Here is a 115,343-nt window from a genome sequence, read left to right as displayed (position 1 = left end):
ATGCGTGCCGCTGAACTCGAAGGTGAGTTCGCGGAAATGAACGGGTGGGAAGCAGAGTCGGAAGCGGCGATGCTTTTACAAGGTCTCGGAATCAAAGAAAACCTGCATACGAAAACAATGGCTGAATTGACGGGTGGCGAAAAGGTCAAAGTCTTGCTTGCACAAGCTTTGTTCGGTAAGCCGGATATCCTGTTACTCGATGAGCCGACCAATGGTCTTGACTTGAAAGCCGTTAAATGGCTCGAAGAATTCTTGATCGGATTTGAGAACACGGTCATCGTCATTTCCCACGACCGTCACTTCCTCAACAACGTCTGTACGCACATGGCCGATCTCGACTACGGAAAAATCCAACTCTACATCGGAAACTATGATTTCTGGTATGAGTCAAGTCAGCTCGCTTCACGTATGGCCGGCGACCAAAACAAGAAAAAAGAAGAGAAAATTAAAGAACTTCAAGCCTTTATCGCCCGTTTCAGCTCGAACGCCTCAAAAGCGAAACAAGCGACATCACGGAAGAAATTGCTTGATAAGATCACACTCGACGACATCCGTCCGTCTTCACGCCGTTATCCGTTCGTCGGCTTCACACCGGAACGTGAAATCGGAAACGATCTGTTGATTGTCGATGGCATTTCGAAGACAATCGATGGCGTCAAAGTACTGGATAATGTTCGTTTCTCATTAAACAAAACGGATAAAGTCGTCTTTATCAGCCAAAATGACATTGCCATCACGACACTCTTTAAAATCCTCATGGGTGAAATCGAAGCAGACAGCGGGACTTTCAAATGGGGCGTTACGACGTCACAATCGTACTTGCCAAAAGATAACTCGGCCTTCTTCGAAGGATCGGACAAAACAATCCTCGACTGGTTACGTCAGTATTCGCCAGCCGATGAGAGCGACACGTTCCTCCGTGGTTTCCTCGGTCGGATGCTCTTCTCAGGCGAAGAAGTCATGAAAAAAGCGTCTGTTTTATCCGGGGGAGAGAAAGTCCGTTGTATGTTATCAAAAGCGATGCTCAGCGGCTCAAACGTGCTTGTTCTCGACGATCCGACGAATCACTTGGATCTTGAATCGATCACAGCCCTCAACGATGGCTTGATCGCTTATAAAGGCGCAATGCTCTTCAGCTCGCATGACCATCAGTTTGTTGAAACAATCGCAAACCGGATCATCGAATTGACGCCAAACGGTATCGTCGACAAAGAAACGACGTATGATGAATACCTCAACAATGACTCTGTCCAACAACAATTATCAACGTTGTATGCGACGAACTAAGTAATGAAACAAGAGACCTGTCCTAGCGGATGAGGTCTCTTTTTTGTAGACTGAAGACATCATATCCATCAGAGGAGGAAAAATGTTGCGCCATCGTGCCTGTGCAGCCTTAATCGAGAACGGTCGGATTTTAATGGTTCGTCTTGAGACAAACGATCGAAGTTTCTGGACATTACCCGGAGGGGGTCTCGAGGAACATGAATCCTTCGAACAAGCGGTCATCCGGGAAGTCCAAGAGGAGGTAAATCTCCGAGTCTCTATCCGTCACCGCCTCTATACGAATCACACGCCATCCGGACAGGAGGTTTGCTTTTTGGTCGAGCGGCTTGATGCATCCAAACCGGTTCTCGGACGTGATCCGGAACGGTCAACAGAAAAACAAATCTTGTCGGAAGTGAAGTGGTGTTCTCTCGTTGAACTGGAGGAAGATGTACAGATCTCAAAAATTTTAAGGGCTCTGAAGAAAATATCCCACCCCTTTTGTTAATAAAAGATTAACCAAGTGAAATAGAACTGTTCTGTTATGTTTACACATCCTTCACAATCAATTGATTAAATGAGGAAGTAGCAAGATAACAAACAACTTGGGGGAAATCATCATGAAACGTACACTGATCGTCGGTTTATCTGCAGCTGTTCTGTCGTCTGGTCTGATTCCAACATCTGCTGATGCGTATGCAACGCGTGACATCAAAAAGGTTGAATTTCTATCGATGGATGCACCAAGCACCATTAATCAAATGGTCAAAACATATACGGAAGCTAAGGTTAAAGTGACTTATCAAAACGGCAAGACGGAAATCAAACCGCTCGACTACAACCAATTGTTCTTATCACAAGATAAGATTGTTGAGAATAAAGGCGATAGGATCGCTGCCGGAACACCGATTGACGTCAACGGCGATCCAATCATCGATCGGAGTGTACCGGATAAACCGGAAGCATTCGTCTCTGACGCACCCGACTCCAATAGTCTGCTTGAAGTCCACGGCAAAAAATACATGGTCTCACACTTCGAATACGACTCGATTGATAACGCCGGAAATGAGGTCAAGGGACTTCCTGCCTCGATGACTTTGACAGAAGTGGTTCAAGATAAAAAAACAGGAAAATTGGCCGTCAAGAAGGCAAGTAAAATCGACTTCAAAAACGTCAACGGTCTGTGGACACCATGCAACGGCTCAACGACACCATGGGGCACACACCTCGGTTCGGAAGAATACGAACCGGACGCCCGTGCCTTTGAGTCGGATCCGGCTTCCTCTGCTTTCAAAGAAGTCAACGCTTTCGCCGAACGTTACTTCGGAACGAAAGCGAAAGCCAATCCTTATTTCTACGGCTTCACACCGGAAATCTCGGTGGACCGTAAAGGGAAATCATCGGTCGTCAAACATTACAGTACCGGACGCTTCTCACACGAAATGATGCAAATCCTCCCGGATCAGAAGACAGCCATCTTCGGTGATGACGGGAACAATACGATGATGTTCATGTATGTCGCGGATAAAAAGAAAGACTTCTCAAAAGGAACGCTCTATGCCGCAAAATTCAAACAGACCCAAGCAACGGACGGTGGAGCCGGGGATCTTGAATGGATCAAGCTCGGGCATGCATCCGATAAAGAAGTCAAACGTTTAATCGACAAAGGAACGAAGTTTAGTGACATCTTTGAGACAGCTGATGCACCCACACCTGGATTTAAAGCGGTTAAGACAGCTGCCAGCAAAAAGGTCGAGTATCTGAAGCTTAAATCAGGCAAAGAGAAGGAAGCGGCCTTCCTTGAATCCCGCCGTTATGGTGCGATGCTCGGTGCCACGTCTGAGTTCAACAAGATGGAAGGCATCACGGTCAATGAAGAAGATAAGAAAGCGTACATCGCCCTGTCTTATGTCTCCGGCAGTACAGAAAAACAAGAAGGTGCCGTCCAAGACGACATCCAGCTTGAAAAACGGGAATCCGGTGCCACTTTTGAAATCGATCTCGGTCGTGCCAAAGGCATCGACAGTCGTTATGTCCCGACTAACATGCAGGCACTTGTCATCGGAGAAGATTTAGCAAAACCGGACGCGTACGGCAATACGGCGAATCCGAACCTCGTCGCTAATCCGGATAATCTGGCATATTCGGCCGCATCAAAAACGCTCTTCATCGGTGAAGACAGCTCGCTCCACACCAACAATTTCGTCTGGGCCTATAACCTGAAGACGAAGAAGCTCTCACGGATTCTTTCCGTCCCGGTCGGTGCTGAAGCGACAGGACTCCGATCGCTCGATCACGTCGGTGGTTACAGTTACTTGCTCAGTAACTATCAGCATCCGGGTGAAGGATTGGATGGTAAACAAATCACAGCCGTCGATTCAAAAAAACTGGAGCAAGCGATGCAAGATGGCATCGGTATCCAAAAAACAGGCGGTGTCGGTTACCTATCCGGTCTGCCGACAGGTCAAAAATCATATTCTCACCGTTGAGACAACACAAGGGGCTGATTCAAAAAATCAGCTTCAGACGAAAGAGAGAGGTGGACTTCAAAGTCCGCCTCTCTCTTTCTGTTTTTTTAGACTCCTATGTTGCACGAGACTCCTTTAGGAAGATGATTGCTTGCAAACCGCTTTTGAATCACGCACGCAGTTGACTGGCCTCTTCTTCCACACGACGGAGTAATCCTTGCACGATTTTTTCCGTCTCCCGTTCACCTCCGAGTGACAACAGGCTCCGGCCGACAAAGTTGGCGCCTTCGTTTTTGCCGGTATAAATCAGCTGACAGCTCGTTTCGTCGAGCCGTTTCAGTGTAAACGTCATCTCGAGTTGAAAGATTTTAGCAAGAGTAAAGCCAATCGTGTTTTGCTTAAAGTCCGGTTCGCTTGTATACGCAAGATCCGTCACGATGTACGTCTCTAACCGGTTCCCCTGCATGTACGTTTGCCGATACGTCGAACCGACGACACCCGGTTTGCGTTCAATCACTTCGTGCTGGACGACACCCGGAATTAACCGTTGCAACCGATCGTGATCAAATAAATGCCAAGCCTGCTCGATTGGAACGTCGAGGACTTTTTCTTCGTGCCATGTCACCATCCGAACACCTCCCTTACTAAAAAATACCCTGATGTGTGCAGTTCTAACTTCAGACTACACACAGACAGGGTATTTGGCTTATTTTAATCGGCAATCACGATTTACTTTACCGTTTGACGTTCCAACGCATTCCCAAGGAACTTCGCGAGCTCCAGCATCCCGAACTTACCGGCGGCCGCTTCCGCATCCGAGTTGTAGTTCGTATTCGTGTTGACATCATACGTATAGATCGTTCCGTCCGCATCCTTGATGAATTCAATCCCGGCGACAGCAATCTGATTCGCTTGCAGGAAGGCTTCGTATTGCTGGATGATCGGATCATCGAATCCATCAACGACTTTAAACTTCATCGGAGTTTGTGGTGCTTCTTCCCCGACCGGGCAGAACAAGTCATCAATCACACACGCATCCGCCGGGCACAGTTCAAAGCCTTCTGATGTATCAACTTGTACGGCGTAAACGAATTTTCCGCCGACGAATTCACAACGCGTGATATACGGTTCAGGCGCTTGGATATACTCTTGGATCAGGGTGATGCCGTCGACCGGCTCATCAAAGGTCGGGCCATCGAGATACGTTTCAAGTGCTTCAATCGAATGGAACAACTGGACACCGAGTCCTTTTCCGGCACGATTGTGTTTCGTGATGAACGACGACACCCCGATGTTTTTCGCCGCTTCAGCAATCTGATCACGTCCGACGGCAGCCGTCGTTTTCGGAACACGGATACCGGCTTTTCGAAGAGCCGTATATTGATTGATTTTACTGACTTCCAGTCGCAACGCACGTGTTCCGTTGAAGACGGTCCGGTCGTGTTCCTCGAGCCATGCGAGCACCCCTTCCGTCAGTTCCGGCGCGTAGCGGTGCCCGCGCGTATGCGAAGACGCACTCATCCGGCTGTAGAAGACGCCTTCTGGCGGGATTTCATCAAGCGGGACCTGTCCTTCATCGAGATGCCACTGTTCATACGGCAACTCCAGTTCTTCGAGTCGTTTAATTAAATGGTCCGTCCATTCCTGGTTTTCGTGTAAGATATGAATTTTTGTCATTTGGTTTGACCTACCTTTCGTTTTTCTTCGACAAGCGGCATGACGTCGCGCGCGAAGCGTTCCATCTCTTCAAGTTGTGGTGAGAATTGAAGTAATAATAAGGAGACACCCACCTGCTCAAACGCAAGAATCCGTTCGGCAATCTGTTCTGGTGTTCCAATCAAATCAGGACGGAGTCCACGGTTGGAGACCGAATAATCGTTCCGTTTCACCTGTTGTTCGAGTTGCGATTTGCTGACGAAATCGTCGTACCCGACGTACCCGGCACCGTCTTCCTTGACGTCCGTGATCCGCTGCCACTCTTGAACAGCCTCTTCTTCCGTATCGCGGCAGATGATATACGCAGCCAGTCCAAAACTTTCAAGCGGCGGTTGCCCGGTCGCTTGTCGACGCGCCTTCATATCCTCAATCTTGACGGATACTTCTTCCACCGTTCCGCCGTGCATGACATAGGCATCACAATGATTGACGATGGTTTGTTTGCCGGCTTCACTTTCCCCGCCTGCGTACAACTTGATGCCCGGTCGTTGAACCGGCTTCGGATGCAGTTGTGTCTTCTCGAGCGTATAGTAGTTCCCGTCGAAGCTGTACGGTGAAGCGTCTGCCCATAATCCTTTCATGATTGTGACAAACTCTTCCGTCCGCGCATACCGTTCGTCATGCGCCGTGAAGATCCCGTTGTATTGCCGCGCTTCTTCTTCCCACCAGGCAGAGACGACGTTCAGTGTAAAGCGTCCGTTGCTGAGTTGATCGATGTTTGCTGCCATCTTCGCGGTCGTCGCCGGGTTATGGAACCCCGGACGGACAGCTGTCATGATTTCCAGCCGTTCCGTCGTCGCAGCAATCGCCGCTGCTGTCGTCCAGGCTTCAAGACTTGGTGCTTCCAGCCCTTTGATATCATTTAAGTTCAATTCCGCAATCAGCGTCGTCGAAAATCCGATTTGTTCTGCTGTTTGCGCCACCTGCTTGGCATAATCGAACGTCGCCGGCATCTGTTCGTCCTCGACGTTTCGTAACCACCCTCCAAAAATCGGTAACCAAAATCCATACTCCATCCGTTATGTCCCCCTTATTAAAAAAATCGCTCTTCTCGAAAATCGAAAAGAGCGACGGATTAATCGTGTCTGCTCTTATCTGTAAAGGGGTTGATCCCTTTAGGAAGTAGCACCTTCCGCTTATGATGCGGGGTTGCTGAAGTGTCTTCGGGCCATTCCCTCGACTTCTCTTGATAAGAATTATTGGAATTATCGTACACTTTTTAGCAGAGTAAAGCAACCACTAAACCTTGTTTTCCAATCGGAATTAAAAACAGTATCAAAAAAGGACGAGAGCTGGGCTCTCATCCTCCTTGTCTTAATATGGGGCAACAAATGTCGACTCTTCGACAGGTGCTTCTTCACCGCGGATGCGGTCATAAAACTTGGCGAGGGTGACGCTGAAGTAAGGTCCGACCCAGAGGAAGGCAATTCCAATCGTAATCAAACCGAGCAGGAACCAACCAATAAAGGAGAGGACAAGCATAAAGGCTTCCATCTTGTGACCATCCATCATTTGGCGTGAACGCGTAATGGCATCCAAAATACCGATTGACGGCTCGTCACGTAAAATGTAATAAGTCAGCATATACGAAAATGACTTGATGATTCCCGGAACGATCAACAGCAAGAACCACAATCCAAGAAGAATACCTTGAACAAGCGACAGACCAACTGCTTTCAAGAACAGCTTATACGGCTCGAATAAATCGACAATTTTTGCCTCTTCTTTACGGGCGACAGACAGCGCAAGCCATGCCCAACCGATCGCAAGCGGCAGGAACAGGATATTCAACACAAATCCAATCAAATCGATGAACTGAAAGTCTTCGTTCGGATCAGAAGAAAACGTTGCTGGAATCCCTTGAATGATGAGAAACAGTAAAAACATGAGTGCCATGAAGACCCAGCGACCGTTAAGTGACTCACGTGCCGATAGTTTTAATTCTTTAATCATAAAGATCCTCCTTAAAATAAGTTCTACTCCTATTTACGGCTTAAGCAGTAAGGAGTTTCAGTTATTTTCAGGATTTTCCTGTTTTTAGCTTGTGCAGGCGTGCTTTTTCGAGTTGACGTTGGCAAGCCGTATACAGCGAACGCCGACCATCGAGACGTTCCATCGCAAATGGGATAGCATGTTTTTTGGCTTGTGCGATGACATGGGCTGACGCCGCATGCGAAACACGACTTGTGATAACGACGATGGCATCCGTCTTTTGCGCGAGACAGGCAATTTTCTTCGCCGACTGGGCATCCCCTGCTAAATGAATCAGCTCGATTCCGGTCTCAGCAAAAAATGTCCGGTAGACCGGTGCCTGCTGTTCGTTTCCGACGATGACGAGCCGCATTCCTTTAAATGCTGCAAACTCAAGCGGCTCCTTGTCGACGTAATCGATGGGTTGTCCCGGCAGCGACGTCGTGACGAGCGGTGTAATCGGTTGTTGTTTCTTTTGGCGAATCCGGCGTGGTTGCCGGACCTTTTTCACGGTCGGTTTTCGCTTTATCTGCTTGGCATATCGCCCGGTCGATTTTTTTGAAACGATTGTCACGGCTATTTCTGCCGTCGCGTCTGTCGGTTTAGATTCTGTTGACGGATCGAACGGTTGAACAATCGGTTCTTCATATTGGAAAGCATACTTCCAGGCAATCGTCAGTGTTTCCGGATGACCTTTCCACATGACCAAGTCGACAAGTTGTCCTTCCTTCAATTGAAAGAATCGCATATCTTCGACCGGAGTAGCGTAGTAAAACGGTTTTCCCGTCTCATCCTTCAACGGACCGTTGACCGTCGACTCGATGATACCGTGATTTTTGACGATACATTTTTCAAAGACGATTCGTTGCTCCAGCGTCTTCATTTGATCGGTTGCGACGACGGCGAGTACTTCCAGTGACGTCCGCCGGTGGTCTTGATGGATAATCTGGACGCGGACTTCCATGCCGTGCTCGAGATTCCATTGGCGGATTTCCTTTTCCGAGATATGGCTGTTCGGCCATTCCTGCAACGATCCGCCTTTTAATTCCCGGACAAATGTATACGCATACCGTTGTTCGACGATCGGTTCGTCCGATTTTGGCAGTTCTGTCAGCGGACCGGGTGACGTCGGCTGCTCTTCTTTCGTCGGTTGAAGCACCTCTTTCGGATGCACACGTGGTGTATAGTAACGCGACAATTGAACCCATTCATCGATTCCCCGGATTTCCTCAAGCAACAACTCCCAATCTTCCGCCGTTTCAACGATCTGTAATTTACCGGCGACCAACGCTTTCGCCCGTTCCATGATTTGTTGCATCATCTCAAACAACCCCTTTGCTTTTTTTCAACTATAGCAAGGGGGTTTCGTGTAGGTTGGTCTAAAAATAACCAGGTATTTTTTTGTTAATGGTTAGGTTTTAATTTCGATTGACGGATCACCCAACCGGTATTTTTCGACGGCCACAATTAAAATCGTGATGATCACAAGCAAAAACCAAGACGACAGTTTTCCGAAGTCGACCAGTTCCCAGCCCTCCTCTTGATTCGGGTAGACCCATCCTTTAAAAAACGTCACGATATTTTCAGCGAGCCAGATGAACCAGGCGATCAGACCAAATGATAAAACCAGCGGCATCCGGTAGACGGTCTCATCCAACCGGTAATAGACCCAGGATCTTAAGAAAACAACGGCAACAAGTCCCATTAACAGCCAACGGAAATCAAATAACCAGTGATGGGTAAAAAAGTTTAAGTAGACTAACAGCCCTAACAAGGAGGCGAGAAGCGGACGGGGAAATTCTGTGATCCGGAGATCAAACCGGCGAAAGGCCTGGCAGATGTAGCTCGCGACACTCGCATACATGAAACCGGCATAAAGCGGCACACCAAACACCTTGCTCCAGGCGTCTTCCGGATAACTCCAGGAACCGACCTGGACTTTAAACAACTCCAGTCCCAAGCCAATCGCATGAAAGATTAAAATCAATTTGAACTCTTCTTTTGTTTCGTAACGTGTTACAAGCAACATGATTTGAACAAAAAGACACCATACTAAAAGCAAGTCATAGCGCGCGATCGGTTCCGACGGAAGGTACCGGGATACCGCAAGCGCCAAGAAAATCGCAACCGGAAAGACACAACAGATGGCCTCGAGATATGTAAAACGGATGAAATGGCGGATTTTTTGCATGAGGTGACCTCCTTTTCATTAGTATACGCATCCGGAGAAGTGATTCCCTCCACCTCAAGATGGAAAATATCGGATTCACTTCAATTTTCTCCATCAAACATGGTACAGTTAATGAATCAATTTTACTCCGAAACGAGGTGTCCTCCATAAATGAGACAGACAATTCAAACGTCCTGGCTGTTACGCTCCGTCCTGAAATGGACATTGTTCTTATTTGGTCTGTTTTTACTCGCCGTCGGTTCATCGATGATGATTACGGCACAACTTGGCGTCTCGACATGGGACGTCCTTCATTTGGGTCTTCAAAACAAAACGCCCTTTTCCGTCGGGACGATCATTCTCCTCGTCGGACTGTTGCTTGTGTTCGTCAAGTATTTGCTCGACCGGGTCACACCCCAAATCGGTACGCTCGTCAATGCGATTTTTGTCGGGGTGTTCATGAACCTCGTCCTCAGTTCAGGTCTTTTGCCGTCGTTTTCTTCCGTATGGCAAAACACGCTGTGGCTGATTGCGGGAATTTTTATCATCGGAATGGGCGCCGGCCTTTATGTCGCCGTCGGTTACGGTGCCGGACCGCGTGATGGACTAACACTGACACTGGCGGAACGATTCGGAACGTCGATCCGGATGATGCGGACATTCATGGAAATCACCGCCTGCGGAATCGGTTGGCTGCTCGGCGGACCGGTGTTCTTCGGAACGATTTTATCGATTTTCTTGATTGGTCCGTTCCTGCAGTTTTGGTTGGGTCATTTCCGCCGGATGATTGCTGCCATCGATGCCGGAACGATTCCCCGGAAACAACAGAAAATTAGTTAAGTCGTTTGACTCGATACCTTTTCATCCGAAATGGTATCTTTTTTTGTGGATGAAGCATATTAGTTGCAGCATGAAAACAGACACGTTATATTCGTTTACATATCAATCTTTGATACGTCAAGGATTTTTCGAACGAAGGGAAGGATGTGATGACTTGAGTATTTCTTGTACTGAAAAAGGACGATTGATTTATGCGCTCGTCTCCGTCAATAAGACAATCGCTCAAAAATTTGATCTTTGTACGGACGGTTTCAGCCAAACCCGGATGGATCTGCTCGCTCAACTCGAGGTGGATACGACGATCAGCCAAAAAGAACTGCAACAACGCGTCAACGTCGATAATGCTGCCGTGACACGCCACTTGAAGCATCTCGAAACGAACGGGATGATTGAACGTGTCCGTTCAGCAACGGATAACCGCGTCATTCTCGTTTCATTGACGCAAGAAGGTGCCACCCGCATTACACGACTACGTGAGCAAAAAGATGAATTCCTCGAGCAATTGCTTGAAGGATTCACGGCAGACGAACAACATCAGCTGGCTCAAATGATGCAACGAATTGAAACGAATGCCCTCACTTTACCTAAAACAACGGTTAATTAAAAAGGAGAATGTCAGATGACTACACAAACTACAACTGATTTCATGGAAATCGTTAAAGGACGCCGCTCGATTCGTAACTACGACACAAACGTCAAGATTTCTAAAGAAGAAATGACACAAATTCTCGAAGAAGCAACACTTGCTCCCTCTTCTGTGAACATGCAACCGTGGCGTTTCCTCGTCATCGACAGTGCTGAAGGGAAAGCGACACTCGCACCACTCGCTAAATTCAACCAAGTCCAAGTCGAGACATCATCCGCTGTCATCGCTGTCTTCGGTGACATGAACGCGATCGATCAACTCGAAAACATTTATGATACAGCAGTCGCACAAGGGCTCATGCCGCAAGAAGTCCGCGATCGTCAAGTACCTGCGATTCAAGGCATGTACGAAAGCGTTCCGGCGAGTGCTCTCAAAGACAGCATCTTGATTGATTCAGGTCTCGTCTCGATGCAATTGATGCTCGTTGCCCGTGCGCACGGCTATGACACTAACCCGATCGGCGGCTATGAAAAAGATCAAATCGCCGAAGCCTTCGGTATGGAGAAAGACCGTTACGTTCCGGTCATGCTTCTGTCCATCGGAAAAGCCGTCGACGCTGGATACCCATCCGTTCGTCTGCCGATCAACGACATCACAGACTGGAAATAAGCAGTACCCGTACTAACCAAAAATAGAGAACAAACAAAAAGGGAGATTATTACTATGACAACTCAAACAACTACAGACTTTATGGAAATCGTTAAAGGACGCCGTTCAATCCGGAACTACGACACGAACGTCAAAATTTCTAAAGAAGAAATGACACAAATTCTTGAAGAAGCAACACTTGCTCCCTCTTCAGTCAACATGCAGCCGTGGCGTTTCCTCGTCATCGACAGTGCTGAAGGGAAAGCGACACTTGCACCACTCGCTAAATTCAACCAAGTGCAAGTCGAGACATCATCTGCTGTCATCGCTGTCTTCGGTGATATGAATGCAGTCGACAGCATCGATACAATCTATGATATGGCTGTCGAAAAAGGCTTGATGCCGCAAGAAGTCCGTGACCGCCAAGTTCCTGCCATCAAAGGCTTCTACAGCCCGGAAGATACAGAGACACTTCGCGACAGCATCTTGATCGATTCAGGTCTCGTTTCAATGCAATTGATGCTTGTGGCACGTGCGCACGGTTATGATACAAACCCAATCGGCGGCTACGAAAAAGATCAAATCGCTGAAGCCTTCGGTATGGAGAAAGACCGTTACCTTCCTGTCATGCTCCTTTCGATCGGAAAAGCAGTTGACGCTGGTTACCCATCGGTTCGTCTGCCGATCAACGACATCACAGACTGGAAATAATCACAAACAACCAACCGGATTCCTCAACAGGAATCCGGTTTTTTTGTATACTGACCAAAAGGAGCTGGTCAAATGATGTATGATGTCACGATTATCGGTGCCGGGATCGCCGGAATCTTTTTAGCCCATGAACTGATGGAACAGGGACAGACGGTTCTGTTGATCGATGCCGGAAAACCACTTGCGCAACGGACGAAACAGGAAGCCTACCTCGGTTTTGGTGGACTCGGTAAATCAGAAGGAAAATACAACTATTCTGCCGGATTCGGAGGTGAACTCGCCGAGAAACTTGGAGCAGAGACGACGCTCCGCTTGATGCACCAAGTCGATGCGCTCCTTTGCCGCTACGGAGCAGATCAAGTCGAGTCGTACTCCACGTCCAATCCCGTTTTAGCTGATCGGGCCAAAGTGGCCGGTCTTGAGACAATCGAAACGACGGTCCGGCATTTAGGGACCGCACTATCGGAACGGATTTTAAGACGGCTCGAAGCCGCACTTCACGAACACGTCATCTTTCGTTTTGAGACGGCTGTTGCGACAATCGAACGGCAAACAGACGGATTTCTGCTCACAACTGAACACGAAACATTTTCGAGTCAACGCGTCGTCTTCGCGACCGGACGCTCCGGTACTGCCTGGATGCAGGAGCAACTTCAGTTGTTAGGTCTGGCTCAAAGCAAAACCCGTCTCGACCTCGGCATCCGGATCGAGATGGAAGAAACGGCATTCCGGACGTTGTTACAGGACACGTTCGAAACAAAACTGGCCTATGCGTCAGCAGCAGGGACCGCCGTTACATATTGCATGAATCCGAAAGGACGGATCATCCGCAAACATCAGGAAGGTCTCGTCATGCCGGACGGGCAAAACTTCCGCGAACAGCATTCCGGCACGACCAACTTGAACTTCACGCTGTTTTTACCCCGCTACTTTGCGACACTCGAAGAAGCGAATCATTATGCCGCTTCCGTCATCGGACAGATCAATCAAGGGACAGACCGGATTGTCGTGCAACGACTCGGGGATTTGCGGACCGGTCGTTCGACGCAGTCAGGTGCTCTCGCCGAAAACAAAGTGCGCCCGACACTTGAAGCGACAACGGGGAATCTGATCGAGGAAGTCCCGGGCACGGACATCACGGTCTTGTTGGAATTTCTGGAACGACTTGAGCAGTTACTCGATACGCCGCTCTCAAACGACACACTGCTGTACGGCATGGACGGAAAATTTTATGCTCCGATGCTGTCGACGTCTGTCACCTTTGAAACGGACATCCCGGGACTGTATGCCATCGGCGATTGTTCCGGTGTGACGCATTCGTTGTCGCAAGCCGCTGCGAGCGGACTGTATCTTGGACAACACCTGACACAAAAACAGCCGTCCTAAGAGATAAGTTCCCTTAAGACGGCTGGTTGAACGTGCAGTGCACTTTATTTTTTAAACGCTTCATACACCTTCAGCTGTTTGCCTTTGACTTTTGTCGTCTTCATTGCCCGCAAGACGAGTGGACCTTTTCCGTTCAGGATTTCCACATACGTGACGGTATCCTGAATCGTGATGATCCCGATGTCTTGAGCGGTCATGCCTTCAATTTTCGCAATCGTTCCGACAAAATCAACGGCACGCAGTTTCTTTTTCTTCCCGCCGTTAAAATACAGCTTCATGATATCCGCGTTAAGTTGCTCCGTTTTCGAGGCCCGGACGTCTGCCGTCGTAATTTTCTCTTCAAACGCATCCGCCGTCCGAATCAATTCCCGCTCAGTCGGTGCCTGACGTTTTTCAATCGCCTCACCGCGGTACTGTTCGACTTCACGCAGACGACGCATGTCCGACTCCGTTACTAAGCTGATCGCTTTTCCGAGTGCTCCGGCGCGCCCAGTCCGGCCCGTCCGGTGGACATAACTCTCTTTTTCGACCGGCATGTCGTACTGGATGACGTGCGTGATGTTCTCGATATCGATTCCCCGTGCTGCAACATCCGTCGCGACGAGATAGCGGAACTCACCGGCCCGGAATGCTTTCATGACGGCGAGGCGTTCATCCTGCTCCATCCCGCCGTGAATTTTTTCGACCGGATAATCCATCGAGGCCAACCCTTTGGCAACGAAATCGACGTGTTCTTTTGTCCGGCAGAAAATCATGCAGCGATCCGGATTTTCGACGACCGTGACGTCTTTCAGAATCGCAAACTTCGTTTTGTCGGTTACTGTGATATAACTGTGTTCGATTTCGGCGATTTCCGTTGCCTTCGTCGTAATTTCAACTTCTTTCGGTGACTGCATGTACCGGTCACTTAACTGATGGATGTCTTGCGGGAATGTTGCTGAGAACAACATCGTCGTCCGTTGTTTGGGCAACTGTTTGAGAATCGTATCGACTTGATCAAGGAAGCCCATGTTGAGCATCTCGTCCGCTTCGTCAAGGACAAGGTACTTGACCTTTTCAAGCGATAACGTGCCCCGCTCCAAGTGATCGAGCACACGACCCGGTGTCCCGACAACGATATGCGTCTTTTGTTTCAGTTCCGCCACTTGTCCGCGGAATGGCTGTTTTCCGAAGACGGCTGTCGCTTTAATCCGCTTGTAGCGTCCGATGTTCATGACATCTTCCGTGACTTGCAGTGCAAGTTCGCGTGTCGGCGTCAAGATCAGGGCTTGCGGTTTGTTTTCTTCCCACTCGACGAGCTCACAGAGCGGAATCCCGAAAGATGCCGTCTTTCCGCTGCCGGTGCGGGATTTGACGATGATATCTTTTTCTGACAAAGCGACCGGTATGACCGCTTGTTGGACATCCGTCGGCGTATGGTAACCAAGTTGTTCAATCGCTTCTAGAATCGGTGCACTGAGTTGAAAATCCGTAAATGGTTTTTTAGACATAAGAATACCTCATTTATTTTATAGTTTATTGTAAAGTGTGATTAGTGAATCAGACGTGACCTCTCATTATGCGCTACTTTCGACAGGACGTCAAAAGAGCTTCCCACCTGTTGGCGGGAAGCTCGACTTGCTTATTTTGCTGAAACTGTATCTTTTTTGATTTGTTTACTGCGTAACTGACCACATGCCGCGTCGATATCCGTACCGTGCTCAAGACGCACACCACAGTTGAGACCGTTCTTTTTCAACGTGTCATAGAACGTAGAAATGTCTTCCGACGTACTCCGTTGGTATTGACCGTGCTCATCAACCGGGTTGTATGGAATCAAGTTGACGTACGTCAAGTGGCGTTTGTCTTCGAACAATTTCGCAAGCTCGATCGCTTGAGCTTTTTGGTCGTTGACACCACGTAAGAGAATGTACTCAATCGTGATTTTCCGGTTCGTCGTCTTGACGTAGTAATCGATGGCAGGCATCAATTTCTCGAGCGGAATCGCACGGTTGATTTTCATGATTTGTGTGCGGAGTTCGTTGTTTGGCGCGTGTAATGAAATCGCCAAGTTGACTTGAAGTTTTAGATCTGCGAATTTGTAGATCTTATCTGCGAGTCCACTTGTCGAAACTGTAATGTGACGCGCACCGATCGCAAGACCGTTGTGATCCTTGATGACGTTCAAGAAATCGACCATGTTATCGAAGTTATCAAACGGCTCACCGATACCCATGACGACGACGTGGCTGACACGCTCTTCTTTTCCGACTGCATCGAGGTGATGCTGAACGTTCATGATTTGCTCGACGATTTCTCCAGCAGAGAGATCGCGGCTCTTCTTAATCAAACCACTCGCGCAGAAACTACAGCCGATGTTACAACCGACTTGCGTCGTGACACAAACTGAAAGTCCGTACTTGTGACGCATCAAAACAGTTTCAATCAAACTGCCGTCATACAATTTGAAGAGGAACTTGATTGTTCCGTCTGCTGATTCTTGTTTCACGGCTTCTGTCATCGAATTAATCGCAAAACTCTGATCTAACAACTCAAGGCAATCCTTGTTGACATTCGTCATTTCTGCGAAAGTAGTGACACGTTTACGATAGAGCCAATCCCAAACTTGTTTTGCTCGGAACGGTTTGTGACCTTGATGCGATAACCATTCCGTCATCTGCTCAAGTGTTAATCCATAAATGGATGGTTTATTCATTAGTGAGACCTCATTTCTTTTTCCAGAACTATAACATTCCTTTATCTTAGTAAAAATCAGCCGCTTACGCAACGTTCAAATCCTAAATGTTCACTTTCTGTAAATTTCCGCGTCTTCTTTGGCTTATTTTCCGGTCCAGTTGTGTCAAATCGACAAACTTCGTTTCCGAAAACTCAAAAATGCCCCGACATGGAAAATCAGGCTGATACTCGCAAGGATCAGAAGGTGGATCAAAAACTGATCAGTTCCTTCTAATAATTGTTGGGTGTTGAACAGACTGAAAATCGAGCCGTAACGCATCCATTCCACTTTTTCACTGAGACCGGATCCGATCGTCAAGACAATCGACAGGACAAGGACACTGCCGGCAATCGAAAAAGCACGCCGTTCATCATCAAACAAGGTGGCAATAAACAACGTGAATCCACCAATGGCATACAGTAACAACAGTGCGTTCACTTGAAAACGAATCAAGGTCAGTCCATCAATCGACACTCCGGAAACAAACCAGTCCGCGAGCAGCAAGACGAGCGTATTGCATACTACCAGGCATGTACTGGCGAGCATCATCACGATCATGGCGGCCGCCGTATATTGATGCCGGGTAATCGGCGCTGCCAAGTATAAAATCAGTTCGCCATTATCGATTGGTCGTGCCAGCAGACGGGCGGCAAGCGATAACAAGAACAGGGAAGCGATGATTTGAAAGATCAGCCCGTAATAATTCCCGCCAAGTAAATCAAGCACATTATCAAAACCGGTCACCTTGTCGTATTGAAAAGCTTTTAAGACTTCCGGCGGCAACGCTTGAAGTTTCGCTTCGAGCAATCCGGTCTTCATCATCGAGGGGTAGAGTGCCGCAAGCATCAACAAATACAGACTGGTGCCGATCGCATACGCCGTGATCGGTTTTCCGTTGTGTTTCAACAACGACCAAATGATGGTCATCATGATGATCCCTCCTCACCGTAATAATGTAAGAAGACATGTTCCAAGTCATCCGCTGACGATTGAATCGTCCGGACATCGTACGCTGTTAACAGGTGAATGATCTGATTTAACGTCAGTTCGTGACCCGTGACAAACGAGACCTGATTCTGAAGTCGTTGACTGCCGATCTGCAATGCAAATTGTTCCGCCTCTGCCTCGAGTCCAAATTCGATCGTATATTGTTTCCGACTCGAACGGACCAGCTCATGAATGTCCGCTTCCACGATGATTCGTCCTTCTTTGATCAGGGCAGCACGGTCACACGATTTTTCCATCTCCGGAAAATGGTGTGAGCTCATCAAAATCGCTTTTCCGCGTTGCCGTTCGATGTCGATCAAGTCTAAAAAATGTTCCTGCATCAGCGGATCGAGCCCGCTCGTCGGCTCGTCGAGCAGGTAGACCGGGGCATCCTTCATGAAACAGCCGACCAAAGCCAGTTTTTGTTTCATCCCTTTTGACATCTTTCGAATCTTGGTTTTCGTCTCAAACGGAAACCGGTTGAGCAACTCCTGCTGTCGCTGCGGCGAACTGTGATGCAATTTTTGCATCAACTGCAACACCTGTTCTCCGGTGAAGTCGCCAGGCAGATTGATTTCTCCCGGTAAATAACCGACCAGACGTTTGACCTCTTCCGATTGATCCCAACAATCAAATCCGCCAATCGTCGCACGTCCCGTATCTGCTTGAATCAATCCCATCAATTGCCGGATGGCGGTTGATTTTCCGGCACCGTTCGGTCCGATGAAACCAAACACCATCCCCGGTTCCACCGTAAAACTGACGTCAAACAATCCTCGTTTCGGGGCAAATTTCTTCGTCACGTGGTCCAAGTGAATCATCCCAATCGCCTCACTTCTTTTGGAGATCGTCGTTAGTACCTTATACCCGTTTTGGCACTTCTTGGGACAAATCAGTCCGATAAATGACAAACCGTTCGTCATGGTTTTTGTCGAACAATTCTTTCAGCCGAACTTCGTCGACTTGCTCAAATACCGTCTGATGCTCTAAAAAATACCGGTACTCGTCTGCCGGATAATACAGAATTAAATCCACCGGTCTCGGACGGCGTTCAATCGAGGCTAAGATATTGTCCACGACCTTCATGAAGATTTGCACAGAAAACGGATTAAAGAAATAACATTTCGTGACATCATCGGGAATCGGGTACGCTTCTGCATAGGTCTGCTCAAAACGGATGCTTCCCCGCCGCCTCTTCATTTTTTTCGTATACGCCATCTGATTCGTGAGCGCGTCCTGATAATATTGACCGTTCATCTCGACACCGATGACGGAGCAATCAAACCGATCGTGCAGATAAAAATTCAGTCGTCCTTTGCCGCATCCGAAATCGACCACCGTATCGGTCTGATTAAACGGATAAACGGAACACAGCTCCTCAAGCGCCGCATAAGGAGTCGGTTCATAGCGGTTGTAGTGACTAAAGGCGTTGTAGAGGTGTTGGATATCAATCGTCTCGATTCGCAATCGTTCTTCGTACTCTTTTTCATTCATCTAAGATTCCTTCTTTCAAGCATTGTTGTGTCCATCGTACTATACTTAAGAAGTACGTAACTCGATAAAAGGGGATGTTTGTATGATCGTTGTGACGAACCGGATCAAGGTCAAAAAAGGGATGGCGGCCGCACTTGCCCCACGTTTCACGCGTCCAAGCGGTCTCGACTCGATGGAAGGATTTGTTCGGGTCGAAGTGCTGTTGACGCAAGGACTCGAAGAACATGATGAAATGAACGTCAACATGTACTGGGAAGACATGAAACATTTTGAAGCGTGGCGCAACAGTGACGATTTCAAAGCGTCCCATAAACGGCCTGCCCAGACGGACGGCAAACAAGAAGAATCGCCGATGCTTGGAAGTGAAATCATCACGTATGAAGTCGCTTCTGTCAAAGAACGAATTTCTTGATCATCCATTTATACAACTGCCTTGCTTCCACTTTGGTCGCAAGGTTTTTTGATCCTTCAGACACCCCTTACTATATTGATATGGGTGTAAATTGTATGTAATACCATTATTTGTTATCATAAGTCCAATACAGAAAGAGAGAGGACTTATCATGCTGAATTCATTATCTATTTTTGAACGGGTCATTCGCGATTTACCGATTGATCGGTCCTTGACGCGCCAAGACTTGTGCGTGGATAGTTTCTTATTACAACAGGATCACGAGTTATCCGTTTATTACTCACCGATCGGAGAATACATCAATCGTTCTGCGAAGATCGTCTTCATCGGGATCACCCCCGGATTTGAACAGATGCGGATTGCCTATGAAGAAGCCGCCGACGCGTTTCACCATGGCGCGACCATCGAAGAGACTTCAAAGATTGTCAAATACAGCGCCAGTTTCGCTGGACCGATGCGGCGCAACCTGACCGTGATGCTGGATGAACTGGGTTTAAATCAGTTGCTTGAAATTCCTTCAACAGCTGCTTTATTCCATACCCATCAGGAACTGCTGCACATGACTTCCATCCTCAGACATCCGGTTTTTTACCGCGATAAAAACTATACGGGACATCAACCAAAGATTGACCGAAGCCCGTTATTGCAACACTATGCGTATGAACATTTTGCCGCTGAGCTGAATCAGTTACCCCATCCGGTCATCCTGGTCCCGTTCGGACGGGTCGTCGAGTCGACGGTCCGGACGTTGCTCCATCAAGGACGAATCAAGAAGCACACCGTATTGTTCGGCTTCCCCCACCCATCCGGTGCGAACGGACACCGGAAGCGGCAATTTGAAGAAAATAAGGATTATTTGATGAAGCAACTCGAGAAGTATTTTTATAAGCATTAAAAAAAACAAGCAAACTATCGTCTCAGTGTCACTACTGAAACCATTAGTTTGCTTGTTTGATTTATCTGCCGATATGAACAGAAGTAAATACGAATTTATCGTAACGATGCCGGGAAAAGGAGTATTCGAACGGTTTGCCATTTCCAAGAAAAACAACCTGTTCCACTTCAATGACCGGATCGGTTTCCTCGTTTCCCAAATATTCACGGTCCCACTGATTTGGCTTGTCGGCCCGAATCATTTTATGGGAACTTGTAATCGTATAACCAAGCACCTCTTGGATGTATTGATAAATTGAATTATCCAATATATCTTTTGTTAACCCTGTAATTAAAGAAGACGGCATAAACGTATGTTCAATCACGTAAGGTTCATGATCCACGTAACGGACACGTCGTATTTCATAAACCGGATCTGTTTTTTCGATCATTAGATGCCGTGCGACTTCCGGCTCGGGGAACCGCACTTCAAATTGTAAAACTTCGCTTTTGACTGCCCGTTCGCCGAGTACTTTTGTTAACCCTTGTGATTCTTTATTTAGGACGTTGATTCTTCCTTGCGAAAAACTAGACGGCAGGATAAAGGTTCCTTGTCCGCGTTGTCGATAAATGATTCCTTCTAGTACAAGAATTTCAAGCGCACGTTTCATGGTCATACGGCTTACTTCAAATTCTTTTGCCAGTTGAATCTCATCAGGCATGGCCTCTTCAACATCATATCCTCCATTAAGAATTCTTTTCCGAAGTTCATCTGCAATTTTTTCATACTTCGGTTGTTTTTTTGTAGACATGATATCACCCCATGTATAGACATATATCAATAATATAACAAAAAAAGATAATCAAGGCTAGAGATGCCTTGATTACCTTTCGGGTCATTTTTCAAAACCTTGATCTTCAATTAACTGTTTAAACCAATATCCACTCTTCTTGACTGTTCTTGTTTGATTTTCCAGATCCACTCCGACGAATCCATAACGATTTTTATATGCGTTGCTCCATGACCAATTATCCATGAACGTCCATAGATGATACCCTTTGACGTTTGCTCCTTCTTCTAACGCCAAATGAAGCCACTTCAAATGCTCTGCTATGAAGTTAATCCGGTAATCATCTTGGATACTTCCTTCTGCATCCCGGTACTGCTCTTCCCCTTCAACTCCCATCCCATTTTCAGAAATGAAGCATTCCACATTGCCATAATTTTTTCGTAAATTCGTTAAAATATCATAAATTCCTTTTTCATAGATTTCCCAGCCGCGGTAACGATTCATTTTTCGTCCCGGCATTTCATAATAATCGAAGAGATGTTCCGGCATAAACGGTGCAGACGGATTCGGGAGATGTTCCTTCACTTTGACACGTCTCGGTTGATAATAATTAATGCCGAGTACATCTACCGTATAAGTCGCAATCGTTTGCAGATCCCCTTCTTCAACATGCGGTAATGCTTTTTGCGTTTTTAATAAGTCGACTAATTCATCCGGGAATGTACCGAGAACGGACGGGTCCAAGAATGAACGATTAAAGAGAATATCTGCCAGATGAGCGGCTTGCAGATCAGCCGGATTCTGACTTCTTGGATAAGAAGGTGTCAGGTTCAAGATGATGCCGATTTTTCCTTTTAAATCAGATGCTTTATACGCTTTAATGGCTAATGCACTTGATAAAATTGAATGGTAAGCGACCTGCACAGCCCGTTTGAAATCAACGACGTTCGGATAATGGAAATCGTAGAGATACCCACCTTCTACAGGAACGATCGGCTCATTATGGGTGAACCATTTCGTAACCCGATCACCGAATAATTCAAAACATGTTTTGGCATACTCCACATAACTCGTGACGACTTCACGATTTTCCCAACCGCCTTTTTGCTGCAATTGCAACGGCATATCGAAATGATACAGATTGACGAAGGGTTCAATTCCAGCATCAATCAGTTCATTGATGACACGATTGTAAAAATTGACTGCCAGCGGATTAATGTCCCCCTCTCCTGTCGGAAAAAGCCGTGACCAGGAAATCGAAATCCGAAATGAGTTATGTCCCAACGCTTTCATCAAGGCGATGTCTTCTTCATACTGATGATAAAAATTTGATGCGACTGTCGCACTCACACCATCAAAAAAGCGATTCGGTTCTTGCTCGTACCAATAATCCCAGATGTTTGGTCCTTTTCCGTCTTCATAAGCAGCACCTTCCATTTGTGTCGCCGACGCGGCAGTCCCCCACCAAAAGTCGCTTGGAAAAGTGTAATGTTTTGTCTGAGTCATCATGTTTTCTGTCTGGTTCATCGCATCCACGTCCTATCTATAAGTTTTCACTCAACCGATCTGTTCGTTTTTCTCTTTAATCGAATCTGCTTCCTCACGTTCCTTTTTCAAGTTCAAGCGATCAATGAACACGAGGAATGGGAACCAAACTGCCATGATGATTGCGAAGTTGACGAGCTGTAATAAACCGCCTGCCAGAGAATTCGTTGCCATCATGCCGCTGATGAACATCGGCACCGTCCAAGGAACAGCGACCCCCGTCGGAGGCGGCACAAGACCGGATGACATGGCAAAATAAGTGACGGTCACAGTAATTAAAGGCGCGACAATCCACGGAATCATGATCAAAGGATTCATGACGATCGGAAGACCAAAGATCATCGGTTCGTTTACGTTAAAGACACCTGGTCCAATCGAAAGCTTTCCGATTTGTTTTAATTGTTTGGAACGCATAAATAATAGAATCGCAACAACAACTGCCAGCGTCGAACCGGATCCACCGATCCCCACCGTATAGATTTCGATGAACTGTTTACTGATGATGTTCGGAAGTTCTCCATTCGCAGTGTACGCGTTGAGGTTTTCTAAAGATAACGTATTCCAAATAGGATCCATGACCGAATTGACGATGACTTGTCCGTGTAAACCGAAGAACCAAAACAATTGAACAAAGAAAATCGCAATCAATGTCGGGACGAGTCCATTCCCTAAATTGACAAGTGGTTTTTGAACGAGGTTAAAGATGAGATCGTGTAAATTGGTATTTAAAAGAGAGGTGACGGCGATATTGATTCCGAGGAAAATCGTAAGTGTCAACAATGCTGGAACGAGCGCTGAAAAAGACTTGGCAACGGCTGTCGGAACACCGGCCGGCATTTTGATTGTCCAGTTTTTTTGAACGACGAACCGATAAATTTCTCCTGCTAAAAATCCGGTGATCATGGCAAGAAACATTCCTTTAGCCCCTAGACGATCTAATGGAATGACGTTTCCAACAGGATCGGCGACGTTCTCTACTGCGACAAAAAAAGGAGTGAGTAATAAAAAGGAAACAAGGGCGATGACTCCACCGAATACGGCTTCTACGTCATAACTTTTTGAAAGATAATAGCCGATTCCAAAGACAACAAACAATGACATGATTCCCATGGTCGCCGATGGTGCATTTCCAAGAGAGGTCTTGAATGCATCGAGTACACCGGGTGACATGAATTTATCGAGAAACGGTAGATTCGCCACGACGACGACCAAAGAACCAAACATCGTAATCGGAAAAGCAAGCATGAATGCATCGCGTAACGTCTGCAGGTAACGACTGTTATTTAAAAATGCCGCCATCGGCATCAAGAAACGACTCAACAGATCAAACCACTTACTATTCTCAGTCATTTCGAACACTCCTTTTTATTTTTTAGAAAACTTGTGTTCCATCAATTCAATGAGTCCGGATGTTAAATCAAGCATGGTTTGTGTCGACATCAAATGATCCTCTGCATGCAACAACAAAAGTGACAGTGTCGTCGGTTCGCCGTTTGCTTCTTTTTGAACTTGCCCAAAGTGAACCTGGTGCGCTTCTTGCAACTGGGCACGCGCATCTGATAACAAATGCTCGAATTCTTCAAACGACCCGTCTTTATAAATTTCAATCGCTTCCCGAATCGTACTTCTTGCATTTCCGCTGTGCAAAATCATCATGAAGGCCACTTGCTCCATCGTCTGTTCGTTAGTTGGCATATCATTCACCCCATCAATTTTACGGCTTGTTCGTAGGCCGCTTTCCCGTCAGCCATTCCGTACGCCATCATGTCAATGACTTCGACCGGCTTATCTGTTGCTTGTTGAAACTTTGATAATAAAAAGCGCATCTGTGGTCCAATCAAAATGACATCTGCTCCTTCGATTTCTTTCATCGCTTGATCTTGACCCACCGCCCAAATCTTTGCTTCTTCTCCGATTCCTTTTGCATGTTCCTGCATTTTTGTCACAAGAATACTCGTCGACATCCCTGAGCTGCACGCTAACATGATTTTTTTCATTCCAAACATCCTCTCTGATTTGAAATCGCTTACAACTTTGATTATACGGATTTATCCTTTCATGTCTATACTTGATAATTATTTTGTTTATTTTTATTTTTTAAAAGTGTAGAGTTGTTTTTGATAACAGATCAAAGGAGGAGTATGCATGAACGAGCCGATTGTTTTCAAACCCCTTACAAAAGAACGTATTTGGGGTGGTCAGCAGCTTAAACAGCATGGTTTTGTCATATCAGATGATCAAAAAACAGGAGAAGCTTGGACACTTTCTAGTCATGAAAATGGAGTGACCCTGGTTCAATGCGGTCAATTTTCCGGGTTTTCTTTAAAGGAATTGTGGTCAAATCACCCTGAAATTTTCGGGATGGACACTTCTTCCGAGTTCCCGTTATTGATGAAATGGATTGATGCATCCAGTCATTTATCCGTACAGGTTCATCCGAACGATACAGATGCCCAACGCCTTGAACAGCAGCCATTCGGAAAAAATGAGTGTTGGTACATCGTCGATTGTCCCAAGGATGCATCCATTATTTATGGTCACACGTTTCAATCACAAGCTGAATTTGATCAGGCGTTAGAGGAAGGAATCCTCCAGCACTATCTTCAATATGTGCCTGTTTCCAAAGGCGATTTTCTCTACGTTCCGGCAGGGACCGTTCATGCCTTGACCAAGGGATGCGTCGTACTCGAAATTCAGCAAAATTCGGATACGACTTATCGGTTATATGATTATGACCGCCTTGACTCTGCAGGTGTTCCGCGGCCACTCCATTTGGAACAGGCTCGGCAAGTCATTCAGTTTCCGCATTTTCACTACCATGAACCTCCTGTACAGCTTTCTCCGTTTCAAAAATCATTGACTCATACCCCTTACTTTTTTGTAGAAGAATGGACCGTTCGAGATCGTCATACGATTCCGGCACGTTCCTTTTTCCAAGTCATCACCGTAATCGAAGGAACGATTCGTCTGAACCATGATCAGTTCACAGCAGGTGCAACCATTCTTTTGCCCGCACAGACAGAACAGAAGATTTCAGGGAACGGTCTTGTGTTGTTGACCGGTCCTTCTTCTCACACGAAACGCCCCTTGCAAATTGGTGTAGATTTAGGAGGAACACAAACGCGTGTCGCCGCCATCGATCAAGAAACAGTGGTCAAACAACTTTCTTTTCCGACTCATCCTTCAGCAGGCCCGGCGAATACAATCAATCAACTCAAGTACGCCATTCAACTGTTCAAACAGGAATTTGACATCACAAGAATCGGAATCGCTGCACCCGGTCCACTGGATGCCAAAACAGGGTGCCTCCTCTCGCCTCCCAACCTTCCGGGTTGGACACGCGTCAACCTGACAGCACCTTTACACTCTGCATTTGATGTCCCTGTATCTCTTGAAAATGACGCCAATGCAGCCGCATTTGGCGAAGCACTTTTTGGTGCCGGGAAAAACTTCTCCTCGGTTTATTACGTGACTGTCAGCACAGGAATCGGCGGTGGTTACGTTTATGAAAAACAATTGATTCGGGGCGCCAATGGATGTGCGGGTGAAATCGGTAATACCATCATTGAGTTCTCCGGTTCTCCACATCCTGTACTGAATACAGGTTCGCTCGAAGGCTTAGCGAGTGGAACCGCGCTTCAGTTACGGGCACGTGAGAAACAAACATCCTCGATTGTCACATTATTAGAAGATCAGGAGGAAAGAACCCGTTTCATCGCGTATTTAGCGACGGGTCTGGCTAATATCATTCATACGGTCGATCCGGACGTCATCGTCATCGGCGGGGGTGTTACAGGATCTGCTGATTTGTATTGGGAACAACTGTTAGCGGCTGTCAAAGAACGTGTTTATCCGTCACTTCGTCCTAACATCAACATTCGGTTGGCAACACTGCAGGGTCATGCCGGCGTAATTGGCGCCGCCCACCTGTAATGATTCCGTATAGTGGATGAATCCTCTCTTTTTTTATAAGCAAAAAATCCTACATGATAAAAAAACAGACTTGAAACTATTTTCTGAAATATGATAAGGTTTTCTTATGAAAAGAATATGACTATTCTATCGATGAGGTAGAGGCGCGGTCTTAATGAGTACTTGATCTGAGGATGACAACAATGACGATCAACGAAAGGTGATGCCGCCGAAGTATCGTCATGTGTCAGACGTGACGAAGCTGGTCGAATTGGGAAATACCCGTTCGATTGCCATACGTATGTTGTATGGAGCGCTCCAATTCGGCTAAGAAAGACGCATCCAGCAAGGGTGTCGGCTTTGTTGCCGGTGCCCTTGCTTTTTTTCTGTGCAACGGGTCTCATCTTCTAAAAAAGGAGGAGGAACCACAATCATGGTCAACTATTCAGATTCCATCGTCGCACTTGCGCCGGCGGTCATCGCCATCGTCTTGGCGATTGTTACACGAAAAGTCGTCATCTCACTCGGTGTCGGTATTTTAGTCGGAGCGTTATTGCTTCACAGCTTCAATCCGATCGATACCGTTGTTTATCTCGGGAAAAATATCTTCAGTCTGTTTTGGGCAGACGGGGCTTTAAATGAATGGAACGTCTTATTACTCGTCTTCTTACTGTTACTCGGTGTCTTGTCGACACTGATTCAAACATCAGGTGGTGCCCGTGCCTTCGGCGAATGGGCAACAACACACGTCAAGACGGCGCGTGGCGCCCGACTCGCCGCTTTCGGCTTAGGTATCTTAATCTTCATCGATGATTACTTTAACAGTCTTGCCGTCGGAAACGTCAGTCGACCGTTAACGGACCGCCGCGGTGTCTCACGGGCCAAACTGGCGTATATCATTGATTCAACTGCTGCACCGGTCTGTGTCATCAGTCCGTTATCCAGCTGGGGTGCCTTCATCATCTCGATCATCGCCGGGATCTTGACGACACATTCGATCACCGATTACTCAGCGTTCAGTGCCTTCATGATGATTGTGCCGTTAAACTTCTATGCCATCTTCGCTTTGTTGCTGACACTCTACATCGCCTATACGGGAATTGCCGTTGGACCGATGCGGACGCATGAATTGCGTGCTTTACAAGGTGAGTTGTTTGACGCCAACAAAGGTACTCCGATGGGAATGGCGGAAGAGGTCAAAGAGCACGATAATGGAAAAGTCCGTGACTTGGTCGTCCCGATTATCGTATTGGTCATCGCGACCGTCACAGCTCTTCTTTGGACGGGTGCTCAAGCGCTTGCCGCTGACGATCGTCCCTTTACATTGATTGGTGCCTTCGAATCAACGGACGTGACACGTTCTCTTGTTGCAGGTGTCGTCATCAGTTTAATCGTTGCCTTCTTGATGTTGATCGGTCGGAAGATTCCGGCACGTGATTACCGCATCAGCATTTGGGCAGGAATGAAATCGATGTGGCCGGCGGTCGTCATTCTATTGTTCGCTTGGACGATCATCGCTGTCATCGGCGACATGAAGACCGGGGATTACCTTGCCAGTTTCGTCAGCAAATCCATTCCCGCTTCTTATCTGCCGTTCCTGTTGTTCTTAATCGCGAGTATCATGGCATTCTCAACCGGAACAAGTTGGGGCACATTCGGTATCATGTTACCAATCGGTGCTGACCTCATCATGGCGGTTGAGCCGAGTCTGTTGTTGCCAACACTTGCAGCAGTCCTTGCCGGATCCGTCTTCGGTGACCACTGTTCACCGATTTCCGATACGACGATTCTCAGCTCGACCGGTGCCGGATCGCACCATATCGATCACGTCACGACACAATTACCGTACGCGTTGATCGGTGCCGCAACGTCGGCTGTCGGATACCTCGTGCTCGGTGTCACCGGTTCGTCTGTGTTCGGATTCATCGGTGCGCTTGTCGCCTTCTTGATCTTCCTCGTCATGTTAAACGTTCTTTCACGACGCGGTGAAGTCCCGTCGCAACTTCGTTCGGAATAACGGAAGTCTGTGAAACGATCATTCTATTCAAAAAGCCGGACCGATGATTACATCGGATCCGGCTTTTTGCTATGGCTTTTTTGTTCAGACCATCAACGCGCAGACTTCGTTCGCAAAGGCGACCGGATCTTCAATCGGCAATCCTTCGATCAATAACGCTTGTTGATACATCAGTTTAGTATACCGTTCGAATTTCGGACGATCCTCGGCATAAGCCGTCTCAATCGCTTGGAACACATCGTGCGACGTGTTCAATTCGAGGATTTTCACGGCTGCGACATCTTGGTTGTTCGGCATCGATTTGAGGATTTTCTCCATTTCGATTGAAACCGCACCATCCGTCGCGAAGCAGACCGGATGTGACTTCAAACGTGTTGAAGCTTTGACCTCTTTCACCTGTCCTGCCAGTACGTCCTGCATCGCTTTGAACATCTCGACTTGTGTCTCCGTCGCTTCGGCTTGATCCGTCTGCTCGATGCCGAGATCGCTGCTCGTGACGGACTTAAATTCTTTTCCGTCGTAATTGAGAAGCATCTGAATCGCAAACTCATCAATCTCTTCCGTGAAGTATAGGATATCGAATCCTTTGTCCTTGACGAGCTCCGACTGCGGCAATTTATCCAACCGGTCCGTGCTCTCCCCTGATGCATAATAGATGTACTTCTGGTCTTCCGGCATCGCGGCGACGTATTCTGCGAGCGTCACCAGTTTTTTCTCTTTTGCTGAATGGAACAGGACGAGGTCTTTCACCGTATCCTTTTGCATGCCGTAATCATTGTAGATACCGAACTTCAATTGACGGCCAAAGGCTTGATAAAACATCTCGTATTTCTCCCGGTCGTCGCGAAGCAATGCCTCGAGTTGTGTCTTGATTTTGCTTTGAATGTTTTTGGCGATCAACTTCAACTGGCGATCGTGCTGCAGCATTTCACGCGAGATGTTGAGCGACAAGTCTTCTGAATCAACCATCCCTTTGACGAAGCTGAAATGATCCGGCAACAGATCACTGCATTTTTCCATGATCAAGACGCCGTTCGCATACAGTTCCAGCCCTTTCTCGAACTCTTTTGAATAATAATCAAAGGAAGGCTGTTCTGGAATGAACAGGATCGATTGATAACGGACGGCTCCATCGGCACTGATGTGAATGTGTTTGATCGGCGCATCAAATCCGTAACGTTTTTCCTGATAGAAGTTACGGTAGTCTTCATCCGTCAGCTCCCGTTTGTTTTTCCGCCAGATCGGGACCATGCTGTTGACCGTTCTCATGACTGTGACCGTCTCTGTTTCATCTGATCCGTCGACCGGACGTTGTTCCGTTTCCTCCATCTCGATCGGATAACGGATGAAGTCCGAGTATTTCTTGACGATACTCCGCAGGCGGTGCGGTTCCAGGTATTCATCGTAGTTCTCTTCGTCTTCGTTGGCTTTGATATGGAGTGTGATATCTGTTCCGACGGTCTCTTTTTCGACCTCTTCGATCGTATACCCGTCGACTCCGTGTGACTCCCATTTATAAGCGACGTCACTGCCAAACGGTTTCGTGACGACCGTCACAGTATCGGCGACCATGAAGGCGGAATAAAAACCGACGCCGAACTGTCCGATGATATCATGACCGTCTTGTGATTCATTTTCTGCCTTAAAGGCGAGCGATCCGCTTTTGGCAATCGTTCCGAGGTTTTCTTCGAGCTCTTCTTTTGTCATTCCGATTCCTGTATCACGCAAAATCAGTTGACGTGTTTCAGGGTTCGGCTGAATCGTAATTTTGTAAGCATCCTTGTCGAACGTAATCGTCTCGTCCGTCAACGCTTTGTAGTAAATCTTATCCATTGCGTCACTGGCGTTCGAAATCAACTCACGTAAAAAGATTTCCTTGTGTGTGTAGATGGAATGAATCATCATTTCGAGCAATCGCTTGGATTCTGCTTTAAATTGTTTCGTTTCCATTTTCGATACCCCCATGTATTTTTTAGCACTCTATAAGACAGAGTGCTAATTCATTTCCATTATTACGGATACAAAAACGACTGTCAATCCTCCAATTCATCGAGTGCATCAAGTTTTTGCCGCACCTGCCGTCCGATATCACGCAGTCCTTTTGTCGAACCGTATGTTCCGTGACTCCGGCCCTTTTCGTCAGGACGACTGCCTAGACCAAGGAACTGTTCGCTTGGTTTAAAGTGAAGTCCGATGACCGGAATCCCGAATGCAGCGGAATAACCAAATTCGACGACGGCATCCGGATAATCGGTCAACGCGACGGGTTCTTGCCACGTGATGCTTGGATCCAGTTTCCGGAAACGGTCCGTATGCTCACGTCCGAGTAAAATGATGCCATGCAGGGAAAACAGCGGCAGCAGCTTTTTCAAAAAAGTTTGTCCAAAGTCCGTCTGTTCGAGATCTTGCCGCATCGAAATCGTCCCCATGTAGCGTCTGGTCGGGAACGGAAAAAAATCCGTATGGATGACCGAAAAAAGAGCGTCATCATAAAAGGACGCCCCAAATCCATTTAAGAATCCTTCCAGTTTTCCACCCTGTTCCTTTCCGAACCATGTCTTATAAACATCCGGTTGTTGGAAATAGTGATTAAACTTATGGATCGTTTGTTCAACGTGTTGCTCCGTTAGATAGGTCTCTAAAGACATATCCGGCTCAAGTAAAAAGAACGGACCCGTCGAATCAAAACGCATTGTTCCTTCCTTATTCAAAAATTGTCCGGCTGACGGATTCGTCGCAACCGTCAACCAGCTTTTCTTCGAGACGTCACCAAACCATAAGACGGGTGTCGTTCCCTCAATCAATTCGTTTCGCATCGGTCCACGTTCCAACTCCATTTGGTGCTGCACGGCTTCCGTCAATAATTTTTTTGCATGTTCCCGTTGCTCTGATGTCAGCGTTCTCATTCCTTTCGTTTTGCGCTTTCCTGTTTTCTGATGTTCCCGTTCCTCCAGAACGTTAGACACTTCGATGGGTTTAGCTCGATTCGCGGAGGGAATGTTTCATAAGGTAAAGCACAAAATCGGACATCACTTTTCAGGAGGAGATTTTTTATGAAACGACTTGAGAATAAAGTAGCAGTCATTACCGGATCGGCGACAGGAATCGGCCAGGCAACGGCACTCGTCTTTGCAGAACAGGGAGCGACCGTCGTCTGTGCGGATGTTGATCTGGAAAAAGCACAAGCAACCGTCAAACAGATTGAGCAGGCCGGTGGAAAAGCAGAAGCGGTTCATGTCGACGTCTCACAAGTCGACAGCGTAAAACAACTCGCAGACCATTTAGCGTCTACATACGGGACGGTTGATGTCCTGTTCAACAATGCCGGGATTGATCAGCAAGGCGGGAAAGTCCATGAATATCCGATCGAACTGTTTGACCAAATCATCGCCGTCGATTTACGGGGGACTTTCTTGACGAGTAAGTTTGTCATTCCATTGATGCTGAAAAACGGCGGATCAATCATCAACACGTCATCGATGTCAGGACGTGCGGCCGACTTGAATCGTTCCGGATATAACGCGGCAAAAGGCGGCATCGCCAACTTCACACGCGCAATGGCAATCGACTATGCCCGGGAAGGCATCCGCGTCAACTCGCTTTCGCCGGGAACAATCGAAACGCCGCTCATCGATACACTCGTCGGCGGAAAAGAAGAAGATCAAGGAAAGCAGTTCCGTGATGCCAATGCTTGGATCACACCACTCGGTCGCCTCGGTAAACCGCGTGAGATGGCAACGGTTGCCTTGTTCCTCGCTTCAGATGACAGTTCGTACGTTACGGGTGAAGACATCACGGCTGACGGCGGTATCATGGCCTATACGTGGCCGGGTGAAATGTTAATCGATGATAAATGGAAAACAGACGCGGAATAAGCGACGGTTTTTTCAGCACGGTTCCTACTTGTGGAGCCGTGCTTTTTTTGTTCATTTTTGAACGGTTTGACCCTAAGAAATTCGAGACGCTTAAATGTTTTGGGCATTAGTTTACCTCACTGAACTACTTTTGAACGGGAAAAGTAAAACAAAGGGGGAAAAACTATGCTTACAGAATCGATTACTTATTTACAACGTTGTTTACAAATTCCAAGCACCAATCCACTCGACGGGGAGGAGAACGTCGCCGCGTACGTCTATGATTTACTGACATCGAACGGAATCGAGACGGAATGGATCGAGGTGTCACCTAAACGGATTTGTCTCGTCGCAACGATCCAAGCCGGAGTTTCGGCCGTTCACCCAAAAACGATTGGCTTCTCGGGTCATCTGGATACCGTGCCTGTTCAACTCAGCGAGTGGACAAAGGATCCGTTCGGCGGCGAAATCGAGCAAGGACGCATCTACGGGCGTGGCGCCTCCGACATGAAATCCGGTGTCATGGCAATGGTCAGCATGATGCTTGAATTAAACCAACGGGATGACTTACCAAACCATCTGAAATTGTTGATCACATCCGACGAAGAAAACGGGATGACCGGGGCCCGTCATTTAACAGGACGTGGTGACGCAGATGATTTGGACGCTCTGTTGATCACGGAACCGACAAGCGGTTTTCTCGGGTACGCCCAAAAAGGAGTCGTCGGCGTGGAAGTATCGTGTGCGGGTAAAAGCGCTCACAGCTCTTCGCCCCAACTCGGTCAAAACGCCATCGATGATCTGTATCGTGTGATTCGAGAAATCAAATCCGACCGGTTTACGATCACCACTCACAGTCATCCGGAGCTCGGTCCGGTCGTCGCTTCCATCACGTCCATTACGGGCGGTGAAGGTCCAAACGTCATTCCGAGCCAAGCTGCATTTTATATGGACATCCGGACGATTCCCGGATTCGGACGGGAACAGGTCTTAGCCGCACTGGAAGAAATCAATCAACGTCTGCGTGAACAGGACGACAGCTTTTCGATGAAAGTCACTGTCATCAAAGAGATTCCGTCCTGTGAAACTGATTCCGAGGACCCGTTCTTGAATGTCGTCGCAACAACGATGGAATCCATTCGACGTCAGCCGACACGACGCGTCGCGATTCCTGGAGGAACAGACGGCGCCATGTTCAGTCAGGCCGCCCGAAGCTTCCCGATTGCCGTTGCTTCTTTCCACGATTTCCGGCTGGCGCACCAAATCGATGAGTCCATTCCTTTATCGGAATATGAAGAAACGATCGAGTTGTGCACGCGTTTAGCGCTCCATTCATATACCTAAAAAAATCCTCCATTCGTCTCTTACACGACGAATGGAGGATTTTTAAGTGTACACGCCGATCAAGCCAAGGGCTTGCCCAACATAACTTTGATCAGACTGTAATGTATGGTTTGATTCGTCAACGTGACGCCAGTCGATTCGAACATGCCCCAGCCGGTTGTAGTTCAATTCAAATATAAACCCAACGTTTTCAAAGGAAACGATTCCCGGAAACTGCTCATGAACAATCCGAAATTCATGGGCAAATCGGTCATATTCTTCAAACGATAACGTCATCTGATGGATTCTTTTATCCTGATGCCACACGTCGATTTGTAATGTAGCCAACGCTTGATTCACTTCGACGATGTGCCAATCAATCGTCTCGTCATATCCCGTAAATGAAATCACATGGTTCAACTAAATCACCTCTTTTTGAATGAATACCTGTTAGACAGGGAATGGTTTTGTAACGAATCGAAATGACCGTCGCCCACTCACGAAAGGAGTTTTCTTATGACTGATCAGCAAAAGACGTTACCGACGGATCAAAGCGTCGATGCCTTTTTGAGTACGATCACGCCAGTGTCAAAACGGACGGACTGTGAACAATTGCGACAGATTTTTGAAGAGATGACGGGTTATCCAGCCGTGATGTGGGGTGACACGATGATTGGATTCGGTCACTATCACTATCGGTATTCTTCCGGACATGAAGGCGACTCATTTCTTGTCGGATTCTCGCCCCGCAAAGCGAACATCAGCCTCTATTTCGCAACAGGTCCGGAGCGTGAGCAATTCCTCGCGCGTCTCGGCAAACACAAGACCGGAAAAAGCTGTGTCTATATTAATAAACTAGCAGATGTCGACCTGCTTGTCTTACGGGAGCTGATCGTTCACTCCGTCGCTTTTCTGGAGACGACGTATCCACGGTCTTGAACGCTCAAAAAACGTCCCTCCCTTCGCTGGTTTTGCGAAGGAAGGGACGTTTGCTGTTGGCATTAATGTCCGCTGTCTGTTGTATCGATATGACGAATGTGTTTGAGATTGACCCCGATGATGACGACAGACAATAAGACAAATGCACTCCCGACGTAAAACGGCAGGTTGGCATTAAAGATTTCAGCCAATTTACCGGCCATGAACGGTGCGATGGCTGCCCCGAGAAAACGTAAGAAACTGTATGCTGCCGATGCTGTCGAACGTTCGACCGGCGCTGCATCCATGACTGCTGTCGTAATCAAAGTGTTATTGTTCCCGAGCACAGCTCCGGCAAGAATGACACAGACGATGACGACTGCTGGTGTTTCGGTAAAGATCCCCATTAACAGTAACAAGACGGCGAATAAGAGAAGCATCAGTACCATCGCTTTGATCGTCCCGAGCCATTGTTTTAATTTTGGTGCTGTCAGGACGGACGTCAAGGCGAGCAACATCCCCCAACCGAGGAAGACAAACCCAAGCCCTTGTGCCGGCAGCTTCATGACGAACGGCGCATACGCCATGATCGTGAAGAATCCGACGTTATACAGGGCAGCAACGATTCCGAGTGTCAGTAATGACCGGTGTTTCATTGCCTGGAACGGTGCCAACAATGAAATCTTTTTCGGTGGTGTCGCCGTGGCAACTGGTTTTGGCATCAAGAACAACAAGACGAGGAACGCGATGACCATGATGGTCGCAACACCCATGAACGGTGCACGCCATGTAATCGAACCAAGTGTCCCGCCCAGCAACGGACCGATTGAAATCCCGAGACCGACCGCCGCTTCATATAAGATGATCGCTTTCGCCGTTCCGCCGGATGACAGGGAAACGATCGCGGCAAGTGCCGTCGCAACGAACAAGGCGTTCCCGAGTCCCCAACCGCCGCGTAAAGCGACGAGCGTCCAGATGCTGTCGGCTTGTGACGCGAAACCGGCGACGACCGCAATGACGGCGATCCCGAGCATCAATGTTCCTTTTTGACCGATCCGGGACGAAATCGCACCGGTGATCAGCATCGCAAACGCCATGACGGCGTTGTAACTCGTAAACAGCAATGTGACTTCACTTTTGGAAGCTTCTAGATTGTCGGCAATCGTTGGTAAGACCGGGTTGACAAGCCCCATCCCCATGAATGCCGTAATACTGGCAAAAAATACCGCCCAAACCGCAATCGGCTGATGCAGCAAACCTTGTTTGCTTTCCGCCAAGACTGTTTCAGGCGCAAGTGTCGTTGTTTTTTCAGCAAGAGCCATATGAATCCTTCTTTCTTAAATAAACTGTTTAAAGGAGTGACGGATGACGTCACCACGACTGATGATTCCGACCAGCTTTCCGTCTTTTAGAATCGGCAGTTTTTTAATCCGTTTCGCGCCCAGTGTCGCCGCGATTTCTTCCATCTCGGTCTCCACCGTCGCTGTGACTACTTTTCGCCGTGCCATCTCCATGACCGGTCGATTCAAGATATGCCGAACACGCTCTTCGTAGTTTTCGTCATCTCCTTTGATGACGTCGACGTAGACGAATGTATCGACGATGATGTCTTTATGTTTCCCGATCGCCCGCATGATGTCCCCGTCACTGATGTAACCGACGACCTCCTGCTGTTCGTTCACGACCGGAACACCGCTGATTCCGGATGTGATAAAACGTTCAACCACCGTCCGGATCGTATCTTGTTCACTGACGGTAATGACAGTTTCTTTCATGGATTGATAAGCTTTCATCGGAATTCTCCTTTATCAGACGCTGTAATGGAATAAGTTCATGACAATCAGTTGCACGATACAATTAAATAACATTTATGATTGTATAATACAACTATAACCGTGTCAAGAACCCTGCTCTTGTATTGACAGCGGTCGTCTCGTGCGTAATGATGAGGGCAATAAAGGCTGATATGAAGAGGTGATAAGATGTCTAATCAATCCCTGGAAACGATTGAACTCGAACTGGCGATTTTGATTCGTCGTTTGACGACGGCGACGGCCGATAACCGGAATTTGGACCGCGCGTCCTACTTGCTGTTGCGCCAACTGTCGGATTCCGGTCAAGTCGGTGTCAAGACGCTCGCACGTGAATTGCAGCTCGACGTATCGACTGTCAGTCGGCAAGCGGCTGCCCTCGATCAAAAAAATCTGGTCGAAAAAATAAAAGACCCGACAGATGGCCGGGCCTTCTTCTACAAGATCACACCGCACGGTCAACGCGAGTTGGAAATCTACCGGACCGCTCGTTTGACGAGCATCGAACGGCTCGTGACGGACTGGCCGGCTGAAGATGCGGAATCCTTTGGACGGTTGCTGAAACAGTTTAACCAAGCGTTGCGGGAACGGTGAATTCCTGAAAAACAGCAACTGGCAAACCAGTACAGAGGGCGGACCTTACATCCGCCCTCTGTTTTTGTTCAGCTGAATGTTTCGTCGTCTTCCGGTTAAATGATCGTCACATTCTGCTGAATACGCTCGATCTGCTCCGGTGTCGTGCGGCAACAACCGCCGATCAATCGGGCACCTGCCGCGTACCACTCCGGTGCAATGTCTTCGAACGCGGTACAGGCTGTTTCACCGGACCATGTTTTACTGACCGGATCATAATGTTCCCCTGAATTCGGATAGACGATGATCGGAACATCGGTCAGTTGTTTTAAGCCGGTGATGAACGCCGTCGCGATTGATGCCGGAAAACAATTGGCGCCGATCGCTGCCAGTTGCGGATGCTCACCTAAAGCTTCGAGGCACTCGACCAACGTCGTTCCTTCACTGATGTGCGTCGCGTCACGCAAAGAAAAGGCAAGCCAAGCCGATTGTTCCGGAAATTCTTCGAGCAGACGAAACAGCACTTTGGCTTCTTGTAAGGAAGGTATCGTCTCAAACGCCAACAGATCGGCGCCGGCCGCAATCAAAGCTTCGAGCCGCGGACGGTGGAAGGCTTCCAGTCGGGCATCGTCGACCCCGTAATGACCGACGTATTCCGAGCCGTCAGACAGGTAAGCGCCGTACGGTCCGATCGATCCCGCGATGAGTGCGTGACGCGCTTTTCCTCCTGTTTCTTGCCGTGCTTGTTGCGCAAGATGGACGGTTTGTTGAATCAATTCAAGCGCTTCGTCCGTTTCGATTCCCCGGCTCTTGAAGCCGTCGATACTCGCCTGATAACTCGACGTGATGGCACAGTCTGCTCCGATTTTAAAATAATCGGCGTGCACACGATGAATCTGCTCCGGTTCTTCGACCAGTACACGCGCCGACCAAAGCGGATCGTCGAGATTACTGCCGTTGCGTTCAAGTTCGGTCGCGAGCGCCCCGTCTAATAAGATATAGGGTTTTTCATGTAGCAACCGTTCAACTGGATTGTTTTTCTTTGACATCTTCCACACTCCGTTTCCATGATTTTTTAGTCAGATGATGGACGACGTAACATAAGGCAATGAAGGGAACACCAAAGTACAGCGCCACCCGTTGTGTCGGATCAAAGGCGATTCCGATCAAAGAAGCCAGACACATTAAAAAAGAGACGATTGGGACAAGCGGATACCACGGCGTCCGGTACACTAAATCGTTGAGATCATTCCCCTCCTGCAGATACCGTCTTCGGAACATGAACTGTGACGCGCTGATACTCATCCAGACGACGACAACGGCAAGACCGGAAATCGAGACCAGGGCAATGTAGACCGAACCCGGCGCATAAACACTGGAAAACAAGGCGAGCAGACCACCGAGCATACTGAAGAATACAGCACGTGTCGGTACACCACTCGCATTCAGCTTGGAAAAGAACGGTGTAATCATCCGTTGATCGGATAAGGACCAGAGCATCCGCGACGCGGCGTACAATCCGGAATTCGCAGCCGACAGAATGGCTGTCAAAATGACGAAGTTCATGATGTCCGCGGCAAACGGCAGACCGATTCGCTCAAACACGGCAACAAACGGACTTTCGAGGACACCTTTTGAATCATTCGGTAACAAAATCGCAAGAACGATGATCGTTCCGACAAAAAACAGGACCAATCTGAAAATCGTCGTGCGAATTGCCAGCGGCACCGTTCGTTTTGGATCGACGGCTTCCCCTGCTGCGATTCCAATCAGTTCCGTCCCGGAGTAAGCGAAGTTGACGGCAAGCATCGTCATCAAGATGGCGAAGGCACCATTCGGAAACAATCCGCCTTCTGTCAAAGGAGCAAGCAACGGCGCCTGTGATCCGTCCGCGAGCGGTAAAAATCCGACGATCGCTGCTGTTCCCAAGACGATGAAGACTAAAATCGTCAATACTTTAACGGCGGAAAACCAAAACTCGACCTCCGCGAACAACCGGACCGTCAAGACGTTGATTCCTAAAATCATGACGACGAATACGCCGCTGAACATCCAGACCGGAACGTCCGGGAACCAGCGTTGCATCAACAAGCCGGCTGCCGTGAATTCCGACCCGAGGGCGACCGTCCACGTCAACCAGTAGAGCCACGCCACCGTATAACCGGTTCCGGATCCGATGTACTTCGTCGCATAACTATGAAAGGCGCCGGTTTCCGGCATATGTACTGCTAACTCTCCCAAACACAGCATCACGAGATAAACTGCCAGTGCCCCGACCAAGTATGATAAAATCGTTCCGATCCGACCGGCCTGCTCGAGTGTATAACCTGTACTTAAAAACAATCCTGTCCCGATGACACCACCTAGTGACAGCATGACGATATGCCGGGATTCCATTTTTCGTCGAAACGTCTCCTCTTTCATCTGCTCTTCCACACTCCTCTTTCTCTCATTTACAATAAAAAAACGCACCCACATACATGGGTGCGCCGGTCGACAATCAAAAGAAGCTTATCGATCGGGTACGACACCCGCAGGAATTAGCACAGTATCTTGCGACCTGTTGCTGAGGCTTCAAAGGGCCAGTCCCTCCACCTCTCTGGATAAGAATGTAATTTTTCATAACAGTACCAACCACGTTCTGAATTGTCAACACAATTCAGAATATATCATTTAAAAAAACGTCTTACACCAGAACGGTATAAGACGTCTTTTGCTTATTTCTTCGCAAACAAGTCAGCTGTTTTCAATGCCATCCGAACCGCTTTCCGGTTCAGGGTGCCCTGCTGATGTTTCATTTCTTTTGTTTGATTGTTCAACTTGCCTTGAAGCGATTTGATTTTTTTGTCTTTCTCAGCAATCTTCGCTTTATCGCGTTTTTGAGCTGCCACGATTTTTTGTTCTTCTTCCGGGAAGTACGATTCAAAACGTGAAACGGCTTCTTCGATGCTGATTCCTGTAATCGGTTTGACGACTGGAAGCAGTTCGGCTTTCGCCATTTCCCGATCAAACGGAACGTTCTCCGGATAGTTTGTTTCTTTGTAGATATGCTCTAAGTCGTTTGTGTTCAAGAACTCGACGAAGTTATCGAAGTTACGTGCCTGTACACGAGCCGGGCTTTGGAAGTCTGCAGACTCGATTACATCCGACAAACGTGTGCTGTCTGTGATGTCATTTGCCCAGATGTGTGTCAATTGGTGGTAATCCGTCAATTCACGCATCCGTGCATCTTTCGGAATCAGGATACTTGGTGTTCCGGCAAGCGTCGCCGTGATGTTCCCGTGAAGACGTGCTCCAAAGCTGAAGTCGGCTTCTTTTAAGAAGTCGATCCATGTCTGTGCATTCAAGAAGAAGCGGACACGGTCGTTCATGTATGTCGGATCCGACATTTTGACCGGATAGTTCGTGACCGATAAGTCAGCAATCGGATGTGTCCCTGTGTACGTCAAGCGTAACTCTTTCATCCATTGCGGGATGAAGTAGTGGTTCGGGTACTCTTCCATTCCGCGTGTGATGAAGTTCAGGACGTTCTGCGGTGCAAGACGTGACGAGTTGACGCCGATCATCGAATCTTTCGTGATGTTCGTTTCACGGATTTTCAGATCACGGCCAAACGCATACATCGATGGGCAACCGATGACTTTGTGATCGATTCCTTCGCGGAAACCAAGGCGCGTCAAATATTTTGATGTGATTTCACCGCGAAGTCCAAGCATGCTTGAACGTTCGAGGACGGCACTGACAAACGCCTTTACATCTTCATCAAATGAAAAACCTTCTTTTAAGTCCGGCTCAAACGGTGCGCGTAGACCAACGCCGATGACGACGACTGGAATCTTCAGCTTTTTAATCAATTTTGTATATTTACGAAGTGTCGGAACGAATTCTTTACGGAATGCGTCTGCGAGTGGAATGACGTACAGGTCGAAGTTGGCGTTGATCTCATCTGCACGCTCTTCTTCATAGTAGTAATAATCCGGTGTAATCGTCGTGCCTTCTGTCATCAATGTGCGGAAGATGCTGTATTGATAAATCAGGTTTCCAACGTTTCCTCCGATTGAATTGTGTTTCATGAGATATTCTGCGTCGAACTGTTCAAACGGTGTCATACCAGCGCGAATAATAATACGTTTCATGTAAAGTAATTCCCCTCTCACTTCTGTTTTCATTGTCCATTAAAATTAGCTCACAAAAATATATTTTACTTTTTATTCAACCAATCCATTTAAGGATAGATGAGTTTAATTCAGTAAGTCAACGAATTGCTTGAATTTAACATATTCTTGACTGCGTTTGATTCTAATCTGTACATCCACATTAGATTTCCCGATATAACAAATACTTAAACCTGTTTTAATTGATTCCGATAGATTTCGAGATTCGTATGAATCATCCGCAAGAGCGGTTGTGCTGTCTCTTCCGTAGAGAGCAGTGTCTGAAAAAGATGCGTGGATTCGACATCGTTGCCTTTTTCCATATCGCGCTGAAGTGACGATTTCATCGTCTCGCTCATCTGACGGATCTGTTGTTCTTGAACCTGTTCGATTTCGTCACTGAACACAGCTCCCTGTTGCTCCATCGCCTGTTTGGCTTCAGCCGTCAATTGCCGGATCAGCTCCATCCCCTGTGCCTGCTCCCGAATCGGACCAATCGCCGAACGGAAAAGCGACGTTACCCCTGAAAACGTCGTGATGAACAAATACTTGTTCCACATGTCACGGATGATCGTTTCCGAATACTTGATCGGCGCTTTTGTTCCGGTCAGATGCCGTTCCAGTTCTTCCAGGCGTTGCGTTCGTTCCCCCGTCAATGGACCAAACAACAGATGGTGGGAAGGACTGGTTTGAAGAATCCGTCCCTGTTCATCCAGCGTCGATTCGATGAAGCATAGTCCGCCGAGCACACGGTGATCACCAAATGTTTCAGTTAACCGCTCCAGATGTGCCATTCCATTTAACAACGGCAAAATGTATGTATGTTCCGCGACAAACGGTTCGATATCCTGTACGACCTGATCCAGATGGTAGGCTTTCGTCGAAAGCAGAATCAGATCAAACGTCTCATCTGTTCCGGCTTCGATTAAACGTGGCGACAGCTTAACATCACCGTGCGGACTGCTGATCCGGAGTCCGGATTGTTCCAATTCCTGCATGCGGCGTGGACGGACTAAAAACGTGACATCCTCCCCTTTTTCCGCCAAACGTCCTCCAAAATAACCGCCGACCGCCCCTGCTCCGACAACTAAAATTTTCATTTTCATACCTCCATATATCTGATTTTTTTCTTCCATTAGTACCTGTTCTTTGTTTAGCCTATCATACAGATCAGACCGAATTGGACAAAGATGACAATTTAATTAAAGCGCTTGCATTTTAGTTTCCGTCGTTTATACTACTTGTATACAAGTATACTTATCAAACAAAGTAGGTGATTTTATGTCTGATCTTTTATACCCGATTAAGTGGTTATCAAAAGCATCTGCCGGTGATCGTGTTGCCTATGAACTGCGGATGCGGATCATTTCCGGCAAAATCGAAAGCGGGACAGTCTTGTCTGAAAATAAGTTGGCCGCTGATTTTTCCGTCAGCCGTTCTCCGGTTCGTGATGCCTTGAAAGTCCTGGCATCAGAACGGATCATCCGGTTGGAGCGGATGGGGGCTGTCGTCGTCGGACTGTCGAAGCGCGACATCCAAGAAATCTACGATGTCCGGCTGTTAATCGAGACGTTCGTCTTTGAACGTCTCGTACGGATGGAGCGGCAAGAGCTGGTCCGTGAACTGAGCAAGGTGCTCGAGATGATGAAAATCGCCATTAAATACAAGGATGCGGACGAATTTTCCTATCAAGACGTCTTATTCCACGAAACGATCATCCGATCGATTGACCATGGTTACGTCAGTATGATGTGGCAAAATCTAAAACCTGTCATGGAAAGTTTCATCTTATTGTCGATGCGCCAACGCATCGACGAGGACATCGAGGACTTCGACCGGATCCTTGCGAACCACGCCCTCTACATCGAAGCCATCGAAACCGGTGACCGCAAACGAATGATTGCCTCGCTGCATCAGAACTTTGATGATGTGCAGGAAGTCGAAGATTTATGGAAGTCACAACAACTGATGACGAAGGGAGTCGAGCCACATGACTGAATACATGTTAGGGATTGATATCGGCACGACCAGTACAAAAGCGGTGCTCTTCACGACGACAGGGGAAGTCGTCGGACAAACGAACATCGGTTATCCGCTTCATACACCAAACCGTTCAACGGCGGAACAGGATCCGGAAGAGATTTTTCATGCCGTCCTCGAAAGCATCCGGTTGATGACGAAACAACATCCAACGGAGCAGCCGAAGTTCGTTGCCTTCAGCAGCGCGATGCACAGCTTGATTGCGATGGACGAACACGATCAGCCGCTGACTGCCTGCATCACATGGGCGGACAGCAGGAGTGAAGTCTGGTCGAATCGGATCAAGGAACAATACGGCTATTCAATTTACCACCGGACGGGAACACCGGTTCATCCGATGTCGCCGCTCAGCAAGATTTGTTGGCTTGTCGAAGAACATCCCGACATTGCTGCCCAAACAAAAAAATACATCGGCATCAAGGAATTTGTTTTCCAACGTCTGTTCGGTGAATATGCCATCGATCATTCACTGGCGTCAGCAACCGGCTTGTTCAACATTCATGAACTCGACTGGGATGCAGAAGCCCTGCACGTCGCCGGCATCGACGCATCGAAACTGTCGCGCCCGGTTTCAACGACGACTTCGTTTACGAATCTCGCACCGGAATACGCCAAACAAATTGGACTGGATCCATCCACACCATTTCTGATCGGAGCCAGTGACGGCGTGCTGTCGAACCTCGGTGTCAATGCGATCCGTAAAGGAGAAATCGCGATTACGATCGGAACGAGTGGTGCCATCCGGACGATCATCGACCGGCCGCAAACTGACGAAAAAGGCCGGATCTTCTGTTATGCCTTAACCGAAAACCATTGGGTCATCGGTGGTCCGGTCAATAATGGAGGGATGGTCTTACGCTGGATCCGGGATGAGCTCGCATCGTCGGAAGTCGAAACGGCGAAACGACTCGGAATTGATCCGTATGCTGTCTTGACGAAAATCGCCGAGCGGGTCCGCCCGGGTTCGGACGGATTACTGTTTCATCCGTATCTGTCGGGCGAACGGGCACCGCTTTGGAATCCGGATGTCAGCGGCTCGTTCTTCGGCTTGACGTTATCGCATAAAAAAGAACACATGATTCGGGCAGCGCTGGAAGGTGTCATCTACAACTTGTACACCGTTTTCCTTGCGCTCATCGAGTGTATGGATGGTCCGGTCACACGGATTCAGGCAACCGGGGGGTTCGCCCGTTCTGAAGTGTGGCGTCAAATGATGGCGGATATCTTCGAATCAGAAGTCGTCATTCCGGAAAGTTTTGAAAGTTCATGTCTTGGAGCCTGTATTCTCGGATTGTATGCGACGGGGGAAGTCGATTCATTTGAGGTGGCCGCAGACATGATCGGGGATACGCACCGTCACGTGCCAAACGAAGAGGCGATGCACGAATACCGGCAGTTGTTGCCGATCTTCATCAGCTTGGCGCGTGTTCTGGAAACCGATTACCGGCGCATCGCTACGTATCAACGGGGTTTGATTCAAAAAGAAATTTAATTTAACGTTTTTGGGGGAAGTCACATGCCATTAGTCATTGTTGCCATCGGGATTGTTTTGTTACTCGTCTTAATCATGGGGTTGAAGTTAAACACGTTTATCTCCCTGATCATTGTCTCGTTTGTCGTCGCGCTCCTGCTCGGGATGCCGCTTGATCAAATCGTCACGACGATTGAAGCTGGAATCGGCGGAACGCTTGGTCACCTCGCCTTGATCTTCGGACTCGGTGCGATGCTCGGAAAACTGATTGCGGATGCTGGTGGTGCGCAACGGATCGCGATGACGCTTGTCGCGAAATTTGGGGAAAAGAACATCCAATGGGCGGTCGTCGTTGCCTCATTCATCATCGGGATCGCCCTCTTCTTTGAGGTCGGATTGGTACTGTTAATTCCAATCGTCTTTGCGATCTCACGTCAGCTACGCGTTTCGATTCTTTATCTCGGGATTCCGATGGTTGCAGCGTTATCGGTCACACACGGTTTCCTGCCGCCTCACCCGGGCCCAACGGTCATCGCCGGTGAGTACGGTGCGGATCTCGGACAAGTGCTCTTATACGGCTTCATCGTTGCCGTGCCGACGGTCATCATCGCCGGTCCGATTTTTACGAAGTTCGCTAAACGGATTGTGCCGAATTCATTTAAGAAAACCGGCAACATTGCGTCACTCGGTGAACAAAAAGAATTTGATTTAAAAGATACACCGGGATTCGGTATCAGTGTGTTCACGGCAATGCTACCGGTTCTCTTGATGTCGATCGCAACTGCACTAACGTTATTACAGAAGACACTCGGCTGGGACAACAATCCGGCTTTAGCCGCCATCCAGTTCATCGGAAATGCCTCGACGGCGATGCTGATTTCCTTGCTTGTCGCGGTCTATACGATGGGACTGGCCCGTCAGATTCCGATCAAAACGGTCATGGATTCGTGTACGACCGCCATCACCCAAATCGGGATGATGCTGTTGATCATCGGTGGCGGCGGTGCCTTCAAACAGGTCTTGATCGATGGGGGTGTCGGTGATTTCGTTGCTAAAACCTTTGAAGGAACAACCTTATCACCGATTTTACTCGCCTGGATCATCGCTGCCATCTTACGGATTTCGCTTGGTTCGGCAACCGTCGCTTCGCTGACGACAGCCGGTCTCGTCATCCCGTTACTCGGTCAATCGGACGTTAATCTGGCGCTCGTCGTCTTGGCGACTGGAGCCGGCAGTCTAATCGCTTCGCACGTCAACGATGCCGGATTCTGGATGTTTAAAGAATACTTTGGATTAACCATGACAGAAACATTTGCGACGTGGACGGTGCTCGAGACGCTTATTTCCGTCTTTGGACTTGGCTTCATTCTCTTGCTCAGTCTCGTCGTCTAAAAAAAGGAGTCGGTCTATATGCTACATTCAATCGGAGTCATCGGGCTTGGCGTCATGGGGCGCAACATCGCCCTTAACATGGCAAGTCATCAAGAAAATGTCGCTGTTTACAACTACACACGTGATTTAACAGATGAGCTGATGGCCCATAACGAAGGGTTATCGATCCATCCCTATTATGACGTTGCGGATTTTGTTCAATCCCTTGAACGTCCGCGGAAGATTTTCGTGATGGTCACAGCAGGCAGTGCAATCGATTCAGTCATCGAATCACTCGTCCCGCATCTCGAGACGGGCGACATCATCATGGACGGTGGAAATTCCCACTTCCTCGATACAGAACGCCGTTTTGATCAACTGCAGCAACACGGTATCGAATACATCGGCGTCGGTGTCTCCGGCGGTGAAGTCGGTGCCCGTACCGGTCCTGCCATCATGCCGGGCGGAACAAAAGAAGCCTACGCACAGGTTGCCCCAATTTTGACGAAGATTGCTGCCAAAGTGAACGGTGAACCGTGTTGCGTCTACATCGGACCAAAAGGGGCCGGTCATTTTGTCAAAATGGTCCATAACGGCATCGAATATGCCGACATGCAATTGATTGCGGAAGCTTACAGTTTCCTCCGGTTCCGTCTTGGACTCGATGTCGAAGAAATCGCTGATGTCTTCTCATCTTGGAATGAAGGCGAACTGAAAAGTTACCTGATTGAAATCACCGCCGATATTCTCCGGAAAAAAGATGACGAAACCGGTCTTCCATTGATCGATGTCATCTTGGACCAAGCCGGTCAAAAAGGCACCGGCAAATGGACGAGCATGCAATCGATTGATAACGGAATTGCTTCTTCAATCATTACGGAAGCGCTCTTTGCCCGTTATCTTTCGGCTGTTAAAGAAGAACGTGTCGCGGCAGCTACCGTCCTCACTGGACCGGAAGCCCGCGAGACACTCGACAAAGACGTCTGGATCGAGCGGATCCGACAAGCCCTCTACATGGGGAAAATTGCGGCTTACGCGCAAGGTTTCACCCAGTACCGGACGTCTTCCGAATTGTATGACTGGAACTTACGCCTCGAAGAAATCGCGTTGATTTTCCGCGGCGGCTGCATCATCCGGGCCGAGTTCCTGAACGTCATCAGTGAGGCTTTCGCGAAGGACGAATCGCTTGCGAACTTGATGCTCGCACCGTACTTCGCCGAGAAGGTTCAGGACTATCAAACGTCACTGCGCCAAATCGTCGCAGAAGGTTCTCTGTCAGGACTCGCTGCTCCATGTCTCAGCACTTCGCTGACGTATTACGACAGCTACCGGACGGCTGACTCCAATGCCAATATCCTGCAAGCACAACGCGATTACTTCGGGGCACATACGTATGCCCGGACCGATCGTGAAGGCACGTTCCACACGGAGTGGCAATAACTTATACAGCTCCTGTTTCCTGTTTCATTTAAGGAAATGGGAGTTCTTTTTTTGTTCACACTTTGTTTATCAGGATAGGAAATTACAGGTTATCTCTTGACAAAACAAAGCGGTTATATGAAATTAGTATTAGATTAGAATTATTCTAGTGTGATAGATACAGTTTTTTCTTAGTACTAGAACAGATTCTTAAATAGAACCCAACAGGAGGATTTTTATCATGTCTTTAATCGGAAGTGAAGTAAAACCATTCAGTGCATCAGCATTCCATAACGGAGAGTTCGTCGACCTTACAGATGCTAATCTTCGTGGAAAATGGAGTGTCGTTTGTTTCTACCCAGCAGACTTTACATTCGTTTGCCCGACTGAGCTCGAAGATCTTCAAAACCAATACGCAGCACTCAAAGCGCTTGACGTTGAAGTTTACTCGGTTTCAACAGATACGCACTTTACACATAAAGCTTGGCACGAAACTTCAGAAACAATCGGTAAAATCGAGTACGTCATGATTGGTGACCCGTCACACGTCATCTCACGCAACTTCGAAGTCTTGAACGAACAAGACGGACTTGCAGACCGCGGAACGTTCATCATCGATCCAGACGGTGTCATCCAAACGGTTGAGATCAACGCAGGCGGAATCGGTCGCGATGCAAGCACACTCGTTAACAAAATCAAAGCAGCACAATACGTACGCAACAACCCAGGCGAAGTTTGCCCAGCGAAATGGGAAGAAGGTTCTGCAACACTCACACCGAGCCTCGACCTCGTCGGAAAAATTTAAGGAGCGGATTTGAGATGGCTTTAGCAGCAGATATTAAAGCACAACTCGCTCAATACTTGGAGTTATTGGAAGGAGATCTTGTCCTCGCGGTCAGCGCCGGGACAGACTCCGTTTCTCTTGAGATGAGCGAGCTCGTCGAAGAAATCGCGAGCATGTCACCACGAATCAGCATCGAACAGGCGTCACTGGCCAGGACACCAAGCTTCAGCGTCAATCGTGTCGGTGAAGAGAGCGGGATCACGTTTGCCGGGATTCCACTCGGTCACGAGTTCACGTCCCTCGTCTTGGCGTTACTCCAAGTCAGCGGTCGTGCACCAAAAGTCGATGCTTCACTGATCGATCAGATCAAAGGGATCAAAGAAACGTATCATTTTGAGTCTTACATCAGTCTCAGTTGCCACAACTGTCCGGATGTCGTCCAAGCCTTAAACGTCATGAGTGTCCTGAACCCAAACATCAGCCACACGATGATTGACGGCGGTGCGTTCAAAGAAGAAGTTGAAGCGAAAGAAATCATGGCTGTCCCAACGGTCTTCGTCAACGGCGAAGCGTTCGGAAACGGTCGGATGTCGCTCGAAGAAATTCTTGCGAAACTCGGTACAGGCGTCGACGCATCAGACTTTGCCGATAAAGACCCGTACGACGTTCTTGTCGTCGGTGGAGGTCCTGCCGGTGCCAGTGCTGCGATTTATGCCGCACGTAAAGGCATCCGGACCGGAATCGTCGCTGAACGGTTTGGCGGTCAAGTCATGGATACGATGAGCATCGAGAACTTCATCAGCATGAAGTATACGGAAGGTCCGAAACTCGTGGCGAGTCTTGAAGAACACGTCAAAGAGTACGGCATCGATGTCATGAACCTTCAACGGGCAACGCGTCTTGAGAAAAAAGACCTCGTTGAGCTGGAGCTTGAGAACGGTGCGGTCTTGAAAACGAAGAGTTTGATCCTTTCAACAGGTGCACGCTGGCGCAACATCGGTGTGCCGGGCGAACTCGAGTTCAAGAACAAAGGGGTCGCTTACTGTCCCCACTGTGACGGTCCACTCTTCGAAGGAAAACGTGTCGCTGTCATCGGCGGCGGGAATTCCGGTGTCGAAGCGGCCATCGATCTTGCCGGTCTCGTCAAACACGTGACGGTGCTTGAATTTGCACCGGAACTGAAAGCAGACGCGGTCTTACAAGACCGTCTGGCCAGTCTTCCGAACGTCACGGTCGTTGCCAACGCCCAGACGAAGGAAATCACAGGTACGGATAAAGTGAACGGCATCACGTATGTCGAACGCGAAACAGGTGCTGAGCATCATGTCGAGCTCGAAGGAGTTTTCGTCCAAATCGGTCTTGTACCAAACACAGACTGGCTCGGCGAAACGATCGAACGCAACAAGTTCGGCGAAATCCTTGTCGATCGTCATGGCGCAACGAACATCCCGGGTGTCTTCGCAGCCGGTGACTGTACGGACAGTGCTTACAAGCAGATCATCATCTCGATGGGATCAGGTGCTACAGCTGCACTCGGTGCCTTCGATTATATGATTCGTAACTGACTATCGAAACGCTTTGCTTCGGCAAGGCGTTTTTTTGATTAGAAAAAAGGTGTGTGTTACAAAAGATGTTTCTTTCCGTGCTTTTCTCGGGCGAGGCGCAAGCCGCGGCTTTTGCGACCAGCAGGTCTTAAAGCCGGGTCTCGCCTGCCTCTGACAGCGCGTAAACGCGCTTTTCCCCGTAGAAGTCACGGAAAATCATCTTTTAGGCCAACGCTCTCATTATGAAAGATTTAGATTCAAACTGACCTCTATAAATTGTTCGAAATTGACACTTTTAGCTAGACCAGTTATCTGATAGATTGAGAGTATTCAAAATCTATCATAAAGAAGGTCAGGCACATGCAAAAAGCAGCACCGTATTCAAGCACTCGTACCCGGCAACTCGTCATCACTTCGATGTCGATTGCACTTGTTCTTGTCGCAACAATGTTCATCAATATCAAATTGCCCATCGCAGCGAATGGTGGACTGATCCATATGGGAACAGCCATGTTGTTCCTGATTGCGATTTTATTCGGTCCACGTACAGCACTTATTGCCGGTGCCGTTGGAATGGGGTTATTTGATATTCTACTAGGCTATACGATTTGGGCACCTGGTACCATTATCGCTCGTGGACTTCAAGGATTGATCGTTGGTTACATCGCTTGGTCCGGTGGTCGAAAAGGTACGAATGTCGGATTCAATTTGATCGGAATGATCGCTTCTGTACCGGTCATGTTGCTCGTCTACTTTGTTCATGAAGGAATGGCCTTCAGCAGTTGGGCGGCTCCAGTTGCTTCAATCCCAGGAAACATCACGCAAAACGTTGTCGGAATTCTTGTTGCGATTCCAGTCGGGATTGCCTTGAAGAAAACACGTTTCTTCCGTCAACGCGGATGATTTTACACAAACAACCCCGTCCTCTTCAAGAGGACGGGGCTTTTTTGTGCTTCATATGATGTGTTTAACGAATCGGCTGTGCTTCCGTTAATTCAAGTGTTTTCGTGGTTTCGGCATGAATTTGATCAAAGAGTTCCGGATTCGCGACGAGTGACGTCCCGTACGACGGGATCATTTCTTTGATTTTTGCTTCCCACTCCGGCATTTGATCCGGGAAACATTTCCCGAGGACTTCCAGCATGACCGGCACCGCTGTTGAGGCACCCGGTGACGCGCCGAGTAACGCTGCGACCGAACCGTCTGCCGCACTGACGACTTCCGTTCCGAATTGGAGAGTCCCCTTGCCTTGTGGTGTATCTTTGATGACCTGAACCCGTTGTCCGGCGACAACGACATCCCAGTCTTCCGTTTTCGCGTTCGGAATGAATTCACGCAGTTCATTCATCCGTTGCTCCGTCGACAGTAAGACCTGCTCGATCAAGTACTTTGTCAGTCCCATCTCTTTTGCTCCTGCCGCCAGCATCGTCAACACGTTGTTCGGTTTGACGGATGTGATCAAATCGAGATTTGATCCGGTTTTGAGGAACTTCGGTGAGAAACCGGCGAACGGTCCGAACAAGAGTGATTTTTGACCGTCGATGTAACGTGTGTCTAAATGCGGCACAGACATCGGTGGCGCACCGACTTTGGCTTTCCCGTAGACTTTCGCATGGTGACGTTCCGCGATTTCTGGATTTTTACAGACGAGGAATAAGCCGCTGACCGGGAAACCGCCAATCTGTTTCGATTCCGGAATGCCTGTTTTTTGAAGCAACGGCAGACTGCCGCCGCCACCGCCGATGAAGATGAACTTCGCCGTATGGTGTTCGATCCGGTTGTCTTGGTCATTTTTGACTTTGATTTCCCAGCCACCGTCGACCCGTTTCAAATCTTCAACACCATGACCATAATTGATCTCGACATCGAGTTGTTTTAAGTGATCAAACAGAATCCGTGTCAATGCACCGAAATTGACGTCTGTCCCCGAATCGATTTTCGTGGCTGCGATCGGCTCCGGTGATGTCCGACCTTCCATGATCAATGGAATCCATTGTTTGAGTTGTTCCGGATCTTCCGAAAATTCCATTCCTTTGAACAGCGGATTAGCTGAGAGCGCTTCCAATCGTTTTTTCAAAAATGTGACGTTTTCCGCCCCTTCGACCATACTCATATGTGGAATCGGCATGATGAATTCTTTCGGGTTCGGCAATACTTGTTCTTTGACGAGGTGCGACCAGAATTGGCGCGACAGTTGGAACTGTTCGTTAACCTTGACCGCCTTGCTGATGTCGATCGTTCCGTCTGCATTTTCCGTCGTGTAATTCAGTTCGCAGAGTGCAGCGTGACCCGTCCCTGCATTGTTCCATTCGTTTGAACTTTCTTCCCCCGCACTTGCCAATTTCTCGAACACTTTAATCTTCATGTCCGGCGCAAGCTCTTTTAATAAGACCCCTAACGTTGCGCTCATGACTCCGGCACCAATTAAAATAACATCTGTTTGTTTAGGCATACTGCTCATGATATCCTTCCTATCCCCGTTTGATATTATGGACCTGTCATACCAGTTGAAAACCGCTTGTATGACGACAACTTACCTTTCCAGTATAACCCTATCACAGGTCGTTCATAAATTAAAATATCCGGTGTTTCCGACTAAAAATAAATCCATTTCCCCTGAACCGAACGCGCACATCCCGAGACATACTTTCAGGGAAAGCGGCTATATACTCTTAATAGAAGAAAAAGGGGGAACGATTCATGGCGACACGCTGGATTTTCGGCAATCAGCTGAACCACACGTTACCGCTTCTGCAGGAAGCGGATCCGAAACACGATGTCATCTTGATGGTCGAAGCAACGTCACGCTCGACCTGGAAAACGTACCACAAACAAAAACTGGTGCTGATTTTTTCAGCGATGCGTCACTTCGCAGACGAACTCCGGGACAAAGGATTTACGGTCGATTACCGGGAAGCGGACTCGTTTGACGACGCTTGGAAGCAGCACCAGCAACACTATAAACCGACGCACCTGCTGTATACGGCGATCACCGATCACCCGATGCGCCGCGTCATGGAACGGTTTCAAAACAACCTTCCGAAAACGATCACCGTCGATGTCTGTTCCGATGTTCCGCTCTTTTTATTGACGCAGGACGAAGCCGTCGCCCTGCTCGGGGACAAACCGTGGAAGATGGACCGCTTTTACCGGCAACTTCGTAAGGACCGCCGCCTTTTGATGAACGGAAACAAACCACTCGGCGGAAAATGGTCGTTTGACGCCGACAATCGAAAACCGGCGAAGGACGGCGTTGATTTTAAAGCACCGATCCGGTTCCGCCCGGATCAGATCACGCGTGACGTCATCCACAAAGTCGAGACGACGTTTGCCGATCATCCGGGTCAGCTCGATGCGTTCCACTGGCCGGTCACCCGAGCGGAAGCACAGCGGGCGCTCGCCCGTTTCATCGAGGAACGGCTTGAGACATTCGGAACCTATCAGGATGCCATGCTGACGGGAGAGGATACGTTATCGCACTCCCTGCTCTCCTCGTCGATCAACATTGGCTTACTGTCACCGGACGAAGTCATCAAGGCCGCTGCCGCAGCGCTCGAAGAGCAGGAGGCGCCGCTCAATGCCGTCGAAGGATTCATCCGCCAAATCCTCGGGTGGCGTGAGTACATGCGGGCCGTCTACCTGAGTGAGATGCCCGGTTATGAACAGGTCAATGTCCTCAAACACGACCGTGACTTGCCGGACTTCTTCTGGGACGGTCAGACGACGATGACCTGTGTCGCCGAGTCGCTCCGTCCCGTCATCGAAACGGCGCACAATCATCATATCCAGCGGCTGATGGTGCTCGGAAACTTTGCCAACTTGTTTGAGATTTCGCCGCAACAAACAGCGGACTGGTTTAATGAAATGTATATCGATGCCTATGATTGGGTCGTCCTGCCGAATGTACTCGGGATGGCTTTGCATGCCGACGGTGGTCTTCTGTCGACGAAACCGTACATCGCATCGGCGAACTACATCCACAAGATGAGCGACTACTGCGGGAACTGTCCCTTTAATCAGAAAGATGCCCTTGGGGACAATGCCTGTCCATTCAATGCCTTGTATTGGGACTTCATCGCCCGGCACGAGGAACGTTTCTCCGGCAACCAACGGATGTCGATGATGTACCGGCAGTGGGCGAAGCGGGACCAAGCGGATCAGCAGGCAATCCGTAAAAAAGCGACGGCGTTGAAAAAACAGTTGGCGGACGGACAATTTCATCGCTGAGCTTTTCATCAACATCAAGAAAGACCCGGCTCCCTGTCTTGTTCGGCAGGGAATCGGGTCTTTGTTTTTTTCCTTGATGCATCACGCACTGTGTCGTTCTGCTTTTTGATGTTTTTTCGTCCGTAACTGGTACAAGACAAACAATCCGATGAACCAGACCGGTGTCAGGAGCAAGGCAGGACGTGTTTCGTCCGCGACGAGCATGACGACCAGGATCAGTGTGAACAGACCGAGTACGAGGTAGTTGACGAACGGTGTCCACGGCGCTTTGAACGTTGAGGCGGCATGCAATTCCGGCTGTGTCTTCTTGTATTTCAAGTGACAGACGAGAATGACACCCCAGACCCAGATGAAACAGATCGCACTGATCGTCGTGACGATACTGAACGCCTGTCCCGGAATCAATTTGCTTAACAAGGCACCACCCGAGACGACCAATGTCGAGATGAACAAGGCATTTGCCGGCACGTGGTTCTTATTCAGCTTCGAAAAAGATTTCGGTGCTTGCTTTTGATTCCCGAGATTGTACAAAATCCGGCTCGTCGAGAACATTCCGCTGTTACAAGCGGAAGCGGCCGACGTCAGGACAACGAAGTTGATGATTCCGGCAGCAAGCGGAATCCCGATCAGACTAAACGTTTTGACGAACGGACTTTCCGTTGCATTCAGTCCTGTCCATGGATTGATCATCAGAAGGACCAGTAAGGCACCGACGTAGAAGAATAGAATCCGTAGCGGAATTTTATTGATTGCTGACGGAATATTCTTTTTCGGATCAGCTGTTTCTGCTGCCGAGACACCCACGAGTTCAACCCCGACATACGCGAAGACGACCATTTGGAACGACAACAGGAATCCGGTGATGCCGTTCGGGAACATCCCGCCGTGCTGCCACAGATTCTTGACTGTGACCGGTCCGGCATCTGTTTTGAAGCCGATGACGAGCAAGACGATGCCGACCCCGATCAAGGCTAAAATCGTGATGACTTTGATCAAGGCGAACCAAAACTCGAGTTCTCCGAACAGTTTGACCGTCAGGAGGTTAAAGCCGAGTAAAATCAACAGAGCGATGACGGCCGGAATCCACTGCGGGATATCAAACCAATATTTGACGTAGACACCAACGGCAATGATATCGGCCATCGCCGTCATGATCCAACAGAACCAATATGTCCAACCGGTCACGAAAGCCGCGCGTGGTCCAAGGTAATCTTCCGCGATATCCGTCAGTGACTGGTAACCGGCTTTTGACAATAACAATTCGCCCAGTGCCCGCATGACGAAGAAAATCGCAATCCCGACAAGCAGGTAGGCAAACACAATCGATGGACCGGCCAGCTGAATCGCTTTCCCCGATCCTAAAAACAACCCTGTTCCGATCGTTCCACCAATCGCAATCAATTGGACGTGACGATTCGATAAATCCCGTTTTAATCCTTGCTGTTCCAAACCTGAACTCCTCCTTTGATGATCTCTCTGTTTCCCCCGGTCAGACTGTTCTGTCAGTCCAACAAAAAAAGAGACTGGACGGGTGTCCAATCTCAAAAAAATCATCAGAATAGCAAATAATCATCCTTTGCTTGGCAAAGCCAACACAAAAAATAAAAATTTAGTACTCTTCTGTCCTTTTGCCTGAGATTGTGAACCCTTCGGCGCCGTATACACGGTCTCTCCAGAAGCTGCTCCTGCCATAGTGTGACCCATGACAATCATAGCTTTCTTTTTTTATTCGGTTGCTGAGGTGACATAATCACCTGAATTGTTTCTAATACTAGTAATCTTGTGATCGTTTGTCAACCGTTTTATTTTATTTTTTCATTTCTTCTTTCATAACGTGAAACAGGACTTTGCGTGCCGTTTCCAGAAGTCTCCTACAAAGACTACCACAGGAGGAGGAACTGATCGTGAAGACATATTATGTCATTCGCCATTGTGAAGCAACCGGACAAGCACCTGATGCTCCGTTGACGAAACAAGGTTACAAACAAGCAGACGCACTCGCCCGTTTTTTCAAAACCATCCCGGTCGACCGGATTTTATCCAGTCCGTTCCGCCGGGCACAAGAAACGATTTTACCTGTCGCCGCTCTTCAGGATTGTCCGGTTGAAATCGAGGATCAGCTCCAAGAACGCATCCTCAGCACCTCGCCATTACGCGAGTGGCGTTCCGCTTTACAAGAAACATTCGTCGATTTCGATCTCCGCTTTCCCGGCGGTGAATCGAGTCGTGAAGTGATGGAGCGGATGACGTCTGTTCTGAAAGAAGCATCGTTGCATCCGGCCCGTCATACGGTGCTTGTGACACATGGAAACGCAATGGCTTTGTTGTTGCACACCATCGATTCGACTTTTGGCTACGACGACTGGCAGCAATTGCAGAACCCTGATGTGTACCGTCTCGTTCAAACTGCCGACGGGATGACCTGTGAACGGATGCCGCTTCATCAAACCAAAACGTAAACAGGTGACAGACATTTTTTCAAGTATTCGACAAACGCATACGATTACTTTTGACCTATTCTTTTAACTTATGGAAAACATAAGAATTATCTATTTTACTTCCCCTTCGAACTCCGCTACATTTAACGAATTGATAACAAAGTGAAGTAGTTCGAATCCCCGTCTACCGGGAGATTCGGCTTAGGAAAAGAAGGGGTATCTTATGTCTACACAATCTAATCATGCACGTAAAGGGTACTTGATGATGGCCGTTCTCTGGTTCGCATATGCGACGTTCGCCATGAACTGGGTCGCGGGGTCTTCCTTGACACCACAAATCACGGCCCATTTTTTCGGTGACCGGACCGTCGATCCGTTGATTTCGCAGCTCGTCAACTATTCGATCACGACGGCACGCGTCTTCGCGAACATCTTGGCCGCACTCATCCTGATGAAACTCGGACCCAAAAAAGCACCGATGCTTGCCCTGTTGTTCCTGATGATGTCGATCGTCGCCATCTATCTGCCGAACTACTGGGCGTATACCGCAGCCCGGATGATCATGGGTCTTGGTGGCTCGATGGTCATCGTCTACATGAATCCGGTCGTCACCCGCTACATCAGTGATCCGACGGAAAAACTGCGGATCAATGCACTCAATACGGTGTCTTACAATGTTGGAGCATTCGTCGTTTCCTTGCTGTTCACGTTTTTCGCGACACAATTCACGAACAACTGGCAACTGACATTGACGATTTTTGCTGCTTTGACAGCCGTCCTGTTCCTCGCCTGGTTGATCTTCAGTGAAGAATTCGACTTGAATACGGCAAGTGATCAAAACGAAGTCGTCACCGCTTACGGTTACAAAGATGCGATCAAAGACAGCTTCTTATGGAAATATGCGTTGGCGTTCGGCGGTTTCTTGACACTCTACATTCTGTCGCTCGTCGGACTCAAACCGGTATTCGACACCTATACCGAATTAAACGGTTCGCTCGTCAATCTGCTCGTGTCCGGTGCCGGGATCATCGGAACCTTTGTTGGTCTGAAAATCGGCAGCCGCGGAACACCGCGAAAACCGATTCTCCTGACCAGCGGACTGATCATGATCGGCAGTTTTATCATCACGGTCGCGTTCGGCAATATCTCGCCACTCGTTTCGTATGTCTTTGCCTTCGTTTCCGGATTTGCGATGTACATTCAGTATCCGATTTTCATGAATCTTGCCCACGAGATGAAAGGCATGACCCCGCAAAAGATCACCGTCTTATTTGGTCTTTTTTGGGCAATTGCGTACGCCACACAGACAATCTTTACGATTCTTTGGAGCTATACGCTCGGACAAATGGGATACACGGCTTCGATGGTCGTCTTTTTCCTTTGCTGTTCGACATACCTCCTGTTCAGTTTCTTTTTACCGGAGACCAAACCAAAACAAACGGTGCCGGCTTCGAAAAAAACAGCCTAATCCCAAAAACAACCCCCAAGTCGCTCGCGACCTGGGGGTTGTTTTATTTTTGATGGGCACCATATTGATGCCGTAAGATGAACAGCAACCGGATCAACGGTTCATGGTACGAAATGAACGTTCCTTCCCGTATGCCAGCAATGATGTCGTCTTCCGTCGCCCACTTGACGGCTTGGACTTCTTCTTCCTGTAACGTCAGGGTCGTCAGATCAACGTCTGTTTCGGTTAAGTAATAGTCGTCAAACCCGTCTTCAAACGGAACTGTCAACTGCGGACGCCGTCCGGCGAACGACAGGGACAATCCGAGTTCTTCAAACAATTCACGTTCCGCCGCCGTTTGACTCGTATCGCCTGTTGTCGCACTGCCACCGACGCTGAGATCCCACATGTTGGACCAGCCCTCTTTGAACGGCTGGCGTTGCTGAATCAACATCTGTCCCTGTTCGTTAAAAAGACAAACGTGCACAGCCAAACGATAATCGCCGTCTTTTAACTCTGTTCCGCGCGGCCAGGTCCGTCCTGTTTTCTCGCGGTCTGCCGTATAGATATCCCATCGTTCCATTTACTTCTTCCCTCCTGCCCAATTATCCGAAAAGAGCGTTGCGACGGTTTTGTCTGCTTTCGCCCGATCGAGTCCGAGCACGACACTTAAAAATAGTGTCTCCGCCGCTTCATCGAGCAGTGTCAGTTCGTACTGTTTTCCGAAACGGACCCACCGTCTTTTGCCTTGCCCGATTTTGTTTCCTTGATACGTGACACTAAACGTCATCGTCGCCCAGTTGATGTCGATTTGCAGGTCTCGGCTGTCGATCCGGTAATCCGCAAACATCAAGAATCCGGTTTTTTGAATGGTCGCAACGACACGCCCGTCCACTTCAACCAGAATATGCGGCAACATGCTGAACGTCTGTTTCGTCACGCGGCCGATTTCGGCTTCTTCCTGTACGAGTTGCCAGTTTTTCTGCATTTGCAACAACTGTCCGGTCACTTCATGTGTGACGTGTCCGGCTTCGTCTTGGATCGTAAAACGTCGGTTCAAATCCATCGTCTGGTTCATCAAAAGTGATTTCATGCTTCTCTCCTGTTCTGTTAAGACGATGCGTTTGCCGCATCGTCTGCCTTCACACAATCAATCGCAACGACGAGTGCAATCAGAATCGTCTCCATCGCGGCATCAATCACCTGAATTTCGTAGCTGTCGCCAAACGATAACCACTTTTTCTCAACCTGTCCGACGACTTCCCCCTGCCGCTTGACCTGGAAATCCATGTCCCACCAGTTTCCGTCAATCTCGATTCCGGCTGCGTCAATCGTATAACGGGCTTTGAACAACGAAAATTCCTTTTCGATCGTCATCGTTTGTCCATCAACCTCAACAAAAAACTTCGGTCGGAGGCTGAGCGTTTTTTTCGTGATCGTCGCAATTTCTTCCCCGTCCGTCGTCGTAATCGAAAACGACTTCGGAATTTTCATGAAGCTGCCTTCGACGAGATACCGATCCTGCTCCTGTTCATTCTTAATCGAAAAACGACCTCGTAAACTGAGTGCTTTTTGTTTCATGTACAGTGTATGCATGGAGATCTCATCCTTTCCTGGCGACTGTGTTACACCTATTACGATATGAACGGACTAAAAGATTCATCCCTGACTTCCTTTATCTGGTTTCGCCAAACGGCTTCAATATTCCCGCCTGCAAAGCTTGTCTCCTTGCACTTTTTGTTCAATACGCTTAAAGTATATAGTTGATGAAATTTTAATTGAGCAAAACGAATTACCTTAAGGAAAGGGTTTTATATACGATGAAAAACAACTTTTGGCAGGACCTGCCACGACCATTTTTTGTACTTGCACCAATGGAAGATGTCACCGATGTCGTCTTCCGTCACGTCGTTGCGAAAGCAGCGCGACCGGATGTCTTCTTTACTGAATTTACGAATACGGAAAGTTACTGTCATCCGAAAGGTAAACAGAGTGTCCGCGGACGACTCGAGTTCACTGAAGATGAACAGCCGATGGTTGCCCACATCTGGGGCGACAAGCCGGAATATTTCCGTGAGATGAGTATCGGGATGGCGGAAATGGGCTTTAAAGGCATCGATATCAACATGGGCTGCCCGGTGCAAAACGTCGCCGTCAACGGAAAGGGATCGGGACTGATCAACCGTCCCGATGTCGCCGCTGAACTGATCCAAGCCGCAAAAGCCGGCGGTCTGCCGGTCAGCGTCAAGACACGTCTCGGCTATTCGAAAGTCGAGGAGTGGCACGACTGGTTACGCCATATTCTCGAGCAGGATATCGCCAACCTCTCGATTCACCTGCGGACGCGTAAAGAAATGAGTGCGGTCCCGGCTCACTTCGAACTGATTCCGGAAATCAAGAAACTTCGGGATGAAGTCGCACCGCAAACCCTCTTGACGATCAACGGCGACATCAACGACCGGCAACACGGGCTTGAACTCGTCGAGCAGTACGGCGTCGACGGCGTCATGATCGGTCGCGGCATTTTCCATAACCCGTTTGCCTTTGAAGTCGAAAAGAAAGAGCACTCAAGCGAAGAATTGTTGGGTCTGTTGCGTCTGCAGCTCGACCTGCACGATCAATATTCAGCGGAATTCGAACCCCGCCTCTTCAAGCCGCTCCGCCGGTTCTTCAAGATTTATGTCCGTGGTTTCCGCGGTGCCAGCGAATTGCGTGCCCGTTTGATGGACACGAATTCAACGGATGATGTTCGGGCGCTCCTCGATGAGTTCGTCGAACAGGAAGGCATTCACGCCGTCAATTCGTTTTCGATTTAAGGATTTGAATTGAACATGCGAAAGAGCAAGGCATCGCGCCTTGCTCTTTTTCTTTGTTGTTAGTCGGATTCCGCTTCCAGTCGAATCTTTAAACAGGTGAATTCAAACGGTGTGTCACCATTTATCCGTTCCAGCCGCCGTTTCCCGACCCGCCGATCGAGCAACGCAAAGCCGCGGATGAAGGCATGCGGATGCGTTAACGCTTCCTCAATCGAGAGCGTCGGATACAGCAGCAAATCCTGTTGCACGTTGTAATTGGCATGCCATCCTTCTTGCTCCAACTCATGTTCAATCTGTCTATATAATTCACGCGACGTTTTATACCAATCCGATTGAAAAATCTCCAACGTGATCCGCTCCGGCTTTTGGGGCAATCGAGCCTTCGCCAACGCATAGCGACGGTCTGCCTCCTGCGTAAAACGTAAATCTTCTGCCTTAAAAAAGGGTTCGCTATCCAGCGTCATCCAGATCCGGCTTTCACCGTCATGAAAATGCCGGTCGACTGTGGCATAAAGATCTAGACGCGGTCGAAGTGACGACGCGACGAACGATAATATCTGCTTTTTAATTTTTGAGAATTGCATCGGTTCCTCCTTTAAACACATCAAACGTCAGGCAGCTACGAACTGCCTGACGTTTAGTTTACCCGTTTTTCATATGGAACGATTCCGTTAACGTAAAGGTGATGTTTTTGAGTTCAAGCCCGCCGAGCGCAAAGTACAGCTTGAAATAGTTGTGTGGATTAAAGACGAAGACATCTTTTGTCTGCGTCACCCATTCGCCGTTCGTCCCGTTAAACGTAAACGTTGCGACCGGCATATTGTTCGCAAACAACGTCACCGGCATCTGTGCCAGTTCACCAGCATACGACCGTGCTTCAAACGTGACGTGGTACATCCCCGTTTCTTCCGCCGTCACGGCAAAGACATGACTGCTTCCGGTCGACGTGTCGAGTTCATCAAACACAATCGGGACACCGCTTTGAAGTTGCTGATGCGTCACGGCCTGTTCGTTCAGATCATCTGCCTCTTCCGGTAATCCGGTGACGTCGACCGTTGATTCCTGACCAAGCGTCCGCTCCATGACCGGTGACCGCAGGATGAACTGACAAATGTTCGCCGCACTCCGTAACAACTCCGCCCGTGTCAACGTGTCGTCTGCAAGCGACGACAGTGTATCATCCTCAAACGGATTCGCACCCGGTTCTCCAACGACCATGTAAAGGTCATTTTGAGAACGGACCATCGTCGCTGTCTGTTGCCGGTTGGCTTCCGTTCCTTCAGCATTGATTTTCGCCCACCAGTCGGTCATGACGACACCGTCAAAGCCCCACTCATCCCGAAGAATCCGGGTGTTTTGATCGTACAATCCAGCCGTCCAGAGCCCGTTGACGGCACCGTATGTCGTCATGATGGCATACGCCTGCCCCCGTTTGACGGCGTGCTCAAATCCTTTTAGATAAATTTCCCGCAAGGCCCGTTCTGAGACGATCGAATCGAGGTCATGGCGATGGAATTCCTGATTGTTGGCACTTAAGTGTTTGAGCGTTCCGGTCACGCCGACCCGGTGCATCCCGTCGAGCTGGGCGACGGCCATCATCCCGGTCAGGTGCGGATCTTCCGAGAAGTATTCAAAGTTTCGTCCGTTGAGCGGATGACGATGGATGTTCATCCCCGGTCCAAGCAACGTATCGATGCCGTTTTTCCGGAGTTCGAGCCCGGTCATTTCAAACAAATCGGCCACCAGATCAACGTTGAACGTCGAGGCGACAAGCGTCCCGTTCGGCAGTGAAAAGGCTTTGGTTCCGATATCCATCCGGATTCCGGACGGACCGTCAGCACAGCAGGCCGCCGGAATCCCGAACGCCGTCAGCCGGTCGGTGACGCCGCCAAAGGCAGCCGCTGTTCCCGGTGTGACGCGCGGTGAGTTCATCCCCTCGCCGCGGACGATCGCTGCCAGATCCTCATCCCTCAATTGATCGAGGAACACGTCGAGCGACGTGTTGCCGTCGTAGACATCCTTCAGTGTCAGACCTTGATCTTCCGAATACGTGCGTGCTGCCGGTCGTTCGGCGAGGCGACGGGCTTCCGGATCAATCGTCCGCAGCGGTGTTGCTTCGTACGTGACGTCATAACCGGTTTCCGTCTTGTGCGGCTTCAGGCGGTCAAACGACGTGACCGGAGCCATGTTTTCGCTTAACGTCTCGATGACACGTAACGTGTCGATCGTTTGTGTCGCCACGTGCGTCGCTGTCCGGACATCCGTGCCGACGTACAGATGATACGCTCCCGCTTCGATGACGTAAGACGATTTATGCCCTGTCACACCGGCATCATCATAGCTTGCGTATTCCGTCAGCGGTACCGTCAACGTTACTGTCTCCTGTTGACCTGGTTCCAGCTGTTGTGTCTTCGCGAACGTCACGAGTCCGCGTGCCGGATTGCCGAGTTGTCCCTGTGGTTTCTCGAGATACACCTGGACGACTTCTTTCCCGCTGCGTGTCCCTGTATTCGTGACGGTGACGGTCAATGTGACCTGTTGCTCCGTCATGTCGACCGTTTCTGTTACGACATCAAACGTCGTATAGGATAAACCAAACCCAAACGGATACAGGACGTCATCCTTCGCAAACGTCTCGAAGTAGCGGTACCCGACGTAGATGTCTTCCTTGTAGATTGCCCGGTCTTCGTGACCGAAGTACGGCGTCGACGGATACGCGTCGAGTGAACGGGCAATCGTATCCGGCAGTTTCCCGGATGGTGTGACTGTTCCCGTCAAGAGATCAACCAAGGCATTGCCGCCCTCCATCCCGCCTTGCCATGCATACAAAATCGCACTCGGATCAAAATCAAGCGCCCACTGCATGTCGATGACATTGCCGACGTTTAACAAGACAACGGTCTTCGGGAACGCCTGTGAGACTTTTTCGATCAAGGTCAATTCGACGTCCGTCAGCAGGTAACTGCCCGGGTCTGCCGTATTGTCACGGTCTTCACCGGCCGTCCGACCGATCATGACGATGGCGACATCCGACTGCCCTGCCGCCTGAGCGACGACTTCGTCAGTGACCAGCATTTCCTCTTGCGACCAGGGTTCCGCCGCCCAACCTTCGCCTTTATCAAACGGATGATCCTGAAGCCAAGCTTCGTAGACGTCGAGCAACGACTGGTTCACGGTCAGATCCGGATGTTGTTGCAGGGCTTCGAGTGGACTTGTCACGTGCGATACGTTGACCATCCCACCCGATCCCGTTCCGCTTTTATAATAGTTAAACTGATTGCGTCCGAAAACTGAGACCGTCGTCCCTGCTAAAAGCGGCAACGTCTGCTTGTCATTTTTCAACAGGACTGCCCCTTCTGCGACCGTCTTCCGGGCCAATGCCGTATAATCGTTCCAATCTAATGTATAAGTCGTCATCTGCTTATCCCCCTATGGTGTTCGTATCAGATTTCATTACCGCAAACCGGTTCTGAAGACCGTTCGCAATTTCCGTGATGCAATCTTCCGCTTGCGGATACTGTCCGAGTTTTTCGATGAAGGCATGATCCATGCCGTTATACTGAATCCGTTTTGTCTTGACGCCGGCCCGCGCGAGTTTCCGCCCATACGCTTCACCTTCGAGACGAAGATAATCGTATTCCGCCGTGATGATCAGCGCCTCCGGCAGTCCTGCCAGCTTGTCGCTGAAGAGTGGCGAGACATGTGGATCCTGCACATCCGTCGTTCCTTGCAGATATAACCGGTTCAACAAGCCATCCGTGTCTGCAAGAGCGGTGACGATCCCTTCAAGCAACTCCCGATTCTCGTTCATTTCGTAGGCGTCAAGACGCCACTTGAAATCATCCGTCGGCAAGGCAGCAAGATTGACGACCGGATAGAGCAGGACTTGGTACTGGATCATCGCTGTCTGTTGTTCGCGGTCAAGCAGGGCACAAACAGTCGCCAGGTTCCCGCCGGCACTGTCGCCGGCGACAGCCAGGTGTTCACGGTTGATGCCGAGTGCCTCCGCCTGTTCGTAGACCCATGTGACGGCCGTGAAACAATCGTTCAGACCGGCCGGAAATGGATGTTCCGGTGCGAGCCGGTAATCAATCGAAATGACGACGACATTGGCCCGTTCTGCCAGCAACCGGCAAGGATGCTCGACCGGATCAAGTGTCCCGCCGAAAAAGCCGCCGCCGTGAAAATAGACAACCGCCGGTAACGGTTCCGTCGTCCGGGGACGGTAAATCCGTGCCGGAATCGGTTGCTCGGCACTCGGAATCATGATGTCTTTCGTCGTGATGTCTGTCGTCGTCAGATCGGTATTGATCCAACCCATCCCGGCCCGCGCCGCTTCGAGTGAAAACGGTGCTGCCGGCGAACTGTCTTGCTGCTGCTGCATCATGACTTCCAAAACGCGCGGATCAAGTACGCCGCTTTCTGTCCGGTCTGGCACCGGTTTGATGACGACTTCAACGCCATCTTGCAGTTCACCAGTCTTTTTTTCCGCTAACCGATCGACCAATTGCTGATAATCCTGTCCCATGAACCTGCCTCCTTTAACCGAATTTTTTACGTACTTATAAGAGATCATTCATTTGTAAAAATAAGTATCGAAACCGCTTTCGTAAATCGTTAAAAAAATTTTGGGTGTCCTTTGTTTTTAAAAGAGACCGCTTACAAAACCAATCATACGCATCTTTACCCGATTAATCAATCATTCTGGATGATTCAAAAAAAGCCACTTGTCTTTCACGTGTTTTCCTTGTCGGAATGACGTAAAACGAGTGGCTTTTTTGAATTAGCTTAAGATATTTTCTTCTGAAACAAGTGTGAACCCGTCGATGACCGTGTCTTCCTCGACTTCGATCAACAGACATTGTTTGCCGTTGTAATTGACCTGCTTAATGTACTTCAAGTCTTGGGCACTGACGGAGATATTCGCGACTTTCGTATTGATTTTAATTGATTTCGCTTCATAGTTCGGGACGATGTTACTCGCCTTCATTTCGTATGTCGTATCATCGATGACCGTCTTGAAGGCCCGTTCGACCTGTTCCGTACTGACGTCTTCGATGCCGCTCGCTTTTAAGACCCGTTCGACTTCTTTGACGTCCAGCATCGGAATATCTTCCGGCTCGTCTTCTTTTTCGTCCTCAACGACGAGCAGGTGATTGACTTCTTCATAGACACCCGCGAGCGTTTTTGAATCGACTGATTCGCCGATGACCAGTTTGACGATCTCTTCAAATACCGTTTTGTCTTCTTCCGCCGTCACGATTTGATCACCGTTCAGGACGTTTTCGATGAACAGCAGGTCCGGTTTATTCGGCTTGCTTGCTGTGTAAAGGACACGGTTGACGTCCGCCGCATTATCCGTGAAGCACGGGAATAAAAAGCCGCCGATTGGTGACGCCAGTTTGATGACCGGATTGATCAGCAGGTTCGACTTGAACTCGAGATCGACGTAGTCGAAGACAAGCGACTGTTTCGGCAGTTCTGTCTGGTTGAGACTGCTCAAAATGAACGGTGTCGTATAGACTTCATCGTTCTTATCCACTTCTGTCTCGTCTGCCTGCCGTTTTGTCGTCTTGTAATACTGTCCCCGGATGAACGTGACGACGATATCGTTTTCGTACTGCACGTCTTGGACCATCTTCAGCGCAATCTGTTGCATCTGCTCCGTCCAGTCTTCCGTCTCTTCCGTGTACAGGCCTTCGTACAACAGTTGTTGCGTATGTCCGGTCGCGCCCTCTTCCGGCTGCTGGAACTTGACCTCAAACAGCTTGATGTCGAGTTTCCCGGTCAGGACTTTCTTGAAGTTCGCGAGGAACAATTCCTGTTGCTCGAGTTCAAGAAAGGCAAACGGTCGGCTTTCCTCATAGAAGATTTCACTCGTTTCTTTGCGGATATATACATTATAAATTTCGTTGATTTTAAGTAGTTCCGAGTCGACCTTAAAATGGCGACGGATATCACTGATGTCTTGTTTGTTCATGGTACGGTCTCAGCTCCTTGGCGTTTGAATTCCTCGTGGCTCCTAAAAAAGGAGTGCCTTCTGTTCAAATCGAACAGAGGTACCCCTTTACTATACAAGATTTGAATCAGATTCGCTGACAGAGTTCAATTCTTCGCTCGTGAACTGAATAAATAATGTTTGATCAGATAACCGACAAGAACAATCAGCAACGCGATGGAAAAGTAGACGATGAAATTCAACGCGACCGGCAGAAAGATCGACACGACATAAATGATCATCACCGTGACGGCGTAGAACAGTAAAAATTGACTGATGGCTTTCAATAGACTTCTCCTTTCGATAGGGTTCTTGTTACTCCTGTTCGAATGCTCTAAAACTGTAGGAGTTCGTGATTGGTTCATGAATCACCAATTCATAATCAAAACCTCGTTCGTCTGCCTGTTCGACAATGGATTCAATCTGAATCGAGTTGAGATGACGTTGAACGAAAACAAGTGTAATGATCATCAAGACGATTAGTCCTGCTAAAATAAAACTTGGTGTAATGGACTTATGTAATCCTTTTTTCATCCCCTCAGCTCCTTCCTTCATTCATACGTTTTCCCTTATGTAAAGTTCCAGATTTCCCCATTATCCTTCTTGGATAATACAGATTCGTTGGAAATTTGTTTAATAAAAGTTCAACTAAGGAAAAAATCATACATACAGATCATGTAAAAGAAAGCAGGTGTCTCATGGTGACTCAACTCATCGGTCTCGTGTCAGTCTTCCTGGTTCTCGGCTTGATTTTTACCAATCGTTCTCTTCTGACCATCCTTTTGGTAGTGTTCGTAAGCTCGATCGCTTTGTTTTTTTATACGAATTTTCCTGGAAAAAATGTCACTCTTAGATGCTTTCTTTGATTCGTTTGGTTTTTTATCAAACATTGTTCTAGTTTTTTTAGTCGTCCATTTTTCAAAAAACGATCAGCACACGATAAAAGTCTGTAACCAAAGCATCCTATGATCGGATGCTTTTTTTGTGTTAAAAGTCTCTGTAATTTTAAATCGTTCACTTCGTTTTGATCCGATATTGATTTTAATTTTTTAAGTAATTTATTTCTCTGTTACTTTAGGCTTAATTCCAAAAAAATATTTTCGGTAAAAAGTATTCAACTTTTGTAATGTTTACATTATTTTAACCCTATCCAAAATATTCGGTGGCATACTGAGTGAGTTGAGAGGGTTCTCTCATCACACTTACATAAGAGGAGGCAGTTCATGTTCCAGAAAATCAAGCTACTCGCCGTATCGTTTGTTTTGTTTCTCACTGCGTTTCAGTTCGACCTCTCACCCGTTTCCGCACTCCCGTCCGGCATCCCGTCAAAAGCGACGGCTCAATCTGAGCTCAACGCACTGACAGTCAAGACCGAAAGTACGATGACCGGTTACTCCCGTGATCTCTTCCCGCATTGGAGCAGCCAAGGAAGCGGCTGTGATACCCGTCAAGTCGTCTTGAAACGCGATGCGGATTCTTATGTCGGCAACTGTCCGGTCACGTCCGGCTCATGGTACAGTTATTATGATGGACTGACATTCACGAACCCGTCCGATCTCGACATCGATCATGTCGTGCCGCTCGCGGAAGCATGGCGTTCAGGTGCAAGCAGCTGGACGACAACGACACGTCAGGCATTCGCAAACGATCTCAACGGTCCGCAATTGATTGCCGTCTCCGCAAGCTCAAACCGTTCAAAGGGTGACCAGGATCCATCGACATGGAAACCAACCCGTGCCGGCGCAAGCTGTGCGTACTCGAAGATGTGGATCAACACGAAAAGCCGTTGGGGCTTAAGTCTCCAATCCTCTGAAAAAACAGCACTGCAAACGATGTTGAACACCTGTACATACTAAGAAGGAGTCGATTCGATGGAAACGAAAACCTCTACGTTTACCGCCACGCACGGCGTGATGACGAATGAAGTCGGCGTCATCAGCGGCGAACTGGAATTACGAACGACCTGCCAGGAAGACGGCACACTCGAACTCGCCATCTCCTATGTTGGCTCACCCGACGTTTACACATTACCCGGCAAGGATTATCAGCTGCATGATGTCCGCGATCACGAAGTCGTGCATCGGATGTTAGCGACTGTGTTAGAAAGAACATAAAAAATTTAAATGTCCTACAAAAAACACATGTCGAACTGACCTCGCTGTCCGTTCGACATGTGTTTTTGATTTTTCCAATAAGCACAATGAACAATTTCGGCTCAGGTTGAGACTCAATTCTTTATTTTTCATGACTGCTATTTGTAAATGGGTTCATTGCTGTTTGATAAAAATATTCGTTATAGTGAAGGAAATATACAGTTTGATTTCGAAAGGAGTCTTTTTAGTGAGAGAAGTGTTGATTGGATCAGGCGTCGCGCTGAGCAGCGCCGGTATTTTCATGTTGTTGTACGGACACATCCCACAAAGTTTTATCGGTTTGGTTACAGTGACTTTTGGTGTAGTCGTAGCCATGTTAACGAAAAAGAAGAAGGTAGATTGACCGCTATGTATAAGGAGGTAACGTCATGATTCATGAATTAATACGAGCCTCTGACTCTACCGCGATCGGTGGATTTATTGCAACGTGTGCTGACCCGATTTTAACCCATGTCAATCCATCGCAACTAAAGACCAAAGATTTGATTGCAAACGAATATTTTTCAAATGAGCGGAACTATTTGAATTTTATCGTACTTTCAAAATAAGGAGGTTGCCTATGAATCCGATATTAAATCAGGTCGGGACCATCTTCATTCCCGTCAGTAACGTCGAAAAAGCCCGAGATTGGTACTGTGATCTGCTCGGCTTACCATCCGACAGTGAGATTTTGTTTGGTCACTTGTACATCATTCCAATGAATAGTGTAGACATCGTGTTAGACAGCAAATTTTTTTCACCAGACAACATTCTCAATACGCCACTTTTTCATTTTAATACAAACAATATCGAACAATCTTATACATATATGAAGAGTAAGGGCATTGAATTGACGACAGAAATTGAACACGGTCACTGGTTCAATTTTAAAGATCTCGACGGCAATCATTTGATGATTTGTACCTGTTAAGTCCATTTTAGTTAAGAAATAAGAACATAGAAAATAAAAAAGCAGAAGAATGAATGTCATTCTTCTGATGGCTTCGTTTCTTTGAAAAGAATGATCGGATCATAAGGTGCATTAGGATCATTTTTCAAATTAATAAAATGTCTTTGATCATTCCGATCCCCAAACTGCTCCGTATAAGGCATTTCCAATGACTGAAACACTTCCTCATTTTTGACCAGACCAATGTAAACTTCGTACCCTTCATCATCTGATGAGAAAAAGCCGCCTTCAGCAGCTGTAGTTTCAACCAGCGCTTCATCGATCAGATCTCTTAATTTCAATAATGCTTGTTTATTGCCAACAATAAAGGACTCCTGATGATTGGTATGCTGAGCATAAATATGTAAATACATCTGGTGTTTCCATGACATGATGTCTTCTCACCTCACCGGTTATTTTTTCAAGTGGACTTTTTATTTAGTATTGATTTTGAATATGACCTAAATGTAATTGATGAAACCCTAAAACAAAAGGTACTTCATTTTTATCCCTTACTCCCATATCGATGCTGTTTTCCCATCCAATCATTTCTTTCTCTCCATCTAAGTTTTTTAGCTGATATCCAACTTACATTCTGTTCAATAGTGCTCGGATCAAAATCAACATCATCTGACCAGTAATAAGTATCATGCTGTTTTAAAATGACAGCCTCAAAAAGTATCGAGGGGAAATTTTCTGGTGTCGGAAGGATATGAATTCCTGTTACACCTTCAAACCATAATTCAATCGCAGACGGGTTTTTGAACTGACGTTGAAATAACAGTTTGACGTTTGTATCTAATCCGCTTGGAGCAGCCATCGTCAGATTCTCATCAATATACGTTTCGGTCCACATATGCATTTCCTTCAAACACCCGTCATGAAAATAACCAAAGTCCTCAAGTAATTCCCTAATTTCTGATTCCTCTTTTAGTTCATTCCAGTTCATGAGCGACCTCCAGTACAGTGTTTGTTTTGTTTTTAATAGTTTTTTGCTGAGAAAACTACTCCTTTTATTACCCGGTAGTTTCGAATTATCTAATTCTTCTCTCTACAATTTGTGGAGCTCATTCGAGATATTCATTGGTAATTCTCCTTTTGAAGCAGATAGATTATGTTGCAGTTGAACAATTTTTCTCGCTCAAGGAATGTTACTAGATGCTTCTTTTTAAGCAAAAATATACTGGAGGACTGATTGTACCATCGAAGGATTTTCTCCAAGGATGAGAAATTTTCTACTAACCTTATTGATTATGAATAAGAGATTTCTCTTGTTGCGTTATTTCTATTCATCGTTTAAAAAAGACGATCATCTAACACATGATCGTCTTGCATAATTCATTTAATAAAATTCGATTGTTACTTTACTATATCCATTTGTCTTAAGGAAAGACGTTAATAATTTTTGAATTCTTTCATCTGCCTCTTCTAAAAATCCTTGCTCGATTTTTTTCTTTTCAATTTTATTTTTTTCTTTGTTGATATCATCAAAAATTTGTTGCGATTGATAATCTGAAAATAGATCACCTTTAACATCCGTTACCTTTGCTGTGTCTGTATCTGCTACGTTATCAAGTATCTTTGAATTCGGTACCTTAACTAATAATTGCTTTGTTGTCTCGTTATAAGACAGTTGTAGCTTAGATAAATCTGTACCTGCTTTCAAATAACCATCGTATTCAATTAACTTGATTGCTTCAGCTAATTTAAGATCAATCAAAGGTACATTTTTACTGCTTCGACTGATTATTACCTTGCTGTACTCATATTTCAAAGTAGTCCATTCAGATAATTCTACCAACCGTTCTTTTACTAAAGCGGTATCAGAGCTTTGAGTTGTTGAAATGAAAGAAGGCTTGAAATAGAAAACAGCTCCCGCACCGATTACTCCGAGAATCACCAAAAGCGCAAATATATTTATAACTATTTTTTTCATCTTTACAATCTCCTTAACTATGTATCATTAAATCTCTAGCATAGAGAACATACCTAAACTTGAGTTATGGTGTGATCGCTATAAATCACATCATCTCTCCAATTCATACTTCTTGATACTGCTTGGATTCAATGGATCTTTTACATACTGCATAACATTCTTCGATGTGTGCATTTCCTAAATATTTCATCGCACCAAAACTAATTCCGGCCGAGACGGCCTGACCTACAAAAGGAACGTACTTTGTGACCTGTTTAATTGCCATTTTAGCACCCATTTTTTTCAGTAACTGTGCCACTACTGTTTTTGTAATGTACTTACCTACTAGTTCGCTACCGACTGAAGAAATAATAATCGCGAGTCTTCCTTTTATTTCAGAATCGAGCTGTTCAATCTGCTCAGGGGATAATCCAAACTTTCGATTAATTGCGGGAAGAAGCTCCATCATGATGACGACATCTGCTCCTACATCTGCTCCGGGAATGGGGACAACCGCTGCTGCGGCTGAAGCCGATGCTCTTTTATTCACCATTGCATTACACTCTGCTTTAATACGGTCTAACTCTGAAATAGAAATAGGTAACACGTTATTTCCCCCGATTCTTAAGTTAATTTCTATACTAATAAAAGATAGCATTTCACAATAATTATCGGTTTCATTCCTTAAATTTACAATGATTTTTATTATTTAATACTAATAGTGATTTATCTGTAATATTTTTAATCTTATACGAACGAACACTTTGGAAACAAATCATCCTCTTTAAAACTACTGCATGTTACGTAGCAGCATCCGATAATCCTCGTTATTTAAAACTCCATATCAACGTGCTTTCTTGAATACCAATTCGCCTATCTCAATAATATTTGAATTTTACGCTGTAATAGGAATATATCTCAGAATCCTAAAACACGTATTAAGACTACTCCGTAAGCCGAGGCAGCTGGATAATGACAACCCATCAAGCGTTCCATTGGCAAACGACTTCAACGGTCCAAAATTGATTGCCGTTTTTGCAAGCTCGAACCGTTCAAAAGGGAACCAGGATTCATCGACATGGAAGCCGACACGGGCAGGTGCGAGCTGTGCTTACTCGAAGATTTGGATTAATACGAAGAGCCGCTGGAACCTCAGCTTACAGTCGAGTGAAAAAACAGCCCTACAGACGATGTTGAACATATGTACATACTAAAAAAGAGTCGATTCGATGGAAACGAGAAAACCTCTACTTTTACCGCTACACATGGTGTCATCAGCGGTGAACTGGAACTCCGAACGACCTGTCAGGAGGACGGAACGTTAGAACTGAAGATTACTTATATCGGGGCGATAGACGTCTATACGTTACCCGGTAGTTATCCTGTCCATGACGTCCGGGATCATGACGTCATCCATCAGATGCTCGTCAATGTACTGGAACGAACATAATAAAACAGACGCTGCCCAATCAATGGGCAGCGTCTTCTTCATTCTCGCGTATTCAGAATCAGATTATCATTATTTACTAAAGCATGCGTTTTTATCTGACGTTCTATCCGGTATAGTGAGAACAACGTCATTATCCTTTTAGGGAGGAATAGCTCCTGCGAAACGTTTTGATTCCAACCGGCGTCATTTTAAGTGGTGCAGGTCTCTACATGGCATTAGAGAGTCACGTGCCTGCGTTACTCGTTACGGGCATCATCATGCTGTTTGGTTGTGGTGTCGGTATCATCACGAAAGAAAAGTCAGAGTAAATTTTGTTCAGTCAGGAGGATAGCTATGATTCAACAATTCACGAATGAACAGCAGGCACACGCTACTATTGGTGGGTTTATCGCTAAATCTGCCGACCCGATCCTCGCCCACATCAATCCATCACGTTTACAAGACAACAATCTTGTACTATTGATTCAAGCTGATCAATCGATTGTTGTCTCTTTCGCTAATTCACAAAATCAATCAGGTTGGACGCCACTATCACGAGAGCAGATTCATCAATCGAAAAGTCTACTCGCACCTAAGACATGCTACTTTAAAATTACACACATTAAATATGCCGGAACCTATTTGATTTCACCGGATTTGATTGTGAATGATCAATTCAAGAGTGAGAAGGATTATTTAGAAGTTCTAATATCAACAACGAATAAGTAAATTATAGATGTTTTATCAAGACGATCTCATCTTTAATCGGAACTCCCTTTTCATTGTATAACGGGATTTCCGGTTTTATTTTGCGTGCAAGGTCCACGGCATTCGGAATCACTTTTGATACTGTATATCCCCGATGTTGATAAAAACGTATCGCATGCTCATTATCATTCGTCGTAACGAGTGTCAGCAAGTTGCATTGTTGCTGTGTTGCCTCTTCCTCTACCACTTGCATCAATCGTGAACCAATTCCTTTACCTTCTTCAAGACTATCCAGTGAAATGATTTCGAACGTCTGCGAAGAGATATGATAGGTGACAAGTCCAATGATTTCATGATCATCGTTCGTGACATAAAAACCTTCTAACAGACTACAATCATGAACACCTGTCGACGTTACCATTTGTGAACTGCCCCAGTGCTCATTAAAAAAGGCTTTGACCTGACTACGTGTTTCCTCTTCAATGACCTGAATAATCACTATGTCCTTCACTCATTTCTAATGTTTATTCTATGTAACGATTCCACGTTAAATATTCCTCTAAGTCTTTCCACGTTAATAGAGTATATGGAGTTCCCGCCTCTAATTTTATAGAGATATTTTCTGCTATCACTTTTATACGTTTAGCTGGATTGTATCTTTTTCCTGCAGGATAAACAGCTATTTTATCAAATAATAACTCTCCATCTGCTTGCGTTTCTTTCCTCAAATCTAATAGATCGATTTGATCTTTTGAAGGAATCTCTTTTCCTATCCAATCACATATTTCAAAAAGAGGATATCGATCCTTCGTCCATTGTTCAATGATTTCGATGACCTTAAGAATCATGAAATCACCTGATGGTAATTGGTAACTAATCGCATCACCGGTCTTTAAATTTGTTTCAGCTATAAATCTCTTTGGTACTTTTTTAGCTTGTGGCTGCGGAGAGTTAAGTTTCTCCTTCAGTTTATAAAGGATGACTTCTCGTTTCTTTTTCAATGTAGGATCTTCTTCCCAACGATCAAGGTCAACACCACTATCAATGATACGCAATGCCTCACGTTTCACTTCATCTTGAAGTCTTCCTAATTTCCATTGTATTAAGGCAAAAGATAACCAAAAAGCTGTAATCTCTTCATCGTCTATCTCATCTAGGTATTCTTCAACAACAACTTTCGTTGCTTCTGCATTCGTAAAGTTATTGCCTAATAAATCCTTATATCTAAAACTAATATCTTCTGCTATATCATCAGACAATATTGCTACTCCCCAAGCTCCCATCTATTATCCACCTCCGCGATTTTCATGTCTTTTTTATTAATTTAAACATGGACTTACAGAAAAAAGCGTCAAAGACATTTAGGATGTGCTTTGACGCTTCAGAATAATATTTATACGTTTACTTATGATACCGCTCACCGTAATATCTCTAAGTGAGGGTTTTAGAAAAATTTTAACATCAACCTTCACATTCTATATATCTGCTCCTATTCTTACCTATTTATAAGATGTAGTAAAACGTATGTAAATTTTGCGTATCCTGACAAATATTCTTTAATAGATGATTTTGGATTCATTTACTCACCAGCTTCTAAACATCAATGCCACGTACTTCACCGTTAATAACCCGAATAGTTTTAACATGCCGTTGATATAACTTGTCATATACATCCATCATTAAATAATCATCACCTCTTTCATTAAAGTAATTAATAGCTGTGACCATACAAACATTCGGTAAAACATTGTACTCTTCTTCTGTAAAATAATGCTCATCTACCCCTTATTTATAAAGTTCTATCGTTTTATAACCGATGTCAGCTATTAATATCGATTCCCCCGTAAAACTTTTAATGCCTTTTTGAAAATCTCTCATATGAATATTCCATATTATTTCTCCTTTGATTTAAATTGCAATTAAAACAGAAAAAGAGGGAGAAAACTCGTCCGGTGACAAGTTATCTCCCTCTAATTTCAATTCATTTAATACTTCATCATTTCAAATGTTAGGATTTCACAAATTTCTATAACACTGCTTTAAATAAAGCCTCTTTAATCTTTATTTTCAACTCCGAATTTTCCTTGTATAAAATCACATTTTTAGATTTAACATCAAAAGGTAATTCTTCACCAAATTTTGATATTAAAATTGTCTTTTTGCCTAAAGCATGTGCTATTCCTAATTCATAAAAGACATTTGGATTTCTACCATTCAAATTAACCACTATTATCCTTGCTTCTAAAATAGATTTAATTATACTTGGCAATATCTCACCCTTAATGTGCTTTTCATCACCTCTTATACATTTTAAAGATAAATCTAAACACACTTCCCTTACCGTAACAAAAGTTTCCCATTCTAAATCTTGAAATGGAGTCACCATGAAAACTAACTCTGAATTAAATTCTAAAGTATTTTCATCAATTCCCATATTTTCTATAAAAGTCTTTATATCGAAATACTTATTTTTCATGAATGAGTCTTTTTCAAAATTCATTTTTTGTGCATCGTAAACTAAATGATTTATTTTATTCCATCTAATATTATCTTCTGAAAGTTTATAATTTATATCATAAATTTTATTCTCTAATTCTTGTCTCATTTGTTCTAATTCAATTTTTTTAAGTAAATTATCATATTGCATTTTAGCCTCTTGCCTTTTTTTTCTGGTACTTTGAACTGAAAGCACTGCTGCCATCATTCCTGACACCATACTTATGACAATTGCTACTATAGTAAATAATTCCTTATAATCAATCATTTATATTCACCCCTGTAAGTAAAAATATAGTTGCTATGTATACTATGACAACCGAAATTATATAAGAAATTAATATTAATCCAAATAACGAAAACCAATCACCTAACTTCTTATTATCTAAAGAGTAAATATCATATGCTTTTTTAGATAATGGAAAAGCAATTAATGTCATGCAAAAAAATATTAATAAACAAACTATTGCATTTAATAGTAATTCATTATTTCCTTTATTACTAATAACAAGAATCGCACTGGTTATAAAAGAAATTGAAAGTATACTTATATCCCCTGGTAAAATAATCATTTCTTTGCCTAAACCAATCCATGTAAAATTGTGATTGACCAATAATTTTATTAATAATGTTAATACTACAACTAAAATAGGTAATATTATATTTATCATTTCTTTAGATAGAACGTCCATTAAATCCTCCACATTTAGTCTATTGTTAACTTGTCTTCAACAATTATAATAAAAAAAAGAAAGAATATATACTTTGATATGCTCCCCAAAAGGTAGACAGTTGAAATATCAAAAACTGTCCACTTTTTGAAGGGAGCTTTTTCTATATCTACGTCTAATTTTTCAATGGATCAAAAACTACGCATCATTAAGATGTATGAGAATGGAACAGACTCAATCAAGTCAATATCCTCGCTCTTCGATTTTTCAGTCACGACCTTAAATAGATGAAGAGGAAAATATCGTATATACGGCTCCTTGGCACTCCGTGATCAAACAGAATGGACAGGTTATCCAGAATAACTAAAAATGAAGGCTGTACGCGCAGTTCTGACTCAAGAAGAATCGCTCACTAGCGCTACGGTACGGTTTAATATTTCGAGTTTAAGCGTACTTGCAAGATGGATTCGGAAATATACTAGTCATAATATTCAAGGAAAACCATTGAAGGTGAGATCCAGTGTGACTAAAGGTAGAATCACTACATTCGAAGAGCGTGTTTAAGCAGTTATGGACTGTATAGAAAATGGGAAATACTATTAAAGACCCATCGGGTCTACTATCAAAAAATTTATAGCTAGATAAGGAAGTTTGAGAAGGACGGAATCGACTGGAGAAAGAAAATGAACATCTACACATGGAGAACGACTTCCTAAAAAAGTTAAAGGAGATCGAAAGGAGGTCACGTTAAGTCAAATTCGTCTTCAAGATAAATACGAAGCTATTTAATCATCAGTAGAGCAATTCGGTTACCCGATCATAGCTCTATGTCATCTAGCAGGTATCTCGCGCGCTGCCTACTACAAGTGGTTACGTCGTATAGATATACTGAAAGCACATGAGACTGAAAACATGAAACTCATCTAAGAAATGAACGAGATTCACCTTTCGGTGAAAGGAACCTATGGCTATCGACGGATGACATTGAACTTGAAACGTCTTTTCGGAAGAAACGTTAATGTCAAGCGTGTACGTCACCTGATGCATGTCACCGGTATTCATTGCGTCATACGCCAACGTCCTTTGTTCGTTCGTAATCGTCCTCAACCGACCACCGAGAACATTCTGAACCGTGATTTCAATTCGGCAGGACCGAATCAAAAAATGGGTGACGGACGTCACGGAATTGAAGTATGGTGCTTCTCAGAAGGCGTATTTGAATGGCATTCTAGACCTATATGATGGATCCATCTGTGCCTTTGTTCTAAGGCATAGTGCACTCTAACAATAATCAGCTCGTGTTCGATACGCTTGAACTCGCCCTTCAGGGCGCACCGGGAAGCTATCCCTTGCTTCATAATGATCGAGGGTTCCAATATACGTCCATTCGTTCCGCCACATGACACGCGTGGCAGGCATTATACAAAGTATGTCTCAGGTTGGGAAATGTATCGATAATGGTCCGATCGAGTTCTTTTGAGGAACCTTGAAATGCGAAAGTTATTATCTACATAAGTTTACGGAGTTCGACGAACTCCAGCTTGCGATTCAAAAGTATATTCATTTCTACAATCTAGAACGGTACCAACAACGATTAAACGGCTTGACTCCATTAGAATACAGAGCTCAAGCCGTTTAAGTGATTTTTATTATTTATCCTATCTACTTGACGGGGAGCAGTTCACTTTATATCTTTCATTTAAAAACCGTACTTACTTATGATACGGTTCATTCCGATTAATCCGATATGCCCGATAAATCTGCTCACACAAAATCATCTTCATCAACTGATGCGGGAACGTCATCTTTGAGAATGAAATCGTATCGTTTGCCCGTTGCATGACTTCCGGTGCGAGACCAAGTGATCCGCCGATGACAAACGCGATTTTACTTTTGCCGTACGTCGCCAGTCGATCGAGTTCTGTCGCAAACTGTTCACTCGTCCGTTGCTTTCCTTCGATAGCAAGTGCGTAGACATGAACATCCGGTCCAATCTTCGCTAAAATCCGTTCGCCCTCTTTTTTTTTCACTTGCTGCATCTCGGCGTCACTTAATTGTTCCGGTGCTTTTTCGTCCGGCACCTCGATTTCTTGAATCGAACAATAGGCGCCAAGACGTTTCGTATATTCGGCAATCCCTTGCTTCAAGTACTTCTCTTTCAGCTTTCCGACCGTGATAATGGTAATTTGCATCATTTTTCTCGCTTTCTGACAGAAAATTCAGGAGTTATCCACAGAGTTATCCACATGTCCACATGTTGATAATTATTTTTTGCTTGACACAAGATATGTCGCGGGCTGGTCACAGTACTCACATGTAACGTTTTTTTCTGCTGGCACCTCTTCCAAAATCGGGTACTCTTCCGTTTCATCGACTACTTCGTCGAGCGCTAACTCGACGTGTTCTAAACAGACATATTTATCCACAGGTCTTTTCCTCCTTTTAAGTTATCCACATTTATCCGCTACCAGTATAACAAAAATTGACTTCCCTCACTGAAAAAAGTTATCCACACCTCCTCTTTGGAGTTACTTCCTTGATCGGCTTCCGCCTCACCACCAATTCCTTCATCGTGTCCGCTGCACGCGACTCCTACAGGAAAAAGCGCGGCTCGCCCGCGCTGTCAGAGGAAAACGAGACCCGGGCATCGACGCCGACAGGCAAGAAGCCCGCGGCTTGTTCCTCGCCTGAGGAAAGCGCGTGACCGCGAATCACGATGAACACAGGAGACACCATCTTTTCTGTGCACAAAAAAACTACCCGTACGCATACGAGTAGTTGATCTGAATCTGTTATTGCACCGTCGCGGCTTGCGCCGACAGTTTGACATCCAGTGTCTGTTTCTCACCGCCCCGGTAGAACGTCACCTTGACGTTATCGCCGACTTTCGCATCCCGGTACAGGACACTTTTCAGATCGGCAAACGAGTTGATGTCCTTGCCGTTGATTTCAACGATGACATCATTTTCTTTCATCCCTGCTTTTTCCGCTCCGCTGTTGCCCGTCAAACCGACGACGACAATCCCACGGGTGACGTCATTCGGTAACTTCAGACGATCTTCCCGGAAACCGCTCGGGAACTCCTGGACGTCCCGGATCTGAATCCCGAGTTGCGGACGAATCACTTCACCGTTTTGTTCGAGATCACGCATGATCGGTAACGCTTCGTTGATTGGAATCGCAAAACCGACCCCTTCGACACTCGCTTCGGCAATCTTCATCGAGTTGATTCCGATCAATTGACCGGACGTATTGATGAGCGCTCCGCCCGAGTTACCAGGATTGATTGCGGCATCGGTCTGAATGACTTCGGTGTTGAAGTCCTGCTGACCGTCCTTGTTCGTATCAACCGGCACCGTCCGTTCCTGGGCACTGATGACACCACGTGTCACCGAGTTTGCAAAAATCCCGAGCGGATTCCCGATTGCAAGGACCGTTTCTCCGGCACGTAACGTATCCGAATCACCGAGTTTTACGACTTGTGTCACTTTTGAAGCATCAATCGACAAGACGGCTAAATCGTACGTCGGATCTTCTCCAAGGACTTTCGCTTCGAGTGCCGTTCCGTCCGACAACGTGACCGACAAGCGGCTGGCTCCTTCGACGACGTGATAGTTCGTGACGACATAGGCTTTGTTGCCATCTTTTTTATAGATGACACCGGATCCAGCACCCGTCTCTTGCGCACCGCCTTGGAACGAGTTTTGCAGGTTCGTCACGCTGACGACGGCTTCTCTCGTCTGACTGACGGCGCCGACGATATCGTTTTCCGATTCCGTCGCGTTTGATGCCGCTTGTTCCGGTGTTGCCGTCGAGACCGGTGCCGGACTCGTCATCTCGTCACGGACGAACGGCCAGGCGATCAAGGCAATCAACAGCGCCCCGATGATTCCGCCGATCAAGCCGACAAAAAAGGCTTTCCCGCCGCCGCGGCGTTTTGGTGCAGGTGGTTCTTCTTCATATGATTCACGATAAGGACTGACCGGCTCGTCTTCACTTGGTCGTCGCGGCGGAAAGCCGCTTGTCTCATCGGTCGATGCGTAAGGCTGATCTGATTCGTTCCGTGGTTCTTCTGGTCGATCCATCGACACACGCCTCCTTCTAAACTCTCTTTACACAAGTATACCCCCATCACGTGGCGAGTTAGCCAAATGTGGGGGTCTTTTGAGCATATTCAGTAATTTCCCATAATCAGAGCTTCAAAAGCGGCGTCGGAATGACGGGATCGGTGTCGAGCAACTGGATCTTGCTGAGGTCGACATCGCGGCTCGCGAGCGTCTGGGAGACACTCATCCGGGCCAGCTCCTTCATGTTGTTGTCCTTACTCAAGTGGGCCATATGGATCCGTTTCGTCCGGTCGTCGAGCACTTCGCTCATCGCGATCGCTGCGTCTTCGTTCGAGACGTGACCGTAATCGCCGAGGATCCGCCGTTTGACGCTCCACGGGTAATGCCCCATCTGAAGCATCCCGATATCGTGGTTCGCTTCAAAAATATAGGCATCGGCGCCGCGGATGACACCTTTCATCCGGTCCGAGACGTAACCTGTATCCGTGATGTGAGCCAGCCGTTTTCCCTCATGGGCGAACTGGAAAAACATCGGATCGGCCGCGTCATGACTGACGTTAAACGATTCGACCTCGATGTCACCGAACTGTTTGACCTCGCCGACTTCCCACAGGAACTTCAGTGCGGGATCGATCTTGCCGATCTTCGCTTCCATCGCCGCCCACGTCTTTTCGTTCGCATAGAGCGGGATATTGTACTTCCGCGCCATGATGCCGACGCCTTTGATATGATCCGAATGTTCGTGGGTGACGAACAAACCGTCAATCTGATCCGGTGACCGGTGGATCTGGTCGAACAGGGCGAGCATCGCTTTTCCGGTCAGACCGGCGTCGACGAGCAGGCGGGTCTGTTCACTTTCGATGTAGAGGGCATTCCCCGTCGAGCCACTGGCAAGGACGCTGTAGTGTAGGCTCATCGTGCATTCCTCATTTCTCTGAAACGGTATCAAGCCGTTCGATGGTCTGGACTCCGCCGTCAATCGCGTTGACGAAATACAGTTCTTCTCCGTTCAGTTCAATCTGCCATGTCGGCGGTAAGATCTGCACCGACTTCGTTCCTTCCGTCATCAGACAGAAGTAGCCGAGCTTTTGACTCGTCATCCGTTTTGAAGCCGGGAACAGACCCTGCTCCGACAGTTGGATGACGGACTCACTCGCGGACAATAACGTAACATCCTGAGCCTGACGGACGACTTTGTTTAAGTGACGTTGTTTGTAGCTGACGATTTCCTTTTGTTCGTTCAACTGGAGCACGAGTAACGACGGACCAATCATCGCATCATCCTCACGCGACTGTTGCGGCGTCGAATACAGCGGTTGTTCCTTGTACGTCTGAACGAACGTCATCTCTTTGCGTTTGCTGTCATACTTCCAAAACGTATAATCCGTCCCGTAGACAACTGATGCCTGGACAAATGATGTCGCTGAATCACGCATCGCCTTCGCTTCGAGCGGATGCGGCTTCGTCAGCCGGACGGACCATTCGATTTGGTTTTTGACCGATGTGATCGCATCCTGAATCGGTGACCCGGGTTTCGGAGCGAGTGAACTGGAATCCACTTCCGCCGTCAGATAACCAATCTCCTTCGAGACCGGCTGCAGTTTTTTTTCATCAATCTTCCGTTCTTTCAAAACGGTTTTCCCGTCCGCGTTCGTCGTTGCGATCCGGGGATCGACCATCCGATCAATCAGCTGAACGGCAAGATAGACGTTCAGAATCAGGAAAGTCAGAATCAGTAACGTTTTTGCTTTACTCCAATCCATGAATCCTTACCCCTCTTTTTCGGTAGCTTGATCGACCGTCATCCATTTCCCGTTTTGTTTAATGAACCATGTCGGTTTGAACAACGCAGAGCGACTTGTTGAAATTTGGTACGTCATCTCGTAACCCATTCGAATACCGGAAATCTGATCGCGCAGATCCGCTTCCTGCAGTTGTTGTTCGATCCGCTCGATCGACGGCAACGTCGTTTCGCGGAGCAACAGCTTCCGGTCGGCCCGCAACATGCTCCGGCTGAGGGAACGGATTTGATTTTCTTCGAAGTTGATCTTAATCGTCGCCAGATCAAATTCCGGTTGCTCCAGCAACGGTCCCGTTTCACCGAAGACCGGGTACCGGTTCAGATACAGGCGGAAGATTGCCGACTGTTCTTCATCCGATTTCGACATCTGGTCGAAGTAGTAGCGGAATCCGCTGCGTTGCGTCACCTGATCGAGCCAGCCGCCGTGAATGTTGATGTAGCTGACGAGTGTACTGTAATCGACGGAAGACGTCTGGGTGTTCGGTGATAATGTATTAAAACGAAACGCGTTGTAATCCCGGTCGTACGTCGAGACACTGACGCCGTCCGTCAAGACGTCGAGATCGTCCCGACTCTTGATTTGCTGAACGTTTGAGTTTTCCGTAAAGAACGCACTTTCAAGCCGCTTGAGCGGTTTCGGATCCTGTGCGACTTCATCGTAGACAAACACTTCTTCGAGCCGTGGCGGATTACTCGGGACATACGTGTAATCGCCGCCCTTGAGCTCCACTTTCGTCATCGGTTTTTTCTTATCGTAGGCAAACAGACGTTTTAAGACCGTGTCGTCGCCGATCAGCTTAAAGTCCTTGAAGCGGCCGGTCGTCGATTCGAGCCGGAGAATCGGTCCTTCGTAATCGAGCAGATACAGCCGCTTGATCGGTTCCGACATCGCAATCTGGTCTTCGCCGAGCAATTCCTCGAGCATCTTCGCACTGATCGGTGTCGGGAAAATCATTTCGACACTTCGTTTGCTGTTCGGGATATTCGACGCCTTATCCGTTAAAACCAGTACACCGACATCAAACGACGCGCCGATCCGGTTAAGAATCGTCCGGCCGATGATCTGTGTCTGGTAAGCCGTTTCCCCGTTCGAGTAGACGACGAGTTCCGGATTGACCAGCTGATTGCCTTCGACAGTCTTCGAAGCATCGATTTCATTAAACGACACTTCTTCTTGTTCAATCGATTCACTGCTCGGATGGTACGTCCAGAGCATGGCGGTCTGCACAATCGAGCCGCTGACCAACAAAATCAAGAGGATTGATTTCAGGCGCTGTCTCGTCATCCGATATCCACCTCTTCGATCACCTCATACGGAAGTGTAAAGTAGATCGTCGTCCCGCGTCCCCACTCGCTTTCTGCCCAGATGTCGCCACCGTGTGCCGAGACGACGTCTTTCGCAATCGAGAGACCGAGTCCGGTCCCGCCAATCTTACGGGCGCGGGCTTTATCGACCCGGTAGAACCGTTCAAAGATCTTCTGCAGGTTCGCTTTCGGAATACCGACCCCTTCATCCTTGATGCTGATGACAATCCGTTTGGCCCGGAGCATCGTCCGGACGGTGATCGTCCCGCCTTCCGGTGAATATTTGATCGCATTCGTCAAGATGTTGTCCGCGACTTGAATCAATTTATCCTGATCCCCGCGGATGTAGACTTTGCGTTTCATGATTTTCCGCCGGAAGCGAATCCGTTCCGGCTTCGTCATGTCATGGCGGTCGAGAATCTCGTTCAGGAACTGGATGTAATCAAAGCGGACTTTGTTCATCTTGTATTCCTTGCTGTCCATTTTCGACAGTTGCAACAGATCGGTGACAAGACGGATCATCCGTTCCGTCTCGTTTTGTGTCGTCTCGAGGAATCGTGGTGCCAATTCTTCGTCCTGATACGCCCCTTCTGCCAAGGCTTCGAGGTAACTCCGCATCGTCGTCAGCGGTGTCCGGAGCTCGTGACTGACGTTCGCGACGAATTCGCGGCGGTCCTGTTCGACTTGTTCCTGCTCAGTGACGTCATGCAGGACGATGATCATCCCGGTAATCGGACCACTGTGTTTTTTGACCGGTGAGAAAAATGCCCGGACCAGGAACAGTTCATCTTCGCTGCTGAAATCAAGCAGGCGGGGTGGCATCGTTCCGTCTTCCGGAATCATGAAGTCGTCTCCGAGTGCAAGCAGATCCTTCAGGTTCATGCCGACGATACCGGCATCATCCATGCCGACGATATCCTTCGCCTGGTCATTCATCAAGATGACCCGTAACGTCCGGTCCGTCGCAATGACCCCGTCCGTCATGTTTTCAAGGACGCTCGTCAACTTCCGCCGTTCGGCTTCCGTCGTCGCATTGGCTTCAAGCAGCTCGTCCGTCAGTTCGTTGAAGGAGCGGGCCAGCTGACCAATTTCGTCATCCGAATACACTTTTACTTTCCGCGAGAAATTCCCGCGCCGCATCTCAATCGCCTGCCGTCGCATATCGGAAATCGGACGGGTGATCGTCCGCGATAACAGGACACCAAGAATTGACGTGATGACGAGTGCAATCACTGTCCCCGTTGCCAAGATCCGTGTGACTTGTTGCATCTGGGCGTAAATCGATTCCATCGAAGCCCGGACGTAAATCATGCCCGTCGTCGCGCCGGTCCGTTCCGAGGTCACAGGGACCGCAAAGATCCGGATCTTATCTTCTGTTCCGGGATCAAGGACCGTATCGACACGGGAGGAACTGGTCGCCTGGGCCTTCTTGATCAGCGAGTTGGTCGCCCGTTGCCCGACAGCCGATTGGTTGTCTTCATCGGACGTCGCTTGGATGATCGAGTCCTGATCGATGATTTGGACTTCGAGAATATCGTTCCTTGAAGTGGAGCCACTACTAAACTCAGACAGCAGTTGTCCAAGGGAATCAGACAACTGCCGTTTTGAGGCTTCATCATCGCCTGTCTTATCAAATTCCTTACCGACATTGTACGCAACCAGTCCGGCTCGGTCTTCGACAGATTTTGAGAAGTTCGTAATGTACTGCTTTTCAAGCGAACGAACGAAATAAACACCAATGACTTGCATCGCAACTAAAATCAACAACGCGTAAATGACGACAAGCTTCCACTGGATCGATTTAAAAAAGTTCGTTCCTTTTAACATCGTTATTCATTCTCCCCGTCTTGGAGATAATAGCCGACACCGCGGCGGGTCATGATGTAGATTGGTGTACTTGGGTTATCTTCGACTTTTTCACGCAAACGACGCACGGTCACGTCGACCGTCCGCACATCTCCAAAGTAATCGTATCCCCAGACCGTTTGCAATAAATGTTCACGGGTCATGACTTGTCCGATATTTTTCGCTAAATAGTGCAACAGTTCGAATTCACGTTGTGTGAGTTCGATTTTTTGATCTTGTCGTGTGACGGTATGAGAATTCGTATCGATATACAGTTCTCCTACTTTCAACGGACCCGGTCCAGCATTGGCAGGCGTCGCCTCGACCACATTCACATTCCGTAAATGTGCTTTGACACGGGCCAACAATTCCCGTGAACTGAATGGTTTCGTCACGTAGTCATTCGCCCCCAGTTCAAGACCAAGAACCGTATCGATCTCCGAGTCTTTTGCTGTCAGCATGATGATCGGCACTTTTGACGTCTTCCGGACTTCCCGGCAGACTTCCATTCCGTCCATCAGCGGCAACATGATATCGAGGAGGATGAGGTCGGGTTTGAATTCTTCGACTTTCTCAAGCGCTTCGACACCATCGTTCGCTACGTCTACACTGTAACCTTCTTTTTCTAATTTAAATTTTAATATATCCGCAATCGGCTGCTCGTCATCGACGACGAGGATTTTACGTTCCGTCACTGGGTGTTCCCCCTTAGAAAATTTCTATTCAATCTATTTTACCTGTTTTTAATCCATATAGAAAGGTGGCGACGGAAACTCCCGGCGCCACTCGATGGACTACATGACTCGTCCACGTTCGTCGTTCCACGTGAAACATTACTTTTAGTATACGCTTTTTTGATTCATTTTGTGAATGTTTTCGCTTAGTGGGATATAAAAAAAGCAGCTTCAGATCTGACATCTGAAACTGCTTCAACAATTACGCTTCTTCGTACAGGTCACGCAGGACAACCGTCTGTTCCCGTCCGGGTCCGACTGAGAATGTCACGAGTGAGATGCCTGTTAAATCAGCAATTCGTTTCACATAGTTTTGGGCATTGATCGGCAGATCCTCAAACTTGCGGATATGCGTGATATCTTCTTTCCAGCCCGGTAACTCTTCATACACCGGCACACACGCTTCGAGATCACGGAAGCTTGCTGGATACTCGTCAATCTGTTTGCCGTTAAACTCGTACGACGTACAGATTTTAAGAGTATCGATTCCTGTCAGGACATCGATCGAGTTGAGCGAAAGATCTGTTAAACCGCTTGTCCGGCGTGAGTGACGCACAACCACCGAATCAAACCAACCGACACGGCGTGGACGGCCTGTCGTCGTACCGTATTCACGGCCGACTTCACGAATCTGGTGACCGATTTCGTCAAACAGTTCTGTTGGGAAAGGACCATCACCGACACGTGACGTGTACGCTTTACAGACACCGACGACATGATCGATTCGGGCTGGACCAACACCGACGCCTGAGGCGACGCCGCCAGCAGAGGCGTTGGATGATGTGACGAACGGATACGTTCCGTGATCCAGATCAAGCAACACGCCTTGTGCGCCTTCGAAGAGGACTTTTTCCCCTTTGTCGAGGCTGTCGTTGACGACGACTGATGTATCGCAGACATATTTCGCGAACTCTTGACCGTACGCATAGTATTCTTCGAAAATATCATCGAACGCAATCGCTTCCGCATCATACATCTTCGTGAACATCCGATTTTTTTGTTCGAGGACGATTTTTAGTTTTTCAGCGAATGTTTCTTTATCGAGCAAGTCTGCCATCCGGATTCCGATTCGTGCTGCTTTATCCATGTAGCACGGTCCGATTCCTTTGAGCGTCGTTCCGACTTTTGCATCGCCTTTTGCCTCTTCTTCGAGCTGATCCTGCAGTTGGTGATATGGCAAGATGACATGTGCCCGGTTTGAAATAAGTAAGTTATCTGTTGAAACACCACGATCGTGCAGATACTTCAATTCCTTGACGAGCGATTTCGGGTTGACGACCAAACCGTTCCCGATGACACATTTCTTGTCTGAGTAAAAGATCCCTGATGGAATCAAGTGTAACTTATACGTCTCATTGTTAAATACAATCGTATGTCCTGCGTTGTCTCCACCTTGATAACGAGCGACGACATCGGCTTTTTTCGAAAGAAAATCGGTGATTTTCCCTTTTCCTTCATCGCCCCACTGTGTTCCGACTACTACTACTGATGACATATTCTCATCCACCTCCACGTACGATTCAAAACCACGACTAAGTGTAACGCGGAAAAAAACAGAAGTCAACCAAATACCGAACGATTTATTGTTACATTTCTCTTTCGTTCGTTTAAAACGCGATTTTAAATCACTTTTTTCCTTTCTCTTCAAGATATTCGAACATAACGATTCAAAAAACTCCCCTGCCGGAATCGGCAGAGGAGAATCGAATGGATTTAAGCAGGTGGTGCATACGAATTGCTTGGCTCAAGATCCACGAACTTATTAAATTCTTTCCGGAAGGCGAGTTTGACGGTACCGGTCGGACCATTCCGCTGCTTGGCGATGATGATCTCGATCGTGTTCGCATCTTCCGTTTCTTTGTTGTAGTAATCATCGCGGTACAAGAAAGCGACGATATCGGCATCCTGCTCGATTGCTCCGGATTCCCGGATATCGGACATCATCGGCCGTTTGTCCTGCCGGCTCTCCACTCCCCGTGATAACTGGGATAACGCAATGACGGGGACTTCGAGTTCACGGGCAAGCGACTTCAAGGACCGGGAAATCTCAGAGACTTCCTGTTGCCGGTTATCGCTTGAGCGGCCGTTCCCTTGAATCAATTGAAGGTAATCAATCATGATCATCCCGAGACCGTGTTCCTGCTTCAGACGACGGCATTTCGCCCGGATGTCGTTCACCCGGATGCCCGGCGTATCGTCGATATAGATGCCGGCCTGAGACAGACTGCTCATCGCAAGTGATAGTTTACCCCAGTCCTCGTCCTCCAGCTGTCCGGTCCGGAGACGCTGTGCATCAACGTTCCCTTCCGCACACAACATCCGCATGACGAGTTGTTCCGCCCCCATCTCAAGACTGAAGATGGCGACGTTCTCGTCAGCACGGGTCGCGACGTTTTGGGAGATGTTCAAGGCGAATGCCGTTTTCCCGACAGACGGACGGGCCGCCACGATGATCAAATCGTTTCGTTGGAAGCCGGCCGTGACTTGATCGAGGTCGCGGAATCCGGTTGGAATCCCGGTCGTCTCACCGCTTTGTTTGTGCAGCTTGTCAATCGTCGCGTAGGCACTCGTCAAGACGTCCGAAATCGGAATGAAGCTCGCGCTTCCTTTTCCTTGTGAGACTTCGAGAATCTTCCGTTCTGCTTCATTCAGCAGGACGTCGACCTCGTTTTGCCGTTCATAGCCATCCGTGACGATTTCATTGGCCGTCCGGATCAGTCGGCGTAACGTTGACTTTTGATCGACGACATTGACGTAGTAATTGATGTTCGCCGCAGTCGGAACCCCTTCCGCGAGTTCACCGAGGTACGCCAGTCCGCCGACTTCCTCGAGGATGCCGAGCGTACTGAGTTCCGCCGTGACCGTAACCAAGTCAATCGCTTCGCCGCGGTCCGACAAGACGAGCATCGTCTCAAAAATCCGTTGGTGCGCTGCCCGGTAAAAATCTTGTGGCAATAATCGTTCGGACGCACTGATCAGTCGATCAGCATCGATCATGATCGCCCCAAGGACGGCTTGTTCCGCCTCAATGCTTTGGGGTGGCGTATTTTGCATTAGATCACTCATCACCGGTCCCCTTTTCTAGTCACGCTTCTTTGACCTGAACGTTGAGCGTGGCTGTGACTTCATTGTGCAATTTAAGCGGTACTTTCGTGACGCCGAGTGTTTTGATCGGGTGCTCGAGTTCGATTTTACGTTTATCGATCTTGTAGCCCATCTGTTTTAACTCGTCGGCGATTTGTTTGCTTGTGACTGATCCGAAGACACGACCGCCTTCACCTGTTTTTGTCGAAACGACGATTGTTTCTTTTTCGATCTTGTCTTTTAACGCTTGGGCATCAAGTAACGCTTGTTTCGCTTCTTCAGCTGCTCTGCGCTCGTGTGCCTCATGTTGCTTGAGGTTCCCGGTCGTTGCCGGACGTGCTAGTTTCTTTTTGAATAATACGTTGTTTGCGTATGCATCGGCGACTTCTTTGACGTCTCCTGTTTTACCTTGGCCTTTTACATCTTGTAAGAAAATAACTTTCATTCTGTTTCCTCTCCTTTTGTTTCATCTTCTAAATAGTGATCAATCGCTTTTCGTAATTCTGTCGCAACCGTCAACACGGATTCGGTCATCTGGGTCGCGGCATTCGTTAAATGACCGCCGCCTCCGAGCGTCTCCATGATCAGCTGGACATTGACCTCACCAAGCGAACGGGCACTGATCGCCGTCCGTCCGTCCTGCAGTTCCGCAATGACGAACGCAGCCCGGATGCCTTGGAGGGACAAGAGTTGATCCGCTGTTTGCGCGATCAAGACTTGATCATGGATAACCCCCGGCTCAGCCGTCGCAATCGCCATCCCGGCGGCATAGACTTCCGTCCGCTCTAAGATATGCGATTGTTCGACATACGTCTCAAGGTCCTGACTGAGGAACTCTTGGACTAAGACCGTATCGGCACCTTGCGAACGCAAATAGGAAGCCGCGTCGAACGTCCGGGAGCCGGTCCGTAACGTAAAACCTTTTGTATCGACGATGATGCCGGCCAGTAAGGCCGTTGCTTCAAGCATCGCCAGTTTTTGATTCGTCGGCTGATACTCAATCAGTTCCGTCACGAGTTCAGACGTCGACGACGCATACGGTTCGAGGTAGACGAGGACCGGTTCTTCAATGAAGTCCTCTCCCCGTCGATGGTGGTCAATGACGACCATCCGTTCGAAACGATCGAGTAATGCCGGAACGACGACGAGTGACGGTTTGTGGGTATCGACGATGATCAGTAAGGCTTGATCATCAATCAACTGATCCGCCTGGAAAGCGTTGACGAAACGGGTCGCAAGTTTCGGTTCCTCGCTGATTTCGTTCATCATCCGCCGGATGCCTTGACCGATTTCTGCTTCCGGCAGGACGATGTGTGCCTCTTTATCGTTCATCTCGGCGAGTTTCAGGATTCCGATCGAGGAACCCAGGGAATCCATATCCGGATTCCGGTGACCCATGATCAGGATCCGACTGGATTCCTGCATTAAATCACGCAGGGAGTTGGCAATGACCCGGGCACGGACACGGGTCCGCTTTTCGGTCGGATTGGTTTTCCCGCCGTAGAAACGAACCTTACCGTCCCGTTTGATGACGACTTGATCGCCGCCTCGTCCTAATGCTAAATCTAAACTAGATTGTGCCATCAGTCCAAGCGCAGGGATCGGGTCACTGCCGCAGCCGATTCCGATCGACAACGTCAGTTGGACACCACGTTGACTCGTTTCTTCCCGGACCGTATCTAAAATCGAAAACTTCGAGCGTTCCAAGATCCGTAAATTCTCTTCCGTCGTCACGATGAAGTAACGGTCGGAAGCGGTTCGTTTGATATACGTTCCGTGATCGGCCGCCCAATGGTTCAACAGTTGTGTTACACGGCTGTTCAGCTCACTGCGCAGCTGATCCTCGATCCCTTGTGTCATCTCATCATAGTTATCCAGATAAATGACGCCAATGACGGTTTGATTGTCCACTAACTGTTGTTCGACCTGGGCTTCTTCTGTCATATCAAACAAATAGAATGTCCGGTTTTCACTGTTCGAAAACACACGATAGACCGATTCACCGATCTCGAGCGTCGCCTGATCCTCATCCACAGCAATCATCTCGACGAACAACGGATCGAGATCCGTCAAGATGTTCCCCATCGCCAAGTCGTCAAAAATCTCGCGCATCGGATCATTAAACCATGTGACGCGTGTCTCTTCGTCATACAGTAAGATTCCGATCGGCATGTTCGTCAGAGCGTCCTGACCTGTGTCTTCCACTTGAATCGAGATGCCGGCGACATATTTTTCCCACGACTTCCGACCACGTCGCTCCTCCAGAATATGAAGGGCAAACAGACCTGTCGTCAAGACGGCACCAATTGCTGCGATAACGGGGTGATCGACGGCGACGACAAACAGTAGAGCCACGATTAATAGATACGGAACGAAACGAAAGAATCGTCGTTCTCGTTCGGGTGATACCTGCTGACCTGACCCCATCGCGTCCTCCTTGTATACTGAATAGACTCTTCTTAAAAAATTCGTTAACTTGTATATTATAACCGAAAAGCAGGACAGGTTGAAAGCGAAGCGAAAAAAAGCGCTCTTCCTTCGAAAAGGAAAAGCGCCAGACCGTAATCAGTCAGCTACGTATGGAATTAAAGCCATTTGACGTGAACGTTTGATTGCGATTGTAAGTGGACGTTGGTATTTCGCTGAAGTACCAGTCACACGACGTGGAAGAATCTTTCCACGTTCCGAAATGAAACGTTTGAGAAGTTCTACGTCTTTATAATCGATATGAGTGATGTGGTTCGACGTGAAGTAACATACTTTACGACGACGTTTTCCACCTGGACGACGTGCCATGTGATTAACCTCCTTTTTAGAGTAAATTTTTCAATCCGACGTTCCCATTAGAATGGGAGATCGTCGTCTGAAAGATCGATCGAACTGCCGCCGCTGAACGGATCAGCGCCGAAGCCCGAGTTCGATGAAGATGAAGCCGGTGCTGGCGAGGAAGAGTTGTTCTGCTGTTGCTGTGAACCCCATCCTGCAGCATTCCCGTTTCCACCTGTATTTGAATTCGAAGAGTAGCTATCACTATCGGAAGAACGGCTTGCATTGCGTGATTCTAGGAATCGAACACTATCCGCGACGACTTCTGCACGATAACGACGTTGACCATCTTTATCGTCATAGCTACTAATCTGAAGGCGACCCTCAACACCTGCAAGGCTCCCTTTTTTCAAATACTGAGCAACGTTTTCTGCTTGCTTGCGCCAAACGACGCAATCGATGAAGTCAGCTTCTCGCTTCCCATCTTGTCCTGTAAACGGACGGTCACAAGCGAGTGTGAATCGCGTTACCGCAATCCCGCTCTGCGTATAACGCATTTCAGGGTCACGAGTTAACCGACCGACTAAAACGACGCGGTTAATCATCAGAATCACTCTCCTGTTTCAGCTTATTTCTCGTCTTTTGTAATCATTAAGCGAACGATATCGTCACTGATCTTCATGAGACGGTCAAGTTCTTTTGTAGCTGCTGGTTCAGCAGTCACGTTAAGAAGAACGTAGAAACCTTCACGCATATCATTGATTTCGTAAGCAAAACGACGTTTACCCATTTCAGTTGTTTTTTCAACTGTACCACCGTTGTCAGTGAGGACTTTGTTGAAACGCTCAACTAGAGCTTTTCGTGCTTCCTCATCAACTTCCGGACGGATGATGTAAAGTACTTCGTATTTACGCATATCTGTCACCTCCTCTTGGACTGGCGGCTCGATTCATCGAGCAAGGAGCAATAATTCATTACTCACATTTGTTAATACTATCAAAGTATTTTGGTTTATGCAATAAAGATTCGTTTGCTTCGCTTAAACGTTGAAGCGGAATGTGACAACATCGCCGTCTTGGAAGACATATTCTTTTCCTTCAGAACGGTAACGACCCTGTTCTTTGACGGTCGCCATGTTTCCAGCTGCTGCTAAATCGTCGTAAGCGACAACTTCAGCACGAATGAAACCACGTTCGAAGTCAGAGTGGATGACACCCGCACATTGTGGCGCTTTCATCCCTTTTTTGAACGTCCAGGCGCGGACTTCTTTTTCGCCTGCCGTGAAGTACGTAGCCAGTCCAAGCGTGTTGTAAGCCGCGTGGATCAACTGGTCGAGACCTGATTCTTCGATTCCGAGATCGACGAGGAACTCTTGGCGTTCTTCCGGCTCGAGTTCAGCGATTTCTTCTTCGATCCGGGCACAAATGACGATGACTTCTGCCCCTTCTTGTGCAGCGAATTCACGAACCAAACGGACGTTTTCGTTGCTGTCGGCGTCAGCGACTTCGTCTTCCCCGACGTTTGCGACGTACAGCATCGGTTTCATCGTCAACAATTGGAAGTGTTTGACGATTGCCGCTTGATCTTCATTTAATTCTGCGAGACGGGCCGGTTTTTCGTCTTCCAGTAGAGCCAAGACGATTTCGAGTGCTTCAAGTTCACCTGCTGCGTTTTTATCACGCGATTTTACTTGTTTTTGAACGCGTTGGATCCGTTTTTCCACCTGTTCGAGATCGGCGAGGATCAACTCGAGGTTGATCGTCTCGATATCATCGATTGGTGACACTTTTCCTGAGACGTGCGTGATGTTTTCGTCGATGAAACAACGCACGACTTGACAGATCGCGTCCACTTCACGGATGTTGGCCAAGAATTTATTTCCCAGTCCTTCTCCTTTTGACGCGCCCTTGACGATTCCCGCGATATCCGTAAATTCGAATGCTGTCGGGATGGTCTTCTTCGGGTTGACGAGTTCCGTCAATTTGCGAAGACGTGCGTCCGGCACCTCGACGACACCGACGTTTGGATCGATTGTCGCGAACGGATAGTTCGCCGCCTCGACACCTGCTTGTGTAATTGCATTAAAAAGTGTTGATTTTCCTACGTTTGGTAAGCCAACGATTCCTGCTGTTAATCCCACTTGGAATTCCTCCTTTTCGGTATTTCCTAGGAAATCCGTGCTAGCGGCCGCAGTGGGTAGAATGATTACACCACGTCAGCACATCTTTCACAATTATAGATAGTTCAATTTTTTTAAGCAAGGAGATGCTGGTTCTTTTTTAACCGTCCCGCTGTTTGATGTACATTTTTTCATAGTCTGAGGCAACGGATGACGTGTTTCCTGCGATGTGAACGAAAAAAAGAATCCGGCTGGTTTCCGGATTCTTCTTCAGAGTCATTCAGGTAATACTTTTTTGAGGCGTTTGTCAAAATCCCGGCGCGGCATCAGGATGCTCGCACCGCAACCTTGACACTTGATCCGGATATCCATTCCGACCCGAATGATTTGCCATCGATTCGTGCCGCACGGATGTTGTTTTTTCATTTCGACATAATCATGAAGATTGTACGTTTTTGGCATCATCGGCTTGACCACCATTCCCTTGTTCTGTGTTCATCATGACCATCCGTGGATATGGAATCTTGATTCCTTCCAGTTCCAGTCCTTGTTTCAGTTCTTTCCGGATTAAGCGTCCTGCCTGGAAGTGTTGCATCGGCGGGACTTCTGCCATCAAGCGGTAGACGACTTCAGACGGTCCAAGCGTCTGGACACCCAGCATTTGAATCGGTTCGACGAACATGTCTTCATATTTTTTTGTCGTCGTATCGGCAATTTGATGGAGAACCCGTTCGACCCGTTCCAAATCTTCTTCATACGAGACTTGAACATCGACTAAAGCAAAACTGTTGTCGACGGAGAAGTTCGTCACCTGTAAGATTTGACCGTTCGGGATGATATGGATTTCTCCATTTAATCCTTTTAACTTCGTCGTCCGAATTCCGAGTTCCGTCACGACCCCTTCGATCAAGCCGACCCGGACAAAGTCGCCGACTTTAAATTGGCGTTCGAAGATGATGAAGGCTCCCGTGATGATATCCTGAACCAAGTTCTTTGCCCCGAATGAGATGGCAAGCCCGGCGATACCGGCACTGGCGACAAGTCCGGTGATGTTAATGCCGAACTGACTGAGCACCGTCAGCAACATGACGATTCCGAGAACGTACCGAATCGCATTTTGCAACAATTTCAATAACGTCTCGTTTTGACGTTGTGCCAGATAATCATGTTCATTGATCTTTCGAATCGTAAACAGCCTCGACACCGCCCCCGTCAACACACGCGTCAATATATAAAAACCGGCGATGATGATCAGGGCGATCAACAACTTGAGTCCAAACCGAATCCACATGTCTGCATCCATGACTTGTTCAAAAATCCGATCCACTTGGGCGACTGAATTTTGTACATCTTGATTGGTAGCCATTCTCTCCATCCTTTCCATTCTCTCTATTACGACAGTATACGTGATTTTAAATGACTTTCAACTAAAGAACCGATTTTGACGTTAGATTTTCTTAAAAACCGGGAAAGGAAAATCATTACAGAACGCCTTCACTCTCACCATGACACCAAGACGCTGACACCAGGAGAAGAAAGGATGATCTCGATGAATTTCCGGTTCCATTCCCATGAAAAAAAGCCCTATTCCTTCTTTTTAGAATATACCGAACCGTTCGCCAAAGAACGACTCGCGGAACAACTACATGAGCAGGTCAGTGCGATGAAAGACAACCGTCCCGTCGTACTCGTTTGCATCGGCTCCGACCGCTCGACCGGTGATTCGCTTGGGCCACTCGTCGGGACCTTTTTGGAAAAAAACCGTCCGTCGAACATGCATGTCTACGGAACGCTGGCCAAGCCGGTCCACGCGTTGAATCTGGCAGAGACCATCCACTCGATTCAGACGACACACTATCGTCCGCTTGTCATCGCGATCGATGCCTGCCTCGGTCGATTGTCGAGTGTCGGGCACGTCTTCTTCTCCGAAGGTCCGCTTGCACCGGGTGCCGGTGTCCAAAAAGAATTGCCGGCCGTCGGTGATTTTAATATCAAGGCCGTCGTCAATGTCAGTGGTTTCATGGAAATGATGATTTTACAAAATACACGACTGCACCTCGTCTATGAATTGGCGGAATTGGTCGCCGACAGTTTTGCCTTACTCGACACCAAGCTGTCCGCCGAGACGACCCGTACCACGATTTCCTTCACACCACGCTCGATTTGATCGACTCATCTGTCCGACGATCCTGACGTACGTTCAATCAAAAGGATCCACTCCGCATTGGTACGGAGTGGATCCTTTTATTCGTGTTCTTCCGGCAGGAGCAGTTCGAGAATCCGGTTCAAATCGTCTTCATCGATGAAATCAATCTCCAGTTTCCCGGCCTGCTTCGTCGTTTTGATCCGAACCGTCGCCCCGATCCGGTCCCGTAAAGCTTCCTCGATGAAATCCAACTCTGTCGGTTTCACCGTAACAGGTCGTGCCTGTTTTTTCTCCCGCAATTCCTGTTCGAGGCGGCGAACCGTCCAATTTTCCCGCATGACCCGTTCGGCCATCCGTTCGATTTTCAGCGGATTTTTTAAGGCCAACAAGGCACGGGCATGTCCCATCGATAACCGTTCTTCCATGACGGCTTGCTGGACATCGACCGGCAACTGCAACAAGCGGAGACTGTTCGTGATATGGGACCGGCTTTTCCCGACCCGATTCGCCAGTTCCGCCTGCGTGACGTTAAACTCTTTGAGCATCTCAGCGTACGCCATCGCTTCTTCAATCGCACTCAAATCGGCGCGCTGAATGTTTTCAATCAACGCCAGCTCCATGACACGGGTTTCATTCGCTTCGATGATCAGGACGGGGACACGTGAAAATCCGGCCTGCTTCGCCGCTTGATACCGTCGCTCGCCGGCAACGATTTCGTAAAACCCTTCGCGTGGACGGACGACAATCGGTTGGATCATCCCGTGTCGTTTCAAGGAGTTGGACAATTCCGCCAACGCCTTTTCGTGAAACTGCTTGCGCGGCTGTCCGGGATTGGGCCGAATGGCTCCAATTGGTATTTCATTCATACGTAATCTCTCCTAAACGTAGCGGAAGGCACGACCGCTCGTTACGGACGTGCCTTCACGATGCGGATCCGCACCTCGACATATTCTTCGCAATCCAGTTCTTCTTTTTCGACCGTCAAACCGGTCCGTTCGATCATATCAACGGAATCCCGAATTGTATTTAAAGCAATCCGCGTGTCCCGGGCAAAACTTTTATGACGTTTTTTCGGAACTTTCGGCGTCAACAGACGTTCGACCCGTTGTTCCGTTTCCTTGACGTTCCATTCCCGTTCGATGATTTCGCTTAAGACCTGAGTCTGTAAGTCGGTTTCTTTTAACGGCAGAAGGGCGCGGGCATGCCGTTCCGTAATCTGGCGTTGCTTGAGGGCTTCCCGGACCGTGTCCGGCAACCGGAGTAAGCGGAGCTTATTCGCGATCGTCGACTGACTCCGTCCGAGTCGGCGCGCCAACACTTCCTGGGTGATTTCTTGCATCGCCAGTAATCGGGCATACGCTTCCGCTTCTTCAATCGGCGTCAGCTCTTCACGTTGCAGATTTTCGATGAGTGCGAGGGCAGCCGTCGTCTCGTCCGTCATCTGTTTAATGATGGCGGGAATCGTATCCCATCCGAGCGATTGTACAGCCCGAAAACGGCGTTCGCCGGCGATGATTTCGTACCCTTCACCTTGTTTTCGGACGACAATCGGTTGCAGTAAACCATGTTCTTCGATCGTGGTCGCTAGTTCAGTAATCCGCTCCCCGTCAAAAACGGTCCGCGGCTGGAACTGGTTTGCCACCAGTTCCGTTAATTTCAACTCGCGGACAGTGTCTTGTGGATCCAGCTTAAGGGCAGCGGTTTGTCCTCCCTTACCGAGCAGTTTGGCAATTGCATTCTTCACGTTGGTGTACCTCGCCTTCATCAGTCATCGTTTCACGTGAAACGGTGTTTAACCTAGTGGATCTTTCGCCGGTGTACCTGCTTTACGCGGATATTTCCCGGGTGTTAATCGTTTTTTATCGACAATAACGATATTACGCTCACTTTCCTCACCTGGCAATTGGAATTGGAAACTTTCCCGCAAATTCCCACCTAACACTTTCAAGGCTGTTGCCCCTTCTTCGAGCTCTTCGCCCAGTTTCGCGGCTTTTAAGGCCACGAATTGACCGCCGACTTTGGCAAGAGGCAGACAGTACTCCGCAAGCACCGACATCCGGGCGACCGCACGGGCCGTCACGACATCAAAATGTTCCCGGAACTGTTTATTTTTCCCGAATTCTTCCGCCCGACCATGATGGAAGGCGACTCCTTCGAGTTCAAGCTCCGTCGCGAGCATGTTCAAGAAGCCGATCCGTTTATTCAGCGAATCGATGATCGTGACTTTCAGATGCGGGAACATGATTTTGATCGGCAGACTCGGGAAACCGGCACCGGCGCCGACATCACAAACCGTTTCGACTTGCGTGAAGTCAAAGTAGAACGCTGCTGTGATTGAATCGTAAAAGTGTTTTAAATAAACGCCTTCCTCATCCGTGATCGCCGTCAAATTCATTTTTTCGTTCCATTCGACGAGTAGTTCATAATACCGTCGGAACTGTTGCAATTGATGCTCCGAGACTTCGAGACCTTGTTCCGCCAATGCTGTTACGAATTGCTGTTGATTCATTCTCTTCACTCCGCAGTCAATGCGTATTGGCCTTGTTCGATATAGACGAGCAAAATCGAGATATCAGACGGATTGACCCCTGAGATTCGTGATGCTTGCCCAATCGAGAGCGGACGCACTTGGTTTAGTTTTTGTTTCGCTTCAATCGCAAGACCACTGATGACGTCATAATCGAGACGTTCCGGGATCCGTTTTTTCTCCATCCGCATCATCCGTTCGACTTGATCAAGCTGTTTGTCGATGTAACCGGCATATTTGACTTGGATTTCGACCTGTTCCGCTGCTTCCGGAGAAAGCGCGACCGGTGCCGGTGTCATCTCGGCGATCATCGCATACGTGATTTCAGGACGTTTGAGCAGCGTGATGGCGTGTAACGCCTCTTTTAATGGGGAGACACCGATTGCCGTCAACTGTTCGTTGACCTCACGCGTCGCTTTGATGACGACTTTTTCAAGTCGTTTCATTTCCCGCTTGATCTCGTCTTTTTTCTCGGCCAATTTCGCATGACGTGTCTCATTGATCAGACCCAGTTCATGTCCGATGTCGGATAGACGTAAATCGGCATTATCGTGACGCAACAACAAGCGGTATTCGGCACGTGACGTCAACAGACGGTACGGCTCGTTTGTTCCTTTTGTCACGAGATCATCGATCATGACGCCGATGTAACCTTGGGAACGCGACAGGATGAGTGGTTCTTTTTCCTGTACTTTGAGTGCAGCATTGATGCCGGCCATGATCCCTTGTCCGGCCGCTTCTTCATAACCGCTTGTGCCGTTGATTTGTCCGGCTGTAAACAATCCGGCAATCCGTTTCGTCTCAAGTGTCGGCCAGAGTTGTGTCGGCACGACCGCATCGTATTCGATCGCATAACCGGGACGCATCATCTCTGATTTCTCAAGTCCTGGAATCGACCGTAAAATATCATGTTGGACATCTTCCGGCAGACTCGTTGAGAGTCCTTGGACGTAGACTTCTTCCGTGTCACGACCTTCCGGCTCCAGGAAAATCTGGTGACGGGGTTTATCGCTGAACCGGACGACCTTGTCTTCGATCGACGGGCAGTAACGGGGACCCGTTCCTTTGATCATCCCGGAGAACATCGGAGAACGATGGAGATTCGCATCGATCAATTGATGCGTATATTCGGTCGTATACGTCAACCAGCATGGAATCTGTTCCGTGATCATCTGTGTCGTTTCATGACTGAACGGCAATGCGACAGCATCACCCGGTTGGATTTCCGTTTTCGAATAATCGATTGTTTTCCCGTCAATCCGCGGCGGTGTACCGGTTTTGAAACGGGCCAGTTCGAAGCCCAGTTCTTCCAGATGTTTCGACAAGTTGACCGATGGCATCTGATTGTTCGGACCGCTCTCATACGACAACTCACCGATAATGATTTTTCCGCGCATGAATGTACCGGTCGTGATGATGACCGCTTTTGCCCGGTACTCGGCTCCTGTATTCGTCACGACGCCGACACACGTGTCGTCTTCGATCAATAACCGTTCGACGAGAGCTTGGCGCAGCAACAGATTCGGTTCATCTTCGAGGGCTTTTTTCATCCGATTTTGGTATTCGAATTTATCCGCCTGTGCCCGAAGTGCACGAACGGCTGGACCTTTTGATGTGTTGAGCATTTTCATTTGAATGTACGTGGCGTCAATCGCCCGTGCCATTTCTCCGCCGAGAGCATCAATTTCCCGGACGACGATCCCTTTTGCCGGACCGCCGATCGACGGATTACAATACATGAATCCGACCATGTCCGGATTCATCGTCAACATGACGGTTTTTGAACCCATACGAGCGGCTGCGAGGGATGCTTCAATCCCCGCATGACCGGCTCCGATGACGATGACATCGAATTCGCCTGCTTGATAAGCCATAACTGTGGTTCCTCCTTTTAAAAATCAACAACCTGACAACGTTTATTTCCCTAAACAAAATTGCGAGAACAATTTATCGAGCAAACTGTCTTGCGCTGTATCTCCATTAATTTCACCGAGTGTATCCCACGCCCGGCGTAAGTCGATCTGGACCATATCAATCGGCATCGACGCTTCCGCCGCACCGAGTGCATCTTCAATCATCTGACTCGCCTGTTTGATCAATTGGATGTGACGGGCATTCGACACGTACGTCATGTCCTGACCTTCGACTCCTTGTTCAAAGAAGAGCGCGGCGATGGCCGCTTCAAGATCCATGACTCCCGCTTCTTCGAGCAGGGACGTCGTGACGATCGGACGGTCATCCGCCAACTGAGTGACGCGCTCGAGATCAATCTGTTGCGGTAAATCACTTTTATTGACGATGATGATGGCATTCATGCCCCGAATCGCTTCGAATAACAAGACATCTTCTTCCGTCAATGCATCGTTTCCGTTTAAGACCAGTAAAATCAAGTCCGCTGAGTTAAGCGCCTGACGCGACTTTTCGACACCCATCCGTTCGACGATGTCTTCGGTTTCCCGGATCCCCGCCGTATCAATTAATTTCAGCGGGACACCACGGACATTGACGTATTCTTCAATCGTATCACGTGTCGTCCCGGCGATATCGGTGACGATCGCTTTTGCTTCTTGCACCAATGTGTTGAGCAAAGACGATTTTCCAACGTTCGGACGCCCGATGATCGCCGTCGACAAGCCTTCGCGCAGGATTTTCCCTTGTCGGGCCGTCGCCAGAAGTTCCGTTAAGATGCGTCGGACTTCGCCGGCGTCTTTCTGAACGATTTGTTGGGTCATCTCTTCTGCATCGTATTCCGGATAGTCGATGTTGACTTCAATCGAAGCAATCGTCTGCAACAATTGTTCCCGTAAATCCTGTACCAGTTTCGACAACCGTCCTTCAATTTGACCGACGGCAACTGTCATCGCCCGGTCCGTTTTCGCCCGGATCAAGTCCATCACGGCCTCAGCCTGGGATAAGTCGATCCGGCCGTTCAAGAAGGCACGTTTCGTAAATTCACCTGGTTCGGCGAGTCGGACGTCCGGTTGTTCGAGAATCAGTTCGAGCACCCGATTGACGGCGACGATTCCGCCGTGACAATTCAGTTCGACGACATCTTCCCGCGTAAAGGTTTTCGGAGCCCGCATGACACTGACCATGACTTCGTCGACGACCTGTTCTGTCGTCTGCTCCACCAACTTGCCGTAATGAATCGTATGCGTCGGGACGTCGGTCAATTGGTTGGCACCACGGTAAACACGATCCGCCGTTGCGACCGCTTTTGGACCGGATAAACGAACGATCGCAATCGCTCCTTCGCCCATCGGCGTCGAAATTGCGGCTATCGTATCAAATTCCATCATCTGTTGTTCACACCTCGTTTTCTGCAATCTTTTCTATAGTTAATGTTCAGGAGTATATAAATGGGTATAACGTGACAACTATACACGAAATAGCGCAAAAGAAAAAGAGCGACACTCTGTAAAAACGGAGTATCGCCCTCATTTGTGATTAACGTTTCTTTTTCGGCTTTTTCGGAGCAGGAGCTGCTTGAGCCGCTTCTTTTTCACGTTTTGAAGCAATCGTTGCTTCAGTCTGTAATTTGATCTTCTCACGCATCGGTTTCATGATGACGATCGTCACGATGATCGAGAAGATGTAACCTACGACCCAGTACAATGACAAGGCAGATGGTAATGTCACACCCATGACGAAGATCATGATCGGGAAGACGTACAACATGATTTTCATCTGTGGATTGTCGTCTTGACCTGCCATCGAGATTTTCTGTTGCAGGTACGTAAAGATTGCCGACAAAATCGGTAAAATGAACAATGGATCCGGTTTTCCGAGGTCGAACCAGAGGAACGAGTGTTGGAAAATGGCCGGTGTATAGATGATTGCGTTGTAGAAGGCAATCAAGATCGGCATTTGAATCAAGATCGGTAAACAGCCGGCAAGCGGATTGACGTTGTGCTCTTGGTACAACTTCATCATCTCTTGTTGCAGTTTTTGCTGTGTTTCTTGATCTTTCGAACTATATTTCTCACGAAGCTTCATCATTTCCGGCTGGATGACTTGCATACCACCCATACTCTTCGTTTGCTTGATCATTAACGGTAAGATCACCATTCGGACGATCAAGGTCGTGATGACGATCGCAATCCCGTAATCCCCATTAAAGTATTCCGCGATTTTTCCGATTAACCAAGCCATCGGCCAAACAAAGTAATGTTTCCAGAAACCTTCTGTATCAGCAGTAATCGGTTCACCTGTCCCGTATGTTCCAGGGGTACAACCAGATAGAACGATTGCGAGTACGGACATCAGCCCAAGCGTCAGCCAAATCTTAGTTCTCTTGTTCATAATTCCTCCTAGTAATGTTTACACGTGGTCGGTACTCGTATTTCTATATGATAGAAGTAGGCGAGCGGCCGCTACAAATCAACAGGATATACTACACGTTTATTTAACTTGTCGCTTCCAGACACCAGAACGTTTGAAGACATGGCGCAAACTGTCTGCGACTTCTTGAGCCGTCATCTTCGCAGCCGGATTGCGCGCGATGATCACAAAATCATAATTCGGGGCAAGCGATGCTTCATGAAGCTGGCATGCTTCACGAATGTACCGTTTGACTTGGTTGCGGACAACGGCGTTCCCGATTTTCTTACTCACCGATAAACCAATCCGAAAGTGAGTCTGCTGCTCTTTCTTTAGTGCATATACGACAAATTGCCGATTTGCGACAGAGGCTCCTCGAGTAAACACCGCTTGGAACTCCTTGTCTTTCTTGACGCGGTATTCCTTCTTCACCTTGATCACACTCCATCCTGACATCACGAAAATTCGTCGTCTTTCATCATATCATAGAATAAACCCGCTCTGCGAGAGTCGTCTTGTGACAAAAGGACGAACATCCTCAAAACAACAAAAAAAAGATCACTCCAGGCATCGCCAGAAGTGATCTCATCATCGCTCGATTATACAGTCAAGGCTTTGCGGCCTTTAAGACGGCGAGCAGCCAAGATCCGGCGGCCACTCTTCGTTGCCATGCGCGCACGGAATCCGTGAACTTTTTTGCGCTTACGGTTGTTTGGGTTGAAAGTTGGTTTCATTAGTCTGCACCTCCTTTAAAAAATACTCTATAAAAATCATCGTTTTCTACTTTAAGGCAGTCTTGTACATTATATAAATCAAAAGTGACCTTGTCAATGAAAGTTCAGAAGATTTATCATGCGCATTTTCATCCTATTGCAGCATGAATCGTGAAAATAGAATCAGTGGGTCTGTTTCATATCATACAATATGGTTTGTTTGACAGAATGGATTGAAACCACTCCTCTTTAAACTATCCACAGACTTATCCACACTATCCACACTTTCCGTGGATAACTTATCACTTTGTCTACAATAGTATTTTTTAAAATCAACGTCAAGGTCTGTTTTTGGATTTTCTTAAGACCTCTTCTTGTCGTTTTGTGCATAACTTTTTTGGACGCTTCCTCTTTAGAAAAGTTATACACATCTTATCCACAGTTTATCCACACTATCCACACCCTGTGGGTAACTGCCTGTGTATATGTCGATTTACTTGTGGATAAATCATTCTAACCATTGCCAGACCTCATTTCATTTGATACACTAATTGTGCATAACAAGAACGCAAGACAAATTGATTCTTCAAGTTATACACACCCTGTGGATAACTTTATACACAGAAATCAACCCCTGTGGATAACGTTATCCACAGTTTTTATGTTCTGGGGATAAGTCGTGTTCCTTCATTAACCTTGTCCTGTGCATAAGCCTGTGTATAGTTTTTTATATCATGATAGAAAAAGGGGGGTATTTATGAAAAACGCTGCCGAACTTTGGCACAATGTATTATCTGTAATTGAGGAAGAGCAACGTACCCCAAAAGCCAGTTACGACATGTGGTTAAAGTCTACGGAAGGTGTCACGCTGAACGGAACGACGTTGATCGTCTCTGCACCAGCCGCCTTCACGGTCACTTGGCTCGAACGTCAATACTTATCTTTACTAGAAGATACCGTCGAAGAAGTGACGGGAAGCCGGCTTGATATTCAATTCATCGAGGAAGGTCAAGCTAAACATATGCTCGATCGTCAAAATGAGGAAGTAATCGAAGTCGCTCCGAAACCGAATGTCCAAAAGACACGCAAACCGACGGATGAACTCGTCATGAGTGAACTGGGACAGTTAAATGCCAAGTATACGTTTGATACGTTTGTCATCGGATCCGGAAACCGATTTGCTCACGCTGCTTCATTGGCTGTGGCGGAAGCACCGGCGAAAGCATACAATCCCCTCTTTATCTATGGTGGAGTGGGGCTTGGCAAAACACATCTGATGCATGCGATCGGTCAGTATGTTCAAGATCAAAACCTTGGTACACGCATTGCATATGTCTCGTCTGAACGCTTTACGAATGACTTCATCAATTCGATCCGTGACAACAAGACGGTCGAGTTTCGGAACAAGTATCGAAACATCGATGTTCTATTAATAGATGATATTCAGTTCCTGGCCGGAAAAGAGCAGACACAAGAAGAGTTTTTCCACACCTTTAATGCGCTCCACAACGATCAGAAACAAATCATCATCTCGAGCGACCGCCCGCCTAAGGAAATCCCGACACTTGAGGACCGGTTACGTTCCCGCTTCGAATGGGGACTGATCACGGACATCACACCACCGGATCTTGAGACCCGGATTGCGATTCTCCGGAAAAAAGCCAATGCCGAGCAGCTGGATGTCTCAAATGAAGTCATGCTTTACATCGCCAGTCAGATTGATACGAACATCCGCGAACTCGAAGGGGCTTTAACACGTGTCATCGCCTATGCGAACCTCGTCGGACGGACGATTGATCCGAATGTCGCTGCTGAAGCGTTGCACAACATCATGCCGGCGAGCGAACCCCGGAAAGTCACGATCCGTGATATTCAGGAATCGGTCAGCAAACACTTTAATCTGCCGTTTGATGATTTAAAAGCTAAAAAACGGACAAAATCGATTGCTTTCCCCCGTCAAATCGCGATGTACCTGTCACGGGAGATGACGGAAAGCTCGTTACCGAAGATTGGCGAGGAATTTGGGGGACGTGATCACACGACCGTCATCCATGCACATGAAAAAATCAGTACACTTGTCAAATCAGACGGGGAAACAGGAAAAGTCATCGAGCAAATCAAGCACGAATTGAAACATTCCTGAATCCTGTGGATAAGCTGTGGATAAAAGAGGTTAGTTATCCACAAGTTATCCACACGCGTTTTGGCTCTATACCAAGTTATCCACCGACTTATCCACACTATCCACAGCCCCTAATACTATTATTAAAAAAATATATTATTATGTTATGATGGTGTAACGCCCATTTTGAGAGGAGCTTAACGACAATATGCATATTACAATTCAACGTGATACTTTAATCCAAGCAATTCAAGATGTAGCAAAAGCAGTCTCATCCCGAACGACGATTCCGATTCTGACAGGAATTAAACTCGAGGCCCATGGAGACGGCATGACGCTCACTGGTAGTGATACAGAAATCTCAATCGAACGGACTATCTATGCGGAAGAGAACGGTACGTCGTACGTCACGGTCCACCGTGCAGGAAGTGTCGTCTTAAATGCTCGCTTCTTTGGAGACATCGTGAAAAAGTTACCCACAGATGAAGTCATCTTAGAAGTCTCACCGAATTTCATGACACGGATTCAATCCGGTACCGCTGAATTCCATCTCAACGGACTTGATCCGGATGAGTTCCCGCGCCTGCCGCAAGTCGACGGTGGACAACAGTTCCGTTTACCGGCTGATCTGTTACGGTCAATGATTCGTCAAACGAGTTTTGCCGTCGCCGTCCAGGAAACACGTCCTGTTTTAACAGGGGTTAACTTCTCGGCAGACAAAGATATCCTGACATGTGTCTCGACGGACAGTCACCGACTGGCGTTACGACGCGCCCAGTTCGAGACGGATAACGAAATCTCGTTCCAAAATGTCATCGTTCCGGGTAAAAGCTTAAATGAATTATCCAAACTACTTAGCGACGGTCATGTCGACATCACGATTACGAATCAACAGATTCTGTTTAAGATGAAACACGTCTTGTTCTTCTCGCGTCTGCTTGACGGCAACTATCCAGATACGTCACGTCTGATTCCGGAAGAATACCGGACAGCGGTGCGCATGAATGCCAAGGAATTGCTTCAGGCGATTGATCGTGCGTCGTTGCTTGCACGGGAAGACCGTAACAACGTCATCAAGTTCGCAGCAGAAGGAACGACGGCTGTCGAAATCTCGTCTCACTCACCGGAAGTCGGTAAAGTATCTGAGCAAGTCAGTATCTTATCGCTTGAAGGCGAAGAGCTGAAAATTTCGTTTAACTCGAAATATATGATGGATGCCTTAAAAGCCCTGGATGCGACGGATATCGAAATCCAGTTCACGGGTTCGATCCGACCGTTCATTTTACATCCTGTTGATCAAGATAACGTTTTACAGCTGATCCTGCCGGTTCGAACGGCATGATGTGCACCCAAGGAACCGTTCGTGTTCCTTGGGCTTTTTTTGAAATCCGTATATACGTTCGTTCATTTTGCTAAATCGTGAGTTTTTTAGTACAATAAAGAGTACGTCATTTATAATATGTAGGTAGGAGGAGTCAAACCATGAATCAAATCAAGATTTCAACAGAATACGTCACATTAGGTCAGTTCCTGAAACTTTCTGATATCATCTCGAGCGGTGGACAAGCTAAACCATTTCTCGCTGAGGTGCCCATTCTCGTCAACGGTGAAGTCGATCAGCGACGTGGTCGTAAACTACGGGATGGAGATGTCATTGACGTAGAAGATTACGGTCAATTCATCATTAAGAACGAGGGCAACTAACGTGCGACTGGATTCGGTCCGACTCAGTCACTATCGCAACTATGAGTCGCTAGAATTATCTTTTTCGGAAAAGACGAATGTTTTGATTGGTGAAAATGCGCAAGGGAAAACGAATCTGCTTGAGGCGATCTACGTGCTGGCACTGGCGAAATCCCACAGGACGACGCACGACAAAGAATTGATCCATTGGGATGCCGAGGCAGCGCGTGTCGAAGGACGGGTCCATAAACGAAGGGGAGACCATTCGCAGGAGATCACGATTTCAAGCCGCGGCAAAAAAGCGAAGTTGAATCATCTCGAACAACGCCGACTCAGTGATTACGTCGGTGCCTTGAACATCGTATTGTTTGCACCGGAGGATTTGCACATCGTCAAAGGCAGTCCTCAAATCAGACGTCGTTTTTTGGATATGGAAATTGGTCAGGTCAGCCCGGTCTATCTACATGAATTGAGTCAGTATCTGAAAGTCCTCAAGCAACGTAATGCCTTATTGAAGCAGTTGTCGATGAAAGGCGGGGATGAGACTTTTCTCGATGTGTTGACGGAGCAGATGATTACGCTAGCCGTTAAAATCGTTCAGCGGCGTCATCACTTCATCGCCCAGCTTGAAAAGTGGGCACGGCCGATTCATGAAGGAATCAGTCGCGGACAAGAAAAGCTCGTCCTGATTTATCGTTCCGATACATTCAGCAATGATTTGCTTGATGTCGAAGGAATGACTGCTTCTTATACGCAGAAGTTTGGTAAAATAAAAGAGAATGAAATCCGAAGAGGCGTGACGTTGTTTGGACCCCACCGCGATGACTTTGAAATGGAAGTCAACGGACGGAATGTCCAGACTTACGGTTCGCAAGGACAGCAGCGGACGGCGGCACTCTCTTTGAAGTTAGCAGAAATCGAATTGATTCATGAAGAAGTAGGGGAATATCCGTTATTACTTCTAGACGATGTCTTATCCGAGCTCGATGATCATCGTCAAACCCATTTGCTCGATACGATGCAACAAAAAGTGCAGACCATTCTGACGACGACAAGCGTTGACGGAATCGCACATGAAACGATCAAACAGGCGAAATTGTTCCACGTGAAACAGGGGGCCGTCATTTTGGAAGAGACATCATACAAAGAAATAGTAGGTGAGAAAACCGATGAGTAATCATGAAGATATGGAATTAGAACAAGGGTACGGTGCCGATCAGATTCAGGTGCTTGAAGGTCTAGAAGCCGTTCGGAAACGTCCGGGTATGTATATCGGATCGACTGCATCGAAGGGGCTTCACCACTTAGTGTGGGAAATCGTCGATAACTCGATCGATGAAGCACTCGCAGGGTATTGCGACACAATCAAAGTGACGATTGAACCAGGCAATTCGATTCTGGTCGAAGATAACGGTCGGGGAATCCCGGTCGATATCCAAGAGAAGATGGGACGTCCGGCAGTTGAGGTCATCTTGACCGTGCTGCATGCCGGCGGTAAGTTCGGCGGCGGCGGATATAAAGTATCCGGCGGTCTGCACGGTGTTGGGGCATCCGTTGTTAATGCGCTCTCGACGAAACTCGAAGTCTTCGTCAAACGGAATGAAAAACTGTACTACCAAGCGTACCACCGCGGTGTTCCAGCCGCAGACTTAGCAGTCATCGGAACGTCAGAAGAGACAGGAACGATGATTCGTTTCTTCCCGGATGATGAAATTTTCCAAGAAACACTCGAATACGATTACGATCTGCTCGCAACACGTTTACGTGAGCTGGCATTCTTAAATAAAGGATTAACGATTGAAATTACGGATGATCGCGCAGATGAGCCGATTACACGCAGTTTCCATTACGAAGGCGGAATCAAATCATACGTCGAACATTTAAACCGTTCGAAAGAAGTCGTTCACGAAGAACCGGTCTATGTGCATGGTAACCGTGACGGCATCGAAGTCGAAGTCGCGTTGCAGTACAATGACGGATTCGCAGCCAACATCTACTCGTTCACGAACAACATCCCGACGCATGAAGGTGGAACACACGAAACCGGTTTTAAAACCGCGTTGACTCGTGTCATCAACGACTATGCGAAGAAGTTTGGTCTGATGAAAGAGGCGGACGGCACGTTGTCCGGAGAAGATGTCCGAGAAGGGATGACGGCAATCGTTTCGATCAAACACCCGAATCCACAGTTTGAAGGACAAACGAAAACGAAACTCGGTAACTCGGATGCCCGGACGGCAACGGATACGTTGTTCTCGTCTGCGTTTGAACAGTTCATGATGGAAAATCCGACAAGTGCCCGTGCGATCGTTGAAAAGGGTATGATGGCGTCGCGTGCCCGAATGGCCGCGAAACGTGCCCGCGAATTGACACGACGTAAAGGGGTTCTCGAAGTCAGTTCACTTCCAGGGAAGCTTGCCGATTGTTCGTCACGCGATGCGACGATCTCTGAAATTTACATCGTTGAGGGTGACTCGGCCGGTGGTTCAGCCAAATCAGGTCGTGACCGTCACTTCCAAGCGATCTTACCGATCCGGGGTAAAATCTTGAACGTCGAAAAAGCACGTCTTGATAAAATTCTCGGCAGCAATGAGATTCGGACGATCATCACAGCACTTGGGACAAGCATCGGTTCTGAATTCAACATCGAGAAGGCACGGTATCATAAAGTCATCATCATGACCGATGCCGATGTCGATGGTGCCCACATTCGGACACTGTTGCTGACATTCTTCTACCGCTACATGCGTCCGCTTGTCGAGCACGGGTATGTCTATATCGCCCAGCCGCCGCTCTACGGCATCAAACAAGGGAAAAACATCACGTACGTCCACAACGAACGTGAGCTGAACGAAGCATTGGCAGCACTTCCGGAAAATGCACGATACGACATTCAGCGTTACAAAGGTCTCGGTGAGATGGATCCAGAGCAACTTTGGGAAACGACGATGGATCCAAGTGGTCGTCAAATGCTCCGCGTCGAGTTGCAGGACGCGATCGAAGCAGATGAGGTCTTTGACATTTTGATGGGAGACCAGGTAGAACCACGTCGTGACTTTATCCAGTCGCACGCACACTATGTGAAGAACTTGGATATTTAACGTTGAATAGAGAGGGTGGCCATACGAATGTCCGATCAACAAGGGATCATTAAAGATATCAACATTAGTCAAGAAATGCGTACGTCCTTCATGGATTATGCGATGAGTGTCATCGTCGCCCGTGCTTTACCGGACGTCCGTGATGGTTTAAAACCGGGTCACCGTCGTATTTTATATGCGATGAATGACCTCGGTATCCGTGCGGACAAGCCGCACAAAAAATCCGCCCGTATCGTCGGTGAAGTTATCGGTAAGTATCACCCGCACGGTGATTCAGCTGTTTACGACACGATGGTTCGGATGGCGCAGGACTTCAGTTACCGCTATGAGCTCGTCGACGGTCACGGAAACTTTGGATCTGTCGATGGCGACTCTGCCGCTGCCATGCGGTACACGGAAGCCCGTATGTCTAAAATCGCGATGGAAATCATTCGCGATATCAATAAAAATACCGTCAATTTCAAGGACAACTACGACGGATCGGAACGGGAACCAGAAGTCTTGCCGTCCCGTTTCCCGAACTTGCTCGTCAACGGTTCGAGCGGAATCGCGGTCGGGATGGCAACAAACATCCCGCCGCATCAGCTTGGTGAAGTCATTGACGGCGTGTTGGCTTTGTCGCACGATCCGGATATCACGATTCAGGAACTGATGCAGCACATACCGGGACCTGATTTCCCGACAGCCGGTGAAATTTTAGGACGCAGTGGAATCCGCCGCGCTTATGAAACCGGCCGTGGATCAATCATCGTCCGGGCGAAAGCTGAAATCGAACAGACGAAAAAAGACCGCGAACGAATCATCGTGACGGAGTTGCCATATCAGGTCAACAAAGCCCGCCTCGTTGAAAAAATCGCCGATCTCGTCCGTGAGAAAAAAATCGAAGGCATCACTGATTTGCGTGATGAGTCGGATCGCCGCGGTATGCGTATCGTCATGGAGATCCGCCGTGATGCGAATGCGAGTGTCATCTTAAACAATCTGTATAAACAGACGTCGATGCAAACGACGTTTGGGGTCAACATGCTCGCGATCGTCGCCGGTCGTCCGCGTACCTTGACACTCAAGGAAATGTTGTACCACTATCTCGAGCACCAAAAAGAAATCGTCCGTCGCCGGACACAGTTTGATCTCGAGAAAGCAGAAGCACGCGAACATCTCTTAGCTGGTTTACGGATTGCGCTTGATCACCTCGATGAAGTCATCAAGATCATCCGTGCGAATCGGACAGCGGATGCTGCCCGTGAACAGTTGATGGACCGGTTTGCTTTATCCGAGAAACAATCACAGGCGATTCTTGATATGCGTCTCCAACGGTTGACGGGACTTGAGCGTGAGAAGATTGACGCCGAGTACGAGGAGATCATGCAATTGATCACGGAACTCAAAACAATCCTCGAAAGTGACGAAGTCTTACTCGAATTGATTCGGACGGAACTCGAAGAAGTGAAAGAACGCTTCAACGATAAACGCCGGACTGAAATTCGAATGGACCACATCGAATTTGAAGATGAAGATTTGATTCCGGAAAAAGATATCATCATTACGTTGACAAGCAGTGGATACATCAAACGCTTGACGACGGATTCGTACCGCGCGCAACGCCGCGGCGGACGTGGTGTTCAAGGAATCGGGACGAATGATGCCGATTACGTAACACGTCTGTTGTCGTGTTCGACGCATGATACGATTCTCTTCTTTACGAACCGTGGAAAAGTGTACCGGATCCGTGGTTACGAAGTGCCTGAAATGAGCCGGACATCAAAAGGTGTACCGATCATTAACTTGATTCAGATCGAGCGGGACGAAAAAGTCGAGACGATGATTCCGGTTAACTTCAAACGCTACCTCGAAGAGCAACAGACTGCGGAAGCACCTGAAGCCGTCATCGATGTAGACGTAGAAGTGGAAGCGGATGAAACGGAAGAGGTCCTGGATACGGAAGAAGTGATGCAAGATGAGCAAAAATCGCTGATCTTCATGACGCGTAAAGGACGTGTGAAACGTTCACCGTTGTCCGCTTACGCCCGGATCAATAAAAATGGACTGATCGCCATCCGTCTGTTTGAAGATGATGAATTGACATCGGTTCGACTCGCGTCGACGGAAGATGAAGTGTTCACCGTTTCCAACAGCGGGAAAGCGATTCGTTTCCCGATCACCAATGTCCGCTCGATGGGTCGTGGTGCACGCGGCGTCAAGGCGATGAACTTATCCGGTGACGCGATTGTCATCGGGATGGAACTGGCCCGTGACGAACAGGATGTTCTCGTCATCACAGAAAAAGGATTCGGTAAACGGACGCCGATGACGGAGTTCCGGACACAATCGCGTGGCGGTAAAGGTTTGATTGCAAGTAAGGTAACCGATCGTGTGGGTCAAATCGTTGCTCTTCGGATTGTCGACGTCGATGATGACATCATGATCATGACGGAAAGCGGCATCGTCATTCGAACGGATTCACAAAATATCTCAAGTGTCGGACGTAACGCACAAGGGGTAAAAGTCATCCGGATCGAAGAAGGCGATCGTGTCGCAACGGTTGCGAAGCTGAAAAAAGAAGAAGCTGTCGAGGAAGAAATTGCAGCTTTAGAAGAGGGAGCACCTGTTTCAGAAGAACAGACGCTTTCCGATTCTGAGGTAAGTGAAGAATCCGAGAAGACGGAAGAATAGAGGAAGTGCAGCAGAGTGAGGACGAGTTTGTCTTTACTCTGCTATTTTTCTAAAAAAATTGGTGATGGAAAGGAACGAAATAAAGATGCGTGTTGCAACTGAGCGGCTCATCATTGGTGACCGAATCACAGAGTCCCTTTTTTTACATACAGATATTCCGATTGTCGCGGCAGGAAAAAAACTTGGAACAGATGAATTGAGACGAATCAAACGCTTTTTGATTAAAGAAGTAGAGATTGAAGAACGACCGGAGGGAATGGTGGAAGAAACAGCACCGGATGTCACAGCAGACGAGGCAACGGACACCAACCGGTTTGACGAATTGATCGAAACGTACAACCAAGTCTTCACCTCATGGGAACAAGGACGCGTTCCGAATGTGTATGATGCGTTACGTTGGGTCAAGGAATCGGTTCCGGATCGTGTGCAACGTGAAGAAATTCTGCCTTATTTTCTTGAACGGGGGACAGAAGCCTATACCGTCCGCCATGCGATTTATCGTGGCGCGATTGCCCAACTCTTGGCAGAGGCGGTCGGGAAAGAGCGGAAAATGATTCATGATCTTTGGGTGGCATCGTATTTTGCAGACTGTGGATTGGCACGAATCATGGAATGGCGTCATACAAAACGGTATGAAGCGATGCAACAGGAGATTTTCCACCGTCATCCGGCGATGGCGTTCCAAGCGTTACAAAAAGAAAGCATCATTTCGGATACGGTCAAACGATTGATTGTCCAACACCACGAACGTTTGGATGGATCCGGTTATCCATTGAAAGTCAAAGGCGATAAAATCATGGATCATACACGATTGTTCATCGTCGCGGATGTATTCGCAGCGATGACGAGTTGGCGTCCGTACCGTGAAGCCTATAAGCTGTATGATGCCTATTGTTACTTGAAAGTACGCCCGATGCAGTATGACTCTAAATATGTCATGTTACTTGGACAACTGTTGTTGCCGATTGAAGTCGGTGACCGTGTCTTGATCAGCAACGGTAAAATCGCAACGGTCCTCCGCAAGAATATGGTCTTTGATCGTCCGGTGATTGCGTACGAAGAACATAATCAACGTATCGTCAAAGACTTAATGGAAGAACGGCAATTCAATATCATCCAGCTGATGGATTAAACGAGGCTGCTCTTTCCCGGTCTTGTCGTCGTCATCATGTAACGTATATATAGAAGAAACACTCTTTTGAGCACTGTTCATTCAGTGAAAAAAAGAGTTTTTCTTTTTTTTATAAAAAATGCTTGTACAATAATAAATCCCATGGTATATTATTTCTTGTCCTTACGAGGACGAGCGCACTGCTGGAAACAACAAAAAAACTTCTTTC

115 protein-coding genes, 1 pseudogene and 4 riboswitches (1 of these 120 running past the window's edge) are annotated in these 115,343 nt (G+C 47.6%); of the genes and pseudogenes, 46 read left to right on the top strand and 70 right to left on the bottom strand.

Features of this window, described 5'->3' with window-relative positions:
- The 3 genes from D3D03_RS09550 to D3D03_RS09540 form a co-directional block, all read left to right on the top strand.
- Window positions 1–1,287 carry the 3' portion of an ABC-F family ATP-binding cassette domain-containing protein gene (locus D3D03_RS09550; RefSeq protein WP_026831669.1) on the top strand. 339 nt of this gene lie to the left of the window's left edge, so the window shows 1,287 of its 1,626 coding nt (coding positions 340–1,626); its start codon lies beyond the left edge, outside the window; it ends in the stop codon at window positions 1,285–1,287.
- Between the two features lie 85 nt (window positions 1,288–1,372).
- Complete coding sequence (locus D3D03_RS09545; RefSeq protein WP_158583697.1) at window positions 1,373–1,774, top strand: NUDIX domain-containing protein; 402 nt, start codon at window positions 1,373–1,375, stop codon at window positions 1,772–1,774.
- 112 nt (window positions 1,775–1,886) lie between these two features.
- Entirely contained in the window at window positions 1,887–3,755 is a 1,869-nt protein-coding gene (locus tag D3D03_RS09540; protein ID WP_119923434.1) for a PhoX family protein, read from the top strand.
- 148 nt (window positions 3,756–3,903) lie between these two features.
- Here the strand turns inward: D3D03_RS09540 and D3D03_RS09535 are convergent, their stop codons facing one another.
- From D3D03_RS09535 to D3D03_RS09510, 6 genes are all read right to left on the bottom strand, one after another.
- Window positions 3,904–4,362 (bottom strand): SRPBCC family protein, encoded by a 459-nt coding sequence (locus D3D03_RS09535; RefSeq protein ID WP_026831667.1) that lies wholly within the window; start codon window positions 4,360–4,362, stop codon window positions 3,904–3,906.
- 101 nt (window positions 4,363–4,463) lie between these two features.
- Window positions 4,464–5,411 (bottom strand): ATP-grasp domain-containing protein, encoded by a 948-nt coding sequence (locus tag D3D03_RS09530; protein ID WP_119923433.1) that lies wholly within the window; start codon window positions 5,409–5,411, stop codon window positions 4,464–4,466.
- A complete protein-coding gene (locus D3D03_RS09525; protein ID WP_028105405.1) occupies window positions 5,408–6,466 on the bottom strand; it encodes an LLM class flavin-dependent oxidoreductase in 1,059 nt (352 codons plus the stop codon). Before D3D03_RS09525 ends, D3D03_RS09530 begins: the two co-directional genes overlap by 4 nt.
- 72 nt (window positions 6,467–6,538) lie before the next feature.
- A riboswitch (SAM riboswitch) is annotated at window positions 6,539–6,646 on the bottom strand.
- 118 nt (window positions 6,647–6,764) lie between these two features.
- Window positions 6,765–7,403 (bottom strand): DUF975 family protein, encoded by a 639-nt coding sequence (locus tag D3D03_RS09520; RefSeq protein ID WP_119923432.1) that lies wholly within the window; start codon window positions 7,401–7,403, stop codon window positions 6,765–6,767.
- 67 nt (window positions 7,404–7,470) lie between these two features.
- The gene (locus D3D03_RS09515) at window positions 7,471–8,742 is read right to left on the bottom strand and encodes a DUF2325 domain-containing protein (protein WP_119923431.1); all 1,272 of its coding nucleotides are present in this window, start codon (window positions 8,740–8,742) and stop codon (window positions 7,471–7,473) included.
- A gap of 90 nt (window positions 8,743–8,832) precedes the next feature.
- Window positions 8,833–9,612: a DUF817 domain-containing protein gene (locus tag D3D03_RS09510; RefSeq protein WP_119923430.1), complete on the bottom strand. Its 780-nt coding sequence runs from the start codon at window positions 9,610–9,612 to the stop codon at window positions 8,833–8,835.
- Between the two features lie 150 nt (window positions 9,613–9,762).
- On the opposite strand from D3D03_RS09510, the gene D3D03_RS09505 reads away from it, so the two are divergent.
- The 5 genes from D3D03_RS09505 to D3D03_RS09485 all read left to right on the top strand — a co-directional run bounded on the left by D3D03_RS09505 (window position 9,763) and on the right by D3D03_RS09485 (window position 13,762).
- The gene (locus D3D03_RS09505; RefSeq protein ID WP_119923429.1) at window positions 9,763–10,431 is read left to right on the top strand and encodes a YczE/YyaS/YitT family protein; all 669 of its coding nucleotides are present in this window, start codon (window positions 9,763–9,765) and stop codon (window positions 10,429–10,431) included.
- Window positions 10,432–10,585: 154 nt separating this feature from the next.
- Complete coding sequence (locus D3D03_RS09500) at window positions 10,586–11,035, top strand: MarR family winged helix-turn-helix transcriptional regulator (protein WP_026831661.1); 450 nt, start codon at window positions 10,586–10,588, stop codon at window positions 11,033–11,035.
- Between the two features lie 15 nt (window positions 11,036–11,050).
- A complete protein-coding gene (locus tag D3D03_RS09495; protein WP_026831660.1) occupies window positions 11,051–11,686 on the top strand; it encodes a nitroreductase family protein in 636 nt (211 codons plus the stop codon).
- A 54-nt stretch (window positions 11,687–11,740) separates the two neighbouring features.
- Window positions 11,741–12,376, top strand: coding sequence for a nitroreductase family protein (locus D3D03_RS09490; RefSeq protein ID WP_119923428.1), 636 nt, complete (start codon window positions 11,741–11,743; stop codon window positions 12,374–12,376).
- A gap of 75 nt (window positions 12,377–12,451) precedes the next feature.
- On the top strand, window positions 12,452–13,762 hold the full coding sequence (locus D3D03_RS09485) for an NAD(P)/FAD-dependent oxidoreductase (protein ID WP_119923510.1): 1,311 nt from the start codon (window positions 12,452–12,454) through the stop codon (window positions 13,760–13,762).
- Window positions 13,763–13,806: 44 nt separating this feature from the next.
- On the opposite strand, the gene D3D03_RS09480 is transcribed toward D3D03_RS09485, so the two are convergent.
- The 5 genes from D3D03_RS09480 to D3D03_RS09460 all read right to left on the bottom strand — a co-directional run bounded on the left by D3D03_RS09480 (window position 13,807) and on the right by D3D03_RS09460 (window position 18,959).
- Window positions 13,807–15,252: a DEAD/DEAH box helicase gene (locus D3D03_RS09480; protein WP_026831657.1), complete on the bottom strand. Its 1,446-nt coding sequence runs from the start codon at window positions 15,250–15,252 to the stop codon at window positions 13,807–13,809.
- Between the two features lie 131 nt (window positions 15,253–15,383).
- A complete protein-coding gene (rlmN, locus tag D3D03_RS09475; RefSeq protein WP_026831656.1) occupies window positions 15,384–16,457 on the bottom strand; it encodes a dual-specificity RNA methyltransferase RlmN in 1,074 nt (357 codons plus the stop codon).
- Between the two features lie 144 nt (window positions 16,458–16,601).
- A complete protein-coding gene (locus tag D3D03_RS09470; protein WP_119923427.1) occupies window positions 16,602–17,408 on the bottom strand; it encodes an ABC transporter permease subunit in 807 nt (268 codons plus the stop codon).
- Entirely contained in the window at window positions 17,405–18,286 is an 882-nt protein-coding gene (locus tag D3D03_RS09465) for an ABC transporter ATP-binding protein (protein WP_119923426.1), read from the bottom strand. The genes D3D03_RS09470 and D3D03_RS09465 overlap by 4 nt, the downstream gene beginning before the upstream one ends.
- A gap of 40 nt (window positions 18,287–18,326) precedes the next feature.
- Window positions 18,327–18,959: a methyltransferase gene (locus D3D03_RS09460; protein WP_119923425.1), complete on the bottom strand. Its 633-nt coding sequence runs from the start codon at window positions 18,957–18,959 to the stop codon at window positions 18,327–18,329.
- An 82-nt stretch (window positions 18,960–19,041) separates the two neighbouring features.
- Here D3D03_RS09460 and D3D03_RS09455 point away from each other — a divergent pair, with 82 nt between their 5' ends.
- On the top strand, window positions 19,042–19,371 hold the full coding sequence (locus D3D03_RS09455) for a heme oxygenase (RefSeq protein WP_119923424.1): 330 nt from the start codon (window positions 19,042–19,044) through the stop codon (window positions 19,369–19,371).
- Between the two features lie 151 nt (window positions 19,372–19,522).
- Entirely contained in the window at window positions 19,523–20,266 is a 744-nt protein-coding gene (locus D3D03_RS09450; RefSeq protein WP_119923423.1) for a uracil-DNA glycosylase family protein, read from the top strand.
- Between the two features lie 61 nt (window positions 20,267–20,327).
- Here the strand turns inward: D3D03_RS09450 and D3D03_RS09445 are convergent, their stop codons facing one another.
- The 5 genes from D3D03_RS09445 to D3D03_RS09425 all read right to left on the bottom strand — a co-directional run bounded on the left by D3D03_RS09445 (window position 20,328) and on the right by D3D03_RS09425 (window position 24,577).
- On the bottom strand, window positions 20,328–21,056 hold the full coding sequence (locus D3D03_RS09445) for a GntR family transcriptional regulator (RefSeq protein ID WP_026831650.1): 729 nt from the start codon (window positions 21,054–21,056) through the stop codon (window positions 20,328–20,330).
- 84 nt (window positions 21,057–21,140) lie between these two features.
- On the bottom strand, window positions 21,141–22,562 hold the full coding sequence (locus D3D03_RS09440; RefSeq protein WP_119923422.1) for a glycoside hydrolase family 1 protein: 1,422 nt from the start codon (window positions 22,560–22,562) through the stop codon (window positions 21,141–21,143).
- Between the two features lie 30 nt (window positions 22,563–22,592).
- On the bottom strand, window positions 22,593–23,930 hold the full coding sequence (celB, locus tag D3D03_RS09435) for a PTS cellobiose transporter subunit IIC (protein ID WP_119923421.1): 1,338 nt from the start codon (window positions 23,928–23,930) through the stop codon (window positions 22,593–22,595).
- A gap of 15 nt (window positions 23,931–23,945) precedes the next feature.
- Window positions 23,946–24,275 (bottom strand): PTS sugar transporter subunit IIA, encoded by a 330-nt coding sequence (locus tag D3D03_RS09430; RefSeq protein ID WP_035387549.1) that lies wholly within the window; start codon window positions 24,273–24,275, stop codon window positions 23,946–23,948.
- 5 nt (window positions 24,276–24,280) lie between these two features.
- Complete coding sequence (locus D3D03_RS09425; RefSeq protein ID WP_026831646.1) at window positions 24,281–24,577, bottom strand: PTS sugar transporter subunit IIB; 297 nt, start codon at window positions 24,575–24,577, stop codon at window positions 24,281–24,283.
- A gap of 148 nt (window positions 24,578–24,725) precedes the next feature.
- Here D3D03_RS09425 and D3D03_RS09420 point away from each other — a divergent pair, with 148 nt between their 5' ends.
- Entirely contained in the window at window positions 24,726–26,513 is a 1,788-nt protein-coding gene (locus tag D3D03_RS09420; RefSeq protein ID WP_119923420.1) for a type I phosphomannose isomerase catalytic subunit, read from the top strand.
- A gap of 130 nt (window positions 26,514–26,643) precedes the next feature.
- Window positions 26,644–26,819: riboswitch (Lysine riboswitch) on the top strand.
- A 106-nt stretch (window positions 26,820–26,925) separates the two neighbouring features.
- Window positions 26,926–28,509, top strand: coding sequence for a Na+/H+ antiporter NhaC family protein (locus D3D03_RS09415; protein ID WP_026831645.1), 1,584 nt, complete (start codon window positions 26,926–26,928; stop codon window positions 28,507–28,509).
- Window positions 28,510–28,593: 84 nt separating this feature from the next.
- On the opposite strand, the gene htpG is transcribed toward D3D03_RS09415, so the two are convergent.
- Both htpG and D3D03_RS09405 read right to left on the bottom strand, forming a co-directional pair.
- On the bottom strand, window positions 28,594–30,459 hold the full coding sequence (htpG, locus tag D3D03_RS09410) for a molecular chaperone HtpG (protein ID WP_119923419.1): 1,866 nt from the start codon (window positions 30,457–30,459) through the stop codon (window positions 28,594–28,596).
- Window positions 30,460–30,542: 83 nt separating this feature from the next.
- Window positions 30,543–31,415 (bottom strand): hypothetical protein, encoded by an 873-nt coding sequence (locus tag D3D03_RS09405; protein WP_119923418.1) that lies wholly within the window; start codon window positions 31,413–31,415, stop codon window positions 30,543–30,545.
- Window positions 31,416–31,562: 147 nt separating this feature from the next.
- Between D3D03_RS09405 and D3D03_RS09400 the strand changes: the two genes are divergently transcribed.
- Both D3D03_RS09400 and D3D03_RS09395 read left to right on the top strand, forming a co-directional pair.
- Window positions 31,563–32,384 carry an SDR family oxidoreductase gene (locus D3D03_RS09400; RefSeq protein ID WP_026831642.1) on the top strand — a complete coding sequence of 274 codons (822 nt, stop codon included), beginning with the start codon at window positions 31,563–31,565 and terminating at the stop codon, window positions 32,382–32,384.
- 165 nt (window positions 32,385–32,549) lie between these two features.
- Window positions 32,550–33,707, top strand: a complete 1,158-nt coding sequence (locus tag D3D03_RS09395) for an ArgE/DapE family deacylase (RefSeq protein ID WP_119923417.1) — start codon at window positions 32,550–32,552, stop codon at window positions 33,705–33,707.
- 42 nt (window positions 33,708–33,749) lie between these two features.
- Here D3D03_RS09395 and D3D03_RS09390 read toward each other — a convergent pair whose 3' ends face one another.
- Window positions 33,750–34,097: a hypothetical protein gene (locus tag D3D03_RS09390; RefSeq protein ID WP_233550686.1), complete on the bottom strand. Its 348-nt coding sequence runs from the start codon at window positions 34,095–34,097 to the stop codon at window positions 33,750–33,752.
- A 105-nt stretch (window positions 34,098–34,202) separates the two neighbouring features.
- Here D3D03_RS09390 and D3D03_RS09385 point away from each other — a divergent pair, with 105 nt between their 5' ends.
- Window positions 34,203–34,625 carry a DUF1801 domain-containing protein gene (locus D3D03_RS09385; protein ID WP_026831639.1) on the top strand — a complete coding sequence of 141 codons (423 nt, stop codon included), beginning with the start codon at window positions 34,203–34,205 and terminating at the stop codon, window positions 34,623–34,625.
- 62 nt (window positions 34,626–34,687) lie between these two features.
- Here the strand turns inward: D3D03_RS09385 and D3D03_RS09380 are convergent, their stop codons facing one another.
- Together D3D03_RS09380 and D3D03_RS09375 are read right to left on the bottom strand one after the other, a co-directional pair.
- On the bottom strand, window positions 34,688–35,926 hold the full coding sequence (locus tag D3D03_RS09380) for an MFS transporter (RefSeq protein WP_026831638.1): 1,239 nt from the start codon (window positions 35,924–35,926) through the stop codon (window positions 34,688–34,690).
- A 15-nt stretch (window positions 35,927–35,941) separates the two neighbouring features.
- Window positions 35,942–36,397, bottom strand: a complete 456-nt coding sequence (locus tag D3D03_RS09375; protein WP_026831637.1) for a CBS domain-containing protein — start codon at window positions 36,395–36,397, stop codon at window positions 35,942–35,944.
- 189 nt (window positions 36,398–36,586) lie between these two features.
- Here D3D03_RS09375 and D3D03_RS09370 point away from each other — a divergent pair, with 189 nt between their 5' ends.
- A complete protein-coding gene (locus D3D03_RS09370; RefSeq protein ID WP_026831636.1) occupies window positions 36,587–37,009 on the top strand; it encodes a MarR family winged helix-turn-helix transcriptional regulator in 423 nt (140 codons plus the stop codon).
- A 95-nt stretch (window positions 37,010–37,104) separates the two neighbouring features.
- Here D3D03_RS09370 and mmuM read toward each other — a convergent pair whose 3' ends face one another.
- The 4 genes from mmuM to D3D03_RS09350 all read right to left on the bottom strand — a co-directional run bounded on the left by mmuM (window position 37,105) and on the right by D3D03_RS09350 (window position 42,242).
- Window positions 37,105–38,037: a homocysteine S-methyltransferase gene (gene mmuM, locus D3D03_RS09365; RefSeq protein WP_119923415.1), complete on the bottom strand. Its 933-nt coding sequence runs from the start codon at window positions 38,035–38,037 to the stop codon at window positions 37,105–37,107.
- A complete protein-coding gene (locus D3D03_RS09360) occupies window positions 38,012–39,412 on the bottom strand; it encodes an amino acid permease (protein ID WP_026831634.1) in 1,401 nt (466 codons plus the stop codon). Before D3D03_RS09360 ends, mmuM begins: the two co-directional genes overlap by 26 nt.
- Before the next feature lie 84 nt (window positions 39,413–39,496).
- A riboswitch (SAM riboswitch) is annotated at window positions 39,497–39,598 on the bottom strand.
- Between the two features lie 107 nt (window positions 39,599–39,705).
- A complete protein-coding gene (locus D3D03_RS09355) occupies window positions 39,706–41,124 on the bottom strand; it encodes a polysaccharide pyruvyl transferase family protein (protein WP_026831633.1) in 1,419 nt (472 codons plus the stop codon).
- A 206-nt stretch (window positions 41,125–41,330) separates the two neighbouring features.
- Complete coding sequence (locus D3D03_RS09350) at window positions 41,331–42,242, bottom strand: ketopantoate reductase family protein (RefSeq protein ID WP_119923414.1); 912 nt, start codon at window positions 42,240–42,242, stop codon at window positions 41,331–41,333.
- A 181-nt stretch (window positions 42,243–42,423) separates the two neighbouring features.
- Between D3D03_RS09350 and D3D03_RS09345 the strand changes: the two genes are divergently transcribed.
- From D3D03_RS09345 to D3D03_RS09315, 7 genes are all read left to right on the top strand, one after another.
- The gene (locus D3D03_RS09345) at window positions 42,424–43,140 is read left to right on the top strand and encodes a GntR family transcriptional regulator (RefSeq protein WP_026831631.1); all 717 of its coding nucleotides are present in this window, start codon (window positions 42,424–42,426) and stop codon (window positions 43,138–43,140) included.
- Window positions 43,133–44,674: a gluconokinase gene (gene gntK / locus D3D03_RS09340; protein WP_026831630.1), complete on the top strand. Its 1,542-nt coding sequence runs from the start codon at window positions 43,133–43,135 to the stop codon at window positions 44,672–44,674. Before D3D03_RS09345 ends, gntK begins: the two co-directional genes overlap by 8 nt.
- Before the next feature lie 24 nt (window positions 44,675–44,698).
- Window positions 44,699–46,045, top strand: a complete 1,347-nt coding sequence (locus tag D3D03_RS09335) for a GntP family permease (protein WP_026831629.1) — start codon at window positions 44,699–44,701, stop codon at window positions 46,043–46,045.
- 18 nt (window positions 46,046–46,063) lie between these two features.
- Window positions 46,064–47,464: a decarboxylating NADP(+)-dependent phosphogluconate dehydrogenase gene (gnd, locus tag D3D03_RS09330; protein WP_119923413.1), complete on the top strand. Its 1,401-nt coding sequence runs from the start codon at window positions 46,064–46,066 to the stop codon at window positions 47,462–47,464.
- Between the two features lie 220 nt (window positions 47,465–47,684).
- The gene (gene ahpC, locus D3D03_RS09325; RefSeq protein WP_028105377.1) at window positions 47,685–48,248 is read left to right on the top strand and encodes an alkyl hydroperoxide reductase subunit C; all 564 of its coding nucleotides are present in this window, start codon (window positions 47,685–47,687) and stop codon (window positions 48,246–48,248) included.
- A 14-nt stretch (window positions 48,249–48,262) separates the two neighbouring features.
- Window positions 48,263–49,792, top strand: a complete 1,530-nt coding sequence (ahpF, locus tag D3D03_RS09320) for an alkyl hydroperoxide reductase subunit F (protein ID WP_026831627.1) — start codon at window positions 48,263–48,265, stop codon at window positions 49,790–49,792.
- A 339-nt stretch (window positions 49,793–50,131) separates the two neighbouring features.
- A complete protein-coding gene (locus D3D03_RS09315) occupies window positions 50,132–50,674 on the top strand; it encodes an ECF transporter S component (protein WP_119923412.1) in 543 nt (180 codons plus the stop codon).
- Window positions 50,675–50,738: 64 nt separating this feature from the next.
- Here D3D03_RS09315 and D3D03_RS09310 read toward each other — a convergent pair whose 3' ends face one another.
- A complete protein-coding gene (locus tag D3D03_RS09310; protein ID WP_028105375.1) occupies window positions 50,739–52,232 on the bottom strand; it encodes a malate:quinone oxidoreductase in 1,494 nt (497 codons plus the stop codon).
- A gap of 239 nt (window positions 52,233–52,471) precedes the next feature.
- Between D3D03_RS09310 and D3D03_RS09305 the strand changes: the two genes are divergently transcribed.
- Window positions 52,472–53,998 (top strand): cryptochrome/photolyase family protein, encoded by a 1,527-nt coding sequence (locus tag D3D03_RS09305; protein WP_119923411.1) that lies wholly within the window; start codon window positions 52,472–52,474, stop codon window positions 53,996–53,998.
- An 81-nt stretch (window positions 53,999–54,079) separates the two neighbouring features.
- On the opposite strand, the gene D3D03_RS09300 is transcribed toward D3D03_RS09305, so the two are convergent.
- Window positions 54,080–55,447, bottom strand: coding sequence for an amino acid permease (locus tag D3D03_RS09300; RefSeq protein WP_028105373.1), 1,368 nt, complete (start codon window positions 55,445–55,447; stop codon window positions 54,080–54,082).
- A 161-nt stretch (window positions 55,448–55,608) separates the two neighbouring features.
- Window positions 55,609–55,684, bottom strand: a riboswitch (glycine riboswitch).
- 218 nt (window positions 55,685–55,902) lie between these two features.
- On the opposite strand from D3D03_RS09300, the gene D3D03_RS09295 reads away from it, so the two are divergent.
- Both D3D03_RS09295 and D3D03_RS09290 read left to right on the top strand, forming a co-directional pair.
- Window positions 55,903–56,457 (top strand): histidine phosphatase family protein, encoded by a 555-nt coding sequence (locus D3D03_RS09295; protein ID WP_119923410.1) that lies wholly within the window; start codon window positions 55,903–55,905, stop codon window positions 56,455–56,457.
- A 202-nt stretch (window positions 56,458–56,659) separates the two neighbouring features.
- Entirely contained in the window at window positions 56,660–57,904 is a 1,245-nt protein-coding gene (locus D3D03_RS09290) for an MFS transporter (RefSeq protein ID WP_026831621.1), read from the top strand.
- 43 nt (window positions 57,905–57,947) lie between these two features.
- Here D3D03_RS09290 and D3D03_RS09285 read toward each other — a convergent pair whose 3' ends face one another.
- From D3D03_RS09285 to D3D03_RS09275, 3 genes are read right to left on the bottom strand one after another with little or no spacing between them, the layout of a single operon-like run.
- Window positions 57,948–58,466 (bottom strand): NUDIX hydrolase, encoded by a 519-nt coding sequence (locus D3D03_RS09285; RefSeq protein WP_028105370.1) that lies wholly within the window; start codon window positions 58,464–58,466, stop codon window positions 57,948–57,950.
- The gene (locus tag D3D03_RS09280; protein ID WP_119923409.1) at window positions 58,467–58,976 is read right to left on the bottom strand and encodes an LURP-one-related/scramblase family protein; all 510 of its coding nucleotides are present in this window, start codon (window positions 58,974–58,976) and stop codon (window positions 58,467–58,469) included.
- A gap of 17 nt (window positions 58,977–58,993) precedes the next feature.
- Entirely contained in the window at window positions 58,994–59,479 is a 486-nt protein-coding gene (locus tag D3D03_RS09275; RefSeq protein ID WP_119923408.1) for an LURP-one-related/scramblase family protein, read from the bottom strand.
- Window positions 59,480–59,703: 224 nt separating this feature from the next.
- Between D3D03_RS09275 and D3D03_RS09270 the strand changes: the two genes are divergently transcribed.
- The gene (locus D3D03_RS09270) at window positions 59,704–60,699 is read left to right on the top strand and encodes a tRNA dihydrouridine synthase (RefSeq protein WP_028105367.1); all 996 of its coding nucleotides are present in this window, start codon (window positions 59,704–59,706) and stop codon (window positions 60,697–60,699) included.
- A 59-nt stretch (window positions 60,700–60,758) separates the two neighbouring features.
- On the opposite strand, the gene D3D03_RS09265 is transcribed toward D3D03_RS09270, so the two are convergent.
- The 6 genes from D3D03_RS09265 to D3D03_RS09240 form a co-directional block, all read right to left on the bottom strand.
- Entirely contained in the window at window positions 60,759–61,283 is a 525-nt protein-coding gene (locus D3D03_RS09265; RefSeq protein ID WP_119923407.1) for an SF0329 family protein, read from the bottom strand.
- Window positions 61,284–61,341: 58 nt separating this feature from the next.
- Entirely contained in the window at window positions 61,342–64,116 is a 2,775-nt protein-coding gene (locus D3D03_RS09260; protein WP_119923406.1) for a glycoside hydrolase family 3 protein, read from the bottom strand.
- Between the two features lie 4 nt (window positions 64,117–64,120).
- On the bottom strand, window positions 64,121–65,227 hold the full coding sequence (locus D3D03_RS09255) for an alpha/beta hydrolase (protein WP_119923405.1): 1,107 nt from the start codon (window positions 65,225–65,227) through the stop codon (window positions 64,121–64,123).
- Between the two features lie 255 nt (window positions 65,228–65,482).
- Window positions 65,483–66,679: a DUF4317 domain-containing protein gene (locus D3D03_RS09250; protein ID WP_119923404.1), complete on the bottom strand. Its 1,197-nt coding sequence runs from the start codon at window positions 66,677–66,679 to the stop codon at window positions 65,483–65,485.
- Window positions 66,680–66,804: 125 nt separating this feature from the next.
- Complete coding sequence (locus D3D03_RS09245; protein ID WP_119923403.1) at window positions 66,805–66,984, bottom strand: hypothetical protein; 180 nt, start codon at window positions 66,982–66,984, stop codon at window positions 66,805–66,807.
- Window positions 66,985–67,012: 28 nt separating this feature from the next.
- Window positions 67,013–67,231, bottom strand: coding sequence for a hypothetical protein (locus tag D3D03_RS09240; RefSeq protein ID WP_119923402.1), 219 nt, complete (start codon window positions 67,229–67,231; stop codon window positions 67,013–67,015).
- Window positions 67,232–67,920: 689 nt separating this feature from the next.
- Between D3D03_RS09240 and D3D03_RS09235 the strand changes: the two genes are divergently transcribed.
- The 5 genes from D3D03_RS09235 to D3D03_RS09220 all read left to right on the top strand — a co-directional run bounded on the left by D3D03_RS09235 (window position 67,921) and on the right by D3D03_RS09220 (window position 69,760).
- Entirely contained in the window at window positions 67,921–68,553 is a 633-nt protein-coding gene (locus D3D03_RS09235; protein WP_028105361.1) for an HNH endonuclease family protein, read from the top strand.
- Window positions 68,554–68,568: 15 nt separating this feature from the next.
- Complete coding sequence (locus tag D3D03_RS09230) at window positions 68,569–68,811, top strand: hypothetical protein (RefSeq protein ID WP_119923401.1); 243 nt, start codon at window positions 68,569–68,571, stop codon at window positions 68,809–68,811.
- Window positions 68,812–69,037: 226 nt separating this feature from the next.
- A complete protein-coding gene (locus tag D3D03_RS16740; RefSeq protein ID WP_158583696.1) occupies window positions 69,038–69,193 on the top strand; it encodes a hypothetical protein in 156 nt (51 codons plus the stop codon).
- Window positions 69,194–69,218: 25 nt separating this feature from the next.
- Complete coding sequence (locus D3D03_RS09225; protein ID WP_119923400.1) at window positions 69,219–69,398, top strand: hypothetical protein; 180 nt, start codon at window positions 69,219–69,221, stop codon at window positions 69,396–69,398.
- A gap of 11 nt (window positions 69,399–69,409) precedes the next feature.
- Window positions 69,410–69,760, top strand: a complete 351-nt coding sequence (locus D3D03_RS09220) for a VOC family protein (protein ID WP_119923399.1) — start codon at window positions 69,410–69,412, stop codon at window positions 69,758–69,760.
- A gap of 56 nt (window positions 69,761–69,816) precedes the next feature.
- Here the strand turns inward: D3D03_RS09220 and D3D03_RS09215 are convergent, their stop codons facing one another.
- From D3D03_RS09215 to D3D03_RS09200, 4 genes are all read right to left on the bottom strand, one after another.
- Window positions 69,817–70,170 carry a hypothetical protein gene (locus D3D03_RS09215; protein WP_119923398.1) on the bottom strand — a complete coding sequence of 118 codons (354 nt, stop codon included), beginning with the start codon at window positions 70,168–70,170 and terminating at the stop codon, window positions 69,817–69,819.
- 113 nt (window positions 70,171–70,283) lie between these two features.
- Complete coding sequence (locus tag D3D03_RS09210; RefSeq protein WP_028105358.1) at window positions 70,284–70,727, bottom strand: hypothetical protein; 444 nt, start codon at window positions 70,725–70,727, stop codon at window positions 70,284–70,286.
- 393 nt (window positions 70,728–71,120) lie between these two features.
- The gene (locus D3D03_RS09205; protein ID WP_028105357.1) at window positions 71,121–71,714 is read right to left on the bottom strand and encodes a DUF4230 domain-containing protein; all 594 of its coding nucleotides are present in this window, start codon (window positions 71,712–71,714) and stop codon (window positions 71,121–71,123) included.
- 103 nt (window positions 71,715–71,817) lie between these two features.
- Entirely contained in the window at window positions 71,818–72,300 is a 483-nt protein-coding gene (locus D3D03_RS09200; protein ID WP_028105356.1) for a hypothetical protein, read from the bottom strand.
- A gap of 391 nt (window positions 72,301–72,691) precedes the next feature.
- Here D3D03_RS09200 and D3D03_RS16910 point away from each other — a divergent pair.
- The 3 genes and pseudogenes from D3D03_RS16910 to D3D03_RS09185 form a co-directional block, all read left to right on the top strand.
- A pseudogene (locus D3D03_RS16910) lies at window positions 72,692–72,907 on the top strand (hypothetical protein); the annotation flags it as partial.
- Window positions 72,895–73,143, top strand: a complete 249-nt coding sequence (locus D3D03_RS09190) for a hypothetical protein (RefSeq protein ID WP_119923397.1) — start codon at window positions 72,895–72,897, stop codon at window positions 73,141–73,143. The pseudogene D3D03_RS16910 and the gene D3D03_RS09190, both read left to right, overlap by 13 nt.
- 333 nt (window positions 73,144–73,476) lie before the next feature.
- Window positions 73,477–73,851 (top strand): hypothetical protein, encoded by a 375-nt coding sequence (locus D3D03_RS09185; protein ID WP_028105355.1) that lies wholly within the window; start codon window positions 73,477–73,479, stop codon window positions 73,849–73,851.
- A gap of 1 nt (window position 73,852) precedes the next feature.
- Here the strand turns inward: D3D03_RS09185 and D3D03_RS09180 are convergent, their stop codons facing one another.
- From D3D03_RS09180 to D3D03_RS09165, 4 genes are all read right to left on the bottom strand, one after another.
- Entirely contained in the window at window positions 73,853–74,329 is a 477-nt protein-coding gene (locus D3D03_RS09180; RefSeq protein ID WP_028105354.1) for a GNAT family N-acetyltransferase, read from the bottom strand.
- Window positions 74,330–74,354: 25 nt separating this feature from the next.
- Complete coding sequence (locus D3D03_RS09175; protein WP_028105353.1) at window positions 74,355–75,113, bottom strand: hypothetical protein; 759 nt, start codon at window positions 75,111–75,113, stop codon at window positions 74,355–74,357.
- 743 nt (window positions 75,114–75,856) lie between these two features.
- The gene (locus tag D3D03_RS09170; RefSeq protein ID WP_028105352.1) at window positions 75,857–76,594 is read right to left on the bottom strand and encodes a hypothetical protein; all 738 of its coding nucleotides are present in this window, start codon (window positions 76,592–76,594) and stop codon (window positions 75,857–75,859) included.
- Complete coding sequence (locus D3D03_RS09165) at window positions 76,587–77,018, bottom strand: hypothetical protein (RefSeq protein WP_028105351.1); 432 nt, start codon at window positions 77,016–77,018, stop codon at window positions 76,587–76,589. Before D3D03_RS09165 ends, D3D03_RS09170 begins: the two co-directional genes overlap by 8 nt.
- Window positions 77,019–77,927: 909 nt before the next feature.
- Between D3D03_RS09165 and D3D03_RS16905 the strand changes: the two genes are divergently transcribed.
- Window positions 77,928–78,239: an IS3 family transposase gene (locus D3D03_RS16905; RefSeq protein ID WP_326932298.1), complete on the top strand. Its 312-nt coding sequence runs from the start codon at window positions 77,928–77,930 to the stop codon at window positions 78,237–78,239.
- Window positions 78,240–78,483: 244 nt separating this feature from the next.
- A complete protein-coding gene (locus D3D03_RS16900; RefSeq protein WP_233550680.1) occupies window positions 78,484–78,636 on the top strand; it encodes an IS3 family transposase in 153 nt (50 codons plus the stop codon).
- 73 nt (window positions 78,637–78,709) lie between these two features.
- On the opposite strand, the gene rlmH is transcribed toward D3D03_RS16900, so the two are convergent.
- Together rlmH and D3D03_RS09150 are read right to left on the bottom strand one after the other, a co-directional pair.
- Window positions 78,710–79,189, bottom strand: coding sequence for a 23S rRNA (pseudouridine(1915)-N(3))-methyltransferase RlmH (gene rlmH / locus D3D03_RS09155; protein ID WP_012371884.1), 480 nt, complete (start codon window positions 79,187–79,189; stop codon window positions 78,710–78,712).
- Between the two features lie 72 nt (window positions 79,190–79,261).
- Window positions 79,262–79,423 (bottom strand): CxxH/CxxC protein, encoded by a 162-nt coding sequence (locus D3D03_RS09150; RefSeq protein ID WP_012371885.1) that lies wholly within the window; start codon window positions 79,421–79,423, stop codon window positions 79,262–79,264.
- A gap of 110 nt (window positions 79,424–79,533) precedes the next feature.
- Between D3D03_RS09150 and D3D03_RS16735 the strand changes: the two genes are divergently transcribed.
- Window positions 79,534–79,701 carry a hypothetical protein gene (locus D3D03_RS16735; RefSeq protein ID WP_158583695.1) on the top strand — a complete coding sequence of 56 codons (168 nt, stop codon included), beginning with the start codon at window positions 79,534–79,536 and terminating at the stop codon, window positions 79,699–79,701.
- A gap of 88 nt (window positions 79,702–79,789) precedes the next feature.
- Here D3D03_RS16735 and D3D03_RS09145 read toward each other — a convergent pair whose 3' ends face one another.
- From D3D03_RS09145 to D3D03_RS09070, 16 genes are all read right to left on the bottom strand, one after another.
- Entirely contained in the window at window positions 79,790–81,082 is a 1,293-nt protein-coding gene (locus D3D03_RS09145; protein ID WP_035387548.1) for a S1C family serine protease, read from the bottom strand.
- Window positions 81,083–81,188: 106 nt separating this feature from the next.
- A complete protein-coding gene (locus tag D3D03_RS09140; protein ID WP_026831603.1) occupies window positions 81,189–81,980 on the bottom strand; it encodes an MBL fold metallo-hydrolase in 792 nt (263 codons plus the stop codon).
- A gap of 10 nt (window positions 81,981–81,990) precedes the next feature.
- Window positions 81,991–82,827 carry a two-component system regulatory protein YycI gene (locus D3D03_RS09135; protein ID WP_026831602.1) on the bottom strand — a complete coding sequence of 279 codons (837 nt, stop codon included), beginning with the start codon at window positions 82,825–82,827 and terminating at the stop codon, window positions 81,991–81,993.
- A 6-nt stretch (window positions 82,828–82,833) separates the two neighbouring features.
- A complete protein-coding gene (locus tag D3D03_RS09130; protein WP_026831601.1) occupies window positions 82,834–84,150 on the bottom strand; it encodes a YycH family regulatory protein in 1,317 nt (438 codons plus the stop codon).
- Window positions 84,147–85,997: a cell wall metabolism sensor histidine kinase WalK gene (gene walK / locus D3D03_RS09125; protein ID WP_026831600.1), complete on the bottom strand. Its 1,851-nt coding sequence runs from the start codon at window positions 85,995–85,997 to the stop codon at window positions 84,147–84,149. The genes D3D03_RS09130 and walK overlap by 4 nt, the downstream gene beginning before the upstream one ends.
- A gap of 2 nt (window positions 85,998–85,999) precedes the next feature.
- Window positions 86,000–86,710: a response regulator YycF gene (gene yycF, locus D3D03_RS09120; protein WP_026831599.1), complete on the bottom strand. Its 711-nt coding sequence runs from the start codon at window positions 86,708–86,710 to the stop codon at window positions 86,000–86,002.
- 241 nt (window positions 86,711–86,951) lie between these two features.
- Complete coding sequence (locus D3D03_RS09115) at window positions 86,952–88,244, bottom strand: adenylosuccinate synthase (RefSeq protein WP_119923396.1); 1,293 nt, start codon at window positions 88,242–88,244, stop codon at window positions 86,952–86,954.
- Between the two features lie 218 nt (window positions 88,245–88,462).
- Window positions 88,463–89,815 carry a replicative DNA helicase gene (gene dnaB / locus D3D03_RS09110; protein ID WP_026831597.1) on the bottom strand — a complete coding sequence of 451 codons (1,353 nt, stop codon included), beginning with the start codon at window positions 89,813–89,815 and terminating at the stop codon, window positions 88,463–88,465.
- Window positions 89,816–89,834: 19 nt separating this feature from the next.
- Window positions 89,835–90,278 (bottom strand): 50S ribosomal protein L9, encoded by a 444-nt coding sequence (rplI, locus tag D3D03_RS09105; RefSeq protein ID WP_026831596.1) that lies wholly within the window; start codon window positions 90,276–90,278, stop codon window positions 89,835–89,837.
- A complete protein-coding gene (locus D3D03_RS09100) occupies window positions 90,275–92,260 on the bottom strand; it encodes a DHH family phosphoesterase (RefSeq protein WP_026831595.1) in 1,986 nt (661 codons plus the stop codon). Before D3D03_RS09100 ends, rplI begins: the two co-directional genes overlap by 4 nt.
- A 138-nt stretch (window positions 92,261–92,398) precedes the next feature.
- Window positions 92,399–92,629 carry a 30S ribosomal protein S18 gene (gene rpsR, locus D3D03_RS09095; RefSeq protein ID WP_012371896.1) on the bottom strand — a complete coding sequence of 77 codons (231 nt, stop codon included), beginning with the start codon at window positions 92,627–92,629 and terminating at the stop codon, window positions 92,399–92,401.
- A 47-nt stretch (window positions 92,630–92,676) separates the two neighbouring features.
- The gene (locus tag D3D03_RS09090) at window positions 92,677–93,204 is read right to left on the bottom strand and encodes a single-stranded DNA-binding protein (RefSeq protein ID WP_012371897.1); all 528 of its coding nucleotides are present in this window, start codon (window positions 93,202–93,204) and stop codon (window positions 92,677–92,679) included.
- Window positions 93,205–93,227: 23 nt separating this feature from the next.
- A complete protein-coding gene (gene rpsF, locus D3D03_RS09085; RefSeq protein WP_012371898.1) occupies window positions 93,228–93,515 on the bottom strand; it encodes a 30S ribosomal protein S6 in 288 nt (95 codons plus the stop codon).
- Window positions 93,516–93,638: 123 nt separating this feature from the next.
- Window positions 93,639–94,739 carry a redox-regulated ATPase YchF gene (gene ychF, locus D3D03_RS09080; RefSeq protein ID WP_026831594.1) on the bottom strand — a complete coding sequence of 367 codons (1,101 nt, stop codon included), beginning with the start codon at window positions 94,737–94,739 and terminating at the stop codon, window positions 93,639–93,641.
- A gap of 255 nt (window positions 94,740–94,994) precedes the next feature.
- Window positions 94,995–95,183 carry a DUF951 domain-containing protein gene (locus D3D03_RS09075; RefSeq protein WP_012371900.1) on the bottom strand — a complete coding sequence of 63 codons (189 nt, stop codon included), beginning with the start codon at window positions 95,181–95,183 and terminating at the stop codon, window positions 94,995–94,997.
- Window positions 95,155–96,084: a mechanosensitive ion channel family protein gene (locus D3D03_RS09070; RefSeq protein WP_035387547.1), complete on the bottom strand. Its 930-nt coding sequence runs from the start codon at window positions 96,082–96,084 to the stop codon at window positions 95,155–95,157. Before D3D03_RS09070 ends, D3D03_RS09075 begins: the two co-directional genes overlap by 29 nt.
- A 183-nt stretch (window positions 96,085–96,267) precedes the next feature.
- Between D3D03_RS09070 and yyaC the strand changes: the two genes are divergently transcribed.
- Window positions 96,268–96,885 carry a spore protease YyaC gene (gene yyaC, locus D3D03_RS09065; protein ID WP_035414299.1) on the top strand — a complete coding sequence of 206 codons (618 nt, stop codon included), beginning with the start codon at window positions 96,268–96,270 and terminating at the stop codon, window positions 96,883–96,885.
- 77 nt (window positions 96,886–96,962) lie between these two features.
- Here the strand turns inward: yyaC and D3D03_RS09060 are convergent, their stop codons facing one another.
- The 8 genes from D3D03_RS09060 to rpmH all read right to left on the bottom strand — a co-directional run bounded on the left by D3D03_RS09060 (window position 96,963) and on the right by rpmH (window position 104,445).
- Complete coding sequence (locus tag D3D03_RS09060; RefSeq protein WP_119923395.1) at window positions 96,963–97,730, bottom strand: ParB/RepB/Spo0J family partition protein; 768 nt, start codon at window positions 97,728–97,730, stop codon at window positions 96,963–96,965.
- A gap of 41 nt (window positions 97,731–97,771) precedes the next feature.
- Window positions 97,772–98,608 (bottom strand): nucleoid occlusion protein, encoded by an 837-nt coding sequence (gene noc, locus D3D03_RS09055; RefSeq protein ID WP_028105345.1) that lies wholly within the window; start codon window positions 98,606–98,608, stop codon window positions 97,772–97,774.
- 48 nt (window positions 98,609–98,656) lie between these two features.
- Window positions 98,657–99,373 (bottom strand): 16S rRNA (guanine(527)-N(7))-methyltransferase RsmG, encoded by a 717-nt coding sequence (gene rsmG / locus D3D03_RS09050; RefSeq protein ID WP_119923394.1) that lies wholly within the window; start codon window positions 99,371–99,373, stop codon window positions 98,657–98,659.
- Window positions 99,374–99,378: 5 nt separating this feature from the next.
- Window positions 99,379–101,265, bottom strand: a complete 1,887-nt coding sequence (gene mnmG, locus D3D03_RS09045) for a tRNA uridine-5-carboxymethylaminomethyl(34) synthesis enzyme MnmG (RefSeq protein ID WP_119923393.1) — start codon at window positions 101,263–101,265, stop codon at window positions 99,379–99,381.
- A 42-nt stretch (window positions 101,266–101,307) separates the two neighbouring features.
- On the bottom strand, window positions 101,308–102,687 hold the full coding sequence (mnmE, locus tag D3D03_RS09040) for a tRNA uridine-5-carboxymethylaminomethyl(34) synthesis GTPase MnmE (RefSeq protein WP_199700012.1): 1,380 nt from the start codon (window positions 102,685–102,687) through the stop codon (window positions 101,308–101,310).
- 151 nt (window positions 102,688–102,838) lie between these two features.
- Window positions 102,839–103,693 carry a membrane protein insertase YidC gene (gene yidC, locus D3D03_RS09035; RefSeq protein WP_026831586.1) on the bottom strand — a complete coding sequence of 285 codons (855 nt, stop codon included), beginning with the start codon at window positions 103,691–103,693 and terminating at the stop codon, window positions 102,839–102,841.
- A gap of 99 nt (window positions 103,694–103,792) precedes the next feature.
- Window positions 103,793–104,143, bottom strand: a complete 351-nt coding sequence (gene rnpA / locus D3D03_RS09030) for a ribonuclease P protein component (protein ID WP_026831585.1) — start codon at window positions 104,141–104,143, stop codon at window positions 103,793–103,795.
- A 167-nt stretch (window positions 104,144–104,310) separates the two neighbouring features.
- Window positions 104,311–104,445, bottom strand: coding sequence for a 50S ribosomal protein L34 (gene rpmH, locus D3D03_RS09025; RefSeq protein ID WP_012371910.1), 135 nt, complete (start codon window positions 104,443–104,445; stop codon window positions 104,311–104,313).
- A 736-nt stretch (window positions 104,446–105,181) separates the two neighbouring features.
- On the opposite strand from rpmH, the gene dnaA reads away from it, so the two are divergent.
- The 7 genes from dnaA to D3D03_RS08990 all read left to right on the top strand — a co-directional run bounded on the left by dnaA (window position 105,182) and on the right by D3D03_RS08990 (window position 115,135).
- A complete protein-coding gene (dnaA, locus tag D3D03_RS09020) occupies window positions 105,182–106,567 on the top strand; it encodes a chromosomal replication initiator protein DnaA (RefSeq protein WP_026831584.1) in 1,386 nt (461 codons plus the stop codon).
- A gap of 187 nt (window positions 106,568–106,754) precedes the next feature.
- Window positions 106,755–107,888 carry a DNA polymerase III subunit beta gene (gene dnaN, locus D3D03_RS09015; RefSeq protein WP_012368916.1) on the top strand — a complete coding sequence of 378 codons (1,134 nt, stop codon included), beginning with the start codon at window positions 106,755–106,757 and terminating at the stop codon, window positions 107,886–107,888.
- Between the two features lie 140 nt (window positions 107,889–108,028).
- Window positions 108,029–108,250 carry a S4 domain-containing protein YaaA gene (gene yaaA / locus D3D03_RS09010; protein WP_012368917.1) on the top strand — a complete coding sequence of 74 codons (222 nt, stop codon included), beginning with the start codon at window positions 108,029–108,031 and terminating at the stop codon, window positions 108,248–108,250.
- 1 nt (window position 108,251) lies between these two features.
- Window positions 108,252–109,406, top strand: coding sequence for a DNA replication/repair protein RecF (recF, locus tag D3D03_RS09005; RefSeq protein ID WP_119923391.1), 1,155 nt, complete (start codon window positions 108,252–108,254; stop codon window positions 109,404–109,406).
- A gap of 10 nt (window positions 109,407–109,416) precedes the next feature.
- Complete coding sequence (gene gyrB / locus D3D03_RS09000) at window positions 109,417–111,330, top strand: DNA topoisomerase (ATP-hydrolyzing) subunit B (RefSeq protein WP_200870747.1); 1,914 nt, start codon at window positions 109,417–109,419, stop codon at window positions 111,328–111,330.
- Between the two features lie 27 nt (window positions 111,331–111,357).
- A complete protein-coding gene (gene gyrA / locus D3D03_RS08995) occupies window positions 111,358–114,003 on the top strand; it encodes a DNA gyrase subunit A (protein ID WP_119923390.1) in 2,646 nt (881 codons plus the stop codon).
- Between the two features lie 85 nt (window positions 114,004–114,088).
- A complete protein-coding gene (locus D3D03_RS08990) occupies window positions 114,089–115,135 on the top strand; it encodes an HD-GYP domain-containing protein (RefSeq protein WP_119923389.1) in 1,047 nt (348 codons plus the stop codon).
- Window positions 115,136–115,343 lie beyond the last annotated feature (208 nt).

This window comes from Exiguobacterium sp. RIT452 (assembly GCF_003598705.1).
Classification (GTDB): domain Bacteria; phylum Bacillota; class Bacilli; order Exiguobacteriales; family Exiguobacteriaceae; genus Exiguobacterium_A; species Exiguobacterium_A undae.
The sequence above is the reverse complement of the archived record's forward strand: the minus strand, read 5'-3'. Positions and strand labels throughout refer to the sequence as shown.

Excerpts from the sequence above, each read along its gene's own strand:
- D3D03_RS09225 (WP_119923400.1), top strand. The coding sequence starts at position 69,219 with ATGATTCATGAATTAATACGAGCCTCTGACTCTACCGCGATCGGTGGA.
- D3D03_RS09140 (WP_026831603.1), bottom strand. The coding sequence starts at position 81,980 with ATGAGCCTACACTACAGCGTCCTTGCCAGTGGCTCGACGGGGAATGCC.
- rpsF (WP_012371898.1), bottom strand. The coding sequence starts at position 93,515 with ATGCGTAAATACGAAGTACTTTACATCATCCGTCCGGAAGTTGATGAG.
- dnaN (WP_012368916.1), top strand. The coding sequence starts at position 106,755 with ATGCATATTACAATTCAACGTGATACTTTAATCCAAGCAATTCAAGAT.
- D3D03_RS09265 (WP_119923407.1), bottom strand. The coding sequence starts at position 61,283 with ATGCAATTCTCAAAAATTAAAAAGCAGATATTATCGTTCGTCGCGTCG.
- D3D03_RS09425 (WP_026831646.1), bottom strand. The coding sequence starts at position 24,577 with ATGAAAAAAATCATGTTAGCGTGCAGCTCAGGGATGTCGACGAGTATT.
- D3D03_RS09210 (WP_028105358.1), bottom strand. The coding sequence starts at position 70,727 with ATGAACTGGAATGAACTAAAAGAGGAATCAGAAATTAGGGAATTACTT.
- D3D03_RS09350 (WP_119923414.1), bottom strand. The coding sequence starts at position 42,242 with ATGAAAATTTTAGTTGTCGGAGCAGGGGCGGTCGGCGGTTATTTTGGA.
- D3D03_RS08990 (WP_119923389.1), top strand. The coding sequence starts at position 114,089 with ATGCGTGTTGCAACTGAGCGGCTCATCATTGGTGACCGAATCACAGAG.
- D3D03_RS09235 (WP_028105361.1), top strand. The coding sequence starts at position 67,921 with ATGTTCCAGAAAATCAAGCTACTCGCCGTATCGTTTGTTTTGTTTCTC.
- D3D03_RS09505 (WP_119923429.1), top strand. The coding sequence starts at position 9,763 with ATGAGACAGACAATTCAAACGTCCTGGCTGTTACGCTCCGTCCTGAAA.
- D3D03_RS09285 (WP_028105370.1), bottom strand. The coding sequence starts at position 58,466 with ATGGAACGATGGGATATCTATACGGCAGACCGCGAGAAAACAGGACGG.
- D3D03_RS09465 (WP_119923426.1), bottom strand. The coding sequence starts at position 18,286 with ATGATTCACTTGGACCACGTGACGAAGAAATTTGCCCCGAAACGAGGA.
- D3D03_RS09335 (WP_026831629.1), top strand. The coding sequence starts at position 44,699 with ATGCCATTAGTCATTGTTGCCATCGGGATTGTTTTGTTACTCGTCTTA.
- D3D03_RS09375 (WP_026831637.1), bottom strand. The coding sequence starts at position 36,397 with ATGAAAGCTTATCAATCCATGAAAGAAACTGTCATTACCGTCAGTGAA.
- D3D03_RS09255 (WP_119923405.1), bottom strand. The coding sequence starts at position 65,227 with ATGGGACAGGATTATCAGCAATTGGTCGATCGGTTAGCGGAAAAAAAG.
- D3D03_RS09130 (WP_026831601.1), bottom strand. The coding sequence starts at position 84,150 with ATGACGAGACAGCGCCTGAAATCAATCCTCTTGATTTTGTTGGTCAGC.
- D3D03_RS09220 (WP_119923399.1), top strand. The coding sequence starts at position 69,410 with ATGAATCCGATATTAAATCAGGTCGGGACCATCTTCATTCCCGTCAGT.
- D3D03_RS09275 (WP_119923408.1), bottom strand. The coding sequence starts at position 59,479 with ATGCATACACTGTACATGAAACAAAAAGCACTCAGTTTACGAGGTCGT.
- D3D03_RS09460 (WP_119923425.1), bottom strand. The coding sequence starts at position 18,959 with ATGAATGAAAAAGAGTACGAAGAACGATTGCGAATCGAGACGATTGAT.
- D3D03_RS09530 (WP_119923433.1), bottom strand. The coding sequence starts at position 5,411 with ATGACAAAAATTCATATCTTACACGAAAACCAGGAATGGACGGACCAT.
- rlmN (WP_026831656.1), bottom strand. The coding sequence starts at position 16,457 with ATGAATAAACCATCCATTTATGGATTAACACTTGAGCAGATGACGGAA.
- rplI (WP_026831596.1), bottom strand. The coding sequence starts at position 90,278 with ATGAAAGTTATTTTCTTACAAGATGTAAAAGGCCAAGGTAAAACAGGA.
- mmuM (WP_119923415.1), bottom strand. The coding sequence starts at position 38,037 with ATGTCAAAGAAAAACAATCCAGTTGAACGGTTGCTACATGAAAAACCC.
- gntK (WP_026831630.1), top strand. The coding sequence starts at position 43,133 with ATGACTGAATACATGTTAGGGATTGATATCGGCACGACCAGTACAAAA.
- D3D03_RS09240 (WP_119923402.1), bottom strand. The coding sequence starts at position 67,231 with ATGAAAAAAGGATTACATAAGTCCATTACACCAAGTTTTATTTTAGCA.
- mnmG (WP_119923393.1), bottom strand. The coding sequence starts at position 101,265 with ATGGCTTATCAAGCAGGCGAATTCGATGTCATCGTCATCGGAGCCGGT.
- D3D03_RS09405 (WP_119923418.1), bottom strand. The coding sequence starts at position 31,415 with ATGAGAACGCTGACATCAGAGCAACGGGAACATGCAAAAAAATTATTG.
- D3D03_RS09535 (WP_026831667.1), bottom strand. The coding sequence starts at position 4,362 with ATGGTGACATGGCACGAAGAAAAAGTCCTCGACGTTCCAATCGAGCAG.
- D3D03_RS09440 (WP_119923422.1), bottom strand. The coding sequence starts at position 22,562 with ATGAACCAGACAGAAAACATGATGACTCAGACAAAACATTACACTTTT.
- D3D03_RS09165 (WP_028105351.1), bottom strand. The coding sequence starts at position 77,018 with ATGGACGTTCTATCTAAAGAAATGATAAATATAATATTACCTATTTTA.
- yaaA (WP_012368917.1), top strand. The coding sequence starts at position 108,029 with ATGAATCAAATCAAGATTTCAACAGAATACGTCACATTAGGTCAGTTC.
- D3D03_RS09270 (WP_028105367.1), top strand. The coding sequence starts at position 59,704 with ATGAAAAACAACTTTTGGCAGGACCTGCCACGACCATTTTTTGTACTT.
- D3D03_RS09075 (WP_012371900.1), bottom strand. The coding sequence starts at position 95,183 with ATGATGCCAAAAACGTACAATCTTCATGATTATGTCGAAATGAAAAAA.
- yidC (WP_026831586.1), bottom strand. The coding sequence starts at position 103,693 with ATGAACAAGAGAACTAAGATTTGGCTGACGCTTGGGCTGATGTCCGTA.
- D3D03_RS09145 (WP_035387548.1), bottom strand. The coding sequence starts at position 81,082 with ATGGATCGACCAGAAGAACCACGGAACGAATCAGATCAGCCTTACGCA.
- gnd (WP_119923413.1), top strand. The coding sequence starts at position 46,064 with ATGCTACATTCAATCGGAGTCATCGGGCTTGGCGTCATGGGGCGCAAC.
- D3D03_RS09260 (WP_119923406.1), bottom strand. The coding sequence starts at position 64,116 with ATGACGACTTATACATTAGATTGGAACGATTATACGGCATTGGCCCGG.
- D3D03_RS09205 (WP_028105357.1), bottom strand. The coding sequence starts at position 71,714 with ATGAAAAAAATAGTTATAAATATATTTGCGCTTTTGGTGATTCTCGGA.
- D3D03_RS09250 (WP_119923404.1), bottom strand. The coding sequence starts at position 66,679 with ATGAACAAACAAGACATCAGTGATATCCGTCGCCATTTTAAGGTCGAC.
- D3D03_RS09525 (WP_028105405.1), bottom strand. The coding sequence starts at position 6,466 with ATGGAGTATGGATTTTGGTTACCGATTTTTGGAGGGTGGTTACGAAAC.
- D3D03_RS09115 (WP_119923396.1), bottom strand. The coding sequence starts at position 88,244 with ATGTCATCAGTAGTAGTAGTCGGAACACAGTGGGGCGATGAAGGAAAA.
- D3D03_RS09540 (WP_119923434.1), top strand. The coding sequence starts at position 1,887 with ATGAAACGTACACTGATCGTCGGTTTATCTGCAGCTGTTCTGTCGTCT.
- D3D03_RS09370 (WP_026831636.1), top strand. The coding sequence starts at position 36,587 with ATGTCTAATCAATCCCTGGAAACGATTGAACTCGAACTGGCGATTTTG.
- gyrB (WP_200870747.1), top strand. The coding sequence starts at position 109,417 with ATGGAATTAGAACAAGGGTACGGTGCCGATCAGATTCAGGTGCTTGAA.
- gyrA (WP_119923390.1), top strand. The coding sequence starts at position 111,358 with ATGTCCGATCAACAAGGGATCATTAAAGATATCAACATTAGTCAAGAA.
- D3D03_RS09135 (WP_026831602.1), bottom strand. The coding sequence starts at position 82,827 with ATGGATTGGAGTAAAGCAAAAACGTTACTGATTCTGACTTTCCTGATT.
- walK (WP_026831600.1), bottom strand. The coding sequence starts at position 85,997 with ATGTTAAAAGGAACGAACTTTTTTAAATCGATCCAGTGGAAGCTTGTC.
- D3D03_RS09395 (WP_119923417.1), top strand. The coding sequence starts at position 32,550 with ATGCTTACAGAATCGATTACTTATTTACAACGTTGTTTACAAATTCCA.
- yyaC (WP_035414299.1), top strand. The coding sequence starts at position 96,268 with ATGAATTTCCGGTTCCATTCCCATGAAAAAAAGCCCTATTCCTTCTTT.
- rsmG (WP_119923394.1), bottom strand. The coding sequence starts at position 99,373 with ATGAATCAACAGCAATTCGTAACAGCATTGGCGGAACAAGGTCTCGAA.
- D3D03_RS09185 (WP_028105355.1), top strand. The coding sequence starts at position 73,477 with ATGATTCAACAATTCACGAATGAACAGCAGGCACACGCTACTATTGGT.
- D3D03_RS09355 (WP_026831633.1), bottom strand. The coding sequence starts at position 41,124 with ATGAAACGTATTATTATTCGCGCTGGTATGACACCGTTTGAACAGTTC.
- rlmH (WP_012371884.1), bottom strand. The coding sequence starts at position 79,189 with ATGCAAATTACCATTATCACGGTCGGAAAGCTGAAAGAGAAGTACTTG.
- D3D03_RS09070 (WP_035387547.1), bottom strand. The coding sequence starts at position 96,084 with ATGGCTACCAATCAAGATGTACAAAATTCAGTCGCCCAAGTGGATCGG.
- D3D03_RS09520 (WP_119923432.1), bottom strand. The coding sequence starts at position 7,403 with ATGATTAAAGAATTAAAACTATCGGCACGTGAGTCACTTAACGGTCGC.
- D3D03_RS09060 (WP_119923395.1), bottom strand. The coding sequence starts at position 97,730 with ATGAATGAAATACCAATTGGAGCCATTCGGCCCAATCCCGGACAGCCG.
- D3D03_RS09280 (WP_119923409.1), bottom strand. The coding sequence starts at position 58,976 with ATGAAATCACTTTTGATGAACCAGACGATGGATTTGAACCGACGTTTT.
- D3D03_RS09380 (WP_026831638.1), bottom strand. The coding sequence starts at position 35,926 with ATGGCTCTTGCTGAAAAAACAACGACACTTGCGCCTGAAACAGTCTTG.
- D3D03_RS09490 (WP_119923428.1), top strand. The coding sequence starts at position 11,741 with ATGACAACTCAAACAACTACAGACTTTATGGAAATCGTTAAAGGACGC.
- D3D03_RS09175 (WP_028105353.1), bottom strand. The coding sequence starts at position 75,113 with ATGGGAGCTTGGGGAGTAGCAATATTGTCTGATGATATAGCAGAAGAT.
- dnaB (WP_026831597.1), bottom strand. The coding sequence starts at position 89,815 with ATGAGTGATCTAATGCAAAATACGCCACCCCAAAGCATTGAGGCGGAA.
- D3D03_RS09345 (WP_026831631.1), top strand. The coding sequence starts at position 42,424 with ATGTCTGATCTTTTATACCCGATTAAGTGGTTATCAAAAGCATCTGCC.
- D3D03_RS09215 (WP_119923398.1), bottom strand. The coding sequence starts at position 70,170 with ATGTCATGGAAACACCAGATGTATTTACATATTTATGCTCAGCATACC.
- D3D03_RS09415 (WP_026831645.1), top strand. The coding sequence starts at position 26,926 with ATGGTCAACTATTCAGATTCCATCGTCGCACTTGCGCCGGCGGTCATC.
- D3D03_RS09510 (WP_119923430.1), bottom strand. The coding sequence starts at position 9,612 with ATGCAAAAAATCCGCCATTTCATCCGTTTTACATATCTCGAGGCCATC.
- D3D03_RS09430 (WP_035387549.1), bottom strand. The coding sequence starts at position 24,275 with ATGCCAACTAACGAACAGACGATGGAGCAAGTGGCCTTCATGATGATT.
- D3D03_RS09515 (WP_119923431.1), bottom strand. The coding sequence starts at position 8,742 with ATGATGCAACAAATCATGGAACGGGCGAAAGCGTTGGTCGCCGGTAAA.
- D3D03_RS09090 (WP_012371897.1), bottom strand. The coding sequence starts at position 93,204 with ATGATTAACCGCGTCGTTTTAGTCGGTCGGTTAACTCGTGACCCTGAA.
- D3D03_RS09100 (WP_026831595.1), bottom strand. The coding sequence starts at position 92,260 with ATGGGGTCAGGTCAGCAGGTATCACCCGAACGAGAACGACGATTCTTT.
- mnmE (WP_199700012.1), bottom strand. The coding sequence starts at position 102,687 with ATGGAATTTGATACGATAGCCGCAATTTCGACGCCGATGGGCGAAGGA.
- D3D03_RS09315 (WP_119923412.1), top strand. The coding sequence starts at position 50,132 with ATGCAAAAAGCAGCACCGTATTCAAGCACTCGTACCCGGCAACTCGTC.
- D3D03_RS09290 (WP_026831621.1), top strand. The coding sequence starts at position 56,660 with ATGTCTACACAATCTAATCATGCACGTAAAGGGTACTTGATGATGGCC.
- D3D03_RS09360 (WP_026831634.1), bottom strand. The coding sequence starts at position 39,412 with ATGAAAGAGGAGACGTTTCGACGAAAAATGGAATCCCGGCATATCGTC.
- D3D03_RS09170 (WP_028105352.1), bottom strand. The coding sequence starts at position 76,594 with ATGATTGATTATAAGGAATTATTTACTATAGTAGCAATTGTCATAAGT.
- D3D03_RS09385 (WP_026831639.1), top strand. The coding sequence starts at position 34,203 with ATGACTGATCAGCAAAAGACGTTACCGACGGATCAAAGCGTCGATGCC.
- D3D03_RS09495 (WP_026831660.1), top strand. The coding sequence starts at position 11,051 with ATGACTACACAAACTACAACTGATTTCATGGAAATCGTTAAAGGACGC.
- D3D03_RS09485 (WP_119923510.1), top strand. The coding sequence starts at position 12,452 with ATGTATGATGTCACGATTATCGGTGCCGGGATCGCCGGAATCTTTTTA.
- ahpF (WP_026831627.1), top strand. The coding sequence starts at position 48,263 with ATGGCTTTAGCAGCAGATATTAAAGCACAACTCGCTCAATACTTGGAG.
- D3D03_RS09470 (WP_119923427.1), bottom strand. The coding sequence starts at position 17,408 with ATGATGACCATCATTTGGTCGTTGTTGAAACACAACGGAAAACCGATC.
- D3D03_RS09400 (WP_026831642.1), top strand. The coding sequence starts at position 31,563 with ATGAAACGACTTGAGAATAAAGTAGCAGTCATTACCGGATCGGCGACA.
- D3D03_RS09305 (WP_119923411.1), top strand. The coding sequence starts at position 52,472 with ATGGCGACACGCTGGATTTTCGGCAATCAGCTGAACCACACGTTACCG.
- D3D03_RS09190 (WP_119923397.1), top strand. The coding sequence starts at position 72,895 with ATGTACATACTAAAAAAGAGTCGATTCGATGGAAACGAGAAAACCTCT.
- rpsR (WP_012371896.1), bottom strand. The coding sequence starts at position 92,629 with ATGGCACGTCGTCCAGGTGGAAAACGTCGTCGTAAAGTATGTTACTTC.
- D3D03_RS16905 (WP_326932298.1), top strand. The coding sequence starts at position 77,928 with ATGAACGAGATTCACCTTTCGGTGAAAGGAACCTATGGCTATCGACGG.
- D3D03_RS09450 (WP_119923423.1), top strand. The coding sequence starts at position 19,523 with ATGCTGAATTCATTATCTATTTTTGAACGGGTCATTCGCGATTTACCG.
- celB (WP_119923421.1), bottom strand. The coding sequence starts at position 23,930 with ATGACTGAGAATAGTAAGTGGTTTGATCTGTTGAGTCGTTTCTTGATG.
- D3D03_RS09445 (WP_026831650.1), bottom strand. The coding sequence starts at position 21,056 with ATGTCTACAAAAAAACAACCGAAGTATGAAAAAATTGCAGATGAACTT.
- D3D03_RS09420 (WP_119923420.1), top strand. The coding sequence starts at position 24,726 with ATGAACGAGCCGATTGTTTTCAAACCCCTTACAAAAGAACGTATTTGG.
- D3D03_RS09230 (WP_119923401.1), top strand. The coding sequence starts at position 68,569 with ATGGAAACGAAAACCTCTACGTTTACCGCCACGCACGGCGTGATGACG.
- D3D03_RS09455 (WP_119923424.1), top strand. The coding sequence starts at position 19,042 with ATGATCGTTGTGACGAACCGGATCAAGGTCAAAAAAGGGATGGCGGCC.
- rpmH (WP_012371910.1), bottom strand. The coding sequence starts at position 104,445 with ATGAAACCAACTTTCAACCCAAACAACCGTAAGCGCAAAAAAGTTCAC.
- D3D03_RS09310 (WP_028105375.1), bottom strand. The coding sequence starts at position 52,232 with ATGAGCAGTATGCCTAAACAAACAGATGTTATTTTAATTGGTGCCGGA.
- dnaA (WP_026831584.1), top strand. The coding sequence starts at position 105,182 with ATGAAAAACGCTGCCGAACTTTGGCACAATGTATTATCTGTAATTGAG.
- ahpC (WP_028105377.1), top strand. The coding sequence starts at position 47,685 with ATGTCTTTAATCGGAAGTGAAGTAAAACCATTCAGTGCATCAGCATTC.
- D3D03_RS09480 (WP_026831657.1), bottom strand. The coding sequence starts at position 15,252 with ATGTCTAAAAAACCATTTACGGATTTTCAACTCAGTGCACCGATTCTA.
- htpG (WP_119923419.1), bottom strand. The coding sequence starts at position 30,459 with ATGGAAACGAAACAATTTAAAGCAGAATCCAAGCGATTGCTCGAAATG.